The following is a 110,973-nucleotide window of genomic DNA, read 5'->3' on the forward strand; positions in this document are numbered from 1 at the left end:
GTACGGCGCGCCTGAGACCTTCCTTATCGACGGCCAGGGGATCATTCGCTATCGCCACGCCGGCGACATGAACGAGCGCGTCTGGCAGCAGGAAGTGCTGCCGCTGTATAAAAAGTACGGGGGTGAGGCATGAGGCCGATTGTTCTGCTGTGTGCCGCACTGCTGAGCTGGAGCGCCGCCGCGGCGATCGATACCTATCGCTTCAACTCCGTCGAGCAAGAGCAGCAGTATCGCGAGTTGACCGAACAGCTGCGCTGCCCGAAATGTCAAAACAACAGCATTGCCGATTCCAACGCCATCATCGCCGCCGACATGCGCACCAAGGTGTACGAACTGATGATGCAGGGGCAAAACAAGCAGCAGATTATCGATTACATGGTGGCGCGTTATGGCAACTTCGTCACCTACGAGCCGCCGGTAACGCCGGCGACGCTGATCTTGTGGATCGGCCCGCTGCTGTTCGTATTGATCGGCGGGGCGGTGGTGATCCTGCGCACCTGTCGGCGGCCCGATGCAGCGGCGGATGATGCATTCTCCGAACGGGAACGGCAGCGCCTGGCGGCGCTGTTGCAAGAGACTGACAGGAAGAAACCCTAATGGCTTTTTGGCTGATTATTTGTGTGTTGTTGGCCGGCGCCGCCGCGTTGCTGGTGGTGCCGGCGATGCGCCACGGCAAGCAGAGCGCCGCCACGCGCGATGCGTTGAACAAGGCGTTTTATCAGGATCGCCTCAGCGAGCTGGAGCAGGATGAGCAGCAGGGCGTGGTGGCCGAGCGCCCGGAGCTGGTCAAAGAGCTGCAACAGAACCTGTTGAACGACATCCCGGCCGAGCAGATGGTGCAGGCGAAGCCGATCAACCGCTGGGCGCTGGTGCCGGGCGTGGTGTTACTGCTGGCGGTGACCGTTGGCTTTTATCTGAAAACCGGCGGGTTGGCGCAGGTGCTGGACTGGCGCCTGGTGCAGGCGCAAATGCCGGAATTGCGCGAGCGCGTCGCCAATGAGCGCGCCAAACCGCTGAGCATGGAAGAGATCGCCCGCCTCGGGCTGGGGCTGCGCACCGCGCTGCAGCAGGACGATCGCAACATCAACGACTGGATGATGCTGGGGCGGGTCGGCATGGCGCTGAACAACGCCACCACCGCCACGCAGGCGTTTGCCCATGCTTATCAATTGGATCCGAATAGTCTGGAAGTGCGGCTCGGCTATGCCGAGGTCTTGACGCGATCCAACGATCCGGAGGATAACAAGCAGGCGACGCAGCTGTTGCGGCGCATGATCGCGGAAAATCACGGCGATCCGCGGGTGCTGAGCCTGCTGGCGTTCAATGCCTTCGAACAGGGCGACTTCAAGCAGGCGATAGGCGCCTGGCAGGTGATGCTGCAGCTGCTGCCGGCCAACGATCCGCGCGCGGAAGTGATAAAGCGCAGCATTGCACAAGCAAAAGCCCAGGCCGGCGGAGAAACTGTTAAACTGAATGTGACCGTTTCGCTGTCACCGCAGGCGGCGAAAGCCCTGCCGACGCAGGGGACGCTGGTCATCTCGGTGACCGACGGCGTCAGCCCGGTGCCGGTGGCGGTAAAACAATTGCCGCTGAGCCGTTTTCCGCTGTCTTTCTCTCTGGATGACAGCAACGCCATGATGCCCGAGCGTCTACTCTCGGCACAGCATCAGGTGCAGGTGCGTGTGCGCCTCTCACAGGACGGATTGGCCACGCCGCAGCCGGGAGACTGGTTCGGCGAAAGCTCGCTGCAGACATTCAGCGGTAAAGAGCAGGTTAGCGTTCAGATAAACAAGCAGGTCAATGAAAAATAAGACCGAACGTGTTTTTATGGAGAAAAATATGAACTTTCGCCTGACTGGGGTGGCATTCGCAACGGTATTATTGGTGGGCTGTGCCAGCGCGCCAGACAAAGATCCGCAAGGGCGTTCCGATCCTTTGGAAGGATTTAACCGGACGATGTTCGACTTCAACTACAACGTCCTGGATCCTTATATCCTGCGCCCGGTCGCGGTGGCCTGGCGCGACTACGTGCCGATGCCGGCGCGTAACGGCATCAGCAACTTCACCTCTAACCTGGAAGAGCCGGCCAGCATGGTCAACGCCTTCCTGAAGGGCGATCCTTACCGCGGGATGATCCACTTCAACCGTTTCTTCCTGAATACCCTGCTCGGGATGGGCGGCCTGATCGACGTGGCCGGCATGGCCAACCCGAAACTGGCGCGCGAAGAACCCAACCGCTTCGGCAGCACGCTGGGCCATTACGATGTGGGTTACGGCCCGTACGTGATGTTGCCGGGCTACGGCAGCTTCACGCTGCGTGACGAAGGCGGCGACTTTGCGGATACGCTGTATCCGATGCTGAGCTACCTGACCTTCTGGATGTCGGCGGGCAAGTGGGTGGTCGAGGGGATCGAAACCCGCGCCCAGCTGCTGGATTCCGATGGTCTGCTGCGCAACTCTTCCGATCCTTACATCATGGTGCGCGAAGCTTACTTCCAGCGCCACGATTTCATCGCCAACGGCGGTTCGCTCAAGCCGGAAGAGAACCCGAACGCCAAGGCGATTCAGGGCGAACTGGACGAGATCGACTCGCAGTAATCACGGGCGTTACGCCAATGAAAACCCGCCGTCAGGCGGGTTTTTTTATGCCGGCGGCAAGCGGCGGGCAAAAAAAAGCGCCCCGAGGGGCGCTTTGGCTTCTTTCTCAAGCGAGATTAGAAGCGGTAGTTGAAGTTGGCGCCGTACAGCCAGGCCTTGCCTTCGGAAGTGAAGGTGTAAGGGCCTTCGTTGATGGTGACTTTTTGGCCGTGCATGTAGGACACGCCGACGTCGACCGACGCATCTTTGTTGAACGCATAGGTGGTACCGGCACTCAGCCAGAAACGGTCCTGATCCGGAATGGAGATCGAACGGTTTTGGGCGGGCACCGGGCTGTCATCGAAAGCGATACCGGTACGGAAGGTCCAGTTGTCGTCGTAGAAGTAGGTGGTGCCCAGCGCGATGCGGTAAGCGTCTTTGAAGCCTTCATGCTTCTGGAACAGGGTCTGGCCGTTGTTGCCGGTGGCTTTCAGCTCCTGGAACTGGCTCCAGCTGGTGTAGGCCAGGCTATAGTGGATAGCCCACTGCGGCGCTACTTTGTTGTAACCGGACAGCTCCCACATTTCCGGCAGATGCAGGCTCAGAGAACCCGGAATGGTGGTGCCGTTGGTACCCCACGGAAGACCTTGAGAGGCCAGCAGCGGGTTGAAGGCTGAAGGCAGACTGCTTTTGTAATCGCCGTCGAAGTCGATTTTCACTTCTGAGCGATAGGTGAAGCCGTAACGGTTGTTTTCATCCACTTCGTACAGAATACCGGCGTTCCAGCCGAAGCCCCATTCGTCGCCTTTCAGGTGAGAAATTTGAGTATCTGCCGGGATCTGCGAAACCGGGCCGGCCAACTGTGGCGGCAATTTGCCTGAACCGGCGATCAATTTTGGCAGGTCGCCGGCATAACGTTCGAGTTTAGCCTTGGCGTAGACGGCGTCAAAACCCAGACCGAAGCTGAAGTTTTTGTTCAGGCGATAAGCGCCGCTCAGATTCAGGTTCAGGGTTTCCAGATCGGTTTTGCCGCCCATGGAACCCGCCGCATAACCGTTGTTGTATTCGGTCGCCAAACCAAAGTTGCTGGTGACCGAGCCGCCTACGGCGAATTGATCGTTAATCGGGTGAACATAATGCAGGTTCGGCACCCAGGCGGTCGGCGCGATGTTTTTCGCATCCAGGCTGGCGCCGGAAGGGGATTGGCCACTGATATCGACGTCCGGATCGATGAAGACTGCGCCGAAAGAGAGTTCCGGACGGGTATACATCATCAGCAACGCCGGGTTGCGGCTCGCGGAGGCCGCCGTATCCGCCATGGCGCCTTCGCCAGAATACGAACGTCCTAAACCAGCTGATGAGAACTCATTCAGCTGGAATCCTGCGGCAGACACGTTTGAAGAAATAATTGCCACTGCAGCTGCGAGAGCTGATTTAGTCAATAGGTTTTTCTGGCTCATGACCAAAACCTCATTATGTGTTTATTATTTAAACTATGTTACGCAAGGTAACAAGGAGCGCGGGATTGTAGGGTCCGTTATCATTCAGACAAATCAGACCAGTGGCTGAAGTATAGGTCTGACCTGTGAAAATGTTGCAAGTTTGTTTTTGAAATATTTCCAACCTGATATCAAAAAAGAGATCTGCTTAACAAAAAGCCAGCGGTAAATAACAAAATTCTTACCATTCCTTAGCAGGCGCTCATTTTTATTTGTGATTTCCATCACTTAAAACACCCAGTAAAAGTAAGTGCTAGTGATTGCCGGCGCGGAAGCGTAAAATACCTGCAGAATTTTGTGGCTTTGTGCCGGTGAGTAAAACGGCAATTTGGGCTGATAACCGAGGCCCTTGAGGAGAACCAATCATGTCAGATGCAATTAATAAATGCAGCGCCCAGGAAACCGCCGCGTGTTGCTGCGTGGATGTCGGCACCGTGATGGATAACACCGATTGCACCGCGTCCTACAGCCAGGTGTTCAGTAATCAACAAGATGCGGAAGCGATGCTGGCCGCCCTGAGCGAAAAGGCGCGCGCGGTCGAATCCGATCCTTGTGACATCAGCAGTAGCATTAAACCGGTTGACGGTGGCGTGCAGTTGGAGGCCGATTTCACCTTCGCCTGCCAGGCGGAAACCCTGATCTTCCAGCTCGGCCTGCGTTAATCCCCGCTTTACCCCCGGCGCCGCCTGCTGCGCGCCGGGGATTTCCTTCCCCGTGCCGCCCCGATAGAAAGTGCGCCTGCTCGCAGTTTTGATCTCTGCCGGTTTGCCAAATGTAACCGTTTGGTTAACAATGACCTCATCAGGTCAGACCTCTTTCTGCCCATTGCGCTGACGTTATTTTCTTCAGGAGCATTTATGAGTAAGGCACTGCCGTTGGTGACCCGTCATGGTGACCGCATTGCGATTGTGAATGGACTGCGTACCCCCTTTGCCAAACAGGCAACTGCCTATCACGGCATTCCGGCGGTGGATTTAGGGAAAACGGCGGTGAGCGAGCTGTTGGCGCGTAGCGGCATCGATCCGCAGCTGATCGAACAGCTGGTGTTCGGCCAGGTGGTGCAAATGCCCGAGGCGCCGAACATCGCGCGTGAAATCGTGCTCGGTACCGGTATGAGCGTTCATACCGACGCTTACAGCGTGTCGCGTGCCTGCGCCACCAGCTTCCAGGCGATCGCCAACGTGGCGGAGAGCATCATGGCCGGCAGCATCAGCGTCGGTATCGCCGGCGGGGCGGACTCTTCTTCCGTCTTGCCGATCGGCGTCAGCAAGGCGTTGGCGCGCACGCTGGTGGACGTCAACAAGGCGCGCACGCTGTCGCAGCGTCTCAAACTGTTCAGCCGGCTGAAATTCCGCGATCTGATGCCGGTGCCGCCGGCGGTGGCGGAGTATTCCACCGGTCTGCGCATGGGCGATACCGCTGAGCAAATGGCGAAAAGCCACGGCATCACCCGCGAAGCGCAGGATGCGCTGGCGCACCGTTCCCATGAACTGGCGGCCAGGGCCTGGCGTGAGGGGTGGCTGCGCGATGAGGTGATGACGGCCTACGTGCCGCCTTACCGCGCGCAGCTTTCTGAAGACAACAATATCCGCAAAGACTCCAGCCTGGCTTCCTACGCCAAGCTGAAACCGGCGTTCGATCGCAAACACGGCAGCGTCACTGCGGCCAACAGCACGCCGTTGACCGACGGCGCGGCGGCGGTACTGATGATGAGCGAATCGCGCGCCAAAGAGCTGGGGCTGCAGCCGCTCGGCTATCTACGCAGTTTCGCCTTCGCCGCCATCGACGTGTGGGAAGACATGCTGCTGGGGCCTTCCTACGCTACGCCGCTGGCGCTGGATCGCGCCGGCATCGGTCTGGCCGATCTGACGCTCATCGACATGCATGAAGCCTTCGCTGCGCAAACGCTGGCCAACCTGAAGATGTTTGCCAGCGAAGCGTTCGCCCGCGAGAAGCTTGGCCGCAGCCAGGCGATCGGTGAGGTGGACATGGACAAATTCAACGTTTTGGGCGGTTCCATCGCCTATGGCCACCCATTCGCCGCCACCGGCGCGCGCATGATCACCCAGACGTTGCGCGAGTTGAAACGCCGCGGCGGCGGGCTGGGCCTGACCACCGCCTGCGCCGCCGGCGGGTTAGGGGCCGCGATGATCGTGGAGGTGGAATGATGAGTGCCGAAAACGCATTGCACGAACAGCGGGCCAAACCGTCGGCCTTTCAGCTGACGATTCGTCCCGACAACATCGGCGTGATCACCATCGACGTGCCGGGCGATAAGGTCAATACGCTCAAGGCCGAGTTCGTCGAACAGGTGAACGACGTGCTGATCCGGGCGCAGCAGCATACCGCGCTGGAAGGATTGGTGATCGTTTCCGGCAAGCCGGACTCGTTTATCGCCGGCGCCGACATCACCATGATTGCCGCCTGCACCAGCGCCAAAGAGGCGGAAACGCTGGCCAAGAAAGGGCAGAGCACGCTAGCGCAGATCGCCGCCTTCCCGGTGCCGGTGGTGGCCGCCATTCATGGCGCCTGCCTGGGCGGCGGCCTGGAATTGGCGCTGGCCTGCCACGGCCGCGTCTGTTCGTTGGATGACAAAACCGCGCTCGGTCTGCCGGAAGTGCAGCTGGGCCTGCTGCCGGGCTCCGGCGGCACTCAGCGCCTGCCGCGCTTGGTTGGCGCCGCCAAGGCGCTGGACATGATCCTGACCGGCAAGCACATTCGCGCCCGCCAGGCGCTGCGCATGGGGCTGGTGGACGACGCCGTGCCGCAGTCGATCCTGTTGCAGACCGCCATCGAGCGGGTGAAACAGGGCTGGAAGCATCAGCGCGAGCTGCCGTGGCAGGATCGCCTGCTCAATGGCCCGCTGGGCAGAAATCTGCTGTTCAGCATTGTGCGCAAAAAAACGTTGGCGAAAACCCACGGCAACTACCCGGCGGCGGAACGCATCATTCAGGTAGTGCGCACCGGGCTGGATCACGGCAGCGCCAGCGGCTATGAAGCCGAAGCGCGCGCCTTTGGCGAACTGGCGATGACGCCGCAGTCGGCGGCGCTGCGCAGCCTGTTCTTCGCCTCCACTGCGCTGAAAAAAGAGCGGGGCGGCAATGCCAAGCCGCATGCCCTGCATCGCGTCGGCATTCTCGGCGGCGGCCTGATGGGCGGCGGCATCGCCTGCGTCACCGCCACGCGCGGCGGTTTGCCGGTTCGTATCAAAGACATTAATGAAACCGGCATCAATCACGCGCTGAAATACAGCTGGGACGTGCTTGGCAAACGGGTACGCAGCAAGCGCATGCGCCCGGCGGAACGGCAAAAACAGATGATGCTGATCTCCGGCTCTACCGATTACACCGGCTTTGAGCAGGTGGATATCGTGGTCGAGGCGGTGTTTGAGGATCTGGCGCTGAAGCAGAAGATGGTGGCCGAGGTCGAAGCGAACTGTGCGCCGCATACCGTGTTTGCCTCCAATACTTCCTCGTTGCCTATCGGCCACATCGCCGAAAAAGCCCAGCGGCCGCAGCAGGTGATCGGTCTGCACTACTTTAGCCCGGTGGACAAAATGCCGCTGGTGGAAGTGATCCCGCACGCCGGCACCAGCGAAGAGACTATCGCGACCACCGTGGCGCTGGCGCACAAGCAGGGCAAGACCGCTATCGTGGTGGGCGACAGCGCGGGTTTTTATGTCAACCGCATCCTGGCGCCGTACATCAACGAAGCGGCCCGTTGCCTGCTGGAAGGCGAGCCGATGGAGTCGCTGGACAAGGCGCTGGTGGACTTCGGTTTCCCGGTCGGCCCGATCACCCTGTTGGACGAAGTGGGCATCGACGTCGGCACCAAGATCATTCCGGTGCTGGTCGAGGCGCTGGGGCCGCGCTTCGCCGCGCCGGCTGCGTTCGATGCGGTGCTGAAGGACGGGCGTAAAGGGCGCAAGAACGGCCGCGGCTTCTATCTTTACCCGAGCGAAGGGCAGCAGCGGCAGCGGCGTAAACGTGCGGATACCTCATTGTATACGTTGCTCGGCGTCACGCCGAAGGCGCACATGCTGCCGGCGACCGTCGCCCAGCGCTGCGTGATGATGATGCTGAACGAAGCGGCGCGCTGCCTGGATGAAGGCGTGATCCGCAGCGCGCGCGACGGCGACATCGGCGCGGTGTTCGGCATCGGCTTCCCGCCGTTCCTCGGCGGCCCGTTCCGCTATATGGACGAGCTCGGCGCCGAAAAAGTGGTGAAAACGTTGGAATACCTGCGCCAGCAGCACGGCGAGCACTTCGCGCCGTGCGAACGCTTGCAGCGCATGGCGCAGCAGGGCGAGCGTTTTTACCCGCTGGGGAGCTGAACGCAGGGCGGCCCGATTTGCACTATAGTTGCAACAGGGCCGCGTTGTGATCGCCATCACTCCTTGTAACAGCGTCAGCCGGTGAGGCTGTACAGCAAGGCGTAGGCAGCGGTAAGTTAGCTTGACCGTCATCAATAAATTTCATGGCGGTAAGGTTAAAATTTAACCCGTTGAATTGATTGTTCTGTGAGCAATCGAGGTTTGCCAGGGGAGGGTTGCTGTAAAAAACAGCATTTTCTTTAGGCAAACTTTCAGGCAAAATGCCCGGCCGCCATAAAGAGACGGCGCGTTATCGTTTTAAAGCTTTGGCTTTGGGTTGTAAAACTCGGCGGTACAGCACGCACGGCGTTTCTGTATAGCGTTACTTTGTCAACAACAGCGGTGCAATATGCAAGTTTTGATTATGCGTCACGGAGAGGCGGCGCTCGAGGCAGCCAGCGATGCGGTAAGGCCCCTTACCCTGTGCGGCCGCGACGAGTCCCGTCAGATGGCGGCCTGGTTGAACACCAAGTCTGTGGATATTGAACGCGTGCTGGTCAGCCCCTATCTGCGGGCCGAACAGACGCTGGCGACGGTGCGTGAAGCCTTGACGCTGCCGGAGGGCGAAGAAGTGCTGCCCGAGCTGACGCCGGGCGGCAACGCCGAACAGGTCGGCAGCTATCTGCAGGCGCTGGCGATGCAAGGGGTGAGCTCGGTGCTGATCGTGTCGCACCTGCCGCTGGTGGGCTACCTGGTGGCTGAACTGTGCCCGGGCGAGTGCCCGCCGATGTTCGCGACCTCGGCGATCGCTAACGTCGATCTGCCGGCGGACGGCAGCTACGGCAAATTTGAATGGCAGGTCAGCCCGTCGCAGGTGATGGCCAAAGTGTGAGCCGCGGATGCGGTGCGGAATAAACTCAGGGCGATGTCTGACATCGCCCTGAGTCGTTTCTGCGGGGGGGCTATTCTGCCAGCTCCACCAACAGCAGGACGGCGGCGTTGCCGCCCCATTCCTTCGGCGCCTGATGGAACGCCAGCACGTCGGGATGCTGCGCCAGCCACAGCGGCGTTTGCTGTTTGAGAATGTGTTTGCCGTGCCCGTGCATCACGCAGGCGCAGTGCACGTGCTCGCGTTTGCAGGCGGCGATCAACGCCCCCAGCTCCTGCTTGGCCTGCAGCTGGGTCAGGCCGTGCAAATCGAGAAACAGCTCCGGCGAATAATCGCCGCGTCGCAGCTTCTTCAGCTCATACGGGCTGCTGCCGGGGCGCACGTAGCGCGTCGGGCCTTCCTCTTCCAACTGAGGCTGATATTCATCTGAAAAATAATAGCTGGCATCGACCTGCTCCTGCAGCAGCCGCTGCGGCGCAACCTGTTTGACCTTGAGCTTCGGCGGGCGGTGGACGATAGTGTCCTGGCGCAGCTTTTTTGCGCCCGCCACCGACTCTCTGAAGAGCTGTTGTTCGTCTTTGCTCAGAGGGGGCTTGTTCTTCATGCTTCATTCACCGGAAATCGTTTATTTCGCTAGTTTACCTTGTGAATGAGCGCTGTCGACGCAAAACTCGGGCCAGAGTGAAAAGCGCGAGGGGCGCGCGTGATTTGTCGCGGGCTTCATGGCAAACTATGCGGCTAAATCATGAAACACAGCGCCTGCCGGAGGGCAAATTGGACAAAATTTTCGTCGACGAAGCAGTGAACGAACTGCACACCATTCAAGATATGCTGCGCTGGACGGTAAGCCGCTTCAACGCCGCCAATATCTATTATGGTCACGGAACCGACAATCCGTGGGACGAAGCGGTGCAATTGGTGCTGCCAAGCCTGTTCCTGCCGTTGGACATTCCGGAGGACATGCACACCGCCCGTCTGACCTCCAGCGAGCGCCATCGCATCGTTGAGCGCGTGATCCGCCGCGTCAACGAACGCATCCCGGTCGCTTACCTGACCAACAAGGCCTGGTTCTGCGGCATGGAATTCTACGTCGACGAACGCGTGTTGGTGCCGCGCTCGCCGATCGGTGAGCTGATCAACGATCGTTTCAGCGCGCTGATCCCGCACCCGCCACGCCATATTCTCGACATGTGCACCGGCAGCGGCTGCATCGCCATCGCCTGTGGCTACGCTTTCCCGGAAGCGGAAGTGGACGCGGTGGACATCTCCAGCGAAGTGCTGGCGGTGACCGAGCGCAATATTCAGGCGCACGGCGTCGAACATCAGGTGATCCCGATCCGTTCCGATCTGTTCCGCGACGTTCCCGCGATCCAGTACGATCTGATCGTCACCAACCCGCCGTACGTCGATGCGGAAGACATGTCCGATCTGCCGCAGGAGTTCCGCTTTGAGCCGGAACTGGGCCTGGCGGCGGGCAGCGACGGCCTGAAGCTGGTGCGCCGCATCCTGGCCTGCGCGCCGGACTACCTGACCGACGACGGCGTGCTGATTTGTGAAGTGGGCAACAGCATGGTACATCTGATGGAACAATATCCGGACATCCCGTTCACCTGGCTGGAATTCGAAAACGGCGGCGACGGCGTGTTCATGCTGACCAAACAGCAGCTGGTGGATTGCAAGGATCACTTCAGCCTCTATCGCAGCTAAACCGCATTTCCAGGGCCCGCATGGCGGGCCTCATAACGATAAAAGACTAACGGTAAGGAGCCGTGATGGCAGGAAACAGTATTGGGCAGATTTTCCGCGTCACCACCTTCGGTGAATCTCACGGGGTGGCGCTGGGTTGTATCGTCGATGGCGTACCGCCCGGCATTCCGCTCACCGAAGCCGATTTGCAACACGATCTGGATCGTCGTCGTCCGGGTACCTCGCGTTACACCACCCAGCGTCGCGAACCGGATCAGGTGCGCATTCTCTCCGGCGTATTCGAAGGCGTGACCACCGGTACCAGCATCGGTCTGATCATTGAAAACACCGATCAGCGCTCGCAAGACTACAGCGCCATCAAAGACGTGTTCCGTCCGGGGCATGCCGACTACACCTACGAACAGAAATACGGTCTGCGCGACTATCGCGGCGGTGGCCGCTCTTCGGCGCGCGAAACCGCCATGCGCGTTGCGGCGGGCGCCATCGCCAAGAAATACCTGCAGCAGAAGTTCGGTGTGCAGGTGCGCGGCTATCTGGCGCAGATCGGCGACGTGACCTGCGAGCTGAAAGACTGGGATCAGGTCGAACAGAACCCGTTCTTCTGCCCGGATCCGGACAAGCTGGAAGCGCTGGACGAACTGATGCGCGCGCTGAAAAAAGAGGGCGACTCCATTGGCGCCAAGGTCAGCGTGATTGCGGAGAACGTGCCGGTTGGCCTGGGCGAGCCGGTGTTTGATCGCCTCGACGCCGATCTGGCGCACGCGCTGATGAGCATCAACGCGGTGAAAGGCGTGGAGATCGGTGACGGATTTGCTGTCGTGACCAAACGCGGCAGCGAAAACCGCGATGAAATCACCCCGGAAGGCTTCCAGAGCAACCATGCCGGCGGCATTCTCGGCGGCATCAGCAGCGGCCAACCGGTGATCGCGCATCTGGCGCTGAAGCCGACCTCCAGCATCATGGTACCGGGCCGCACCATCAATCGCCAGGGCGAAGCGGTGGAAATGGTGACCCGCGGTCGCCACGATCCGTGCGTGGGCATCCGCGCCGTGCCGATCGCCGAAGCGATGATGGCAATCGTGTTGATGGATCACCTGCTGCGCCAGCGTGCGCAAAACGGTGATGTGGTTTCCGACGTACCTCGCTGGTAATCGCCATGAAAAACTGGATGTTGGGCCTGGTGGCCTTGACGGCCTCCGCTTCCGCCATGGCGCTGACGCCGTGGCAGAAAATCGACCATCCGGTGGCCGGCGCGCCGCAGGCGGTGGGCGGTTTCGCCAACGGCTGCGTCATCGGCGCGCAGCCGTTGCCGCTGAATTCACCGGACTACCAGGTGATGCGTACCGACCAGCGCCGCTATTTCGGCCATCCGGATCTGCTGGCGTTCATACAGCGCCTCAGCAGCCAAGCGAACCAGAAAGCGCTGGGCACGGTGCTGATCGGCGACATGGCGATGCCGGCCGGTGGGCGCTTCAGCAGCGGCCACGCCAGCCACCAGTCGGGGCTCGACGTTGACATCTGGCTGCAGTTGCCGCGCCAACGCTGGAGCGCGCAGCAATTGCTCAAACCGCAGCCGATCGACCTGGTGTCAGGGGATGGCAAGCAGGTGGTGGCGAGCCAATGGCAGCCGCAAATTGAGTCGCTGATCAAACTGGCGGCGCAGGACGCGGACGTGACGCGCATCTTCGTCAACCCGGCGATCAAGCAGCGTCTGTGCCTGGACGCCGGCGCCGATCGCGCCTGGCTGCACAAGGTGCGGCCGTGGTTCGGCCACCGTGCGCACATGCACGTGCGTCTGCGTTGTCCGGCCGGCAGCCTGGAGTGCCAGGAGCAGGATACGCCGCCGCCGGGCGACGGCTGCGGCGCCGAACTGGCGAGCTGGTTCGTGCCGCATCAGCCGAACGCGAAGCCGGGCAAACCCGTGCCGCCGCCGTTACCGCCGACCTGTCAGGCATTGCTGGATCACCATTTCTCAGCGGAATAACACATGGACTGGTTCGTCATTGGCCCCGAGATGCTCGGGGTGTTGTTTGCGGTAGCGCTGCTGGCGGGGTTTATCGACTCCATCGCCGGCGGCGGCGGGTTGCTGACGGTGCCGGCCCTGCTGGCGGTGGGGGTTCCTCCGGCGCAGGCGCTGGCGACCAATAAGTTGCAGTCGGTCGGCGGCTCCTTCTCCGCCAGTCTGTACTTCATTCGTCGGCGAGCGGTGAATCTCAACGACCAGAAGCTGACGATTTTTCTGACGCTGATCGGCTCGATCGCCGGCGCCATTTTGGTGCAGCATATGCGCGCCGATTTGCTGCGGCAGATGTTGCCGCTGCTGGTGATCGGCATCGGTCTCTATTTCTTGTTGATGCCGCGACTGGGTGAGGAAGATCGTCAACGCCGTCTCGGGGCCTTGCCGTTCGGGCTGGTGGCCGGCGGTTGCGTCGGGTTTTACGACGGTTTCTTCGGCCCCGGCGCCGGGTCATTCTACGCGCTGGCCTACGTGACGCTGTGCGGTTTCAACCTCGCCAAGTCCACGGCGCACGCCAAGGTGCTGAACTTTACCTCCAACGTCGGCGGGCTGGCGCTGTTCATCATCGGCGGCAAGGTGGTGTGGAGCATTGGTCTGGTGATGTTGGTGGGGCAGGTGTTGGGGGCGCGTTTGGGCGCGCACATGGTGCTGACCCGCGGCCAGAAATTGATTCGGCCGATGATCGTGATCGTCTCGCTGGTGATGAGCCTCAAGCTGCTGTACGACAATCACGGCGCGGAAATTCAGCAGTGGTTGACCGCCTTGGTGCACGGTTAAAGATGAAGAGGGGGCGTTGCTTACGCGCCCTGTCTTATCGGGTATAATGGCCTCTTTATTTTTGTGGTTATAGAGTTTTTATGTCAGACATGCAGACCCGCCATCACTATGAGCAGTTGATCGAGATCTTCAATCGGTGCTTCAGCGATGACTACAACACCCGCCTGGTGAAGGGCGACGACGAACCTATCTACCTGCCGGCCGACGACGAATTGCCGTATCACCGCATCGTGTTCGCCCACGGCTTCTACGCCAGCGGCCTGCATGAAATCTCGCACTGGTGCATCGCCGGTGAAGCGCGCCGCCAACTGGTGGACTTCGGTTACTGGTATTGCCCGGACGGGCGCGACGCGCAAACCCAGAGTGAATTCGAAGCGGTGGAGATCAAACCGCAGGCGCTGGAATGGATGTTCTGCGTGGCGGCCGGTTTCCCGTTCAACGTCAGCTGCGACAACCTGAACGGCGACTGCGAGCCGGATCGCATCGCGTTCCAGCGCAAGGTGCGCGCCCGGGTATTGATGCTACTGGAACAGGGAATACCCACACGGCCTGCGCGCTTTATTCAGGCGTTGCAATCGTTCTACAATACGCCACCGCTGGCGGCCGAGCATTTTCCGTATCCGGAAGATCTCAACTGACGCCACAGCCCGTTATTTAATGAGGAAATTTGATGATCGCAGAATTTGAAGCGCGCATTTTGGCGCTGATTGATGACATGGTAGAGCACGCCAGCGATGATGAACTGTTTGCCGGTGGCTACCTGCGCGGTCATCTGACGCTGGCGGTGGCCGAAGCGGAAGAACAGGGTGAGCATACTGCCGAAGCGCTGAAAGCGCGGGTGGAAGAGAGCCTGCACAAGGCGATCGCCGCTGGGGAACTCTCGCCGCCGGATCAGATTTTGGTGCGCGGCATGTGGGAAAACCTCTATCAGGCTGCCACCCCTGCCGCCTGACCGCCATGCCGGGGCGCGTCGCCGCGCCCCTCATCCATGAATTAAACCGCACGTCCTTTCAGTAACTTTCGCACCCACATTCGATTCGGATTCAACGCCGCCAGCAGGCGCGCGTCGCCCGGTAACGGTTCGCCGAACAGCTGCGCCGCCAGAATTTCCGCCGCCAGCGGCGCCGAACACAGCCCGCGCGATCCCAACCCACCGATAGCGAACAGGCCGGGATAGACCGGCGCATCGGCGACGGTTTCGCCGCGCTGGTTCTGCCGCTGCAAATCCTGATACTGCGTCAACGTGGCCTGATAGTCCGGCAGCGCGCCGACCATCGGTAAATGATCGCGGGTGGCGCTGCGCACGCCGCAGCGCGCCTGATGAGCGCTGACGTCCACCTGCTGCGGCCAGGCCTGCTCCGGCAGGCAGCGCAGCAGGCGTTCACGGTTTTCCTGTTGCTCCTGCTCGCGGTAGTCGGTGGTGATGTCGCCGCGCTGGTAGCTGGCGCCAATGCAGTGGTGGCCGTTGTTGGCATTAACCGGCGTCAGGTAGCCGTCGTAACACAAGACCTGTTTCAATTGACCGAGGGCCGGCGAGCTTGGGATATGCGACACCTGTCCGCGTACCGAATACAGCGGCAGGGCTTCCGTCGGCGCCAGTTCGGCCAGCCGATGGCCATTGGCCAGGATCACCGTCGCATGGCTGCGGCTTTCGCCGTGGGCGAAGTCGATACGCCAGCCGTTTTCTTCCTGCGTCAGCCTCTGTGCATCGTGCCGGTAGTGGCAGACCAAGCCCTGGCGCTGCGCCAGCGCGAGAGCGCCGCGCGTCAGCTCGGCCGGACAGAGCCAACCGCCTTGGGGGTAGGTGATGCCGCCGAAGCCGGTATCGACGCCGCACAGTCCGCTGAGCGTCTCGCGGTCGGCCGCCATCGCCAAGGCCTGCGGCCAGTCGGTTTTCAGCATATTGGCGATCTTAGCGCCGCTCTTGTCGTCATAGGCCAACTGGCTGACGCCGCACCACTGATGATCAAAGGCGACGCCTTGTTGCAACAGCGCGTCGTACTGGCGGCGGGCGAAGGGAAACGCGGCGCTGAAGAAGCTCTCCAGCGCGTCGCCGCTGCCGTTCAGCAACGGATAAATCGCCCCCTGGCGATTGCCGGATGCCCCCTCCGCCGCCTGCTCATCGGCGCAGTACAGCGTGACGGTGGCACCGCGCCGCAGCAAGGCCAGCGCGGTGAGCGCGCTGGCGACGCCGCCGCCGATCAGGGCGATGTCGGCGGTGTTGTCCGCCGCCGGGCGCCGATACCAGGGCGCCGGATGTGCGGCGGGCTGCGCATCGGCCGGGAGCTCGCCGGCGAGCATCTCACGCTTTTGGCCGAAGCCTTTGCAGCGGTTGACCTGAAAACCGGCCTGTTGCAAGCCGCGGCGCACAAAACCGGCGGCGGTAAAGGTGGCGAAGCTGCCTCCCGGCCGGGCGAAACGCGCCATGGCGGCGAACAGTTGATCGGTCCACATGTCGGGATTTTTTGCCGGCGCGAAACCGTCGAGGAACCAGGCATCCACCTGGTTATTCATGCTGGCGTCAAACTGCGGCAGCAGGTCGTTGACGTCGCCGAACCACAGATCGAGCGTAATGCGGCCTTCGGCCAGCAGCAGACGATGGCAGCCCGGTAGCGGCAGCGGCCATTGGGCGCGCAGCTCGTCGGCATAAGGCGCCAGCTCCGGCCAGCGCGCATGCGCCGCCGCCAGGTCAGCCTGCTGCAGGGGGAATTTTTCGAAGCTGATAAAGTGCAGGCGTTGCAGCGCGGCGTCCGGCTCGGCCTGGCGGAAGCCGGCGAAGGCCTGCCACAGCGTGAGGAAATTGAGCCCGGTGCCGAACCCGGTTTCCGCCACCACCAACAACGGACGCGGGTGGGTGGCGAAACGTTGCGGCAGCCGATTGCCGTGCAGGAAGACGTAGCGGGTTTCTTCCAGCCCATCCTGATTGGAAAAATAGACGTCATCAAACTGTTTCGAAACAGGTGTACCCTGTTCGTTCCAGGTTAGCGTTGCGGTTTGGATGGGGGCGTGATTCACGGTCAATGGCTCGAAATTCAAGGGATGCCGCGAATTCTAACGGCGCTGGCGCCCCGGCGCAAACTGGACAACAATAAAGCTGAAAAACGCTGATCGGACTTGTTCGGCTTACATCTGTACGCTAAAGTGCGATGCAAAATCCCGTAGGTAAATAGTGGAAGAGGTATTGAATGAAACGTGCAGTGATTACTGGCCTGGGAGTTGTCTCCAGCATTGGTAATAACCAGCAGGAGGTCCTGGCAAGCCTGCAGGAAGGACGTTCTGGGATCACTTTCTCCCAGGAGCTGAAAGATTCCGGCATGCGTAGTCACGTATGGGGGCAAGTTAAGCTCGACACGACCGGCCTGATCGACCGCAAGGCAGTGCGTTTCATGAGCGATGCTTCCATTTATGCCTTCCTGGCGATGCAAGAAGCGATCGCGTCTTCCGGCCTGAAGGAAGAAGAGTATCAAAACAACCCGCGTGTAGGCCTGATTGCCGGTTCCGGCGGCGGTTCTCCGCGCTTCCAGGTGTTCGGCGCCGATGCGATGCGCAGCCCGCGCGGCCTGAAAGCGGTTGGCCCGTACGTGGTGACCAAAGCCATGGCTTCCGGCGTTTCCGCCTGCCTGGCAACGCCGTTCAAAATCCATGGCGTAAACTATTCCATCAGCTCCGCTTGCGCGACCTCCGCGCACTGCATCGGCAACGCGGTTGAGCAAATTCAGTTGGGCAAACAGGACATCGTGTTCGCCGGCGGCGGTGAAGAGCTGTGCTGGGAAATGGCCTGCGAGTTCGACGCGATGGGCGCGCTGTCCACCAAGTACAACGACACGCCGGAAAAAGCCTCCCGCACCTACGACGCCGATCGTGACGGTTTCGTCATCGCCGGCGGCGGCGGCATGGTGGTGGTTGAAGAACTGGAGCACGCGCTGGCGCGCGGTGCGCACATCTATGCAGAAATCGTTGGCTACGGCGCGACTTCCGACGGTGCCGACATGGTTGCCCCTTCGGGCGAAGGCGCAGTGCGCTGCATGAAGATGGCGATGCAGGATCTGGATGCGCCGATCGACTACATCAACGTGCACGGCACCTCTACGCCGGTAGGCGACGTGAAAGAGCTGGGCGCTATTCGTGAAGTGTTCGGTGACAATACCCCGGCCATCTCCTCCACCAAGGCGATGACCGGTCACTCGCTGGGCGCCGCGGGCGTGCAGGAAGCGATTTACAGCCTGCTGATGCTGGAGCACGGCTTTATCGCGCCGAGCATTAACATCGAAACGCTGGATGAGCAGGCGGCCGGCATGAACATCGTGACCCAGCCGACTCAGCGCGAGCTGACCACCGTGATGTCCAACAGCTTCGGTTTCGGCGGCACCAACGCCACCCTGGTGATGCGCAAACTGGCGAAATAATTCCGCCGGCGCGTCACTTCGCTATCAAGCCCGCGTTTTCGCGGGCTTTTTACTGCCCAAAGCCCGCCGGGCGAGCGCTCGGAGTTTTCCCAAATCACATCCCCTGACACATCATTACCTCGCCATTACACGCGTTGGGCATACAATAGCCAGGTAGCGTGATTATCGCTCGGCGTAGCTTTCTAAAGTGATCGAACATTGAGGCAAGAAGTATGAAAAAGTTAATTGCGGTTGGGTTACTGTCGGCCGTGTTGGCCGGATGCGCCACCGATTCTCCCTGCGTGCCGGTCTACGATGACCAGGGGCGTCTGGTGCACACCAACACCTGTATGAAGGGCACCACTCAGGATAACTGGGAAACCGCAGGCGCGATCGCCGGCGGCGCGGCAGCGGTTGCCGGTCTGACCCTCGGTATCATCGCGCTGACCAAGTGATCGGCGCGGAACAGGAATAAGCCCGGCCATTGCGCGCCGGGCTTTTTTATCTCACTGCACCAAAAACGCTTTGAATTGCGGCGTCATCACGGCGCTGAAACCGTCGTCGGTTTTGCTGATCAGGTAGACCGCCAGCCCTTTCTCTTCTGCGAGCTGCAACGCTTTCTCCGGGCCCAGCACCATCAAGCCGGTATCCCAGCCGTCGGCCTCGAGCGCAGTGGGGGCGATCACCGTGGCGGAAACCAGCCGGTGGTTGATCGGCCTGCCGGTGGTCGGATCGATGACATGGGAGTAGCGCTGGCCGTTTTGTTCAAAGTAGTTGCGGTAGCTGCCGGCGGTGCTGATGCCGTAACCGTGCAGATCCACCAGCGCCTGCACCGCATTTTCACGATCGGTCGGCTTTTGGATCGCTACCCGCCAGGGTTTGCCCTGGCCGTTGACGCCGCGTGAAGAGACCGCGCCACCGACCGATACCAGGTAGTTGGTAATGCCGTGACGGTTCATCAGGCGCACCAACTCATCCGCGCCATAGCCTTCGCCCAGCGTCGAGAGATCGACATACATGCCCGGCAGATCTTTTTGCAGCCACTCCCCGCGACTGTCGCTGATCAGCTTCAGGTGCTGCAGGCCGGTGCGCTGCTTCTCCGCGTCGATCTGCGCCTGTTCCGGCACCTTGACCGGATGCTTGTCTGGGCCGAATCCCCACAGGTTCACCAGCGGGCCGACGGTGATGTCCATGGCGCCGCCGGTATCACGGCCGATGCGCTGGGCCATCAACACGATGTCCGCCATGCCGCGCGGGATAGGCTGCGGTTCGAGGCTGGCGCTGTGGTTAAACCGCGACAGTACCGAATCGGCGCGGTAGGTGGAGATATCGTCGTTGGCCCGTTCGAGCACCGCGTCGATCTGCCGCTGCAGTTCTTGCTTGCCGATCGCGACGTTACCGCTGACTTTAACGCTGTAGAAGGTGCCCATGGTCTTGCCGTCGATATCGATTTGCGGGCGGGAGGACGCATCGTCGCAGGCGGCGAGCAGGGCGCATAAGGCGCTGAGCAACGCCCCTTTGGCGAACAGGGAAGCCATAACATGTCCTTTGAAAACGAGAAAGCCGCTACAAATAAAGTAAAGCGCGGCAAATGGAAAGCGGATAAAGGTAAAATAGCATTTTGCTGGCGTTGCGGCTGTGCCTGAGCTAACGTCTCGCTCATGCTTTTCGCTGAGGTTTCAAGCTGCCACCATGAGTGCAACCGCCATTTCCCGGCTTATCCATCCCTTTGTCAAAGACCGTTTCCTGCATGTATTGCTGCTGGCCGGCGTGGCGATGTTCGTCTTTCATCCGCAGCCATTGGCGATGTTGGGCGGCTTTATCGACGGCCGCACTCTCATTACCTTGCTGGGGCTGATGCTGCTGACCAAAGGCGTTGAGGTCAGCGGCTACTTCGACTTCGTTGGCCGCAAGATTATCAACCGGTTGCACAGCGAACGACGGCTGGCGCTGTTTCTGGTGTTTTCCGCCGCGCTGCTGTCGTCGTTTCTGACCAACGACGTGGCGCTGTTTATCGTCATTCCGCTCACCATCACGCTGAAAAAGCTGTCGGCGCTGCCGGTTGGCCGCTTGATCATCTTCCAGGCGCTGGCGGTGAACGCCGGTTCGTTGCTGACGCCGATCGGCAACCCGCAAAATATCCTGCTGTGGAGCCGCTCCGGCCTCTCTTTCCTCGGTTTCATCGGCCAGATGGCGCCGTTTGGCGCCGCAATGATGTTGAGCCTGCTGGCGCTGACCTGGTTCAGCTTCCCGGCGCGCGACATCGTGAAAACGCCGAATACCGAGGGGTATCCGTACCAGCGGCCGCTGTTGCTGAGCTGCGTAGGGCTGTATGCAGTTTTCCTGCTGTGTCTTGATTTCGATCTGCCGTTGTACGGGCTGCTGGCGGTGTTCGCCGGTTTCTTGCTGCTGGCGCGCCGGGTACTGTTGCAGATCGACTGGAGTCTGATTTTCGTGTTCGCCGCCATGTTCATCGATGTCGGCCTGTTTACCCGCTTGCCGCCGCTTCAGCCGGCATTTGCCGCCATCGCCGGGCTGAGCGAGGGGAGCGTGTATGCGTTGGGGGTTGGGCTGTCGCAGATCGTCAGCAACGTGCCGGCCACCATTTTGTTGCTCAACTATGTGCCTTCCAGCCCGCAGCTGGCCTATGCGGTCAACGCCGGGGGCTTCGGGTTGGCGGTCGGGTCGCTCGCCAACCTGATTGCGCTGCGTATGGCAGGGGAGCGCAAGATCTGGTTGCGCTTCCACTATTACTCGCTGCCGCTGTTGGTGTGGGCCGCGCTGCTCGGTTGGGTGATGAGCTAGCCCGGATTGCCACTCTGCCGCGCGGCCAGCAGGCAAATGCTGCGGGTCACCTGATAAGATTTCACGAAGGCGTTGACGGGCAAAAACTCGAAGCGCGAGTGGAAGTTATGCGCGCCGGTGAAGTAATTGGGCGTCAGGATACCGCGGCTGGAGAGCGCTGCGCCGTCGGTGCCGCCGCGCATCGGGATCACCTTCGGCGGGATGCCGTGGGCGGCAAGGGCGCCGAAGATCAGATCGATAGCGCGCCGATCTTCGCCGATGGCATTGCTGATGTTGCTGTAGATGTCGCTGACGTTGCAGCTGACGTTGGCGCGCGGATAGTTGGCCGCCACCTGGCGCACCGTCTCCTCAAGGCGGGCTTTGCGCGCCTCGAAGGTTGCGCGATCGAAGTCGCGAATCGAGACCTTCAGCGTCGCCTGATTGGCGTTGGCGGCCAGATCGGTGAACCAGAAATACCCCTCGCGCCCTTCGGTGTGTTCCGGGGTATCCTGCACGTCGAATCGGTTAATGATGTCGTTGGCGATGCGTATCGGGTTGATTAACACGTTTTTCGCCGACATCGGGTGGGCGGTCACCCCCTCGATGCGGATCTCCGCCGCTGCCGCGTTGAAATTCTCGTACACCACTTCACCCAGTTCGCAGCAGTCGATGGTGTAGGCGAAATCGACGGGGAAACGCTGCAGATCCAGCGCCTTGGCGCCGCGCAGGCCGATTTCTTCGTCCGGTACGAACGCCACCACGATATCGCCGTGGCGATCGGCCGCGGTCAGGTTGGCCAGCAGCGTCATCACCACGGTGACCGCCGCCTTATTGTCGGCGCCCAGCACGCTGGTGCCGTCGCTGAACAGGATCTCTTCGTTGCGGTAGGGCAGGATCTCCGGATGCTCGGCGGTACGCAGCCAGATGTCCTGCTCGGCGTTCAGGCATAAATCCTCGCCGGTGAAGCGCAGGCGCTGCGGATGAATCTCGGGCGACAGGCCGACGTCCACGGTGTCGATATGCGTGATGAAGCCGATGCGCGGCGCGCCGGGTTGGGTGCCGGGCTTGCGGGCGGTCACGGTGGCGTGCTCGTCGATTTGCACGTCGGCCAGGCCGAGCCGGCGCAGCTCGTCCGCCAACAGTTGCGCCATCTCATGCTGCCCCGGCGTGCTGGGCAGGGCGGTTGCGGCGGCGTCGCTCTGGCTGGTCACCGCCAGATAGCGGAAGAAACGTTCGGTAAGCTGTTCGGCAATCGGGCTGGTCATCGGAACTCCTCGCGGTTGGCAATCTACCGGTTTTAAAACGAAATCAGTCGATTGTCCAACGGCGCAATGCGTAAACCGCCAGAATGCGAAGCATCGCGCAGAAACGAAAAATAGCGGTGCAACTAGGAAATAGTCGCAGGTTTCTGCGGCAAAATCGGTGTTAGCTGTGGGCCGGGAAGCGCCTACATAACACTTATCTGTCCCTCAAGGAGAATTCATGCACACCGGTCACGCTCTGCTTATCACTTTACTGTCCCTGGGCATCTCTCACAGCGCCTGGGCGTCTGCCGATACCGGGCATGCCAACAGCAACGCCAACAGCCGCGAAGTGGCCAGCGCGTTGGGCGGCCTGAAGAACAAAACCTACGAGCTGGAGCAGGCGCCGAAGATCCGCGTCGCCAGCTTCAATATCGCCGCCGGCAAGGTCAGCGACATGACCGCCATCGCCAAGGCGATTCGCGCGATGAACGTCGACGTGGTGGCGCTGCAGGAGGTGGATAAACTCACCGCCCGCAGCGGGCGCGTCGATCAGGCGGCGGAACTGGCGAAGCTGACCGGCATGCAGGCGGTGTTTGGCCGGGCGATCGATTTCGACGGCGGTGAATATGGCCTGGCGTTTCTCTCGAAGTATCCGCTGCACGACGCCGTGATCTATCCGTTGCCGTCCGGCCAGCGCGAACAGCGCATCGCCTTCAGTGCCAAAGTTGACGTGCCGGAGTTCCCGGCGCCGATCACCCTGTTCAACGCACATCTCGATACCAAGGAAGATCCGACGATGCGTCTGGATCAGGTGCGGGAGCTGAACGATCGCGCCATCGAAGTGCGCGGCATCAAGCTGCTGTTCGGCGACATGAACGATGTGCCGGGCAGCGTCACCTGGCTGGAGCTGAGCCGCTATTGGAACGACATCATGCCTAACGGGCAGGACGGCCGCAGCTGGCCGGCGGAAAACGCCGAGATCAAGGTGGATTACATCTTTAGCGGCAATGCGCAGCGTTGGCATCTGGACAGCCTGACGGTGCCGAACGCCAGCGGTGATTGGAACGGCGTGCACTGGCCGGCGGTGAGCGACCACCTGCCGCTGGTGGTGGAGATGCGCCTGACCGAGCAATAAGCCGGCCGGCGTCTCTCCGGGGCAGGGCTAAGCCGCGGCGATCCGCGCCAGCCGCTCGACGGCGCTGCGGATCTCGCCCGGCGTCAGAGCCGAAAAACCCAGCAGCCAGCCATCGCGCTGGGCCTGAACCGTTTGGTATTGCGCCGTTAACCCGGGCGTAAGGACGCCGAGCCGCCACGCCTGCCGGCTGAGCGCCGCCTCCCGGCCGGGCGGCAGCCAAACGCTGAGCTGCAGGCCGCCGGCGGCGGGAGCGGCCGTGGCGAAGTGGCTCAGCTTTTCGCGCACTTCCGTCAGCAGCACATCGCGCCGGCTGTGGTAGAGCTGGCGCATGTAGCGAATATGCGCGGCGAAGTGCCCCTGGCGGATGAACTCGGCGGTTACCGCCTGCATCAATTGCGCGCTGTGGCCGTCATAGACCGTGCGCGCGGTGACGAAGGGAGCGACCAGCGCGGGTGGCACGATCAGGTACGCCAGCCGCAGCGAAGGGAACAACGATTTGGAGAAGGTGCCGAGATAGAGCACCCGGCCATGGCGATCCAAGCCTTGCATCGCCGGAATCGGCAGCCCGTCGTAGTGAAATTCGCTGTCGTAATCGTCCTCAATGATCCAGGCCTGTTGCCGCTCCGCCTGCGCCAGCAACGCTAAGCGGCGTGCCAGGCTGAGCGCCGCGCCGGTCGGGTATTGGTGCGAGGGCGTCAGATAAATCAAACGTGGATCGGGCAAGGAAGGTTCTGCTTGCAGGCCGTCGCCGTCTACGGCCACCGGCGTCAGCGCGGCGCCGGCGCTGATAAAGGCGTTTCTCGCCCCGGCGTAACCCGGCTCTTCCATCCAGACGCTGTCGCCGCTGTCCAACAGTAAGGTGGCGATCATTTGCAGCGCCTGCTGCGAACTGGTCAGCACGATAACCTGGCTCGCATCGCAGACTACGCCGCGCGTTTGGTTGACGTGGGCGGCAATGGCTTCGCGCAGCGGCAGATAGCCTTGCGGATCGCCGTAGCGCAGCAGGCTTTCCCCCTGCAGGCGCAGGCGTTGAGCGGTCAACTGCTTCCACAGGGCCAGCGGAAACGCGCGCAGGTCCGGCGAGCCGGCTGCGAAGGCCTGAGGATGCTGCGGATCGCGGCAGCCGCCGGTTTGCACGATCTGTTGGCCGCGCAGCGAAAGGCGCGGCATGGCGGTGCGGGTCGCCGGCGGCGGCGATTTGGCGATGCGGATAGCCACAAATGTGCCCTGGCCGACGCGGCGCTGCAAATACCCCTCCGCCTCCAACTGGCCGTAGGCTGCTTCGACGGTCACCCTTGAGAGGTTCAGATCCCCAGCCAGCACTCGGCTGGAGGGCAGCCGTTGCCCAACGCTCAATGCGCCGTGGTGGATGGCCTGCCGCAATGCCGCACACAGACGTTCGCGCAGCGTGCCGATGGCCTGGGGCGATTGCTGAAACAGCGTGATCAGCGTGTGCCGCATAATGGGTCTTATCATGAGTAAAAAATGGGTATCAATCATAAGACCAAAATCGGGCACTATTGTCATCTGTCTTGATCAACGGGAGTGAGTGATATGTCGAAAGAATCCTTGGTGCTGGCCTTTCCGCCGGCAGCGCCGGAAGAGAGCCTGGCCTATCTGGCGGCTAAACTGAGCCGCTATGCGGATGCCTGGGACGTGGCGGAAGATTTGCGCAATGGCGTGGACGGGATGGTGGTGATCGACACCCGTGCGGAGGCGCTGTACGCCGCCGGGCATATCCCCGGCGCATTCAGCTTGCCGCATCGCCTGATGGATGAAGCCGGCACGGCGCACCTGGATCGCCAAAAGGTGTATGTGACCTACTGCGACGGCATCGGCTGCAACGGTTCCACCAAAGGCGCCTACAAGCTGGCGAAGTTGGGATTTAGGGTGAAGGAGTTGATTGGCGGGCTGGATTTCTGGCTGCGCGACGGCCATCCGTTGGCCATCGGCGAACTGCCGGGGTCACTGCGCGATCGGGCGGCCGCAGCGGACTGCGGCTGCGCCTAAGGCGTTAAAACACCAGCGCCAGCACCACGGCCAGCACCAACAGCAGCAGGATCAGCGCCACGGCGGGCTTACTCAGCGCTTTTTGCAGCGGCAGAGGCAGGGCGGCGATCAGCGGGTTGAGCAGCGGCTGCGGTTCGATAGGGGGGCTGGCGATCGGCTGTGCCTGGCCGGCTTTCTCCAGACGGCGGGCAAACAGCTGATGAATGGCGTCGCTCATTTGCGGATGCGTCAGTGGCGCGTTGGCGCCGCAGTTGAAGCGCGTCTGGCAATAGTCGTTCATCTGCTGCAGTTCTTGCTCATCCGCCGGCTGTTTGAGCGCCGCCAGCAGGTTGTTCAGCGTTGGCGCGTTCTGCGGGCTGAGCGCCACCTTCACCTGTAAAAACTGGTTCAGCAGCTGGAAGTGGCGCGCCGGCAGCGGATCGTTGGTTTTCACGCCCGCCAGATCGAACAGCGTTTGCCAAATTTTAGCCGGCGCTTCACCGGTCGCGGCGCTGAGTTTGGTGACCTGCTGCTGCAGGCTTTGATGCTCTGCGGGCAGCAGCGGGCGATCGCTGGTGGCGGTTTGCTGCGGTTGGGGAATGGTCAGGCCGCCGGTCTGCAACAGATTCAGCACCTGCTGCAGCTGTGGTGGGCTTAACTGGCTCAACACCGTATGGCCGAACCGTTGACGAATAAAGTCACTGACCGCCTGGCGGTTGTTGCCCAGGGGCAGTAATTCGGCCAGCTGTTGCAGCAGTTGGCGCCCGGCATGGTTTTGCTGCGCCTGCGTCAGGCGCGTTTGCAGCAGCTGTTCCGCCGGTTGAAAATGGCGCGCCAGCAGTTCGCCGCCGTTGTCGGCGCCAAGATCGTGACGCAGAGAGGCCCAGATTTCCGCCGACTTTGCCGGGCTGAGCGTCATGATTTTCACGATCAGTTTTTCCAGCGTCGTGCGCTGCGCCGGAGAGAGGGGTTGATCGTCAGTGGCCGCCGTTTTGCCCGGGGAGGGAGGGCGTTCGCCGGCGATTGGGGCGCCCGGCCCACTCAAAGGTTGCATATCACCAGTCCTTCGCTGTGTATCCCCGCAGTGTGCCTGGAGGAGAGAATCGTCATCGTACCCGGCGAAAAGCGCAGGCTTACCCTCTATGATACCTGTAATTCGCCGCCATCAATACGTCGCTCAGACATTTCTTTACCGACAAAACGTTGCTAATCGCGGCCGCGCCGCTAAGATAACCCCAGATCTAAACATGAGGATGGCATGGTTAAACGGCAGCGGATTGCAAAATGGTTTTTATGCCTGGCTTGCCTGGTGGTGCTGACGTGCATGACCCAGCGTATGGCGGGCCTGCATGCGCTGCAGCAAACGCTGGGGATCCCGGCGGCCACTGCCGTTCAGTCCAGCGATGCCGCCGCCGAAGCGCAGCCGACGCCCTGTGAACTGAGCGCCAAATCATTGCTGGCCGCGCCGCCGGTAATGTTCGAAACCGTGCTGTTCGGGCTGGGTCTGCTGCTGGCTCTGTTGGCGCCGACCATTGCCGCGCGTCTGCGCATTCCTCCTCCTCGCGCCATTTCTCCGCCCACCCTCAGGGTGCACCTTCGATTATGCGTCTTCCGTGAATGAGTTAATCGCCCGTTTTTCGCGGTGAATTAATCATTTATGGAGAATTAACATGTTGAAAATTATCAGGCTGGCCTGCGCTTGCCTGTTTATGCTGTGGCTGCCCGCCTTGCAGGCGGCGGACAGCGGCTGGCTGCAAAATCCGGCCAACGATCATGCCAAGGTGCGGCTGCGCGCCGACACGTCACAGCCGGGAGAGACCCGTCTGCTGCTGTCGGTCGAGCTGCAAAAAGGCTGGAAAACCTACTGGCGCTCTCCAGGCGAAGGCGGCATCGCGCCGGCTATCGTCTGGCAGGGCAACCCGCCGCCCGCAACCTGGCACTGGCCGACGCCGCAGCGTTTCGAGGTGGCCGGCATTTCCACCCAGGGCTATCACGATCGGGTCACGCTGCCGATCGTGATGCCAGGCCAGGTGTCCGGCCCGCTGGCGGGCACCCTGACGCTGTCCACTTGCAGCAATGTCTGCATTCTGACCGACTACCCGTTCAGCCTGGATCTGACTACGCCGAACGATCCGCTGTTTAACCACGATTTCGCGCAGGCGATGGGGCAGGTGCCGATCGCCGCTGGGTTGGCGGAAAGCGTCAAGGCCGGTTACCGCAGCGGCGAGCTGCAGATTTCCGCCGAACGTGCCGCCGGTTGGCAGCAACCCGCGCTGTTCTTCGATACGCTAGCGGATGCCGATCTCGGCAAGCCGCAGGTCGAGACCGACGGTGCTCAGCTGTTGGCGCGAGTGCCGGTCAGCGACGGTTGGGGCGATGCGGCGCCGGATCTGCGCGGCAAAACGCTGACGTTGGTGATTGACGACGGCGGCATGGCGCAGCAGATTACGCTGCCGATTGGCGATCCGCTGGCCGCGCCTGCCGGTGCGGCGTTCCCGTTATGGCAAGCGGTATTGATGGCGCTGGCGGGTGGGTTAATCCTCAACCTGATGCCGTGCGTGCTGCCAGTGCTGGGCATCAAGCTCGGTTCTATCCTGCAGGTGGAGCATCGCGATCGGCGCAGCGTTCGTTTGCAGTTCCTGGCGTCGTCGCTGGGTATCGTCGCCTCGTTTATGGCGTTGGCCTTGCTGATGACGCTGCTGAGACTCGGCAACCACGCGCTTGGCTGGGGCATTCAGTTCCAGAATCCGTGGTTTATCGGCTTTATGGTGCTGGTGACGCTGCTGTTCAGCGCCAACCTGTTTGGCCTGTTCCATCTGCGCCTCTCATCCGATCTGAATACCTCACTGGCCACCCATAACGGGCACGGTCTGAGCGGCCATTTCTGGCAGGGCGCGTTCGCTACGCTACTGGCGACGCCGTGCTCGGCGCCGTTTCTCGGCACGGCGGTGGCCTTCGCGCTGGCGGCGTCGCTGCCGGTGCTGTGGGGCATGTTCATCGCACTCGGCATCGGCATGAGCCTGCCGTGGCTGCTGATTGCCGCCTGGCCTTCGCTGGCGCTGCGCTTGCCGCGCCCCGGCCACTGGATGAATACCGTCAAGCTGGCGATGGGGTTGTTGATGCTGGCGTCGTCGCTGTGGCTGCTGAGCCTGCTGAGCAATCATATCGGCGTGCAGGCCACGCTGTGGCTGGGGGCGCTGGCGCTGCTGGCGTTGCTGCTGGCAGTATGGCGTCAGCAGGGAGCACGGTTAGCGGCCAAGCTGGCGGCGGGCACGTTGGTGCTGGCTGGCGTGGCCTTGTTGGCCGGCTCGCTGACCGCCGGCCTGTGGCGCCAACCGTTGCAGGATCGGGTGCAGTGGCAACCGCTGAGCGAACAGGCGATTGCCGAGGCGCTGGCCCAGCATAAGCGGGTGTTCGTCGACGTGACCGCCGACTGGTGCGTGACCTGTAAAGCCAACAAATTCAATGTGCTGCTGCGCGATGACGTACAGCGCGCGCTGAGCGCCGACGATGTGGTCGCGCTGCGCGGCGACTGGAGCCGCCCGTCGGCCGACATCAGCGCCTTCCTGCAAAAGCGCGGCAGCGTCGCCGTGCCTTTCAACCAAATCTATGGCCCCGGCAGCCCGGACGGCGAGGTGTTATCCCCGCTGTTGACCCGTGACGCCGTGCTGCAAACGCTCTCCCATGCCAAAGGAACCGAACAATGAAAAAGCTACTGATTTTACTGATGATCATCGCCGCCCCGGCGTGGGCCGCCGAGCCTTTCACTCCGGCACAAGAGGCGCGTATCAAAGAAATGATCCGCGAAACGCTGGTGTCCAACCCGGACATTCTGGCGCAGGCGGTGGACGCCTGGCAGCAGCAGACCGCAGGCCAGCAAATCAGCCAGGCTATCAAGCAGAATGCCAAAACGCTGTATCAGGATCCGGCCAGCCCGCGCCTGGGCGCCGCCAACGCCAAACTGACGCTGGTGACCTTTACCGACTATAACTGCCCGTACTGCAAGCGGTTTGATCCGATGCTGGAGAAAATCGTCAAGCAATACCCGGATGTGGCGCTGGTGGTGAAGCTATTGCCGTTCAAGGGCGAAAGCTCGGTCAGCTCGGCGCGCGTGGCGCTCACCACCTGGCAGCAGCATCCGGATCAATTCTGGGCTTTGCACCAGCGGCTGATGGCGAAAAAGGGCTTCCACGACAAGGCCAGCATCGCCGCCGCGCAGGAGAAAACCGGCGTCAAGGCGGTGGCTCCGAGCGAACAAAGCATGACCACGCTGCGCACCAATATGGAATTGGCGGAACAATTGGGCGTACAAGGGACGCCGGCGACGCTGATCGGCGATCGGATGCTGCCGGGGGCGGTGTCGTATGAAGAGCTGGAAGCGATGGTGAAACAGCAGCTGGCGAAGGCCAACAATGGCTAAGCTCAAGCGCTGGGGGCGCGAGTTGTTGTTGCTGGCGCTGATCGCGCTGGCGGTGGTGACGGTGATGGATTGGCTGAACGCGCCGCAGGTGCCGCCGGCCTTCGATGCTCAGACCCTGACCACGCTGGACGGCGAGCAGGTGTCGTTGGCGCAGCTCAGCCATGAGCGGCCGCTGCTGGTTTATTTTTGGGCCAGCTGGTGCGGCGTCTGCCGCTTCACCACGCCGGACGTCGCCCGTTTGCAGGCGGCGGGCGGCAACGTGCTGACCGTCGCGCTGCGTTCGGGCGACGATACCCAGGTGAAACACTGGCTGGCGCGCAAACGGCTGGCGCTGCCGGTGGTCAACGATCCGGCTGGTACGCTCTCGGCGCAGTGGCAGATTGGCGTGACGCCGACCTTCGTGGTGATCTCGCAGGGCAAAGTGGTGCAGAGCACCACCGGCTGGACCAGCTACTGGGGGATGAAGCTGCGGCTGTGGTGGGCCGCCGTCTAACCGGCGTTTTTCTCCGTTATCACCTCCTCAATCGCCCGGCATAGCCGGGCGATACCTTCTTCAATCTGCGGCGGCGAGTTGGCGGCGAAGTTCAGCCGCAGGCCGTGCGCGCCCAGCTGTTCCTGCGCATAAAAGCATTCGCCGCGCGCGAAAGTGACGCCGTGTCGCCAGGCCACCGGCATCAGTTCGGTGGTGGTTACCGTCGCGGGCAGCGTCAGCCAGATAAACAAGCCGCCTTGTGGCGTTTCGAAACGGCACCCCGGCGGCAACCGCCGTTGCAACGCGTCGATCATCACTTCCAGATGGCGGCGGTAGACGCGCCCGGCGCGCCGCAGCTGCTTGTCGTAACGGCCGACGGTGACGAACGCGTCCAGCGCGCGCTGGATCAGACTGGAGCTGGTGAAGCTGTCGACGTGTTTCAGCCTGGCGAAACGCTGATAGTGTTCGCTGTCCGCCACCAGATAGCCGATGCGCATGCTGGGCAGCAGCATCTTGGAGAAGGTGCTGACGTAGATCACCGCGCCCGGCTGCGCCAGCGCGCGCAGCGACGGCAGCTGCTTGCCCTGGTAACGCAGATCGCCGACGAAATCGTCCTCCAGGATCACCACGCCGGCCTGTTGGGCGATCGCCAGTAGGCGTCGCCGACGCGCCTCGCTCAGGCAGCGGCCGGTCGGGTTGTGGAAATTGGGGATGGTGTAGATCAGTTTGGGGCGGTGGCGTTCTAACAATTCCGGCAGCAAATCCACCCGCATGCCGTGGCGGTCGCCCGGTACGGTGACGATATTGATGCGGTGCTGGCGCAGCAGGCCCAGCGCTTCGGCGTAGGTCGGTTCTTCGACGATCACCGTATCGCCCGGCGCCAGCAGGCTTTGCACCACCAGGCTGATGGCATGCTGCGAGCCGTTGGTGATCAGCACCTGTTCCGCCTGCGTGGGGATGCCCTGCGCGCTGAGAATGCGGCTCAGCGTATCGCGCAGCGGGTAGTAGCCGCAGTATTCCCCGTAGCTGAAGGCCTCTTCCGCATGGCGGCTGAGCACCGACAGCAGCACTTTGCGAAACGCCTCCAGCGGAAACACCTTAGGGCTGCCGACGCCGGCGGCGAAGTTGATCAGCCCCTCCGGCAGCGGGGCGTCGGCGTAGCCGTCCAGCCGCGAGGTGAGGGTGGTGAAGCTCTCCAGCGGGAATGGGGCATCGCTGCTCGGCCGGGCCGGGCGCGTTTGCGCCTGCGGGTGCGCAACATAGGCGCCGCTGCCGCGCCGCTGATGCAAAAAGCCCTTGGCCGCCAGTTCGGCGTAGGCGTTGTCCACCGTTAAACGGCTGACCGCCAGCTCGGCCGCCAGCATGCGCGTCGAGGGCAGCTTGTCGCCATCGACGAACACGCCGGTGAGGATGGCGCGCCGCAGCGCTTCTTCGATCTGTAAATAGAGCGGAACGTCCTGCTCGCGATCCAACGGGATATGCATACGAAATTGGCCCGGTTAGGGAGAGAGCTTTTTACTATACCCCATGTCAACAGGGCTTCAAGCGCAGAAAAGTGGCCTGCATAACAACGCCGTAAAGTGGCTATAGTGAGAAAAAATGGCCGCGTTACACTGTCCGCCTGAGCATTTACGTCGCCATTTTTCCGAGGATCTCATGTCATTACCGTCAGGCGTTTCCGCCCGGCCTTTGCTGCCCGGCGCGCGTCTCTTTCAGGGCAGCCACCAAGGTTACGTCATCGCCATGATCAGCGCCATGCTGCTGGCCTTTACCGCCATCATCATCCGCGCGCTGACCGAGTACTATCACCTGCCGACCTTCGTGCTGGCGTTCTGGCGCGCGGCGCTGGTGGCGCTGGTGCTGTTGCCGCTGCTGTTGGTGGTGAAACCGCAGTGGGCGCGCCTGCGCCGTGAACAGGTATTGTTCTACGCGCTTTACGGGCTGCTGCTGGCGCTGTTCAACAGCCTGTGGACGCTGTCGGTGGCGCTGAACGGCGCATCGGTGGCGACCATTCTGACCTACTGCTCGGTGGGCTTTACCGTGTTCCTCGGCTGGGTGATGTACAGCGAACGCCTGACGCTGCGCCAACTGCTGGTGATCGCCATCAGCCTGGGCGGTTGTTTCCTGGTCAGCAACGGCGACAGCATGGGCAACCAGCACTTCGACTTGTTGGGGCTGCTGGTGGGGATGCTGTCGGGCATCGGCTATACCCTGTATACCCTCGGCGGGCGGGTGGCCAGCGAACGGGGCTATCCGGTGTGGAACACCATTTTGTACGTTTTCGGTTTTTCGGCACTGTATCAGCTGGTGTTCAACGCGGCGCTGACGGCGTTCCCGCTGGCGGCGTTCCACGGCATGGCCGGCTCTCTGTGGTTCCTGTCGCACGGCACGCAGGGCATTCAGTGGAGCGGCTGGCTGTTGCTGCTGGCGCTGGCCGCCGGGCCGACGCTGTTGGGCTTCGGGTTGTATAACATCAGCCTGAAAACGCTGCCGCTGGCCGTAGCCAACCTGATCCTGTCGTTGGAGCTGGTTTTCACCGCGGCGATCGCCTATTTCCTGCTGGGGGAAAACATGAATCAGCTGCAGCTGCTGGGCAGCGCGCTGGTGATGGGCGGAGTGCTGCTGTTGAAAAGCAAGACCGCCGAGGCGTGATCGGCTACCATTACGCCTCGCAAGAGAGGCGGTAATGATGAATAACCCGAGATTGAAACGAGCGCTTATCGCTTGAATGGCCGTGTTGAGTGAACGACAACACGGCCACAGACATTCCGTTCCGTGGCTTTTATTCCCGTAACAAGAGAATACGCCATGTCCGAAAAACATTGGTCCAAAACCGAGCTGCTGCATCAGACGGTGACCAACCCGAATATCATCGTCAAAGGCACCCACAGCTACTACAGCGACTGTTGGGATAACGGCTTCGAACGCTCGGTAGTGCGCTATCTGCACGGCGACGCGGTCAGCCGGCAATGGCAGCCGCTGGGTGACATAGATCGCTTGCTGATCGGCGATTATGTGTGCATCGCGGCCGAAGCGGTGATCCTGATGGGGGGCAATCACACCCACCGTATCGACTGGTTGAGCCTGTACCCCTTTATGGAAACCATCAAACGGGCGTACCGCCCCAAAGGCGACACCCGGCTGGGGGACGGTTGCTGGATTGGCATGCGGGCGATGTTGATGCCAGGGGTATCGATAGGCGAAGGGGCGATCGTCGCCGCCGGCAGCGTGGTGGTCGGCGATGTTGAGCCTTATGCCATCGTCGGCGGTAACCCGGCGAGGTTTATCCGTTGGCGATTCGCGCCGGAAGTTATCGCGCGGTTGCTTGCGTTACGCCTCTATGACTTGTCCGAGGCGGGCTTTGCGGTGATTCAACCTCTGCTCGCCGATGACGATATCGATGCGTTGGAAAGGGGAATTGCGGCCTTGCGCCGTTAACCATAACGGGCGGGGGAGCCCCGCCCGTTTCGCATTACTCGGCCTTGGCCTCGGCCGCCGGTTGGCGGCGTTTACGCATCAGGCGCAGCAGCGGCGGCAGCGCCAGTACCGCGACCGCCAGCACCAGCAGCGTTTGCGCGATGCTGCTGCTCCACAGGATGCCGAATTCGCCGTTGCTGATCGACAGCGCACGGCGCAGGTTCTGCTCCAGCATCTCACCCAGAACAAAGCCCAGAATCAGCGGCGACATCGGGAAGTGCATTTTCCGCAGGATATAGCCGAACACGCCCAACCCCACCATCAACAGCAGGTCGAAGGTGGTGCTGTGCACCGCATAAACCCCCACCGCGGAAACTGCGGCGATCGCCGGCACCAGGAACCACAGCGGAATGGTCAGCATGCGGGTGAACAGGCCGACCAGCGGCAGGTTCATGATCAGCAGAATGACGTTAGCGATCAGCAGTGCGGCGATCAGCCCCCAGACGATATCCGGCTGTTCGGTGAACATCGCCGGGCCGGGGGTGATGTTGTACAGCGTCAGCGCCCCCATCATCACCGCCGTGGTGCCGGAACCCGGCACCCCCAGCGTCAGCATCGGAATGAATGAGCCGCAGGCCGAGGCGTTGTTGGCCGCTTCCGGCGCCGCTACGCCGCGGATGTCGCCCTTGCCGAAGGTGTCGCTGTTACCGCTGATTTTCTTCTCGGTCATGTAGGTCAACGCGCTGGCGATGGTGGCGCCGGCGCCCGGCAGAATGCCGACGAAGAAACCGATCACCGACGAGCGCAGGGTCGGGCCGGCGCACTGCGCCGCCTCTTTGCGGTTGAACAGCAACCGGCCGGTTTTACGCACCAGCTTTTGCCCGGCGCTGGTGCTTTCCAGCATCAGCAGGATTTCGCTGACCGAGAACAGGCCGATCACCACCACGATAAACTGCACGCCGTCGGAGAGGTGCACACTGTCGAAGGTAAAGCGGTAAACGCCGGTGTTGGCGTCGACGCCCACCGTCGCCAGCCCCAGGCCGATCAGCGCCGCCAGCAGCGATTTCAGCGGGTTTTGGCTCATCATGCTGCCGAGGCAGGCGATGGCGAACACCATCAGGGCGAAATACTCCGCCGGGCCGAAGGCCAGCGACCAGCGGGCCAGCAGCGGCGCGAACAGGATGATGCCGCCGATGGCGATCATCGATCCGACGAACGAACTGACCGCCGAGATGGACAGTGCCACGCCGGCGCGCCCCTGCTGTGCCATCGGGTAGCCGTCCAGCGCGGTCATGATCGCCGCCGCGTCGCCCGGCACGTTGAGCAGAATCGACGAGATGCGTCCGCCGTACTCGCAGCCGATATACACCGTCGCCAGCAGGATCAGCGCCGATTCGGCCGGCAGCTTGAGGGCAAACGCCAGCGGCAGCAGGATCGCTACGCCGTTGATCGGCCCGAGGCCCGGCAGCAGGCCGACGATGGTGCCGACGAAGCAGCCGATCAGGGCGATAATCAGGTTCTGCGGCACCAGTGCCACTTCGAACCCTTGGGTCAAATACATCCAGGTATCCATCATCGCTCCCGTTAGCTCAGCCAGGCGCCGAGCGGCAGTGTGACATCGAGAAGTTGGTCAAAGGCGTAATACAGCGCTGCGCCCATGACGACGCCGGAAATGGCCGCCGCCGGCAGGCTGGCCTGAAACAACAGGCCGATGCTGAACGTCAGCAGCGCGGTCGCCAGCGGAAAGCCCAGCCATTCAAAGCCCCAGGCATACAGCACCAGGGTGATCACCAGCACCAGCAGCCGCTGCAGCACCTTGTGGTGCGGCCAGTCCACCGCCTGTGGGCGGCGCAGCAGCAACAGGGCCGCGCACAGCGCCATCAGGCTGAGGATCGCCAGCGGGAAAGGGCGCGGCCCCAGCGGTTCATAGCTGTATTCGCTTTGAATGCCCCAGCCGATGAACAGCCCGCCGATACACAGCAGCAGCCAAAAGCCGGCAAAAATACGATCGCTCATGGTTTTCCCCTGCGGTTATTTGGCCAGGCCGAACACTTTCGCCTGCTCACGGTATTGGGCAACCTGATTCTTCACGTAGGCGTCCAGCTCTTTGCCGGTCATGTTGAATTCGAACAGGCCGCGCAGATCGCGTTGCTGCTTGAATTCCTCGGTCGCCATCATTTTCTGGAAGGTGTCGATCCACCACTGATACTCTTCATCGCTGACTTTCGGCCCGACGTAGAAGCCGCGAATGATCGGCCACACCAGGCTGTACCCCTGTTCTTTGGCGGTTGGAATGTCGGCCAACTGGCCAGGCAAACGTTGTTCGGCATACACCGCCAGCACGCGGATTTTGTCGCCCTGCAGGTAAGGCACCATCTCGCTCAGATCACCGGAAACTGCCTGAATATGATTGCCCAACAGCGCGGTGACCGGCTCGCCGCCGCCTTCGAACGCCACGTAGCGCATCTTGCGCGGATCCACGCCGACTTCGCGTGCCAGCAGCGCAGTTTTCATCCAGTCCTGGCTGCCGATGGAGGCGCCGGCGCCGAACACCACGCTGTTGGGATCTTTTTGGAAGGCGTCCATCAGGTCTTTCAGGGTCTTGTAAGGCGAGTCGGCGCGCACCGCGATCATGCCGTAGTCGGTTCCGACCGCCGCCAACCATTTCACGTCGTCCACGTTGTAGCGGCCGAACTTGCCCTGGGCCAGATTGAGCAGCGAGCCGCCGGAGAAGGCCACCACGGTGCCGAACTCCGCCGGGCGCTGCGCGACGATGGCGTTGTAGGCCACCGCGCCGACGCCGCCGGGCATATAGGTGACGCGCATCGGTTTATCGATCGCCTTGGTGTCCTGCAACGACACCTGAATCAGCTTGCAGGTCAGATCGAAACCGCCGCCGGGCTTGGCCGGCGCAATACATTCGGTGCGTTTGGGCGCTTCCACGGCAAAGGCCTGAGAGGCAGCCAGCAACAGTGCGGCGGCGGTAAAGGTATGGGTCATTATTTTTTTCATTGTGGCTTGCCCTCGGTATTGTTCTGGTTGTGAATCCCGCAGAGCGCGGTTGCAGGATTGTTAAAACAACAACCTTTCATTTACCTTTCAGTGGCCGGAAAAGTTTCCAGTCTGTGATTAGGGTCTCTTGTCGCCAGTGAATCACGGGTGCGCTACCATAGAAATGCGGGCAGGAACAGGGCGCAAAACCGGCCAAAATCCTGCGTAATATCAGGTTTGCCGTTCTGCTTTCGCGATAAAATCATGATCAGTGAAATGAATAGAGACGCAGTGATATGTTTTCGTTAGGGAAATTATTTGGTGGTAGGGACAGCGCCAAAGTATGCGCGATTAAACGGTTGCCTGAGGTCTATGCGGAGATGGTCGGTGAAACCGGGCAGTGCCGTTTGAAGCGACTGCGTACCGACGTTGGCGTGTTTGAACTGCATTTCGTCAACGCCGACGGTGAAAAGTATGCCTGCCAGATGACCGCCTGCGTGACCGGCATCGATCTGGTATTTGCCGTCAACAATCGCTCCGTGCTGGTTTCTTCGCCGTTTACCGCCGACAAGCTGCGCCCGGTACTGGACATTGCCGTGGCCGATAGCCCCATTCCGCTGATCTGACATCGTCCTGCGATCGCGCTCTATACGCATAATTGTGTGCCAGCTCCCAAAACTGGCGGCGCGGCGCTCTTTTATCCCCTTATTTTCCATGCCATTCTCTGTTATCGACCTGTTAACAAGCGCGATATTGGCGCCAGGTTGTTCAGATAAATCAATGGAATGGGAACATGCGACTGTTATTGGTTGAAGATCACCCCGAGCTGTCTCACTGGTTGCAAAAGGCGCTGACCGGCGCCGGCTTTGCCGTCGACGTCGCCCCGGACGGCGTGGCAGCGGATCACCTGCTGCTCAACGAACGCTATGCGCTCGCGGTGCTGGATGTGGCGCTGCCGCGTATGAACGGTCTGGATTTGCTGGCGCGCCTGCGCAAGCGCGGGCAGGATCTGCCGGTGCTGCTGCTGACGGCGCGCACCGACGTGGCCGACCGGGTAAAAGGCCTGAATCTGGGGGCGGACGATTACCTCACCAAGCCGTTCGAACTGGACGAGCTGGAAGCGCGTATTCGGGCGCTGCTGCGCCGCAGCGTCGGCGCCCCGCAGCCGGCGTTGCAGTACGGCGCGTTGACCTATCACGACGAAGGCTATTTTCTGCTGGAGAGCAAACCGCTGGCGCTGACGCCGCGCGAGCTGGCGGTGTTGACCGCGTTGATGCACCGGCGCGGCCGCCCGGTGGCCAAGCAACAGCTGTTCGAGCAGGTATTTACGTTGTCCGACGAGGCCAATCCGGAGAGCATCGAGCTTTACGTACACCGCCTGCGGAAAAAGCTGCAGGGCAGCGACGTGGCGATCGTCACGCTGCGTGGCCTGGGTTACAGCCTGGAGCTGTGCGATGCGGTGGTTTAACGCGCCGCGTTCGCTGTTCTATCAACTGCTATTGTTTTTTGGCCTGCCGCTGCTGGCGTTGGGCGGCATCTCTATCTACACCCACTATTTCAGCGCCATGAGCGCCGCCACCCTGGCTTACGATCGCACGCTGCTGGCGTCGGCGCGCACCGTAGCGGAGCGACTGGTGGTGCGCGAAGGCAAGCTGGCGGTTGATGTGCCCTATGTGGTGCTCGACAGCTTCGAGCGCAACATGAACGATCAGCTGTATTACGAGGTGATCTCGCCGCAGGGGAAAAGCATCTCGGGCTATGACGATTTGCCGCCTTTGCCGCCCCATATCCCGCGTTCCACGCTCTACCCGGCGCTGGTGCATTTTTACGATGCGGAATACCTCGGCAGGCCGATCCGCGTGGCGGCGCTGTTTCAACCGGTCAACGAGTCGGGCGTGAGCGGCATGGCGACCATTCTGGTGGCGGAAACCCTGGAGTCGCGCCGTTACCTGGCGCGGCAGATGATGATCGCGGCGCTGCTGAGCCAGGGCACGGTGGTGGCGTTAACCCTGATCCTGGCGTTCGCATTGCTCAAGCGGGTGTTGAAGCCGATGCGTAAGCTCTCCGGTATCATGCTGCGGCGCGATCCGGGCGAGCTGACGCCCTTGCCGCGGGTATTGCCATGGTCGGAGATGCAGCCGCTGCTGGTGGCGTTTAATCGTTACATCGAACGGCTGCGGCTGATGGTGGCACGTCAGGAGCGCTTCAGCGCCGACGCTTCGCACCAACTGCGCACGCCGCTGGCGGTGTTGAAGACTCAGGTAGGGGTAGCGCTGGCCAGTGACCGGCCGCAGCAGTGGCGCGAAAGCCTGCAGGCGATGAGCGCGACGCTGGATAATACCGTGTCGCTGACCGACCGCCTGCTGCATCTTTCACGCCTGAAGGCCAGCGAGCACCAGGCCGATCGTAAGTTGCAACCGGTCAACCTGGCGCAGGTGCTGCGCGACGCCTGCTTTTCCCGCTTGCCGCAGGCGCGCAGTAAACAGATCGATCTCGGGTTCGAAGGCGAGGCGGCGTGTCAAGTGGCGGGGGAGCCGCTGCTGTTGGCCGAGCTGTGCGCCAACCTGCTGGACAACGCGCTGAAATATACACCGCGTCAGGGCATGGTGACCGCTCGCCTCACGCAGGATAAGGCGGCAGGGGAAGGCGTGCTGGAGATAGAAGACAGCGGCCCCGGCATCGCCTTGCAGGACAAGGCGCTGGCGCTGCAGCCGTTTCACCGGCTGGACAACGTGGGCGATCAGCCGGGCGCCGGATTGGGACTGGCGTTGGTGAAAGACATCACCGCGTATCACGGCACCCGCCCGGAGCTGTTGAGCTCTGCCGCGCTGGGCGGCCTGTTGGTGCGGGTGCGTTTCAGGCTGCTGCCTTAAGCCTGTTCTTTGCAGGACTCTGCGTTGGCCGCCGGGGCTTTGGCTTTACGCGTCAGCGGCGTGCGCAGCCGCTGCGACAGGATAACGCCCAGCAGGGTAATGCCGCCGCCGATCAGGTGGTAACCGTGCAACTGCTCATGCAGGAACAGCACGGCGATAGCGGCGGTAAACACCGGTGCCAGGTTCATGAAGATCGAGGCGGTGTTGGCGCCCAGGCGCATCACGCCCTGGATCCACAGGAACGGGGCGATGATCGAAGCCGGAATGCCGGCGAACAGCACCAGCGGCAGGTTATGGCCGTTCAAGCCGACATCCTCCGCCATCAGGAAATTAGGCAGTAACAACAGCACGCCGAACAGGATCTGCACGTACAACGATTGCCAGTTCGGCAGCGCGATGGCCCAGCGTTTGGTCAACACGCCATACAGCGCGTACGAGGCGGTGGCGAGCAGCATCATCAATTCCCCTTTGCCGATACCGTGCTGCAACAGCACGCCGGGCTGACCGCCGCTGACCAGCCAGATCAGGCCGCAGAAGGAGAGTATGCTGCCGAGCAGCACGCCGACGGTTGGCGCAATGCGCAGTAGAACGATGCTGATCAGGATGGTCAGCAGCGGGATCAGCGACACGATGATGCCCATAAACAGCGCGCTGACGCTGTGCGCGGCGTAATAGGCCAGGCTTTGGTACAGCACCATGCCCAGCAGGCCGAGGATCATCAGCTTCCACCAGTTGGCGCGCACCTGCGCCCAGTTGCGCAGCACGCCCGGCAGCACGAACGGCGTGAGGGCAATCAGCGCCAGCAGCCAGCGGTAGAGCGAGATGGCCGCCGGATCGATGGCGGTGGCGGAGAGTTTGCTGACGACGGCATTAATCGACCAAATCAGCACGGCCAACAGCGGGAAGAGCATATTCATGATAATTATTCTCAATAACGTCCAACATGCTGGCTAGTCTACGCGTGTCCGGTTTATCATATATAGCGATATCCAGACAAAAATCGGCGTAAACAAGACAAATCACGGGACGAAACCATGCCAGAAATCCGCCATTTCCCCGAGTCGTTGATCCCGGCGCCCAACCCGGTGCAGTTCCGCTGCGAGGAGTTCAACGCGCGCACCGAATTCCAGCCGCACAGCCACACCTGGGGTCAGTTGATGTGGGTTAAAGCCGGGGTGATGGTGCTGCGCATCGGCGGGCAGCGCTTTCTGGCGCCGCCGGAGTTCGTGCTGTGGGCGCCGGCTGGCATCGAACACTCCTGCTATAACCAGCGGCTGGCGCAGTGCCGCATGGTGGACATCACGCCGGCGCTGTGCACCGGCATGCCGGCCGACCCCTGTCTGGTGAGCGTAACGCCGATATTCCGCGCCATCGCCGAGGATTTCTATGCGCGCAAGCAGTACATTCCGCAGGCGGAGGCGGATTTGCGTCTCTGCCAGGTGCTGATCGATCAGCTGCGCCTGTCGCCGCGCCAGCAAACCTATCTGCCGTCGTCGGACGACAAGTTCTTGGCGCCGGTGCTGGAAGCGTTGGAGCATTGTCCGGCGGACAACACCTCGCTGGCGGCGTGGGCGGCTCGGGTCTACACCACCGAGCGCACGCTGTCGCGACGCTGCCAACAGGATCTGGGCATGTCGTTCAGCGAATGGCGCCAGCGCCTGCGGTTCCTGCATGCCGTCTCCCTGCTCGAGCAGGGCAAGACCGTGCAGGACGTGGCGTTAGACGTCGGCTACAGCTCCGCGTCGGCCTTTATCGTCATGTTCCAGCAGATCGCCGGCACTACCCCTGAGCGCTTTCGCCGTGCCTGATTCAGTGGCACACTATTTCGCAGACAAATAGCCGTAAACCGTCGGAGAACGCAGTGAAAATTCTGGTTGATGAAAATATGCCGTACGCGGCCGAGCTGTTCAGCCGCCTGGGCGAGGTGCAGGCGGTACCGGGCCGCCCGATCCCGCTCGAGGCGCTGGCGGATGCCGATGCGCTGATGGTGCGTTCGGTCACCAAGGTCAATGAAGCCTTGTTGGCCGGCAGCCATATCGACTTTGTCGGCACCGCCACCGCCGGCACCGATCACGTCGATGAAGCCTGGCTGCAACGTCAGGGCATCGGCTTTTCCGCCGCGCCGGGCTGCAACGCTATCGCGGTGGTCGAGTATGTGTTCTCTGCCTTGATGCTGCTGGCCGAACGCGACGGCTTCCACCTGCGGGATAAAACCGTCGGCATCGTCGGCGTGGGCAACGTTGGTTCCCGTCTGGACGCTCGCCTCAAAGCGCTGGGCGTGCGCACGCTGCTGTGCGATCCGCCGCGTGCCGATCGCGGCGACGCCGGGGAATTCTGGCCGTTGGAGAAGCTGGTGGCCGAGGCCGACGTGCTGACCTTCCATACGCCGTTGAATAAATCCGGCCCATACCATTCGCTGCATCTGGCGGACGCCGAGCTGTTGGCGGCCCTGCCGGACAACCGCATTCTGATCAACGCCTGCCGCGGGCCGGTGGTGGATAACGCCGCCTTGCTGCAGGCGCTGGAAAAGGGCAAAAAGCTGAGCACGGTGCTGGACGTGTGGGAACCGGAGCCGGATCTCGCCTTACCGCTGCTGGCGCGGGTGGATATTGGCACCGCGCACATCGCTGGGTATACGCTGGAAGGCAAGGCGCGCGGCACCACCCAGGTGTTCGAGGCGTTCAGCCGCCATCTGGGGCAGCCGCAACAGGTGGCGCTGGCCTCGCTGTTGCCGGTGCCGGAGTTCAGCCAGATCCGCCTCAATGGGCCGCTGGATGAAGCGCGGTTAAAACGATTGATGCACTTGGTGTATGATGTGCGCCGCGATGATGCGCCGCTGCGCAAAGTCGCTGGGCAACCGGGCGAATTCGATCGTCTGCGTAAGCACTACCAGGAGCGCCGCGAGTGGTCTTCGCTGGCCGTGCAATGCGATGACAGCGCCAGCGCCGAGCTGCTCGGCAAGCTGGGCTTTAGCCTGGCGTAGCGCGTAAGGTTGTCTTAAGCCAACGCCGCTACAGTGAGCGGTAAAGATTATCGGGCGGTGATTGCACTGCCCGTCTGCTTTTATGAATGAAATACTCTGGAGAAAACCCGATGTCTGACGGCTGGAATATCGCGCTGCTCGGCGCCACTGGCGCGGTAGGTGAAGCGTTGCTGGAATTGTTGCAGGAACGCCAGTTCCCGGTGGGTGAGCTCTATCCTCTGGCAAGCGAACGCAGCGCGGGCGCCAATGTGCGCTTCAACGGCAAGTCTCTTCTGGTGCAGAACGCCGAAGAGTTCGACTGGTCGCAGGCCCAACTGGCCTTCTTCGTCGCCGGCAGCGACGCTTCCGCTCGCTATGCCGAAGAGGCCGGCAACATGGGCTGCCTGGTGATCGACACCAGCGGTCTGTTCGCCATGGAGCCGGATGTGCCGCTGGTAGTCCCTGGCGTTAACCCGCAGGTGCTGGCGGATTACCGCAACCGCAATATCGTCGCGGTGGCCGACAGCATGGTCAGCCAACTGCTGACGGCGATCAAACCGCTGACCGAACAGGCGGGGCTCTCGCGTCTGCACGTTACCACGCTGATGTCGGTATCCTCGCGCGGCAAGGCCGCGGTGGACGATCTGGCCGGCCAGAGCGCGCGCCTGCTGAACGGCATTCCTGCCGAGGAAGGCGTCTTCGCTAAACAGCTGGCGTTTAACCTGCTGCCGCTCGTTGCCGACGAGCAGGGCAGCGTGCGCGAAGAGCGTCTGATCGTCGATCAGGTGCGCAAGGTGCTGCAGGACGAAGGGTTGCCGATTTCGGTGAGCTGCGTTCAGTCGCCGGTGTTTTACGGCCATGCGCAGGTGGTGCACCTGGAAGCGCTGCGCCCGCTGTCCGCCGAAGAGGCGCGCAGCGAGCTCGAAGAAGTCGAGGACATTCAGCTGAGCGAAGAGGACGATTACCCGACTCAGGTGACCGAAGCCTCCGGCAGCGATGCGCTCAGCATCGGTTGCCTGCGTAACGATTACGGCATTCCCGAGCTGCTGCAGTTCTGGACGGTGGCGGACAACGTGCGCTTCGGCGGCGCGTTAATGGCGATCGAAACCGCCGAGCGTCTGGTGCAGGAGCAGATGTACTGATGTCAGAGGTGGTCTCGCCCGCTCAGCCGACGCTGAAGGTAGCGCTGGGCATCGAATATGACGGCAGCCGGTACTACGGCTGGCAGCGGCAGCAAGAAGTGGCCAGCGTGCAGGAGCGCCTTGAGCAGGCGTTGAGCAAGGTGGCGGATGCGCCGATCAACGTGCTGTGCGCCGGGCGCACCGACGCCGGGGTGCACGCCACCGGGCAGGTGGTGCATTTCGAAACCACCGCGCGCCGCAAGGACGCCGCCTGGACGATGGGCGTGAACACCCATTTGCCGCCGGACATCGCGGTGCGCTGGGTGAGCCCCGTCGCCGACGATTTTCACGCGCGTTTCAGCGCTACCGCGCGCCGTTACCGCTATATTATTTTCAACCATCGCTACCGGCCGGCGGTGTTGCAACAGGGGGTGACGCACTTTTATCACCCGCTGGATGCCGATCGCATGCACCGGGCGGCGCAGGCGCTGCTGGGCGAGAATGACTTCACCTCGTTCCGCGCGGTGCAGTGTCAGTCGCGCACCCCGTGGCGCTGCGTAAAACACGTTAAGGTTACGCGCTACGGCGAATATATTGTGGTAGATATCAAGGCGAATGCCTTTGTGCATCACATGGTTCGCAATATCGTCGGCAGCCTGATGGAGATCGGCTGCGGCAATCAGGATGAGAACTGGATGGCCGAGTTGCTGGCGCTGAAGGATCGCAATCTGGCGGCGGCGACGGCGCGAGCCGAGGGGCTGTATTTGGTTGCCGTGGACTATCCCGATCATTTTGGTCTACCGCGGCCGCCGATGGGGCCGCTGTTTTTGCCCGACGATTAAACGCCGGCACGCCTGAAAGCGTCGCTCCCTTGTGCTTCTGCCGGGTGATTGAAACACCCGGTATCAATGAGAGAATTTATGGACATCATCAAGTTTATTATTGATTTCATTTTGCATATTGATGTGCACCTGGCCGAGCTGGTCGCACAATACGGCATGTGGGTCTACGCTATTCTGTTCCTGATCTTGTTTTGCGAAACCGGCCTGGTGGTGACGCCGTTCCTGCCGGGGGATTCTTTGCTGTTTGTCGCCGGCGCGCTGGCGGCGTTGCCGACCAACGATCTCAACGTGCACACCATGGTGGCGTTGATGGCCGTAGCGGCGATCATTGGCGATGCGGTGAACTACACTATCGGGCGGTTGTTCGGCGAGAAGCTGTTCAGCAACCCGAACTCGAAAATTTTCCGCCGTAGCTACCTGGACAAGACGCATCAGTTCTATGAGAAGCACGGTGGGAAAACGATTATTCTGGCGCGATTCGTGCCGATCGTGCGTACTTTTGCGCCGTTCGTCGCCGGCATGGGGCATATGTCCTATCGCCACTTCGCCGCCTACAACGTGATTGGTGCACTGGTTTGGGTGCTGCTCTTCACTTATGCTGGCTACCTGTTCGGCGATCTGCCGGTGGTGCAGGAGAACCTGAAACTGTTGATCGTCGGGATCATCATCGTTTCGATTCTGCCGGGCGTGATTGAAATTTGGCGTCACAAGCGCGCGGCCGCCCGCCAGCAAAAACAGTAAAAACATCGCTTAACCTGTCGGTTCGACCAGTTTTTTGTCCACAGCGCCGGGCCGATATGGTTTAATGAGCGACATTATGGTCTGTTCCTGCGAACAACCCTGAAGCCGATGCCTCAGTCGCCGCGCTTGCCGCGCCGCGAACGGGCATTTTTTCATTGGGGTGTTTTCAGGGGGATTGTTAAAGCATGAACAGCGGACTGGCGTGTGCCAGGTTCAAACAGAAAGGTCATCGATGAGCTGGATTGAACGAATTCTTAACAAGAGCAATATCACACAAACCCGTAAGGCGAGCATTCCTGAAGGGGTCTGGACCAAATGCGACAGCTGCGGCCAGGTTCTCTACCGCGCCGAGCTGGAGCGTAATCTGGAAGTGTGTCCGAAGTGCGACCACCACATGCGTATGGGCGCGCGCGCGCGTCTGCATACCCTGCTGGACGAAGGCAGTGAAGTGGAGCTGGGCAGCGATCTGGAGCCGAAGGACGTTCTGAAATTCAAGGATTCCAAGCGCTATAAAGATCGTCTGGTCGCCGCACAGAAAGCGACCGGCGAGAAAGATGCGCTGGTGGTGATGAAGGGCACGCTGTACGGTATGCCGATCGTCGCCGCATCCTTCGAATTCGCTTTCATCGGCGGCTCAATGTCTTCCGTGGTCGGCGCGCGTTTCGTGCGTGCGGTTGAGCAGGCGCTGGAGGACAACTGTCCACTAGTGTGCTTCTCCGCCAGCGGCGGCGCGCGCATGCAGGAAGCGCTGATGTCGCTGATGCAGATGGCGAAAACCAGCGCGGCGTTGGCTAAGATGCAGGAGCGCGGCTTGCCGTACATCTCCGTGCTGACCGACCCGACCATGGGCGGCGTCTCCGCCAGCCTGGCGATGCTGGGCGACATCAATATCGCCGAGCCGAAAGCGCTGATCGGCTTTGCCGGCCCGCGCGTCATCGAGCAGACCGTGCGCGAGAAACTGCCGCCTGGCTTCCAGCGCAGCGAGTTCCTGATCGAAAAAGGCGCGATCGACATGATTGTTCGCCGTCCGGAGATGCGCCAAACGTTGGCGAGCATTCTGTCCAAGCTGACCAACCAACCGCAGCCGCATTTCGATGAGGCCGCGCCGGTCATTGAGCCGGAGCCGCAGGCCGACGCCTGAGGCAAAGACAGATCCCGCCCGGGTTCAGCCGCCACTTTGTGGCTAAGTGACGGCTGATGCCCATTCCCTGCCGGCCGTGGCCTATCGCGCCATGGTTTGCGGGTTGGCGGCGGTTACGAAGCGCATCGCCTTTACCGCGGTGAGGGTGGTGCCCTGATGGATTAATGAACCCAAGTTCAGTGACGGGACTCATGCAAAACCACCAAATTCCCCAAGCCACGTCGCCATTGAGCTCGTGGCTTTACTATCTGGAACGTCTGCACAGCCAGGCGATCGAACTCGGTCTTGAGCGCGTACAGCGCGTCGCGGCGCATCTGGATTTACTGACCCCCGCTCCTACGGTGTTCACCGTTGCCGGCACCAACGGCAAAGGCACGACCTGTCGTACCCTCGAAGCCATTCTGCTGGCCGCCGGCCTGCGCGTCGGCGTCTACAGTTCGCCGCATCTGGTGCGCTATACCGAACGCGTGCGCATTCAGGGGGAAGAGCTGAGCGAAGCAGAGCATAGCCGCTCGTTCGCCGCCATTGAAGCCGGCCGCGGCGAAACGTCGCTGACCTATTTCGAATTCGGCACCCTGTCGGCGCTGCAGCTGTTCAAACAGGCGCGGCTCGACGTGGTGATCCTGGAAGTGGGCCTGGGCGGGCGTCTCGACGCCACCAATATCGTCGATCCGAGCGTGGCGGTGATCACCAGCATTGCGCTCGATCATACCGACTGGCTGGGCAACGATCGCGAAAGCATCGGCCGTGAAAAGGCCGGTATTTTCCGCAGCGGCAAGCCGGCGGTGGTGGGCGAACCCGACATGCCGGACAGCATTCGCCAGGTCGCCGAAACGCTGGGCGCACCGCTGTATCGCCGCGGTGAAGCCTGGAGCTTCAGCGAGCAGGGCGATCGCTGGCAGTGGCAGGGCGGCGACACGCAGCTGACCGATCTGCCGACGCCGAACGTACCGCTGGCCAACGCCGCTACCGCGCTGGCGGCGCTGAACTGTTCCCCGCTGGAAATCGACGAACGCGCGATCTTCACCGGGCTGCAGCAGGCGACGCTGCCGGGGCGTTTCCAGATCGTGCGGCGGGAGCCGATGCTGATCCTCGACGTGGCACACAACCCGCACGCCGCCGGCTATCTGGCCGGGCGTCTGGCCAAGCTGCCGCGCGACGGCGGCAAGGTGCGCGCGGTGGTGGGCATGCTGTCCGACAAGGATATCGCCGGCACGCTGGCCTGCCTCAGCGAGCAGGTGGATGAATGGTACTGCGCACCGCTCGACGGGCCGCGCGGTGCCAGCGTCGAACAGCTGGCGCAGCATCTGACGGAACCGCGCCGCTTTAATGATGTCGAAACTGCCTGGCGGCAGGCTATGCAGGATGCTGATAAACAGGATATTGTGATCGTCTGTGGATCGTTCCACACCGTGGCGCAGGTGATGGCGGCGTTAGACGAGATGCGGGGAGTGTGAGTGGCGAGTAAATTTCAGAACCGACTGGTTGGAACCGTGATTCTGGTGGCGCTGGGGGTAATCATCCTGCCAGGGTTGCTGGACGGCAAAAAGAAGCATTACGAGGATGAGTTCGCGGCCATTCCATTGGTGCCGAAGGCGGGCGACGTCGAAGAGAACGACGTGCTGCCGCCGGTGACGCAGCCGTTGCCGGCGCAGCCGCCGGAAGGGGCGGGCGCGCTGGTCGAGCAGCAGGCGGCCAACGAAGCGGCGGCGCAACAGGCGGTGCGGCAGAGCGCTCAGCAACCGACGCAGGTGGCGCCGCCGCCGGTCGAGACGCGTCCTCAGCCGGTGCAGCAGCCTAAGCCGAAGCCGGTGGAAACCAAACCGGTGGAAGTGAAACCAAAACCGGTACCGCAGCCGAAGCCGGTGGAGGTGAAACCGGTGCCGAAGCCGGAACCGACGCCGAAACCAGAACCGACGCCGCAGCCAAAACCGGCGGAAGAAAAAGCGCCGTCCGGGCAAGCCTATGTCGTGCAGCTCGGGGCGCTGAAGAACGCCGCCAAGGCGAACGAGATTGTCGCTTCGCTGCGTCTCTCGGGCTATCGCGCCTTTACCGTGCCGTCAACGCCGGTGCAAGGGCAGATCACCCGCATCTACGTTGGCCCGGACGCTTCCAAGCAGAAGCTGCAGGCGGCGCTGCCGTCGCTGAACTCGATCAGCGGGCTGAGCGGGCAGGTGAAGCCGTACGGCCGTTAAACCCCGCGGGGGCGCAGCAGGATGCGCCCCTGAATTCAGGAGTGGTGGAGAGAAAGCGAGAGAAACCGCGCCTTTTACAGGCGAAATCACCTATGTAGGCGCGGCGATTGGGAATTTTTTAATCGCCGCTTTTTATTTGTAACGTGGTAGGAAATCCCCTACGCAAACGTTTTCTTTTTCTGTTAGAATTCGCCGCGAATTGGATGCAGGGGCGATTCATCATTGGAATAGTTCATGGTCTGGATTGATTACGTCATTATAGCGGTGATTGGATTTTCGGCTCTGGTGAGCCTGATCCGAGGGTTTGTTCGCGAAGCATTGTCACTTGTGACATGGGGATGTGCGTTTTTTGTTGCCAGCCATTTCTACTCTTACCTTGCGGTCTATTTCACTCGTTTTGAAGATGAACTGGTGCGAAACGGCATCGCGATCGCGATTTTGTTCATCGCGACCCTGATCGTAGGGGCTATTGTTAACTATGTGATTAGCTCACTGGTAGAGAAAACCGGGTTGTCGGGCACCGACCGGGTGCTGGGCATCTGCTTCGGCGCACTGCGCGGCGTGTTGATTGTCGCGGCGATCCTGTTCTTCCTGGATACCTTTACCGGCTTTTCACAAAGTGCCGACTGGAAACAGTCGCAGCTGATCCCCCAGTTCAGTTACGTCATCAGGTGGTTCTTTGACTACCTGCAGAGCACGTCGAGTTTCTTGCCGACCCAATTGCCGGGGCGGTAGCGCTGATGAGGAAAAGACAACATGTGCGGTATTGTCGGTATCGCCGGTTTCATGCCGGTAAACCAGTCGATTTATGATGCGCTGACGGTGCTTCAGCACCGTGGCCAGGATGCCGCAGGCATCGTCACCATTGACGCCCACAACGGGTTCCGTTTGCGTAAAGCCAACGGCCTGGTGAAGGATGTGTTTGAGGCGCGCCATATGCAACGCTTGCAGGGCAACATGGGCATTGGCCATGTGCGTTACCCGACGGCCGGCAGCTCGAGCGCCTCTGAGGCCCAGCCTTTCTACGTCAACTCGCCGTTCGGCATTACGCTGGCCCACAACGGCAACCTGACCAACGCCCATGAGCTGCGCCAAAAGCTGTTCGAAAGCGGCCGCCGCCATGTCAACACCACCTCCGACTCGGAAATCCTGCTGAACGTGCTGGCCAGCGAGCTGGATCGCTTCCCGCACTATCCGCTGGAAGCCGACAACATCTTTACCGCGGTCGCCGCTATGCATCAGCAACTGCGCGGCGCTTACGCCTGCGTGGCGATGATCATCGGCCATGGCCTGCTGGCGTTCCGCGATCCCAACGGCATTCGTCCGCTGGTGATCGGTAAGCGCACGCTGGAGGATGGCCGCAGCGAGTACATGGTGGCTTCCGAGAGCGTGGCGCTGGATACCCTGGGCTTTGAGTTCCTGCGCGACGTGGCGCCGGGCGAAGCGGTGTACATCACCACCAAGGGCCAGCTGTTCACCCGCCAGTGCGCAGAGAACCCGAAAACCAACCCGTGCCTGTTCGAATATGTTTATTTTGCGCGCCCAGACTCCTTTATGGACAAGATCTCGGTCTACAGCGCCCGCGTGCGCATGGGCCAGAAGCTGGGTGAGAAGATCGCCCGTGAGTGGGAAGATCTGGATATCGACGTGGTGATCCCGATTCCTGAAACTTCCTGCGATATCGCGCTGGAGATCGCGCGTATTCTCGAGAAGCCCTACCGCCAGGGCTTCGTGAAAAACCGCTACGTTGGCCGCACCTTTATCATGCCGGGCCAGCAGGCGCGTCGCCAGTCGGTACGCCGCAAGCTGAACGCCAACCGTGCCGAGTTCCGCGACAAGAACGTGCTGCTGGTGGATGACTCCATCGTGCGCGGCACGACCTCTGAGCAAATCGTCGAGATGGCGCGCGAAGCGGGCGCCAAGCGCGTGTATCTGGCTTCCGCCGCGCCGGAAGTGCGTTTCCCTAACGTCTACGGCATCGACATGCCGAGCGCCAACGAACTGATCGCCCACGGGCGTGAAGTGGATGAAATCCGTCAGATTATCGGCGCCGACGGGCTGATCTTCCAGGACCTCGACGATCTGATCGAAGCGGTGCGCGAAGAGAACCCGGACATCATCCAGTTCGAATGCTCGGTCTTCAATGGTATCTACGTGACCAAAGACGTCGACCAAAGCTATCTGGAATACCTGGAGTCGCTGCGCAGCGACGATGCCAAGGCGATGCGGGTGCAAACCGAAGCGGAAAATCTGGAACTGCACAACGAAGGCTAACGGTCTGCGTTGATCCCTCAAGGTGCATCGCCGCGTCTGCGGCGGTGCACCTTGTTCCTCTGACTTGCTTATCCCTCGCCATTGCGGCAAAGTCTGCCTGATCTTACTTTTTACGGCAGAGGCCATTCTTCATGAAACGACTCATCATCGGCATTTCCGGCGCCAGCGGCGCGATCTACGGCGTGCGCCTGTTACAGGTTTTGCGCGACGTCGCAGAGGTGGAAACCCATCTGGTGATGAGTAATGCTGCAAGACAGACGCTGGCGCTGGAAACGCCGTACAGCCTACGGGAAGTGCAGGCGCTGGCCGACGTGGTGCACGATGCGCGCGACATCGCCGCCGGCATCTCCTCGGGCTCTTTCAAAACCCTGGGTATGGCGATCCTGCCATGCTCAATCAAAACCCTGTCCGGCATCGTCAACAGCTACAGCGACGGGCTGCTGACCCGCGCCGCCGACGTGGTGCTCAAAGAGCGCCGCCGTTTGGTCTTGTGCGTGCGGGAAACGCCGTTGCATCTTGGCCATTTACGGCTGATGACGCAGGCGGCGGAGATGGGCGCGGTGATCATGCCGCCGGTGCCGGCGTTTTACCACCAGCCGAAAAGCGTGGAAGACATCATCGATCAAACCGTCAATCGGGTGATCGACCAGTTTGATATCGAATTGCCGACCGATCTGTTCACCCGCTGGCAGGGTGCTAATTAACATTTTTATCCCTAAATTGGTACATTTGTGCAACACCGCACTGAATTGGGGCGGAGTATGCACCATAATGATCCCACTTCATCACGCTCACTGTTTCATGGTGCCGCCTTATTGCGGTTGCCAGTGGCGCGGCCCCAACCGGCCGATTTAATTTTGCGGTTATCGTCCCAGGAAACAGTATTGTGAAGGCCGGAGCCGTTCCCTCCGCCCGTAGCACCTAATGTGGCACGATTACTGCAAATTGATTTGGTGGGGAAAGTAATGCCCGTAGTGGCATCAAAAAAATCAATTTGAGGGTAATTTATGAAAAAGCGGGTTTTGATTTTGCCGTTAGTTCTGGCTTTGAGCGCCGCCAGCAGCGCCTTTGCCGCCATTCCTTCCACGCTGAAGATTGGCACCGATCCGACTTACGCACCGTTTGAATCCAAAAACGCCAAAGGCGAATTGGTTGGCTTTGACATTGATTTGGCCAAAGAGCTGTGCAAACGCATCAATACCCAATGCACCTTCGTGGAGAGCGACTTCGACGCGCTGATCCCCTCCCTCAAGGCGAAGAAAATCGACGCCATCATCTCTTCGCTGTCCATCACTGAAAAACGCCAGCAGGAAATCGCCTTTACCGACAAGCTGTATGCCGCCAACGCGCGTCTGATCGCGCCGAAAGGGTCCAAGCTGTTGCCTACCGTGGACGCTCTGAAAGGCAAGAGCGTGGGCGTGCTGCAGGGTACCACCCAGGAAGCCTACGCCAACGCCATGTGGCAGCCGAAGGGCATCACCGTCGTGCCTTACCAGAACCAGGATCTGGTTTACGCCGATCTGGCTTCCGGCCGTATTGACGCCGCCTTCCAGGATGAAGTGGCGGGCAGCGACGGCTTCCTGAAACAGCCGCCGGGCAAAGACTATGCGTTCGCCGGCGAATCGGTGAAGGATGACAAGTTCTTCGGCGTCGGCACCGGCATGGGGCTGCGCAAGACCGATACCGAGCTGAAAGCGGCGCTGGACAAAGCCTTCGCCGAGATGCGCAAAGACGGCACCTACGACAAATACGCGAAAAAGTACTTCGACTTTGACGTCTACGGCGGGTAATCCGCTTACCGTTCCATGCTGTGACTGCGGGGCCGGCGTGCCGGCCCCGATGGTTCGGATCCTAGACCACAGGGTGAAGTAGATGCTGCAAGGCTATTCCCAACTGATTTTCGAGGGGGCTCTGGTGACGTTGGAGCTGGCCCTCAGTTCCGTGTTGCTGGCGGTGGTGATCGGCCTGATCGGCGCCGGTGGCAAACTGTCTCATAACCCCTTTATCTCCGGTCTGTTCGGCGCCTATACCACGCTGATCCGCGGCGTGCCCGATCTGGTGCTGATGCTGCTGATCTTTTACGGCCTGCAAATCGCGCTGAACAACATCACCACGCTGCTCGGCTTCTCGCAGATCGATATCGATCCGCTCGGCGCCGGTATCATTACCCTCGGCTTTATCTACGGTGCTTACTTCACTGAGACCTTCCGCGGCGCCTATCTGGCGGTGCCGAAAGGGCAGATCGAAGCGGCGACGGCCTACGGCTTCAGCGGCGCGCAGATCTTTCGGCGCATTCTGTTCCCGGCGATGATGCGTTTCGCTTTGCCGGGCATCGGCAACAACTGGCAGGTGATCCTGAAGGCGACGGCGCTGGTGTCGATCCTCGGCCTGAACGACGTGGTGAAAGCCACGCAGCTGGCGGGGAAAGGCACCTATCAGCCGTTCTTCTTCGCCATCGTGGCCGGCGTGGTGTACCTGATCTTCACTACCGTTTCCAACGGCGTGCTGCTGTGGCTTGAACGGCGTTACTCACTGGGCGTCAAGAGGGCCGAGCTATGATCGAGATTTTGCAACAGTATTGGCAGTCGCTGCTGTGGAGCGACGGCTACCGTTTCACCGGCGTGGCAGTCACGCTGTGGCTGCTGATCGCCTCGGTGGTGATGGGCGGGCTGCTGGCGATCCCGATGGCGGTGGCGCGCGTCTCTTCCCTTCGCTGGGTGCGTTTCCCGGTGTGGCTTTACACCTATGTGTTTCGCGGTACGCCGCTGTACGTGCAGCTGCTGGTGTTCTACTCCGGCATGTACAGCCTCGAGATCGTGCGCGGCACCGAGTTTCTTAATGCGTTTTTCCGCAGCGGGCTTAACTGCACCATCCTGGCGCTGACGCTCAACACCTGCGCCTATACCACCGAGATCTTCGCCGGGGCGATCCGCGCGGTGCCGCACGGTGAAATCGAGGCCGCCAACGCCTACGGTTTCTCGCGCTTCAAGATGTATCGCTGCATCATTTTGCCTTCGGCACTGCGCACCGCGTTGCCGGCTTACAGCAACGAAGTGATCCTGATGCTGCACTCCACCGCGCTGGCGTTTACCGCCACCGTGCCGGATCTGCTGAAGATCGCGCGCGACATCAACGCCGCGACCTACCAGCCGTTCTACGCTTTCGGCATCGCGGCGGTGCTGTACCTGATCATCTCCTACGTGTTAATCAGCCTGTTCCGCAAAGCTGAAAAACGCTGGATGGCACACGTTAGTCACTGATAAATGACGGGAAGAAAAACCATGTCTGAGAATAAATTAGCCGTCACGGAACTGCACAAACGCTATGGCGACCACGAAGTGCTGAAAGGCGTCTCGCTGGCGGCCAACGCCGGGGATGTGATCAGCATCATCGGCTCCTCTGGCTCCGGCAAAAGCACCTTTCTGCGCTGCATCAACTTCCTCGAGAAGCCGAGCGAAGGCTCGATCAGCCTGAACAACGAAGATATTCGCATGGTGCGCGACAAGGACGGCCAGCTGAAAGTGTTCGACAAGAAGCAGCTGCAGCTGCTGCGCACCCGCCTGACCATGGTGTTCCAGCACTTTAACCTGTGGAGCCATATGACGGTGCTGGAGAACGTGATGGAGGCGCCGGTGCAGGTGCTGGGGCTGAGCAAGGCCGACGCGCATGAGCGCGCGGTGCGTTACCTGGATAAAGTGGGCATCGACGAGCGGGCGCGCGGCAAGTACCCGGTGCACCTGTCGGGTGGCCAGCAGCAGCGCGTCTCCATTGCTCGCGCATTGGCGATGGAGCCGGAGGTGCTGCTGTTTGACGAACCGACGTCGGCGCTGGATCCCGAGCTGGTGGGCGAGGTGCTGCGCATCATGCAGAAGCTGGCGGAGGAGGGAAAAACCATGGTGGTGGTGACGCACGAAATGGAATTTGCGCGCCACGTTTCCAACCACGTGATCTTCCTGCACAAAGGGTTGATCGAAGAGCAGGGGCCGCCGGCCGAGCTGTTCGGCAACCCCAAAAGCCCGCGCCTGCAGCAGTTCCTGTCCGGCGCGTTGAAGTAACCTCAGATCAGCGGGCTTCGGCCCGCTGATTAATCACGTCATCCAATGCCTGTTCCAATTCCAGATAGCGGAAGTGGAAGCCGGCCTCTTCCAGGCGCTTCGGCACCGCCCGCTGCCCGCCGAGCACCAGCACCGCCGCTTCCCCCATCAACAGCCGCATGGCGAACGCCGGCACCCGCAGAAACGCCGGGCGATCGAGCACGTTGGCCAATTGGGCGGCGAACTGCTCGTTGTGCACCGGGTAGGGCGCGACCATGTTAAACGGGCCGCTCAGCGTGGCGTGATCCAGTAGATAAATAATGCCGTTGACCATGTCGTCGAGATGGATCCACGGCAGATATTGGCGACCGTCGCCGATCGGGCCGCCCAGCCCGAAGCGGAACGGCGGCAGCATTTTGGCCAGCGCGCCGCCCTGTGGCGCCAGCACCACGCCGGTGCGCAGCAGGCAGACGCGGGTGGCATCGCTTTGCGCCTGCAGCGCCAGCGTTTCCCAGCGTTGGCACAGCTGGTGGGTGAATTCGTCGTGCGGTGGCTCCTCTTCGGTCACCACCGCCTGCCCCTGATCGCCGTAGTAGCCGACGGCGGAACCGGAAATCAACACGCCGGGCGGCGTGCTGCCGTCCTTGATAAGCTGCGCCAATCGTTCGGTCAGATCCCAACGGCTGCGGCACAGGCGCTCTTTCTGCTGTGCGCTCCAGCGCTTGTCGGCGATAGGTTCGCCGGCCAGGTTGATCACCGCGTCGAATTCATCCAGCGACTGCCGGTCGTCCAGCGTTTGCCAATAGCTCGGCCGATCGCCCAGCCGGGCTCGGGCTCGCCGCTCGTCTCGGGTCAACACCGTAATGTGGTGAGAAAGCGCCAGCAGCCTGGCCGTCAGACTGCTGCCTATCAATCCCGTTGCGCCGGTGATCAGGATCCGCATGGTCGACCTCCCTGAGTTAGTCCCGGCGGTAGCTCATGGTCATGGAAACCGAATCGGCGTAGCGCAGGGCCAGAAGTTTATCTATCTCCACTTCAGCATAGGTTACCCAGGCGTGTTCTTTTACGATGTCGAGCACATCCTGCGTTAATTTTTCCAGCAACGCGAAACGGTTATCTTCCACATGGCGGATGATCGCTTTGGTGATGGTGCGGTAGTTGAGTGCATCGGCGATGTCTTCGCTGTTGCGCGCTTTGTCCGCCGGGTAGTGGATCACCACGTTGATCAGGACGTCCTGTCGGTTGTTGATTTCCTCTTCCTTGATACCGATGAACGTGCGCAGCCGCAGATTTTTAATGCGAATAACGGCGTCGGGTTGACTGAAAGACATCAGAGATTCTCCATAGGTCTGATTATTAGCGTTCAGAATACACGGAAAGTAAGGAAAAGATAACGAGGGGACGATGTGACTCCCCGGCCGACGGGGAGTCGGGGAAGGCGCTTAGCCTTGTTCGGCCAGTTTGTAGGCGCGCTCGGTCGCCGGGCGGTTGCTGATGCGCTCGAACCAGTTGCGCACCGCTGGGTAATCTGCCAGATCGATGCGTTGACGCGGATGCGATACGACCCACGGATAGGTGGCGATATCGGCGATGCTGTAGTTGTCGCCGCCCAGGTACGGGTGTTTTTGCAGTTCAGCTTCCAGCACGCCGTACAGCCGCTTGGTCTCCAGATGGTAACGCTCGATGGCGTAAGGCACCGGCTGCGGCGCGTAGTGATTAAAGTGGTGATTCTGCCCGAGCATCGGCCCGAACCCGGCCACCTGCCAGAACAACCACTGTAGGGTCGCGGCGCGTTCGCGCAGGCCGGTGCTCAGCAGCTTGCCGGTCTTCTCCGCCAGATACAGCAGGATTTCCCCGGATTCGAACAGGCTGATTGGCGCGCCGCCGTCCACCGGTTGCTGATCGACGATCGCCGGGATTTTGTTGTTGGGAGAAATGCTCAGAAAGTCCGGTTTGAACTGGTCGCCGGCGCTGATGTTTACGCGATGGATACGGTAGGGTAAGCCGACCTCTTCCAAAAACAAGGTGATCTTGTGACCATTGGGAGTAGGCGCGTAATACAGGTCAATCATGTTGCCTCCTGCGGTAAGGTGATCTGTAATTCATTACACGTTGCTGCGGTCTTCGCCGCGCACAAAGGTATATCAGAGATCCAACAATAGCAGCTAAGGATAGCAGGCTATGTGGGATTCGTCCGATGCTATCTGCGCAGTTGGATCACAATTCTCCACCGGGGCGGGCGGCGGTTTGCCGTACGGCGCCGGCGCGGTAAAATGGCGCTTATTTCCCTCTATAGGACAAGGTTATGAAGCTGATGTTCGCCTCGGATATCCACGGATCGCTGCCGGCCACCGAACGCGTGCTGGAATTATTCGCACAACACGGCGCCGACTGGCTGATTCTTCTGGGTGATTTGCTGAATCACGGCCCGCGCAACGCGCTGCCGGCCGGCTATCAGCCCGCTCAGGTTGCCGAACGATTGAATCGCTATAGCGACAAGATCATCGCCGTTCGCGGCAATTGTGACAGCGAGGTCGATCAGATGCTGCTGACGTTTCCTATCGAGGCGCCGTGGCAACAGGTTCTACTGCAAAAAAGACGATTGTTTTTGACCCACGGTCACCTTTATCATCCTTCGGCACTGCCGCCGTTATCCCGCGGTGACGTCCTGGCCTACGGCCATACGCATCTGCCGCAGGCGGAGCGGCAGGGTGAGATCTATTGCTTCAATCCGGGCTCGGTCAGCATCCCGAAAGGGGGCTTCCCGGCTAGCTACGGCATGTTGGATCGGGGCACTTTGCGCGTGCTGACGCTCGACGACGGCAAGGTCGTCGCGGAGGTGGCGTTAACACGCTAAACGCACTAATTTATACACACACAATAAAAATCTTTGAAAAACACTCATTGATTAACCAGCGCGCGGGATGCATCGCGCCAAAATAGAAGGTTTTAGAGGATGGCGGAACAGGGTCAGGCTGCAGATACCGAATGGGTTGATATCGTCGACGAGCAAAACGAGGTGATTGCGCAATCCAGTCGTCAACAGATGCGGGCGGAGCGGCTGCGTCATCGTGCGACCTATATTGTGGTGCATGATGGGATGGGAAAAATTCTGGTGCAGCGTCGCACCGAGATTAAAGACTTCTACCCGGGCTGGTTGGACGCGACGGCGGGTGGCGTAGTGCAAAGCGGTGAAAACGTGCTGGATTCGGCGCGCCGCGAGGCGGAAGAAGAGCTGGGCATCGCCGGCGTGCCTTTCGCCGAGCACGGTCTGTTCTACTTCGAAGAAGATCAGTGCCGGGTGTGGGGCGCGCTGTTCAGCTGCGTGTCGCACGGCCCGTTCGCGCTGCAGGAAGAGGAAGTGGCCGAGGTGTGCTGGCTGACGCCGGAAGAGATCACCGCTCGCTGCGACGAGTTTACCCCGGATTCGCTGAAGGCGCTGTCGCTGTGGCTGACGCGCAACAACGAACAGGATTACGGTAAGCCACTCGACAACCACTGAGGCGCCAACGCGTGAGAAAGCCGGTCATCGACCGGCTTTTTTTACGGTTCGGATTCAGCAGCTGTCGCGGCGGCACAGCGTGGCGGGCAGGGAGCCTGCCTGCTGCCAGGGCTGCTCGTTCAGCCGTGCCAGCAGCGCCTGGCCGGCCTGAATGCCGATATCGCGATGCGGAATGGTCATGGTGGTCAGCGGCGGCTGGCACACCCGGCCGAACTCGCTGTTGCCGAACCCCACCACCGCCAGATTGTCCGGCACCCTGATGCGCCGCCGCTGGCATTCGTATAGTGCGCCGCCGGCCAGTTCGTCCGAGGCGCACACCAGCGCGTCCAGTTCCGGCCAGGCCAGCAAGAATTCCGGCAGCTGCTGCGCACCGGTGCTGAAGCTGGCGGGCTGCGCGGCGTTGATCACCCGATGCGGCGACATATGGTTGCGCAGCAGCGCCTTGTGCCAGCCCTGCAGGTGCTGCTGGAAAATCCACTGTTCCTGATTGGCGCACAGCAGCCCGATATTCTGATAGCCGCTGGCGATCACCGTTTGCGTCAGCTGATACATGGCCGCCACATAGTCGATGCCGATGCTTATATCGATCGGATCGGCGCGCACGGCGCCGATCTCCACCACCGGAATGTTGGCGGCGATCAACGCGTTGCGGGCGTTTTGCGAATGCTCGACGCTGAGCAGCACCGCCGCCGCGAGGTTGTAAGAGAGCAGCGTCTCCAGCAGCTTTTCTTCGCGCTCCAGGTGGTGCTGCGACTCCGCCAGCATGATGTGATAGCCGGCCGGCTGCAGCACTTTCTGCAGGCCGGCGAACATCTCGGCGCAGCCAGATTCGGACAGGCTGGGCACCACCATGGCGATGGTGTAGGACGAGGCCGACGCCAGCGAACTGGCGGCCAGATTGGGCAGGTAGCCCAGTTCGCTCACCGCGGCTTCAATCTTCTCGCGCAGTTTGTCTGAAACCTGCTCCGGCGTGCGCAGCGCGCGCGACACCGTCATGGTGCCGACGCCCGCCAGCTGCGCTACGTCAGCCAACGTCACCCTGCCTGTACTGCGTCGTTTTTTACCGATCGACATGCCTAATCCCAACTGAAATGCGCGAGCGGCGCATAAAAATGGTGAGGGTGGGAAGCCGACGGCGCGGCTTCGACGATCCCCGTATGCGGCACATTCTACCCCGTTACCCGAAAGAGCGAGAAAAAATTGTGGTTAACGCCATGCCGCCACGCGGTGTTTTGATAGCGCTATCACAGATCCGCATGATAGCGCTTTGGTAGCGCTATCTTTGTGATATCCATCACTGTGTCGTCGAGAGGGGTTGATTAAAGTTTTACCGTCGTCGGTGAATTAATCACCGGCCGAAACCATCAACGTTTGGGAGGGTAATGTGCTGAAAGAGTGGCTGACCGCCGATCATATACAGCTGTGCGAACGGGTGGAGGACTGGCGCCAGGCGGTCACGCTGAGCGCGCAGCCGCTGCTGCAAGGCGGCGTGATTACGCCGAATTACCTGACGGCTATCTTTCATCAGCAGGAGAAGCTCGGCCCTTACTTCGTCCTGGCGCCGGGCATCGCGATGCCGCACGCCAGGCCGGAGGAGGGCGCCAATGCGCTGGGGCTGTCGCTGTTGAAGATCCACCAGGGCGTGAACTTCCATTCCGCGGATAACGATCCGGTTCAGGTGGTGGTGATGCTTTCGGCGCCCGACGGCAACAGCCACATTGAAATGATTTCGCAATTGGCGGAATTATTTTCAGATAACTCGGCGATGGAGGCGTTATTTCACGCCACAGATAAACGGCAAATTGAGGATATTATCGCCCGCTATTAACGTTTAATCACCAGGAACACGATTAATGCTAACAACGCCGGGAATATGACCGGCGGCGCTACCCTACACGCTAAATTCAACAGGTGGATATTATGAAAATCATGGCGATTTGCGGTTCCGGTCTCGGCAGCAGTTTTATGGTGGAAATGAACATTAAAAAAGTGCTGAAAAAGATGGGGGTGGAGGCCGAGGTCGAACACTCCGATCTGTCGTCTGCTACCCCCGGCGCTGCTGACGTGTTCGTGATGGCGAAAGACATCGCCGACAGCGCCAGCGTACCGGCCGAGCAGCTGGTAGTGATCAGCAACATCATCGACATCAATGAGCTGGAAGCCAAGCTGCGCGCTTACTTCGAAGCCCACTCAATCATCTAAATAAAACGATTGGCGAGGTGGATATGTTTATCCAGGAAACGCTTAAGTTTGTGGTGGATATATTAAAGGTGCCTTCGGTGCTGGTCGGGCTTATTGCGCTGATCGGTTTGCTGGCGCAAAAGAAATCGTTTTCCGACGTGGTGAAAGGCACGGTAAAAACTATTCTCGGCTTTATCGTTTTGGGCGGCGGTGCCACGGTATTGGTCGGATCGCTCAATCCGCTAGGCGGCATGTTCGAACATGCGTTCAATATTCAGGGCATCATCCCGAACAATGAAGCGATCGTCTCCATCGCGCTGGAGAAATACGGCGCCTCCACCGCGTTGATCATGGCGTTCGGCATGGTGGCGAACATCGTGGTGGCACGGTTCACCCGGCTGAAATACATCTTCCTGACCGGCCACCACACCTTCTACATGGCCTGCATGATCGGCATCATCCTGACGGTGGCGGGCTTCGAGGGCGTGCAGTTGGTGTTTACCGGTGCGCTGACCCTGGGGCTGGTGATGGGGTTCTTCCCGGCGATCGCCCAGCGCTATATGCGCCGCATTACCGGCAACGACGATATCGCTTTCGGCCACTTCGGCACCCTGGGCTATGTGTTGTCCGGCTGGATCGGCTCGAAGGTGGGCAAAAACTCGCGCTCGACCGAGGAGATGAACCTGCCGAAAAACCTCAGTTTCTTGCGTGACAGTTCCATTTCGATCTCGATGACCATGATTGTCATCTACCTGATCCTGGCGATCTGCGCCGGGCGGGCCTATGTGGAAAGCGAGCTCAGCGGCGGCCAGAACTACCTGGTGTATTCGATTATCCAGGCCATCACCTTCGCCGCCGGGGTATTCATCATTCTGCAAGGCGTGCGCTTGATTCTGGCGGAGATCGTGCCGGCGTTCACCGGTTTCTCGGAAAAGCTGGTGCCTAACGCGCGGCCGGCGCTGGATTGCCCGGTGGTCTACCCCTATGCCCCCAACGCGGTGCTGATCGGCTTCCTGTTCAGCTTCCTTGGCGGGTTGGCCGGGCTGTTCCTGCTGGGGCAGCTGAAAATGGTGCTGATCCTGCCCGGCGTGGTGCCGCATTTCTTCACCGGCGCTACCGCCGGGGTGTTCGGCAACGCCACCGGCGGGCGGCGCGGCGCGATGCTGGGCGCCTTCGCCAACGGGCTGCTGATCACCTTCCTGCCGGTGCTGCTGTTGCCGGTGCTGGGGGCGCTTGGCTTTGCCAACACCACCTTCTCCGACGCCGACTTCGGCGTGATCGGCATCCTGCTGGGCAACATGGCGCGCTTTATGTCGAAGGAGATGATCATGCTGGCGATCGTCGCCGTGTTCGCGCTGCTGGTGGCGCATAACTTCCTGGGAAAACGCAAAGGCGCGCCGGCCGCTGACCGCGTCGAGAAATAACGAGGGCAGACTGATGAACGACACAACGAGCGAAACGGAAATTGAAGAGCTGCAGACCCTGGCGCGCGCGATCCGCCTGGAAACATTGAAGGCGTTGACCGGGCTGGGCTTCGGCCACTACGGTGGCTGCATGTCGGTGGTGGAGACGCTGGCGGTGCTGTACGGCAGCGTGATGCGTATCGATCCGGCGGATCCGGACTGGCCGGAGCGCGATGACTTCGTGCTGTCGAAGGGGCACGCCGGCCCGGCGCTGTACAGCACGCTGGCGATCAAGGGCTACTTCCCGCTGGCGGAGCTGAAGACCCTCAACCAGAACGGCACGCGTCTGCCTAGCCACCCGGACCGATTGCGCACGCGCGGCGTGGACGCCACCACCGGTTCACTGGGGCAGGGCGTGTCGATCGCCGCCGGCATGGCGTTATCCCATCGGCTGGCGGGGCGTCGTAACCGGGTGTTCAGCATCCTCGGCGACGGTGAGCTGAACGAAGGGCAGTGCTGGGAGGCGTTCCAGTTTATCGCCCACCACAACCTGAACAACCTGACGCTGTTCATCGATTACAACAAGCAACAGCTAGACGGTGCGCTGGACGAGGTGATCCAACCGTTCGATCTGGCCGCCAAGTTCCGCGCTTTCGGCTTTGAGGTGCAGACCATCAAGGGCGACGACATCGCGGCGCTGCTGGCGGCGGTGGCGCCGGCGCGCGGCGGTGAACAGCGGCCGCTGGCGATCGTGCTCGACAGCATCAAGGGACAGGGGGTGACCTATCTGGAAAACCTGTCGAACTCACACCACCTGCGCCTGACGCCGGACGTGCAGCTGGAAATCGAAAAAGCCATCGCCGAACTGGAGGCCGCCCATGTTTAACGTAGTGACCCAGTTGGAAAACGACGCCGTCGAAATGCGCAAAGTCTATGCCGGCGCGGTGCGTCGGCAGATAGAAGCGGGCGCACCGATCATCGCGCTGGAGGCCGATTTGATGAGCTCGATGGCGATGGACGGCGTGCACAAGGATCACCCGCAGCACGTGATTAACTGCGGCATCATGGAGGCCAACGTGATCGGCGTCGCCGCCGGGCTGTCGCTCACCGGCAGGGTGCCGTTCGTGCATACCTTTACCGCCTTCGCCAGCCGCCGCTGTTTCGATCAGCTGTTCATGTCGCTGGATTATCAGCGCAACAACGTCAAGGTGATCGCCTCCGACGCCGGGGTGAGCGCCTGCCACAACGGCGGCACCCACATGTCGTTCGAGGACATGGGCATCGTGCGCGGGCTGGCGCACTCGGTGGTGCTGGAAGTGACCGACGCTACCATGTTCGCCGACATTCTGCGCCAGCTGATGGATCTACGCGGCTTCTACTGGGTGCGCACCATCCGCAAGCAGGCGACGCGCATTTACCAGGAAGGCTCGCGCTTTACCATCGGCAAGGGCAACCTGCTGCGCGACGGCGACGACATTACGCTGATTGCCAATGGCATCATGGTGGCGGAGGCGCTGAAGGCGGCGCAGATGCTGGCGCAGCAGGGCGTCAGCGCGGCAGTGATCGATATGTTCACCCTCAAGCCTATCGACCGTGAACTGATCAAAACCTACGCGGCCAAGACCGGACGCATCGTCACCTGTGAAAACCACAGCATTCATAACGGGTTGGGATCCGCAGTGGCGGAGGTGCTGGCAGAGGAATGCCCGACGCCGATGCGGCGCGTGGGGGTGAAGGAGCGTTACGGCCAGGTGGGCACCCAGGCGTTTTTACAGCAGGAGTATGGCCTGACCGCCGAGCATATTCTGGAGGCTGCCGGGCAGTTGCTGGCGCGTTAGGGAACGCAAAAGAAAAGCGCCGGTCAATGACCGGCGCTTTTTTATCGCTCAACCTGAAGAATATCAGGCCTTGGCGGCGGCAGCGTCAGCCTGGGAAGACTGGATCGCCGTCAGCGCAACGGTGTAGACGATATCGTCAACCAGTGCGCCGCGCGACAGGTCGTTCACCGGCTTACGCATGCCTTGCAGCATAGGGCCGATGGAAACCAGGTCAGCGGAACGCTGTACCGCTTTGTAGGTGGTGTTGCCGGTGTTCAAATCCGGGAAGATGAACACGGTCGCCTGGCCGGCTACCGGTGAGTTCGGCGCCTTGGACTTGGCAACGTCGGCCATGATGGCGGCGTCGTACTGCAGCGGGCCGTCGATGATCAGATCCGGGCGTTTTTCCTGCGCCAGACGGGTCGCTTCGCGCACTTTCTCGACGTCGCTGCCCGCACCGGAGTTACCGGTGGAGTAGGAGATCATCGCTACGCGCGGCTCGATGCCGAAGGCCGCGGCGGAATCCGCAGACTGGATGGCGATTTCAGACAGCTGCTCGGCGGTCGGATCCGGGTTGATCGCGCAGTCGCCGTAGACCAGTACCTGGTCAGGCAACAGCATGAAGAATACGGAGGACACCAGCGAGCTGCCCGGTGCGGTTTTGATCAGCTGCAACGGCGGACGGATGGTGTTGGCGGTGGTGTGAACCGCGCCGGAGACCAGACCGTCGACTTCGCCTTGTTCCAACATCAGGGTGCCGAGCACCACGTTGTCTTCCAGCTGCTCGCGCGCGACCACTTCGGTCATGCCCTTGCTCTTGCGCAGCTCAACCAGACGCGGCACGTAGTTTTCACGTACGGCGACCGGATCGACGATTTCGATGCCTTTGCCCAGCTCAACGCCCTGCGCTGCCGCTACGCGCTGGATCTCGTCCGGGTTGCCGAGCAGCACGCATTCCGCGATGCCGCGTTCGGCACAGATGGCCGCCGCTTTTACGGTACGCGGCTCGTCGCCTTCCGGCAGCACGATGCGCTTGCCGGCTTTACGCGCCAGCTCGGTCAGTTCGTAACGGAACGCCGGTGGAGACAGGCGGCGTGAACGCTCAGAGGTGGCGGTCAGCGAGTCGATCCACTCGGTGTTGATGTGGCTGGCCACGTAGTTCTGCACTTTCTCGATGCGCTGGTGGTCGTCCGCCGGCACTTCGAGGTTGAAGCTCTGCAGGCTCAGCGAGGTTTGCCAGGTGTTGGTGTCAACCATGAACACCGGCAGGCCGGTTTGGAAGGCGCGTTCGCACAGCTTCTTGATCGGCTCGTCGATGGCGTAGCCGCCGGTCAGCAGGATGGCGCCGATTTCCACGCCGTTCATCGCCGCCAGGCAGGCGGAGACCAGCACGTCAGGACGGTCTGCGGAGGTCACCAGCAGAGAGCCTGGGCGGAAGTGTTCCAGCATGTGCGGGATGCTGCGCGCACAGAAGGTCACGGACTTCACGCGGCGGGTCATGATGTCGCCTTCGTTGACCACGCGGGCCTTCAGGTGGCGAGCCATGTCGATGGCGCGGGTGGCGATCAGATCGAAGCTCCACGGCACGCAGCCCAGAACCGGCAGCGGGCTGTTGGCGAACAGCTGCGCAGGATCGACGTGGGCGATGCTGGCTTTGGTGGAGTCGTCGAAGATTTCGGACAGGTCAGGACGGGTACGGCCCTGATCGTCGACCGGTGCGTTCAGCTTGTTGATGATAACGCCGGTGATGTTTTTGTTCTTGCTGCCGCCGAAGCTGGTGCGCGCCAGTTCGATGCGCTCTTTCAGCTGCGCCGGGGAGTCGTTGCCCAGCGCCAGCACGAAGACGATCTCGGCGTTCAGGGTTTTGGCGATCTCGTAGTTCAGCGCGTTGGCGAACTGGTGTTTGCGAGTCGGCACCAGGCCTTCGATCAGCACCACTTCCGCGTCTTTGGTGTTCTCGTGGTAACGCGCCACGATCTCTTCCATCAGCACGTCTTGCTGGTTGGAGCTCAGCAGGCCCTCAACGTAGTCCATGCGCAGCGGTTCGGCCGCCGTAATGGTGGAGTTGCTGCTGCGGATGATGGTGGTGGTCTGGTCGAGCGCGTTGTCGCCGGTGCGCGGTTGAGCGATAGGCTTGAACACGCTCAGACGAACGCCTTTTTGCTCCATGGAGCGGATGACACCCAGGCTGACGCTGGTCAGGCCGACGCTGGTGCCGGTGGGGATCAACATAATAGTACGTGACACAGAATAGTCCTCTTCACGATTAACATGAGGCTAAAACAACACCGTCAGCCTGGGCTGACGGTGTTTTGAGAGCATTACGCGGTCAGGCGGGATGCGTCCTGCGCGATGACCAACTCTTCGTTGGTCGGGATCACCAGCGCCAGGCGGCTGCCGTCTTTGGTGATGGCGCCGGATTTGCCGAAGCGAGCGGCCATGTTGCGGTCGTGGTCGATTTCGAAGCCCAGCAGGCCCAGTTTGTTCAGGGTCAGCTCACGCACCATGCCGGCGTTCTCGCCGATGCCGCCGGTGAAGATCACCGCGTCCAGACGGCCTTCCATCAGCGCGCTGTAGGCGCCGACGTATTTGGCCAGACGGTGGCAGAACACGTCCATGGCGCGTTTGGCGTCGGCTTTGCTGTCGTAGTTGTCTTCAACGTAACGGCAGTCGCTGGTGACTTCGGTCAGGCCCAGCAGGCCGGATTCTTTGGTCAGCATCTTGTTGATCTGGTCAACGCTCATGCCCAGAGAATCGTGCAGGTGGAAGATGATAGCCGGATCGATGTCACCGCTGCGGGTGCCCATCACCAGGCCTTCCAGCGGGGTCAGACCCATGGAGGTGTCAACGCACTGGCCGTTGCGCACTGCGGTGACGGAGCCGCCGTTGCCCAGGTGGCAAGTGATCACGTTCACTTCTTCTACCGGCTTGTTCAGCATCTTCGCGGCTTCTTGAGTCACGTAGAAGTGGCTGGTGCCGTGTGCGCCGTAGCGGCGAACGCCGTGGTCGCGGTACAGGCTGTACGGCAGGGCGTACAGGTAAGATTCTTCCGGCATAGTCTGGTGGAACGCGGTGTCGAACACGGCAACGTTCTTGTCGGCCAGGTTAGGGAAGGATTTCAGCGCTTCCGCGATGCCGATCAGGTGAGCTGGGTTGTGCAGTGGTGCAAACGGCACGGAATCTTTGATACCCTGCAGAACTTCGTCGTTGATCACGGCAGAAGCGGTGAACTTCTCGCCGCCGTGCACGATGCGGTGGCCGATAGCGGTCAGCTGCGCGGAAAGCTCTGGTTTTTGTGCCAGAATAGTATTAACAATGAAGTTCAGCGCTTCGCTGTGTGCAGCGCCGGCCCCCAGGGCAGCTTCGTGTTTGGCGCCGTCCATTTTCCACTTGATGCGAGCTTCAGGCAGGTGGAAACACTCGGCCAAACCGGAGAGGAATTCGTCGCCGTTAACGGCATCGATGATGGCGAATTTCAGAGAAGAACTGCCGCAGTTAAGAACCAGTACTAGCTTACTCGACATGGAAGTACCTACTTAAATAGTCGTGTTGTTAAAAGAAAATCGAACACACGTGGTGAATTAATCGTCAATCAGACAACAAGCGTAGCGCATAGTGCCGATGACATTTATGATTAACATCATGTGAAGTGCACAAATCACAGGATGATGGAAAAACCGATGATTTCTCTGCGGTTTAAATAATCTTGATTTTTATAGGGCTAAAAGTTGACAAAATTTACGTCATCTTCTACCGGCCACAAGGCCGGCTTAGGATACCGATAGCCCGGTGCAAACACAAAATAAATTTAAAGCTTCAAATTTTTTAGTATGGTCTCTGGCAGCACGCTTTTAGTTTCTTTACGTGACGTTGAGGTACGCAATGACGAGCAAACCGTCCGGTTCCGTAAGCTGGTTTCAGGTCTTCCAGCGCGGGCAGCATTATATGAAAACCTGGCCGTCGGACAAACGTCTGGCACCGGTCTTTCCGGAGAATCGCGTTGCGCGTGCCACCCGTTTCGCTATCCGTTTCATGCCGCCGTTGGCGATTTTCACGCTGACCTGGCAGATCGCGCTGGGCGGCCAGCTGGGCCCGGCGATCGCCACCGCGCTGTTCGCCTGCAGCCTGCCGATGCAGGGCTTGTGGTGGCTGGGGCGCCGTTCGGTCACGCCGCTGCCGCCGACGCTGCTGCAATGGTTCCATGAGGTGCGCAACAAGCTGACGGAAGCCGGGCAGGCGGTGGCGCCGCTCGAAGGCACGCCGACCTATCAGACGTTGGCCGATCTGCTCAAGCGCGCCTTCAAGCAGCTGGACAAAACCTTCCTCGACGATCTGTAAATGAAAAAAGGCCGCGCTGATGCGGCCTTTCTCGTCAAAGCGGCAATAACCCCGGTTTAAATCAAAGAACGGTCGAGTTGTGATTTCCTGCGTTCTTGCGCTGTGCGATGCTCCCGCCATCACACAGAAATGAGGAAATCCTGATGGAAATGACCAACGCCCAGCGGCTGATCCTGTCGAACCAGTACAAGATGATGACCCTGCTCGATCCGGACAACGGCGACCGTTATCGCCGGTTGCAAACCATCGTCGAACGCGGCTTCGGTTTGCAAATGCGCGAACTGGATCGCGACTTCGGCGAACTGAGCGAAGAGGTGTGCCGCACCATCATCAACGTGATGGAGATGCACCATGCGCTGCAGGTTTCCTGGGGCAACCTGAAAGAGAAGCAGGATCTGGACGAGCGCCGCCTGGCGTTTCTCGGCTTCGACGCCGCTACCGAGGCGCGCTACCTGAGCTACGTGCGTTTCCTGGTCAGCACCGAGGGGCGTTATACTCACTTCGATTCCGGTAGCCACGGTTTTAACGCCCAGACCAAAATGTGGGAAAAGTACCAGCGTATGCTGGCGATCTGGCTGGCCTGTCCGCGCCAGTATCACTTGAGCGCCGTTGAGATAGCGCAAATCATCAATGCTTGATTAAGAAGAGGTTTTCTGTGGAGTGTAAGGGTTTTCTGTTCGATCTTGATGGCACCCTGGTGGATTCTCTGCCGGCGGTAGAGCGTGCCTGGACGCACTGGGCCGAGCGCCGCGGCGTCGATCCGCAAGCGGTGCTGGACTTCATTCACGGTAAACAGGCCATTACTTCTCTGCGCCACTTTATGCCGGACGAAAGCGAAGCGGAAATTCAGAGCGAGTTCCAACTGCTGGAGCAGGTGGAAGCGCAGGATACCGACGGCGTTCGCGCGCTGCCGGGCGCCATCGCGCTGCTGGAGCGCCTGAACGCGCTCGGCATCCCTTGGGCGATCGTCACCTCCGGTTCGGTGCCAGTGGCCGGTGCTCGCCGCCAGGCCGGCGGTTTGCCGCAGCCGGCGGTGTTCATCACCGCCGAGCAGGTTAAACACGGTAAGCCACAGCCCGATGCCTACCTGCTGGGCGCCGAGCGCTTGGGGCTGGCGCCGCACGAGTGCGTGGTGGTTGAAGACGCGCCGGCCGGCATTCTTTCGGGTCTGGCTGCGGGCTGTCAGGTGATTGCGGTCAACGCCCCGGCCGATGCGCCGAAGCTGGAGCAGGTCGACCTGCGGCTGGATTCGCTGGCGCAGATCGCCGTCGATAAAACGGCGCAGGGCGCGATCGTTCGCCGGCTGGCCTGAGTGGCATTATCTTCACCCTAATTGATTAGACCCCGCTTCGGCGGGGTTTTTTTATGCTATTTTTTAGACCTTTGGACATTTGCCGGATGAGGCCGTTTTGAACAGCGAATTACTGTGGGTGCTGAGTTTACTGCTGATTGCCATCGTGCTGTTTACCACCAACAAGCTGCGGATGGACGTGGTGGCGCTGTTGGTGATTATCGCCTTCGTGCTGAGCGGCACGCTCAGCCTGCAGGAAGCGACGGTCGGTTTCAGCGATCCCAACATGATTTTGATCGCCGCACTGTTCGTGATCGGCGAAGGGCTGGTGCGCACCGGCGTGGCTTATCAGGTGGGCGACTGGCTGGTGAAAGTGGCCGGCAGCAGCGAAACCAAAATGTTGATGCTGCTGATGGTGACGGTCGCCGGGCTGGGCGCGTTCATGAGCTCGACCGGCGTGGTGGCGATCTTTATCCCGGTGGTGCTCAGCGTGACGGCCAGAATGAAGATCGCGCCGGGGCGGCTGATGATGCCGCTCAGCTTCGCTGGGCTTATCAGCGGCATGATGACGCTGGTGGCCACGCCGCCCAACATGGTGGTCAACAGCGAACTGGTGCGGGAAGGCATCCATGGTTTCGGTTTCTTCAGCGTGACGCCCATTGGCCTGGTGGTGCTGGCGCTGGGCGTCGGCTACATGCTGATCGCCCGGCGTTGGCTGGGCAGCGGTGACACCGGCAAAGCCGGCGATGACTGGCAGCGTCGCACCTTCCGCGACCTGATCCGTGATTACAAGCTGACCGGCCGCGCGCGGCGGCTGGCTGTCCGCAGCGCTTCGCCGCTGATCGGACGTTCGCTGGATGAACTGCACCTGCGTGCGCGCTATGGTGCCAACGTGGTGGGCATCGAGCGCTGGAAACGCTTCCGGCGGGTGATGGTCAGCGCCTCCGGCAGCACCGAGCTGCGCGAGGGCGACGTCCTCTTGATCGACATGTCGGACAGCCAGGTCGATCTGCGCGAATTCTGCGGCGAGCAGCGGCTGGAGCCGATGGTGCTGCGCGGCGATTACTTCTCTGAACAGTCGCGCAACGTCGGCATGGCCGAAGTGTCGCTGATCCCGGACTCGGCGCTGCTGGGCAAAAGCCTGCGTGAAGCAGCGTTCCGCAGCCGCTACGATCTGAATGTGGTGGGCATCCGCCGCCACGGCGAGACTCTGAGCGGCAAGCTGGTGGACGAGCCGCTGGAGCTGGGCGACATTTTGCTGGTGATCGGCGACTGGAAGGCGATTCGTCAGCTGCAGGCCAAAACCCACGACTTTATCGTGCTCAACCTGCCGGCCGAAGTGGACGAAGTGGCGCCGGCCATCACCCAGGCGCCGCACGCGCTGTTTTGCCTGGCGTTGATGGTGGCGATGATGCTGACCGACGAAATTCCCAACCCGATCGCGGCGCTGATCGCCTGCCTGCTGATGGGCAAGTTCCGCTGTATCGACATGGAGAGCGCCTATAAGTCGATCCATTGGCCGAGCATCATTTTGATCGTCGGCATGATGCCGTTCGCGCAGGCGCTGCAAAAGACCGGCGGCGTGGATCTGATCGTCCGCGGGTTGATGGACGTCGCCGGCGGCGCGGGGCCGCGCGTGATGCTGCTGTGCCTGTTCGTCTTGTGTGCCACCATTGGCCTGTTTATTTCCAATACCGCGACGGCGGTGCTGATGGCGCCGATCGCCATTGCCGCCGCGCGCGAAATGGGCGTCTCGCCATACCCGTTCGCGATGATCATCGCCATCGCTGCGTCCGCCGCCTTTATGACGCCGGTCTCTTCACCGGTCAACACGCTGGTGCTGGGGCCGGGCAATTACAAGTTCGGCGATTTCGTGCGTCTCGGCGTGCCGTTCACTCTGCTGGTGATGGCGGTCAGCGTGATCGTGGTGCCATGGCTCTACGGCTTTTAGCGGCGCAGCGAGGCTGCGCCCGCGGGGTTACAGCGAGCTGTCGAGGCTGATTTCGTCCAATGACAGGCTGAAGCTGGGAATGAACACGTCCATGAAATAGTCCATTTCCGGGCTGCGGCGCTGTTCCAGGGTTTTATCCAGCCGCGCCTTGGCCAGGGTGAATTCGTTGTTGCCGGCAGAGAGTTCCTCCAGGCATTTCAGGTAGGCACACAGCGCGTCCGCCTGCTTGACCACCTGCTTTTCATCTTCACTGTAGTAGTGCTCATCGAGAATGGTGCGAAAATCGTTGCGCAGCTCCGCAGGGATCATGTCCAGCAGCTTTTGCTGGGCGATCTTTTCGATCTTCTTGTATTCGTGGGCGATCTGCGGATTGTAGTACTTGATCGGCGTCGGCATGTCGCCGGTGATCACTTCGCTGGCGTCGTGATACATCGCCAACAGCGCAACGCGGTCGGCATTGAGGTTGCCGTTGAATTTGCGGTTCTTGATCACTGCCAACGCATGGGCGACAAAGGCCACCTGCAGACTGTGTTCGGAGACGTTCTCGGTACGCACGTTGCGCATCAGTGGCCAGCGGTTGATCAGTTTCAGGCGGGACAGATGGGCGAAGAAATGGCTCTGGCTCATGGTGCTCTCTTTAACGGCAAGTGAGGGCCCCATTGTGAAGCAGTGACGGCGAATTTTGCAACCGGGCAATGAGAGAAGGGCGCAGCAAGGCGCTGCGCCCCAGGCGATTACTGGTGGTAACCTTCCAGGAAGCGGCCCAGCTTGCCGACCGCCATTTCCAGTTCGTCTACGCGCGGCAGGGTGACGATACGCACGTGATCCGGGTAAGGCCAGTTGAACGCGGAGCCTTGCACCAGCAGCACTTTTTCCTGCAGCAGCAGATCCAGCACCAGCTTCTGGTCGTCGTGGATGTTGAAGCGCTTGGCGTCGATGCGCGGGAACATATACAGCGCGCCCTGTGGCTTCACGCAAGAGACGCCTGGGATATCGTTGAGCAGTTCCCAGGTGCGATTGCGCTGTTCGTACAAACGGCCGCCGGGCTGAATGAATTCGCTGATGCTCTGATAACCGCCCAGCGCGGTTTGAATGGCGTGCTGCATCGGCACGTTGGCGCACAGGCGCATCGAAGCCAGCATCTCCAGCCCTTCGATATAGCCTTTGGCATGCTTCTTCGGCCCGTTCAGCACCATCCAGCCCTGGCGGAAGCCCGCCACGCGGTAGGTTTTCGACAGGCCGTTGAAGGTCACGGTCAGCAGATCCGGCGCCAGTGCGGCGATCGAGTGGTGCTCGGCGTCGTCGTACAGGATCTTGTCGTAGATCTCGTCGGCGAAGATGATCAGGTTGTGTTGACGGGCGATCTCGACGATCTGTTCCAGCAACGCTTTGCTGTAAACCGCGCCGGTCGGGTTGTTCGGGTTGATGATCACGATGCCGCGAGTGCGCGGGGTGATCTTGCTGATGATGTCGTCCAGATCCGGGAACCAGCCGGCCTGCTCATCGCACAGGTAGTGCACGGCCTTGCCGCCGGACAGCGATACCGCGGCGGTCCACAGCGGGTAGTCCGGCGCCGGCACCAGCATTTCGTCGCCGCTGTTGAGCAACGCCTGCATGGATTGGACGATCAGCTCCGAGACGCCGTTGCCAATGTAGATATCCTCAACGGTCACGTCACGCATGTTGCGCGCCTGGTAGTGCTGCATGATCGCTTTACGCGCCGAGAAGAGGCCTTTGGAATCGGAGTAGCCTTGCGCCGTGGGCAGATTGCGGATCACGTCGACCAGGATTTCGTCCGGGGCGTCGAAACCGAACGGGGCAGGGTTGCCGATGTTCAGTTTCAGGACTTTGTTGCCTTCTTCTTCAAGACGTTTAGCTTCTTTAAGCACCGGGCCGCGAATGTCATAGCAGACGTTGTCCAGTTTGCTGGATTTCTCAATGGGGGACATAAAAAGTTGAGCCTTTTGCTGGGATAGGGGCGCTCCTACCGTGGGACGCCGCAACTCGCCCAATGTACTCCTGGCGTAGTTGCTTTTGAAGGGTTTTGCACGCCTTTGGTGCAAATGCATGTCGTAACGGGGGATTTTAGTTATGATAAGCAAAGGTAAAGTTATTTTGTGGTTTATAATTTCATGAACTATAATTTTACTAGGGTTTTGTTCTGATAAATCCCGCATCGATAAACGCGACGTGCCGGCGATCGCGGCCGGCAGCAGTGAACTGATAAGCCGAAAGGGAGAATCGGCTTCAATAAACTGTAAAGGAACGATAATACCGGAGTAGTCTGATAGCGGGGTGCCGGTTCGCGCACCACACTAAGGAAAATGACATATTTACATTAGCTTTACTTTATATTTTACCTTAAGCATTGTTTATGTGGTTATAAGATTATTATTTAAAGCAAAAATCTTACTGATTGAATTTATTAAATTCATTGAGTAGTAACACGAAGTCGGTACCGTTAATTATTTATCTTTTTTGCTCTGGAATGCAGTCTGAAGGCCGGTTGATAAGGGTTCTCAGTAGCACGAATGGAGTGGAAATTAGGCAGTATGAATGAGTAAAATCTCAGGTTCGGTGGGGGTTTTCCCTTTTCACCGGTATTCAGTCCCCCGCGTTCTATAAGCAGCATCGATAGATCGCATTTTAAAAAGCGATAGAGGTAACGAATCATAAGTAATTTTTTTGCCCTCCACTTATGAGTGGGGTACTGTCATAACAGGCGCCGTCCTTTTCAACGGCGTCTGAGAAACACACCAGGGTAGTAGTTCGTAAATTAGAATTTAAAAAAGTGAAGAATACACTATGACAACTGCAAATCGTCCGATACTTAATCTCGACCTCGATCTGCTAAGAACCTTTGTTGCGGTTGCTGATTTGAATACCTTCGCCGCGGCGGCTGTTGCCGTTTGCCGTACTCAATCAGCCGTCAGTCAACAAATGCAGCGATTAGAGCAACTGGTCGGCAAAGAACTGTTTGCCCGCCATGGGCGCAACAAACTCCTGACTGAGCATGGTATTCAGCTTCTCGGTTATGCCAGGAAGATCCTGCGCTTTAACGACGAAGCCTGTACCTCGCTGATGTACAACAATATAAAAGGTGTTCTGACCATCGGTGCTTCCGACGACACCGCCGATACCATTCTGCCTTTCCTGTTGAACCGCGTGACCGCCATCTATCCGAAGCTGGCCATTGACGTGCGCGTAAAGCGCAGTACGACGATGGTCGATCTGCTGGAAGAGGGCGAGATCGATCTGGCGGTGACCACGGCCGATCCTGCCGGGCACCCGCACATCGTGCTGCGCACGTCGCCGACGCTGTGGTATTGCGCCGCCGATTATCACTATCAGGCCGGCGAACCGATCCCGCTGGTGGTAATGGATGAGCCAAGCCCGTTCCGCGCGCTGGCGATTAAACAGTTGGACGAAGCCGGTATTCCGTGGCGTATCGCCTACGTCGCCTCCACGCTGTCCGCGGTGCGGGCGGCCTGTAAAGCCGGCCTGGGCGTGACCGCACGGCCGATCGAGATGATGAGCCCCGATCTGCGGGTGCTGGGCGCGGTGGAAGGTTTGCCGCCGCTGCCGGATACCCAGTATGCGCTGTGCAAAAACGCGCAGTGCAGCAACGAGCTGGCGATGGCCATCTTCAGCGCGATGCAGGGCGGCAATGACGGCTATGGCTTCAACGGTGCGGAAGGCGGTCTCCAGAGCGATCAGGATGACGCCAGCCTGGTGGACGAAGAAGAATAACGTCGCGGCGCGATATCTGATGAAAAACCTCTGCTTCGGCGGAGGTTTTTTTTGCCCTTTTTTTACCTAAAAATTTATTTATATGTATTTGGCTTGTATTTTCAATTGAATTGGCTGTTTTGTTAACTTTTAAGCGTTAATGAAAAGAGAGTTTGGCCGGGTTTAATACGCTAAGTTCGTTTTTTGAGCAATAAGATTGAATGGGTTAAAGGCATGGTAATAGCAGGGGTATTTTGTTAGCTTATAGCGGCCGTTTTTGCGGCTCAATTTGAGGAAAATTGTTAAAGGGCCACACTTTTTTTGAGGATTTATGCTGAAAACGTGTCCTGGATCAAAAAAATACCCCTAGGTAGTGAGTGGAAGAACAGGGAATTCCTGAGACAATGGTATAGTAAAACTGAAATGTGCATGTTGGTTTATATCTATCTGTTTCTACACAAAAATTAACTGACACGATTTAGCCTGTCCCTGGCGCATCAAATGTTAATCAAATGATACGTATGTAAACTAGTGTGTAGATACTTTTGTCAAAGTTGACAAAAGGTTATAGAAAGGAGTAAAAAGCCCACAGAAAAACGCTGCCTAACTCGCTGTAAAAGCAGTTTGTTTGTGTGGTTATTTATCCTTCCCTTAAATCGATGTGGCGCACTAACTGCCGGTGACAAGAGCAGTGCGATCGACGCCACTTTTGATGAGTAAGCATAGAGTATGTCAACAACCACTGAAGTTATCGCTCATCACTGGGCGCTCGCCGTATTTCTCGTTGTGGCTATCGGGCTCTGCGGCTTAATGCTGCTGGGCGCGTTCTTCTTGGGCGGGAGAGCCCGGGCGCGCGCCAAACACACCCCGTTTGAATCAGGCATCGACTCGGTCGGCACGGCGCGCATGCGCTTGTCCGCCAAGTTCTACCTGGTGGCCATGTTCTTCGTTATTTTCGACGTTGAAGCCTTATACCTGTATGCCTGGTCGGTCTCGGTTCGCGAGAGCGGTTGGGTAGGCTTTATCGAAGCCGCCATTTTCATTTTGGTGCTATTGGCCGGTCTGGTTTATCTGGTGCGCATCGGCGCGTTGGATTGGACTCCGGCGCGTTCCCAACGCCGCAGCAAACCGAGCACGATCACTAACACCAACAGTCATCCGCAGTAACAGCGAGGCATTAAGATGGACTATACGCTCACCCGCATAGACCCGAACGGTGAGAACGACCGTTATCCCCTGCAAAAACAGGAGATCGTCGCCGATCCCCTGGAACAACAGGTCCACCGCACGGTTTACATGGGTAAACTCGAACATGCGCTGCATGACATGGTGAACTGGGGGCGTAAAAACTCTATTTGGCCGTATAACTTCGGCCTTTCGTGCTGTTACGTGGAGATGGTGACGTCGTTTACCGCCGTTCACGACGTGGCGCGTTTCGGTGCGGAAGTGTTGCGCGCCTCCCCGCGTCAGGCTGACCTGATGGTGGTGGCCGGTACCTGTTTCACCAAGATGGCCCCGGTCATCCAGCGCCTGTACGAGCAGATGCTGGAACCGAAGTGGGTGATCTCGATGGGCGCCTGCGCCAACTCCGGTGGTATGTACGACATCTATTCCGTGGTGCAGGGCGTGGACAAGTTCCTGCCGGTCGACGTGTACATTCCCGGCTGCCCACCGCGTCCGGAAGCCTACATGCAAGCGCTGATGCTGCTGCAGGAATCTATCGGCAAAGAACGTCGCCCGCTGTCGTGGGTTGTCGGCGATCAGGGCGTTTACCGCGCCAATATGCAGTCTGAAAGAGAGCGTAAACACGGCGAGCGCATCGCGGTGACCAACCTCCGGACGCCTGACGAGATTTAAGACGTTCATTTAACGTCCATCTTAGTGCGCTATTGGTTAACACAGCGAAAAGTGAAACTTGCGGCGAATAACCCTTTAGTGTGGTGAAAAAAAATTATGACAGATTTGACGACGCACGACGCCTTGCCTGCCTGGCAGACCCGAGATCACCTTGACGACCCGGTGATCGGCGAACTGCGCAACCGTTTTGGGCCGGAAGCCTTTACTGTTCAGGCCACCCGTACCGGCATGCCCGTGGTATGGGTTAAACCTGACCAGTTACTGGAAGTAATGACGTTCCTGAGAAAACAGCCGAAGCCGTATGTCATGCTGTTCGATCTGCATGGCGTGGACGAACGTCTTCGCACCCACCGCGACGGCCTGCCCGCTGCGGATTTCTCCGTTTTCTACCATCTGATTTCCATCGAGCGCAACCGCGACATCATGCTGAAGGTGGCGCTGTCTGAAAAAGACCTGCACGTGCCCACGGCGACCAAGGTATTCCCGAACGCCAACTGGTATGAGCGCGAAACCTGGGAAATGTTCGGCATCACCTTCGACGGCCACCCGCACCTGTCGCGCATCATGATGCCGCAGACCTGGGAAGGGCACCCGCTGCGCAAGGACTACCCGGCGCGCGCCACCGAATTCGATCCTTTCGTGCTGACCAAGCAGAAAGAAGATCTGGAGATGGAAGCGCTGACCTTCAAGCCGGAAGACTGGGGCATGAAGCGCGGCACCGAGAACGAAGACTTCATGTTCCTCAACCTCGGCCCGAACCACCCGTCTGCGCACGGTGCGTTCCGCATCATTCTGCAGCTGGACGGCGAAGAGATCGTCGACTGCGTGCCGGACATCGGTTATCACCACCGCGGCGCCGAGAAGATGGGCGAGCGTCAATCCTGGCACAGCTACATTCCGTACACCGACCGCATCGAGTATCTCGGCGGCTGCGTGAACGAAATGCCTTACGTGCTGGCGGTCGAGAAGCTGGCCGGCATTAAGGTGCCTGAGCGCGTCGACACTATCCGCGTGATGCTGTCCGAGCTGTTCCGTATCAACAGCCACCTGCTGTATATCTCCACCTTCATTCAGGACGTCGGCGCGATGACCCCGGTGTTCTTCGCCTTTACCGACCGTCAGAAAATCTACGATCTGGTGGAAGCGATCACCGGCTTCCGTATGCACCCGGCCTGGTTCCGCATCGGCGGCGTCGCGCACGATCTGCCGCGCGGTTGGGATCGCCTGCTGCGTGAATTCCTCGACTGGATGCCGAAACGTCTGGATTCTTACGTGAAAGCGGCGCTGAAGAACAGCATCCTGAAAGGCCGTTCCATCGGCGTAGCGTCTTACAACGCCAAGGAAGCGCTGGAGTGGGGTGTGACCGGTGCCGGCCTGCGTGCTACCGGCGTTGAGTTCGACGTGCGTAAATGGCGTCCTTACTCCGGCTATGAGAACTTCGACTTCGAAGTGCCAGTGGGCGACGGCAACAGCGACTGCTACACCCGCGTGATGCTGAAGGTGGAAGAGCTGCGCCAGAGCCTGCGCATCCTCGAACAGTGCCTGAACAACATGCCGGAAGGTCCGTTCAAGGCCGATCACCCGCTGACCACGCCGCCGCCGAAAGAGCGCACGCTGCAGCACATTGAAACGCTGATCACCCACTTCCTGCAGGTTTCCTGGGGCCCGGTGATGCCAGCCAACGAATCATTCCAGATGATTGAAGCCACCAAAGGGATCAACAGCTACTACCTGACCAGCGACGGCAGCACCATGAGCTACCGCACCCGGGTACGTACGCCGAGCTTTGCGCACCTGCAGCAGATCCCATCGGTCATCCGAGGCAGCCTGGTTTCCGACCTGATCGTCTATCTGGGTAGTATCGATTTTGTAATGTCAGATGTGGACCGCTAACTATGCATGATCAAAAAGACAATCACGCAGTCAACGATGCGCTCGAGCCCATCAATGCAGCCGCTCCTCAGAGCGGCGTTGATGCATTTGTACTGAGCGCGGAAGAACGTGATGCGATCGAGCACGAAAAGCACCATTACGAGGATCCGCGCGCCGCTTCCATCGAAGCACTGAAAATTGTGCAGAAGCAGCGCGGCTGGGTTCCGGACGGTGCGATTTACGCCATCGCGGAAGTGCTGGGCATCCCCGCCAGCGACGTAGAAGGCGTGGCCACGTTCTACAGCCAGATTTTCCGTCAGCCAGTAGGACGTCACGTGATCCGTTATTGTGACAGCGTTGTTTGTCACATCACCGGTTACCAGGGCATTCAGGCCGCTATCGAGAAGAAGCTGAACATCAAGCCGGGTCAAACCACTTTTGATGGCCGCTTCACGCTGCTGCCGACCTGCTGTCTGGGCAACTGCGATAAAGGGCCGACCATGATGATTGATGAGGACACTCACAGTCAGTTGAAGCCTGAAGATATCGAGACGCTACTGGAGCAGTATCAATGACCAAGCACATTGTACGCACTCCCGAAACGCATCCGCTGACCTGGCGTCTGCGCGATGACAAGCAGCCGCTGTGGCTGGACGAATACCGCAGCAAAAACGGCTATGCCGGCGCAGAAAAGGCCCTCAAAGGCCTGGCCCCGGACGAGATCGTCAGCCTGGTGAAAGATTCCGGGCTGAAGGGCCGCGGCGGCGCGGGCTTCTCCACCGGTTTGAAGTGGAGCCTGATGCCGAAGGACGAATCCATGAACATCCGTTACCTGCTGTGTAACGCCGATGAGATGGAGCCGGGCACCTATAAAGACCGTCTGCTGATGGAGCAGCTGCCGCACCTGCTGGTGGAAGGCATGCTGATCTCCGCGTTCGCGCTGAAAGCCTACCGCGGTTACATCTTCCTGCGCGGCGAATATATCGAAGCAGCGGCGCATCTGCGTCGCGCCATCGCGGAAGCCACCGAAGCCGGCTATCTGGGCAAGAACATTCTCGGCACCGGATTTGATTTCGAGCTGATCGTGCACACCGGCGCCGGCCGTTACATCTGCGGCGAAGAAACTGCGCTGATCAACTCGCTGGAAGGCCGCCGCGCCAACCCGCGTTCCAAGCCGCCATTCCCGGCCAGTGCCGGCGTCTGGGGCAAGCCGACCTGTGTCAACAACGTCGAAACGCTGTGCAACGTGCCGGCCATTTTGGCGAACGGCGTGGAGTGGTACACCGGCATCTCCGGCAGTGAAGACAAAGGCACCAAGCTGATGGGCTTCTCCGGCCGGGTGAAAAATCCGGGCGTCTGGGAGCTGCCGTTCGGCACTACCGCGCGCGAGATCCTGGAAGACTACGCCGGCGGCATGCGCGACGGTCTGCGTTTCAAAGCCTGGCAGCCGGGCGGCGCGGGCACCGACTTCCTGACCGCCGATCACCTCGACCTGCCGATGGAATACGGCGCGATCGGCAAAGCCGGCAGCCGTCTCGGCACCGCGCTGGCGATGGCGGTAGACCACGAGATCGGCATGGTGCCGCTGGTGCGTAACCTGGAAGAGTTCTTCGCCCGCGAGTCCTGCGGCTGGTGTACGCCATGCCGCGACGGCCTGCCGTGGAGCGTGAAGATCCTGCGTGCGTTGGAAAACGGCGAAGGGCAGCCGGGGGATATCGAAACCCTCGAACAGCTGTGCCGCTCCCTCGGCCCGGGCAAAACCTTCTGCGCCCACGCGCCAGGTGCCGTAGAGCCACTGCAAAGCGCGATTAAATATTTCCGTGAAGAGTTCGAGGCGGGTATCGCCGTGCAGCACTTCGGCAACGCCCATGCGATTGGCGGCATTCAGCCGAACAATCTGCTGAAGCAGCGCTGGTAAGCCGAACTCGCCCGAACACGGCCAGAATTTTTGATTAACGCCTGCCGCAAGGCAGGCCACTTGGAAGCATGCTGACTATGGCTACGATTCATGTAGACGGCAAAGAGTATGAGGTAGACGGGGCGGACAACCTGCTGCAGGCTTGTCTTTCCCTCGGCCTTGATATTCCTTACTTTTGCTGGCATCCGGCGCTGGGAAGCGTCGGCGCTTGCCGCCAATGTGCGGTAAAGCAATACCAAAACGCGGAAGATACGCGCGGCCGTTTGGTGATGTCCTGTATGACCCCGGCATCCGATGGCACCTTCATCTCCATCGATGACGGCGAAGCGAAGCAGTTCCGTGAAAGCGTGGTCGAGTGGTTGATGACCAACCACCCGCACGATTGCCCGGTCTGTGAAGAAGGCGGTAACTGTCACCTGCAGGATATGACGGTAATGACCGGCCACAGCTTCCGCCGCTACCGCTTCACCAAGCGTACCCACAACAACCAGGAGCTGGGGCCGTTTATCTCGCACGAGATGAACCGCTGCATCGCCTGCTACCGCTGCGTGCGTTACTACAAAGACTATGCGGACGGCACCGACTTCGGCGTGTACGGCGCGCACGACAACGTCTACTTCGGTCGCCCGGAAAGCGGCACGCTGGAAAGCGAGTTCTCCGGCAACCTGGTGGAAGTGTGCCCGACCGGCGTATTCACCGACAAAACGCACTCCGAACGCTACAACCGTAAATGGGACATGCAGTTCGCGCCGAGCATTTGCCAGCAGTGCAGCATCGGCTGTAACACCAGCCCGGGCGAACGCTATGGCGAGCTGCGCCGTATCGAAAACCGTTACAACGGCAGCGTGAACCACTACTTCCTGTGCGACCGAGGTCGTTTCGGTTACGGCTACGTCAACCAGAAAGATCGTCCGCGTCAACCGCAGCAGCTGCGCGGCGATGACTGGATCACCCTGAACGCCGAGCAGGCGATGCAGGGCGCGGCGGACATCCTGCGTCAGGCGAAGAAAACCATCGGCATCGGCTCCCCGCGCGCCAGCCTGGAAAGCAACTTCGCACTGCGCGAGCTGGTCGGCGCCGAGAACTACTACACCGGTATCGCTCAGGCGGAGCAATCACGCCTGGCGCTGATGCTGAACGTGCTGAAAAACGGCGGCGTCCATACGCCGGCGCTGCGTGAGATCGAAGATTACGACGCGGTGCTGGTGCTGGGCGAAGACCTGACGCAAACCGGTGCGCGTATCGCGCTGTCCGTGCGCCAGGCCGTCAAGGGGAAAGCTCGCGCGATGGCGGCGGCGCAACGTGTTGCCGACTGGCAGATCGCGGCGGTGCAGAACATCGGTCAGCACGCCAAGTACCCGCTGTTCACCACCAACGTCGACAACACCCGCCTGGACGACATTGCCGCCTGGAACTACCGCGCGCCGGTGGACGAGCAGGCACGCTTCGGCTTCGCCATCGCGCACGCGCTGGATAGCGCAGCGCCGGCGGTGAACGATCTGGCCGACGGCCTGAACAAGAAAGTCGATATCATCGTGCAGGCGCTGACCGGCGCACGCAAACCGCTTATCGTGACCGGCAGCAACGCCGGCAGCGAAGCCATCATCGAAGCGGCGGCCAACATCGCCAAAGCGTTGAAGGGCCGCGGTTCCGATGTCGGCATCACCTTCGTGGCGGGCGCTGCCAACAGCATGGGCCTGGCGATGATCGGCGGCGGTTCGCTCGATCAAGCGCTGGAACAGCTGGCGAGTGGCGCAGCCGACACCGCCATCGTGATGGAAAACGATCTCTATCGTCATGCGCCGGCGGCGCAGGTGGACGCAGCGTTGGCCAAGGTCAACAACCTGATCGTCGCCGACCACCAGCGCACCGCGATCATGGACAAAGCCAACCTGATCCTCTCCTCGGCCAGCTTCGCCGAGAGCGACGGTACGCTGATCAACCAGGAAGGCCGCGCGCAGCGCTTCTTCCAGGTATACGATCCGGCTTACTATGACGACGCCAAGAAAAATCAGTTCACCGTGATGCTGGAAAGCTGGCGCTGGATGCACTCGCTGCACTCCACCTACACCAGCCGCCACGTGGACTGGACCCAGCTCGATGACGTGATCGCCGCTTGCGTCGCCGCATTGCCGCAGCTGCAGGGCATCGTCGATGCCGCGCCGGACGCGACGTTCCGCATTCGCGGTCAGAAGCTGGCGCGTTCGCCGCACCGTTCCAGCGGCCGTACCGCCATGCGCGCCAACATCAGCGTGCACGAGCCGCGTCAGCCGCAGGATAAAGACACCATGTTCGCCTTCTCGATGGAAGGGAATAACAGCCCGCTGGCCGATCGTCAGCAGATCCCGTTCGCCTGGGCGCCAGGCTGGAACTCACCGCAGGCATGGAACAAGTTCCAGGCCGAAGTGGGCGGCAAACTGCGCCACGGCGATCCGGGCGTGCGCCTGATCGAAGCGGGGGAGGGCAGCCTCGGTTACTTCGACCGCGTGCCAGCCGCCTTCAATCCGAACGACGGCTGGCGTGTCGCGCCTTACTACCACCTGTTCGGCAGCGATGAAATGTCGCAGCGCTCTCACGTGATCCAGCAGCGCATGCCAGAAGCCTACGTGATGGTCAACCCGGCCGACGCGGCGACGCTTGGCGTCAACGCGGGCAGCCTGGTGGAGTTCAGCTGCGCGGGCCAGACCTTGCGTCTGCCGGTGCGTCTGAGTGAAACCCTGACCCAGGGCCAGGTTGGTTTGCCGCTCGGCTTGCCAGGGATCCCGCCGATCTTGGTGGGTGCTAAGGTAGACAATCTGCGGGAGGCGGCACGATGAGCTGGTTTACCCCTGAGGTGATCGACATTCTGATCGCCATTCTTAAAGCGGTCGTGATCCTGTTGGTGGTCGTGGCGTGCGGGGCATTCATGAGCTTCGGCGAACGCCGCCTGCTCGGCCTGTTCCAGAACCGCTACGGACCGAACCGCGTAGGTTGGGGCGGCTCGCTGCAGCTGGTCGCCGACATGATCAAAATGTTCTTCAAGGAAGACTGGGTACCGAGATTCTCCGACCGGGTGATCTTCACCCTGGCGCCGATGATCGCCTTTACTTCCCTGTTGCTGGCATTTGCCATCGTTCCGGTCAGCCCGACCTGGGCGGTGTCCGATCTCAACATTGGTATTCTGTTCTTCCTGATGATGGCCGGCCTGGCGGTGTACGCCGTGCTGTTCGCCGGATGGTCGAGCAACAACAAATACTCGCTGTTGGGCGCGATGCGCGCCTCCGCGCAAACCCTGAGCTACGAAGTGTTCATCGGCCTGTCGCTGATGGGCGTGGTGATGCAGGCGGATTCGTTCAACATGCAGGCCATCGTTGAATCCCAGGCGCACGTCTGGAACGTCATTCCGCAGTTCTTTGGCTTCGTGACCTTCGCGATCGCCGGCGTGGCGGTGTGCCACCGTCACCCGTTTGACCAGCCGGAAGCCGAGCAGGAACTGGCCGACGGTTACCACATCGAATATTCCGGCATGAAGTTCGGTCTGTTCTTCGTGGGGGAATACATCGGTATCGTCACCGTGTCTGCCCTGATTGTGACGTTGTTCTTCGGCGGCTGGCAGGGTCCGTTCCTGCCGCCATTCATCTGGTTCGCGTTGAAAACGGCCTTCTTCATGATGATGTTCATCCTGATCCGTGCCGCGCTGCCGCGTCCGCGTTATGACCAGGTGATGTCCTTCGGCTGGAAAGTGTGCCTGCCGCTGACGCTGCTGAACCTGCTGGCAACCGCCGCGGTCATTTTGTACAACGCTCAATAAGGGGTGAATAAACCATGACATTGAAAGAGTTAGTGGTTGGTTTCGGCACCCAGGTGCGCAGCATTTGGATGATTGGCATGCATGCCTTCGCCAAGCGCGAAACCCAGATGTATCCGGAAGAACCGGTTTACCTGCCGCCGCGCTACCGTGGCCGCATCGTGCTGACGCGCGATCCGGACGGCGAAGAGCGCTGCGTCGCCTGTAACCTGTGTGCGGTGGCCTGCCCGGTCGGCTGTATCTCGCTGCAAAAAGCGGAACAGAAAGACGGCCGTTGGTATCCGGAGTTCTTCCGCATCAACTTCTCGCGCTGCATTTTCTGTGGCCTGTGCGAAGAGGCTTGCCCGACTACCGCTATCCAGCTGACGCCGGATTTCGAACTGGGTGAGTACAAGCGTCAGGATCTGGTGTACGAAAAAGAAGATCTGTTGATCTCGGGGCCGGGTAAATATCCGGAATATAACTTCTACCGGATGGCCGGTATGGCGATTGACGGCAAAGCCAAAGGCGAAGCCGAAAACGAAGCCAAACCGATCGACGTCAAAGGTCTGTTGCCCTAAGGAGCCAGCAAGCATGGAAATTGCATTTTATCTGGCAGGTTTGATTGCGGTGGCCGCGACGATTCGCGTGATCACCCATACCAACCCTGTGCATGCGCTGCTGTATCTGATCGTCTCGTTACTGGCGATCTCGGCAGTCTTCTTCTCTCTCGGCGCCTACTTTGCCGCCGCGTTGGAAATCATCGTCTATGCGGGCGCCATCATGGTGCTGTTCGTGTTCGTGGTGATGATGCTGAACCTCGGCAACGTGCAGCAGCAAGAGCGCGACTGGATGAAGCCGACGGTGTGGATCGGGCCTGGCCTGCTGTCGCTGGCGCTGCTGGTGGTATTGATCGTCGCGATCCGCAGCATATCCGATCAGGGTATCAGCGGTGAGATGGTCGACGCGAAGGCGGTGGGTATCAGCCTGTTCGGGCCTTACGTACTGGCGGTTGAGCTGGCTTCAATGCTGCTGTTGGCGGGTCTGGTTGTCGCCTTCCATATCGGCCGCGAGCACAAGCCTGGCGAGGTGCTGAGCAACGCGCCGGCGAGTGGCGAAATGGCGAGAAGAAAATCGGAGGAGCAAGCATGATCCCTCTTCAACACGGCCTGATCCTGGCGGCTATCCTGTTTGTGCTCGGGCTGACCGGGCTGCTGGTGCGCCGCAACCTGCTGTTTATGCTGATCAGCCTGGAAGTGATGATCAACGCTGCGGCGTTGGCGTTTATCGTGGCGGGAAGCTACTGGGGCCAGGCGGACGGGCAGGTGATGTACATCCTGGCGATCAGCCTGGCGGCAGCCGAGGCCAGTATCGGCCTGGCGCTGCTGCTGCAGCTCTACCGTCGTCGTCATACCCTGAATATTGATACTGTCAGTGAGATGCGCGGATGAACCTATTATATTTAACAATTCTGCTACCGCTGATCGGGTTCCTGCTGTTGGCATTTTCCCGCGGTCGTTGGTCTGAAAACACGGCGGCCACCGTCGGCGTGGGCTCTATCGGCCTGGCTGCGCTGGTCACGGTGTATGTGGCGATGGATTTCTTCGCCCAGAAAGCCGCCGGCGTGCAGCTGTTCGAGCAAAGCCTGTGGACCTGGATGGCCGTCGGCAACTTCAATATCGGCGTGACCCTGGTGCTGGACGGCCTGTCGCTGACCATGCTATCGGTGGTCACCGGCGTCGGCTTCTTCATCCACATGTTCGCTTCCTGGTACATGCGCGGTGAAGAGGGCTATTCGCGCTTCTTCGCTTACACCAACCTGTTTATCGCCAGCATGGTGGTATTGGTGCTGGCGGACAACCTGCTGCTGATGTATCTGGGTTGGGAAGGCGTGGGCCTGTGCAGCTACCTGTTGATCGGTTTCTACTATAAAGATCCGGCCAACGGCGCGGCGGCGATGAAAGCCTTTATCGTCACCCGCGTGGGCGACGTGTTCCTGGCGTTCGCGCTGTTCATCCTCTACAACGAGCTGGGCACGCTGAACATCCGCGAGCTGATGATCCTGGCGCCGCAGAAACTGGCGGTGGGCGACACGGCCATCACCTGGGCGACCCTGATGCTGCTGGGCGGCGCGGTCGGTAAATCGGCGCAGCTGCCGTTGCAAACCTGGTTGGCGGACGCGATGGCGGGCCCAACCCCGGTTTCCGCACTGATCCACGCGGCGACCATGGTGACCGCGGGCGTCTATCTGATCGCCCGTACGCACGGCCTGTTCCTGATGGCGCCGGAAGTGCTGCACCTGGTGGGCATCGTCGGTGCGGTCACTCTGCTGCTGGCCGGCTTCGCCGCGCTGGTGCAGACCGACATCAAGCGCGTGCTCGCTTACTCCACCATGAGCCAGATCGGTTACATGTTCCTGGCGCTGGGCGTGCAGGCATGGGACGCGGCGATCTTCCACCTGATGACCCACGCGTTCTTCAAGGCGCTGCTGTTCCTGTCGTCCGGTTCGGTGATCCTGGCTTGCCACCACGAGCAAAACATCTTCAAGATGGGCGGTTTGCGCAAGAGCATCCCGCTGGTGTACGTCTGCTTCCTGGTGGGCGGCGCGGCGCTGTCTGCGTTGCCGCTGGTCACGGCCGGCTTCTTCAGTAAGGACGAGATCCTGGCGGGTGCGATGGCCAACGGCCACATCAACCTGATGGTGGCCGGCCTGGTCGGTGCGTTCATGACCTCGCTGTACACCTTCCGTATGATTTTCATCGTGTTCCATGGCGAAGAGAAAATCAAAGCGCATGCCGGTAAAGGCATCACTCACCACTTGCCACTGCTGGTTCTGCTGGTGCTGTCCACCTTCGTCGGCGCGATGATCGTGCCGCCGTTGCAGGGCGTGCTGCCGGAGACCACCGAGCTGGCGCACGGCAGCGTGCTGACGCTGGAAATCACCTCCGGCGTGGTGGCTATCGTCGGCATTCTGCTGGCGGCCGCGCTGTGGCTGGGCAAACGCAGCCTGGTCAACAGCATCGCCAACAGCGCGCCGGGTCGTTTCTTCTCGACCTGGTGGTTCCATGCCTGGGGCTTCGACTGGCTGTATGACAAAGTGTTCGTCAAGCCGTACCTGGGCATTGCGAAGCTGCTGCAGCGCGATCCGCTGAACTCGCTGATGAACCTGCCGGCCGTCTTCTCCCGCTGGGGGAACCGCGGTCTGACGGTGAGCGAGAACGGTCAGGTGCGTTGGTATATAGCGTCTATGGGTGTGGGTGCAGTGGTCGTATTGGCTCTGTTGATTTTGGTTTAATTGAATAATTTAAACAGACGCATTTTTCGGGCGTAGCGCCGGGCAGGCGCTACGTACAAAGTTTGAAATTATTCGTATAAGGGACACAAAACGCCATGCTATTACCTTGGCTAATTCTTATCCCCTTTATCGGCGGTCTGCTGTGCTGGCAGCTTGAGCGCTTCGGTACTAAGGTGCCGCGCTGGATAGCGCTGATCGCAATGGGGCTGACGTTGGCGCTCTCTCTGCAGTTGTGGATGCAGGGCGGCTATACCTTGACCACGCCGAAAGGCATTCCGCAGTGGCAGAGCGAATTCCTGCTGCCGTGGATCCCGCGCTTCGGCATCTCCATCCACCTGGCGCTGGACGGTCTGTCGCTGCTGATGGTGGTGTTGACCGGTCTGCTGGGCGTTCTGGCGATCCTCTGTTCCTGGCGTGAAATCCAGAAGTATCAGGGCTTCTTCCACCTCAACCTGCTGTGGATCCTGGGCGGCGTTATCGGTGTGTTCCTCGCCATCGACATGTTCCTGTTCTTCTTCTTCTGGGAAATGATGTTGGTGCCGATGTACTTCCTGATCGCGCTGTGGGGGCACAAAGCGTCGGACGGTAAAACCCGTATCACCGCGGCGACCAAGTTCTTCATCTACACCCAGGCCAGCGGTCTGGTGATGCTGATTGCGATCCTGGGCCTGGTGTTCGTGCATTACAACGCCACCGGCGTGTGGACCTTCGATTACGAAGACCTGCTGCAAACGCCGATGTCCCACAACGTGCAATATCTGCTGATGCTGGGCTTCTTCATCGCCTTCGCGGTGAAAATGCCGGTGGTGCCGCTGCACGGCTGGTTGCCGGACGCGCACAGCCAGGCACCGACCGCAGGTTCCGTCGACCTGGCGGGCATCTTGCTGAAAACCGCGGCCTACGGCCTGCTGCGTTTCAGCCTGCCGCTGTTCCCTGAGGCTTCGCACGAGTTCGCGCCAATCGCCATGTGGCTGGGCGTGATCGGCATCTTCTACGGCGCCTGGATGGCGTTCGCGCAGACTGACATCAAGCGTCTTATCGCCTACACCTCGGTATCGCACATGGGCTTCGTGCTGATTGCCATCTACACCGGCAGCCAGCTGGCTTACCAGGGTGCCGTGATCCAGATGATCGCGCACGGTCTGTCCGCCGCCGGTATGTTTATTATCTGCGGCCAGCTGTATGAGCGTCTGCACACCCGTGACATGCGTCAGATGGGCGGCCTGTGGGGGCGTATCAAGTTCATCCCTGCGCTGTCGCTGTTCTTCGCCGTGGCTACGCTGGGTATGCCGGGTACCGGTAACTTCGTCGGTGAATTCATGATTCTGTTCGGCAGCTACCAGGTGGTGCCGGTGATCACCGTGATCTCCACCTTCGGTCTGGTGTTCGCTTCGGTTTACTCGCTGATCATGATGCAGCGCGCTTACTACGGTGCGCCTAAGTCAGACCAGCCGCTGCAGGGCATGACCGCGCGCGAATTGTTCATCATTCTGCTGCTGGTGGTGTTGCTGGTTCTGCTGGGGGTTTACCCGCAGCCGATTCTGGATACTTCCAACGCGGCGATGAGCAACGTGCAACACTGGTTTGGTTCGTCAGTTTCAGCAATTTCAACAACAAGGCCGTAATTCGCCATGACAATAACTCCTCAACAACTGATCGCACTGCTGCCGCTGTTGATCGTCGGATTGACGGTGGTGGTTGTGATGCTAGGCATTGCGTGGCGACGCGACCACTTTATCAACGCCACCCTGACCGTGATCGGTCTCAACCTGGCGCTGCTTTCGCTGTACTTTGTCGGCCAGGCAGGCCCAATGGACGTCACCCCGCTGCTGCGGGTTGACGGCTACTCGATGTTCTACACCGGGCTGGTGCTGCTGGCGAGTCTGGCGACCTGCACCTTCGCCTATCCGTGGCTGGTCGGCTATCCGGATAACCGCGAAGAGTTCTACTTGCTGGTGCTGATCGCCGCCATGGGCGGCATCCTGCTGGCGAGCGCCAACCATCTGGCTTCACTGTTCATCGGTATCGAGCTGATCTCGCTGCCGCTGTTCGGCCTGGTGGGTTATGCCTATCGTCAGAAGCGCCCGCTGGAAGCTGCCATCAAGTACATGCTGCTGTCCGCCGCCGCGTCGTCGTTCCTGCTGTTCGGCATGGCGCTGCTGTACGCTGAATCCGGCGATCTGTCGCTGGCCGGCCTCGGCAAGAGCCTGCAGGAAAACATGATGCACCAGCCGCTGATCCTGGCCGGTATGGGCATGATGATCGTCGGTCTGGGCTTCAAGCTGTCGCTGGTGCCGTTCCAACTGTGGACGCCGGACGTGTATCAGGGCGCGCCTGCGCCGGTCTCGACCTTCCTGGCAACCGCCAGCAAGATTGCGATCTTCGCGGTCGTGATGCGTCTGTTCCTGTATGCCCCAGCCGCCGACAACGAAGCGCTGCGCCTGGTGCTGTCGATCATCGCGTTCTGCTCTATCTTGTTCGGTAACCTGATGGCCATCAGCCAGACCAACATCAAGCGTCTGCTGGGCTACTCGTCGATCGCTCACCTGGGCTACCTGCTGGTGGCGCTGATTGCGGTGCAAACCCATCAGCTGTCGCTGGAAACCGCCGGCGTTTACCTGGCCGGTTACCTGTTCAGCAGCCTGGGCGCCTTCGGCGTGGTCAGCCTGATGTCCAGCCCGTACCGCGGCCCGGATGCGGATTCGCTGTTCTCTTACCGTGGTCTGTTCTGGCATAAGCCAATCTTGTCCGCGGTAATGACGGTGATGATGCTGTCGCTGGCCGGTATCCCGATGACGCTGGGCTTTATCGGTAAGTTCTTCGTGATCGCGATGGGCGTCAGCGCACACCTGTGGTGGCTGACCGGAGCAGTCGTGGTAGGCAGCGCCATTGGCCTGTACTACTACCTGCGCGTGACTGTCAGCCTGTTCCTCAGCGCGCCGGAATCGCTGCAGCGCGACACCCCGAACAACTGGGCGTTGACCGCCGGTGGCGTCGTGGTGCTGATCTCCGCCGCGCTGGTGCTGCTGTTGGGGGTTTATCCGCAGCCGCTGATTTCGCTGGTGCAGATGGCGCAGCCGACCTTCTGATAACGCTTCAGACGGTAAAAAGGTCGCTTCGGCGGCCTTTTTTTATGGAGAAACGGCACTTAGCCGTAATGGGCGCTAAACGACGTTTCCAGCGCCTGCACCACCGCGCGCACGCGGGCGGCACGCTGCAAATCGGGATGCAGCACCAGCCAGATATCCACCCAGTCTTTATTCTCTGGCAACAGGCGCACCAGCTCCGGGTCTTTATCCGCCAGAAACGCGGAGAGCAGGCCGATGCCCAGCCCGCTGCGAGTGGCGGAGCGCAGCAGCAGCTGTGAATTGCATTGCAGCACGACGTTGGGCTCGTGCAGAGCCTCGCCGCAGAAATTGTTCCAGTGGCGCGGCACCAGCTCGCGCGGGAACATCAGCAGATCGTGGCCGCGCAACTGCTCGCCTTTGACCGGCATGCCGCGCCGCGCCAAATAGTGCTGAGTGGCATACAGGCCCATTTCGATGGTGGCTAACCGTTTGATGATCAGCTCATCGTCATCGGGACGGGCGCCGCGGATCGCCAGATCTGCGCCGTGGTAAGAAATATCGGCGATGTTGACCGCCGTCAGCAGCGTGACGGTGATGGCCGGATAGCGTTCCCGCAGATCTTGCAGCGCGGGTATCACGAAGGCTTCGGCCAGGGTATCGGTGGTGGCGATGCTCACGTGGCCGTGCAGGCTGTCATCGCCGCTGGCGGCTTTGCGGTTGATCGCCTGCACCGCATTCTCCATCTTCATCACGTCCGCCAGCATTTCTTCCCCCAACGGGCTGAGGGCGAAGGATTTCGGCGTGCGGATAAACAGCTTGGAACCGAGAGCGTCTTCGAAAGCGGAAAGCCGTCGACCGACGGTCGCCTGATCGACATGCAGCTGGTTGGCGGCTTTGCGTAGCGTGCCACAGCGTGCGACGGCCAAAAAGAAGCGCGCGTCGTCCCAATTCATCATGCCATTTCCTCTCTGCAGATTTGTCGGCGCCGTGGGGCACAGGCCGAGCCAGGCGAACAATAACGGTTTCTATCATAAAGCGTTGTTCTGCCCGGGGGGAGAGAAAGACGGTTAGCGGGCTGCACATCGGCGGTTATTTCTCTGGTGATGCAAGAATGCATCAGGGTGATTCATTCTTGACGATACTTCGCCCGTCGCCGGAACGCTATGATAAGCGCCGTTCCCGGCAGGCCGGGTGAGGAAAATGTCGACGGCAGGCCGCCGTCTGCCGTCTTTGGGAGTTGAAACATGTCAGAAAATACCGCCAGCCAGATTGCGGCGCCGCAAAATGCTCAGGCGTCGGGCAGGACAATTTTATTGTTCCTGGCGCTGGCTTTGATGTCGGCATTGCTGAACAGCAGCGCGCCGACGCCGCTTTATCCGCTGTATCAGCAGCAGCTTACGCTAAGCTCGGTCAGTCTGACCGTCATCTACGGCGCCTATGCCGCCGGCGTGCTGATCTCTTTGTTCGGCGTCGGCAATCTGGCCGGCAAAGTAAAGGATTTACGCAGTATGATCGTGCCGGCATTGCTGGTGGTGTTGAGCGGCGCCCTGCTGTTCGCGCAGGCTGATACCTTTGCCATGATGCTGATGGCGCGGCTGTTGGCCGGGGTGGGCACCGGGGCGCTAACCGGCGCGGCGAACATCGCGTTGGTGCGGTTTGGGCCGCGCGACGGCGGCAAAAATGCGGCGTTGATCGCGACGCTGTCATTCACCACCGGATTGGCGCTGGGCCCGATCTTCAGCGGCATCGCCTTGCAGACCGGTTTCCATCCCACGACGCTGCCATTTGTTTTCATCATGGTCATGGCCGCCGTGGCTGCGTTGGGCGTGATGTTCTCGTGGCCGCGTGGCGTGGTTACGGCGCCGAGCCATGTTACGTCGGCCGAGACAGAAAAAAGCTCGCTGCTCGATGGCTTGCGCGCCACCGGCGGTAAATTCTTTGTGTGTGCAGGGGCTTTATTTATCTGTTGGGCGCTGGCCGCCAGTATTTTGGCAATCGGCCCCGGCGTGGCGGAAACGCTGTTAGGCCTGCACGCTCGTGGCGTCTTTGGCTATGCGATTGCGGTGTATCTGCTGATCGCCGGTATCAGCCAGATCCTGAGCCGCCGCGTTAACGCCCGTCATTCGCTGTTGTTCGGTTGCCTGGCGCAGGTGCTGGCGGCAGTGGTGTTCACCATGGCGATCCAGTGGCATTCTCTTGGGCTGGCGGCGGTGGGGCTGGTGGTGGCCGGCTATGCTTATGGCGCCATTTTCGTCGGCAGCGCGACCCTGGTGAACCTGATTTCGCCGCCGACCAGCCATGCGCGCTTGCTTTCGCTGTTTTACGTTATCGCTTATATCGCCAACTGGGTGCCGATCTTGCTGGGCGTGGTGGTCGATCGCGTCGATCTGAATCAGGCAACCCATTTGCTGTTCCTGGGCAGCACCGTGGTGTGCCTGTTGTTGGCATGGAAGACGTCCCGGGTGGGGTTCCCTCGCTAATTACTTTGTGATGAATATCTATTTTTTATAATTAATGATTCTTTAATTACATTTATAGTGTGATTTTCATCGCATAAATTGGCCTGTTTTCGGGTAAACTGCGCGCTTTCTTTTTGCTGCAGGTCACTTTATGAACGTTCTTTTCGCCATTGCCGTCACCACCGGGATCCTGTCCGGCGTTTGGGGGTGGGTTGCCGTCAGTTTGGGCCTGATCGGTTGGGCCGGCTTTCTCGGCTGCACGGCGTATTTCGCCTGCCCGCAGGGCGGACTGAAAGGGCTGTTGATCGGCGCGTTGACCTGCTGCAGCGGCGTCTTCTGGGCAATGGCGATCATCCACGGCAGCGAACTGGCGCCGCAGTGGAATCTGCTGGGGTATCTGCTGACCGGCATCGTGGCGTTCCTGATGTGCATTCAGGCTAAACAGCAGTGGCTGGGATTCGTACCCGGCACCTTTATCGGCGCCTGTGCGACCTTCGCCGGCGGCGGCGATTGGCCGCTGGTGACGCTTTCCCTGCTGGTGGGCCTGCTGTTCGGCTATGCGATGAAAAACAGCGGTCTGTGGTGGGCGGCACGCAGCGATAAAGCCCGCGCTACGCCGCCGATGGACCCGAATGCCGGCTCAAACGGTGCCGCCGAGTGAGTTGCTGCCGCGCCGCTGTGCGGCAGTATCTCCTGATAACCAGGACGGTAACGCTGTTGAAAATTGTCTATTTTAAAAGGGATAGGTATTGACTCTTCCTGTAGGGATTGCGTGAGATCACGTTAAAAGTAACAGGGTTTCGTAACATTATTTTCAGTGATTCCCATCACGTTTTTACCGGTAACAATCGGCTGAGATAGAGGTCTGTCCGATTGGAGGCCTGAAGGCCGGGAATCACCATGCACAACCTGTTTTCTCTGGATAACAAAACCGTCTTAATCACTGGTGCCTCGCGCGGCATTGGTTTTCTGCTGGCGCGCGGCCTGGCACAGCAAGGCGCGCATATTCTGATCAATGCCACCACCGAAGAACATGCCCGGCACGCCGCCGATCGCCTGCGTGAAGAGGGGCTGCGCGCCGATGCGGCGGCGTTCGACGTCACCGACTCCCAGGCGGTGCATGCCGCCATCGACCGTATCGAAGCGGACATCGGCGCGATAGACGTCTTGATCAACAACGCCGGTATCCAGCGCCGCCACCCGTTCACCGAATTTCCGGAGCAAGATTGGGACGACATCATCGCCGTCAACCAGAAGGCGGTCTTCATCGTGTCGCAGACCGTAGCGCGTTATATGGTGCCGCGCCGGCGCGGCAAGATAATCAATATCGGTTCGATGCAAAGCGAGCTGGGGCGGGACACCATTACCCCTTATGCGGCGTCCAAGGGCGCGGTGAAAATGCTGACGCGCGGCATGTGCGTGGAGCTGGCGCGCTACAACATTCAGGTCAACGGCATCGCCCCCGGCTACTTCAAAACCGAGATGACGCAGGCGCTGGCCGACGATCCGGCATTCACCGCCTGGCTGACCCAACGCACGCCTGCCGCGCGCTGGGGCGATCCTCAGGAGTTGATCGGCGCGGCGGTGTTCCTGGCCGCCGACGCCTCCGCCTTCGTCAACGGGCAGTTGCTGTTTGTCGATGGCGGCATGTCTGCGGCGGTGTAATCTTTTTTCGTGGAGTCTGGAGATGAAAATTCAAACCCAGTCCTGCGTGGTCAATGGCAAGCGAGACGTGGCGGTGATCGCGCAAGAAGTGGATTATCGGGGGCAGGGAACGCTGGTAAAAATCAGCCGCGGCGGCATCTGCGGCTCGGATCTGCATTACTTCCAGGAAGGCAAGGTCGGCAATTTTCAGGTGCGTCAGCCGATGGTGCTGGGCCATGAGGTGATCGGTGAGGTGGTCGCCAGCGATTCGCCGCAGCTGCCGGTCGGGCAGAAGGTAGCGCTCAATCCCAGCAAACCCTGCGGGCAGTGCAAATACTGTCTGGCGCAGCAAAGCAATCAATGCGTCGAGATGCGCTTTTTCGGCAGCGCGATGTATTTTCCGCACGTCGACGGCGCTTTTACCCAATACAAAGTGGTGGATAGCGCGCAGTGCATTCCTTACGCCGCCGATCGCGACGACAGGGTAATGGTGTTCGCCGAACCGCTGGCGGTGGCTGTCCACGCGGCGAAGCAGCCCGGCGATGTGACGGGGAAAAAGATTTTCGTGTCCGGCGTTGGCCCGATCGGCTGCCTGCTGGTGGCGGCGCTGAAAGCGCTGGGCGCCGCCGAGATTGTCTGCGCCGATCTCAGTCCGCGCTGCCTGGCGATCGCGAGGCAAATGGGGGCCGATCGGTGCCTGCATGCCGCGGACGACGATTTTAGCGGTTATCTGCAGGACAAGGGGTATTTTGACGTCGCCTTCGAAGTGGCGGGGCACCCGCAGTCGCTGCAGCGCTGTCTGGAGATCACCTGCGCCAAAGGCACTGTGGTGCAGGTGGGCATGGGCGGCAGCTTCCCCGATTTTCCGCTGATGTTGTTGATTGCCAAGGAACTGAATCTGCTTGGATCGTTCCGCTTCGTGGCGGAGTTCGCGTTGGCGGTGGCCTGGCTGGCCGACGGCGTGATCGATCCGCTGCCGTTGCTGTCGGCGGAATTCGCCAGCGGGCAGTTGGCGCAGGCGCTGACGTTTGCCGGCGATAAACGCCAGGCTGCCAAGGTGCAATTGGTGTTTTAGGGTAAAAGTCCGATGGCCGCAGGCGGCGATCCTTGTCTATAGTGTAGGAACGCTTAATTTTTCAACCACGGAGATCTCACGATGGCAAGACATACGGATGCTGAGCAAACTACGCTGGATGACGATCTGAGAATGCTGACCGAGACGCTGGAAGAAGTGCTGCAATACACCGGCGACCGCGCGGATCAGGCCTACATCGACATCAAGTCGCACGCCGAGCAGGCGCTGAGTGAGGTCAAGGCGCGCTGGGCGAACACCGGCGAATCTTACTATGCGCGCGCCAAAGAAGCGGTGCACCGCACCGACGACTACGTGCGGGACAAACCCTGGCACAGCGTGGGCATCGGCGCCACCGTCGGGCTGGTGCTGGGATTGTTGCTGGCTCGCAAATAAACCATGCCATCGGGGCGGCGCAGGCCGCCCCGTGTTTTTCTTCAGACTGTGTTGTTCATTCCGCCGTTTTACCGAAAGCTTTTCCTTATCCCGCCTATACTTCCCGCTAGCCGCCGTTGGAGCACCCCTATTTCCCTTGTTTTTATATGGACGGATTGAGCCGACGCCGCCGCAAGTGTAAAGTGTTTGTGTGTTTATTGTTTGTTTTTTGTTCTAAATCAAATAATTATCTGGTGTAAACACCCAGGGATATACGGCGTTCTTGCGCTGGCGCAAAAGCCGTGAAAATAACACCTCATATAATACAGAGCGTAACTACAGGCGCGGCGTCTGTCGGCTGCGTCGGAGACGATCTCTGCTAACTGACTTGTGAGCGAACTATGTCGACAAGTGTTTTTAATCGCCGGTGGGCGGCTGTGCTGCTCGAGGCGCTGGCCCGCCATGGGGTGCGGCATGTTTGTATCGCTCCGGGATCGCGCTCCACGCCGCTGACGCTGGCCGCCGCGGCCAACCGATCGTTTATCTGCCATACCCATTTTGATGAGCGCGGGCTCGGTCATCTGGCACTCGGGCTGGCGAAGGCGGCGCGTGAGCCGGTGGCGGTGATCGTCACGTCCGGCACCGCGGCGGCGAACCTTTACCCGGCTTTAATCGAAGCCGGCCTGACCGGTGAACGGCTGGTGTTTCTCACCGCCGATCGGCCGCCGGAACTGATCGACTGCGGCGCCAATCAGGCGATCCGTCAAAACGGCCTCTACAGCAGCCACCCGACGCTGGCGATCGATCTGCCGCGTCCTACGCCGGATATTCCGGCCGCGTGGCTGGCCTCCAGCGTCGACAGCGCGATGGCGCGCTTGCAGCATGGCGCTTTGCATATCAACTGCCCGTTCGCCGAACCGCTGTACGGCGGCGATGAGCGTCACTATGCCGATTGGTCCGCCGCGCTGGGCGACTGGTGGCAGAGCGATCGGCCTTGGCTGCAGGAAAGCGAGACGCATGCAGTGCCATTGCCGCAGCCGGACTGGTATTTCTGGCGACAAAAGCGCGGCGTGGTGCTCGCCGGCCGCATGAACGCACAAGAGGGCGCACAGGTGGCCGAATGGGCCGAAACGCTGGGTTGGCCACTGATCGGCGATGTACTGTCGCAGACCGGGCAACCGCTGCCCTGTGCCGATTTATGGCTCGCGCATCCGCAGGCGCAGCGCCTGTTGCAAGACGCGCAGCTGGTGGTGCAGTTCGGCGGCAGCTTGACCGGCAAACGCCTGCTGCAGTGGCAGGCGCAGTGCCGGCCGGAAGAGTATTGGGTCATCGACGAGCTGCCGGGGCAGCTCGATCCGGCCCAGCACCGGGGGCGGCGCCTGCGCGCCGGCGTGGCGCAGTGGTTGGCGCAGCATCCGGCGCAACCGCGCGCGCCGTGGGCCGCCGGGCTGGCTGCGCTGGCGGATAAGGCGCTGACGGCGGCGTCCACGCATCTGTACGATAACTTTGGCGAAGCGCAGCTGGCGCACCGCCTGCCGGAACTGTTGCCGGAGAACGGCCAGCTGTTTCTCGGCAACAGCCTGGTGGTGCGACTGATCGACGCGTTAACGCCATTGCCCGTCGCTTACCCGGTATTCAGCAACCGTGGCGCCAGCGGTATCGACGGTCTGATTTCCACCGCCGCCGGCGTACAACGAGCCACCGCCAGGCCAACGTTGGCGGTGGTGGGCGACCTTTCCGCACTGTATGACCTCAATGCGCTGGCGCTGCTGCGCCACTGCTCGGCGCCGACGGTGCTGATCGTCGTCAATAACAACGGCGGCCAAATTTTCTCGCTGCTGCCGACGCCCGAAGAAGATCGTCAGCGCTTTTACTGCATGCCGCAGAACGTCGAGTTCAGCCATGCGGCGGCGATGTTCCAGCTTGACTACGCGCGGCCGGAGAACTGGAGCCAGCTGCAACAAGCGGTTGAGCAAGGCTGGCGGCGCGGCGGCGCCACGCTGATAGAACTGCAGGTGTCGCCGAGTGAAGGGGCCGAAAGCCTGCAATACCTGGTACAACTGATGGCGGTGCAATGATGCTGGCGACGCGAATTTTGCAACAGGGCGAAGCGGGCCGCCCGTGGCTGGTGTGGCTGCACGGCCTGCTCGGCAACAACAATGAATGGCGGGTGATCGCCGCGCGCTGCCCGGAATGGCCGTCGCTGGCCATCGATCTGCCCGGCCACGGCGATTCCGTGGCGGTGGGCTGCCGCGGCTTCGACGACATCAGCGCGCAAATCGCCGCGACCCTGCAACTGCGCAATATTGAACGTTATTGGCTGGTGGGCTACTCGCTCGGCGGGCGCATCGCCATGTATCACGCTTGCCACGGCCGCCATGACGGCCTGCAAGGGGTGATCGTCGAGGGTGGCAATCCGGGGCTGGAGGACGAACAACAGCGCCGCGATCGTTGCGAGCAGGATGCACGATGGGCGGCGCGTTTTCGCAGTGAGCTGATTGCCGAAGTCCTGGCGGACTGGTATCAGCAGCCGGTGTTCAAAGAGCTTAGCCATGTGCACCGCCAGGCGCTGATCGCCGCGCGTTCGGTCAACAGCGGCCCGGCGATTGCCGACATGCTCGAAGCCACCTCGCTCGGGCGGCAGCCTTATCTGGCGCCGCAGCTGCGCCAACTGACCGTGCCGCTGCGGGTGCTGTGCGGTGAGAACGATCCCAAATTTCAACGGCTGGCGCGCGACGCCGGGTTGCCGTTGCGCATCGTGCCGCAGGCCGGCCACAACGCGCATCTGGCCAATCCGCAGGATTTCGTCGCCGAGCTGCAGACCTTTCTCGTTAACCCTGGTTAAAGGAACCGAACATGCTTTATCCGAATGAAGAACACCTGTATGCCGCTATCGCCTGGCAGGATTGCACCGGCGATTTCGAAGACATTCTGTATCATAAATCCGCCGACGGCATCGCCAAAATCACCATCAACCGGCCGCAGGTGCGCAACGCGTTTCGTCCGCAAACGGTCAAAGAGATGATCGACGCGCTGGCCAACGCCCGTTACGACGACGGCATCGGCGTCATTATTCTGACCGGCGCCGGCGATAAGGCCTTCTGCTCAGGCGGCGATCAGAAAGTGCGCGGCGACTACGGCGGCTATCGCGACGACAGCGGCGTACACCACCTCAACGTGCTGGACTTCCAACGCCAGATCCGCACCTGCCCGAAGCCGGTGGTGGCGATGGTGGCCGGCTATTCGATCGGCGGCGGCCACGTGCTGCACATGATGTGCGATCTGACCATCGCGGCGGATAACGCCATCTTCGGCCAGACCGGTCCGAAAGTGGGCTCGTTCGACGGCGGCTGGGGCGCGTCTTACATGGCGCGCATCGTCGGCCAGAAGAAGGCGCGCGAAATTTGGTTCCTGTGCCGCCAATACGATGCCGCCGCCGCGCTAGACATGGGCCTGGTCAATACCGTGGTGCCGCTGGCCGAACTGGAAAAAGAGACGGTGCGCTGGTGCCGCGAAATGCTGCAGAACAGCCCGATGGCACTGCGCTGTCTGAAGGCGGCGCTGAATGCAGACTGCGACGGCCAGGCCGGTTTGCAGGAGCTGGCGGGCAACGCCACCATGCTGTTCTACATGACCGACGAAGGGCAGGAAGGGCGCAACGCGTTCAACGAGAAGCGCCAACCGGACTTCAGCAAATTCAAGCGTAACCCGTAATGAGCGGAGCAAACCGCAGCGCGGCGCTATACCGTTACAGCCTGCCGATGGAGGCGGGCGTGGTGCTGCGCAATCAACGGTTGAAAACGCGTGACGGGTGGGTGGTGCAGCTGTGTCAGGGCGAGCGTGAAGGTTGGGGCGAGATCGCGCCGCTGCCGGAATTCAGCCGGGAAACGCCGGCGCAGGCCGAACAGGCCGCGTTGGGCTGGCTGCAGGCCTGGTTGGCGGGCAACGAACCGGAGCACAGCGCGCTGCCCTCGGTGGCCTTTGGGCTCAGCTGTGCGCAGGCCGAGCTGGAGCAGCGTTTGCCGATGCAGGCGGATTTTCGCAAGGCGCCGCTGTGCACCGGCGATCCGGATGAGCTGTTCGAGACATTGAGCGCTTTGCCGGGCGAGAAAGTCGCCAAGGTGAAGGTGGGGCTGTATGAGGCGGTGCGGGACGGCATGATCGTCAACGTGTTGCTGGAGGCGCTGCCGGATCTGCGGCTGCGGCTGGACGCCAACCGCAGCTGGACCCGCGCCAAGGCCGACGGCTTCGCCAGGTACGTTAACCCGACATGGCGCGATCGTATCGCTTTCCTGGAAGAGCCCTGCAAGACCCGTGATGAATCGCGCGACTTCGCCCGGGCGACCGGTATCGCCATCGCCTGGGATGAGAGCGTGCGGGAGGCGGACTTTGTGGTGCAGGCCGAGCCGGGCGTGGCGGCCATCGTGATCAAGCCGACGCTGGTCGGCAGCCTGGCGCGTTGCCAGACGCTGGTGGCGCAGGCACACGCGGCGGGCCTGACGGCGGTGATCAGCTCCAGCCTCGAATCCAGCCTGGGGTTGACCCAGCTGGCGCGCATCGCCCGCTGGCTGACGCCGGACACCGTGCCGGGGCTGGATACGCTGGGGTTGATGCAGGCACAGGTGCTGCGCCCGTGGCCGGGCAGCGCGTTGCCGCTGCTGGATGTCTCGGCGTTGGAGTGCCTATGGCGCCGTTGAACGATTGGCCGTGGCGACACTGGGCGCGCACTCAGCCGCAGGCGACGGCGCTGATGCTCGGCGAACAACCGCTGAGCTGGCTGGCGTTGCAAAGCCAGGTGGATGAGCTGGCGGCGGATTTCCAGCATCAGGGCGTTGAACCGGGCTGCGGTGTGGCGCTGTGCGGTAAAAACAGCTATCCACTGCTGCTGGCCTATCTGGCGCTGTTGCAGTGCGGCGCACGCCTGTTGCCGCTCAATCCCGCCTTGCCGACGCCGCTGCTGGCGCAGCTGTTGCCGGAATTGGATATGACCTTTGTCTTCGGCCCGGACTCGTTGCCGGCGCTGCCGGAAGACGTGATTCGATTGACCCCGCCTTCGACCGAACCGCGTTGGCCAGACCTGCCGACGTGGGATGCGCAGCGTTTGGCGACGCTGACGTTGACTTCCGGTTCCAGTGGCATGCCGAAAGCGGCCGCGCACAGCTATGCCAACCATCTGGCCAGCGCCGCCGGGGTGTTGGGGCTGATGGCGTTTCAGCGCGAGGATTGCTGGCTGCTGTCATTGCCGCTGTTTCACGTCTCCGGCCAGGGTATCGTCTGGCGCTGGCTGGCGGCGGGCGCCCGGTTGGCGGTGCGCGAGATGCACCCGCTGAACGAGGCGTTGGCGGGATGCACGCATGCCTCGTTGGTGCCGACCCAGCTGTGGCGGCTGCTGGCGCAACCGCTGGCGGACATGACGCTGAAGGCGGTGCTGCTCGGCGGCGCGATGATCCCGGTGGAACTGACCGAGCGGGCGGAGGCGGCGGGGATCCGTTGCTGGTGCGGCTACGGGCTGACCGAACTGGCCTCCACGGTGTGCGCCAAGCGCGCCGATGCGCGGCTGGGTGTCGGCCTGCCGCTCGGCGGCCGCGAGGTAAAACTGGTGGATGAAGAGGTCTGGATCCGCGCCGACAGCCTGGCGCTTGGCTACTGGCGTCATGGCCATCTGCAGCCGTTGGCCGATGAACAGGGCTGGTTTGCGACCCGCGATCGCGGCGCGATGATCGAGGGGGAGCTACGCATTCTCGGCCGGCTGGACAACCTGTTTTTCAGCGGCGGCGAAGGGGTGCAGCCGGAAGATATCGAACGCGTGCTGGCGGCGCACCCGCAGATATCGCAGGCGTTTTTGGTGCCGGTGGCGGACGCCGAGTTCGGCCAGCGGCCGGTGGCGGTAATCGATGGCGATCCGTCGCTGTCGTTGGCGGCGTTGCTTGCCTGGTCGCAGGATAAGCTGGCCAATTTCCAACGCCCGGCGGCGTTGCTCCCGCTGCCTGACGAGCTGAAAAACGGTGGCATCAAGATTTCGCGCCGCCAGTTGCAGCAGTGGGTGGCGCAGCGTCTCTCTGAGGCATAAAAAAGCCGCCCGTAAGGGCGGCTGAGTGAATGATGCAAGGGGATTATTTCAGCCCCAACGCCTTGGCGACGCCGGCGCCGTAGTCGGGGTGCACCTTGGTGAACAGCTCGACCTGACGGCGCTGGATGTGTTCCGGCACCTGCGACAGTTCGCCGGCGATGCGGGTGAACATGCGCTGGTGCTCTTCGGCGCTCAGCAGGTTGAACAGCGCGCGCGGCTGGCTGTAGTAATCGTCGTCTTCACGATGATTCCAGTGGTCGGCCGCGCCCTCAATGCTCAGCGGCGGCTCGCTGAAGTCCGGCTGCTCCTGGAACAGGCCGAAGCTGTTCGGTTCGTAGGTGGCGCCGTTGCCGCTGTTGCCGTCCACGCGCATCGCACCGTCGCGATGGTAGTTGTGGAACGGGCATTTGGCGCCGTTCACCGGGATCTGGTGGTGGTTGACGCCCAGGCGGTAGCGGTGCGCATCGCCATAGGAGAACAGGCGGCCCTGCAGCATTTTATCCGGCGAGAAACTGATGCCCGGCACCACGTTGGCGGGGTTCATCGCCACCTGCTCAACCTCTGAGAAGTAGTTGTCGGGGTTGCGGTTCAGCTCGAAATAGCCGACGTCGATCAGCGGGTAGTCGCCGTGCGGCCACACCTTGGTTAGGTCGAACGGGTTGTATGGCGTCTGCGAGGCTTCATGCTCCGGCATGATCTGGATCTGCAGCTTCCAGCGCGGGAAGTCGCCGCGTTTGATCGCATCGAACAGATCGCGCTGTGAGCTTTCGCGATCCTTGGCGATGATCGCTTCCGCTTCTTCATCCATCAGGTTTTCAATGCCTTGTTCGCAGCGGAAGTGGAATTTCACCCAGAAACGTTCGTTGGCGGCATTGATAAAGCTGAAGGTGTGGCTGCCGAAACCGTGCATGTGACGGTAGGATTTCGGAATGCCGCGATCGCTGAAGTCGATGGTCAGCTGGTGCAACGACTCCGGCAGGTGGGAGAAGAAGTCCCACTTGTAGACTGGGTTGCGCAGGTTGGTATGCGGATCGCGTTTTACCACGTGGTTGAGATCGGGGAATTTCAGCGGATCGCGCAGATAAAACACCGGCGTATCGTTACCCACCAAATCCCAGTTGCCTTCTTCGGTATAGAACTTCATGGCGAAGCCGCGAATATCGCGCTCGGCGTCGGCGGCGCCGCGCTCACCGGCGACGGTGGAGAAGCGGATAAACATGTCGGTCTGTTTTCCGACCTCGGAGAAGATTTTGGCGCGCGTGTAGCGGGTGATGTCGTGGGTAACGGTAAAGGTGCCGTAGGCGCCGGATCCTTTGGCATGCATGCGGCGTTCGGGGATAACTTCACGGTCGAAGTGGGCCAGTTTTTCCAGGAACCACACGTCCTGCAACAGCATTGGGCCGCGTTTGCCTGCGGTGATCACGTTATTGTTATCGACAACCGGGGCGCCGGCTGCGGTGGTCAGTCCTTTCTTGCTCATCACTTGCTCCTTATCGTAGTGCAATTAAGTAAAGACTCGGGCGGTTTAAGCGTTCATCAGCATAGTCCTTTGGCGGGGCTTCTTCCCCTGACCTTGGTCAAAGCCACTACTAGTTGTAGCTCTATTGCCGAGCGGCGGCAAATAGGTCTCGGTTATCGTTGGCATCGCCTTGACGAATATAGAGCCTTGTTTGCAAACATTTACATTTATTTGATTATTGAAGAATTTTTTCGCTTTTATCCCTTAAATACTCATTGCGCTTTGGTATAGACTCGGGACGTTATTATTATGCGTTGATTCGATCATTCGGTACGGATGACAAACCAGAGGGAAAGATGATGAAAAAGACTTGGGTCGCGTGCGCGGCAGGATTGCTGTTTGTGACCGGCGCGGCGAACGCCATCAGCGTGTCGGGCGAAGCCGGGCAACACTACACCAACCTGGGCGTTGGTATGAGCACCGGCTCTTCAGGTCTGGGCCTGACCGGCAACTGGGCGCGCAGCGACCACGACGGCAACGTCGGTAGCGTGGGCCTGAACTTCGGCGTGCCGCTGGGGCCGTTGACGGCGACCGTGGGCGCCAAAGCGCTGTACCTCAGCCCGAAAGACGGGAAGAGCGGCGGGGCGGTCGCGCTGGGCGGCGGCCTGGAGTGGGAAATCAACCGTTACTTCAGCCTGCATGGCGAAGGGTACTTTGCGCCTGACTCTTTCACCAGCGGCGTGAAAGCCTATAACGAAGCCAGCGGCGGCCTGCGCTGGAAGTTCCGTCCGCTGAGCGTGGACGTGGGCTACCGTTACATGAAGATGGAAGGCAAAGACGGGCGTCGCGACAATACGCTGGCCGATGGCCCTTATGTCGGTGTCGGCCTGAGCTTCTAAGGCCGGCTGACGGGCTGCGGCCCATCGCGTTTTCCGAATCCCTCGGTCCTTGGCCGGGGGATTTTTATTTGTGCCATCAACGGGAAATCCATCCGGACTCTGAATGGCAAAAGATTAAATAATTTAAAGACTCGACGATCGGCATCGCCATAGGCGAGCACATGCCGTAAAATACGTAATATAAATATTTATATAACGATATGGACGTCATGACTTACCGAAATCCACTGGCGGCGCTGATGCCGCTGCTTGCCTCACTCTTTCCTTATACCGCTGCGGCGCAGGCCGATCGTGACGAGGTGTTGACCGTCACCGGCCACGCGTTATCCCCCGCGACGGAAAGCGCATCCGGCGCCGGTTTTAAAACGCCGGAGATTGAACTCGGGCCGCTGGGTACCAGGGCCTGGATCGATACGCCTTATTCTTCCACCACCGTGACCCAACCGATGATCAATAATCAGCAGGCGAAAAGCGTCGCCGAATTGCTGAAATATTCACCGAGTACGCAGATGCAGGCTCGCGGCGGCATGGACGTCGGGCGGCCTCAAAGCCGCGGTATGCAGGGCAGCGTGGTGGCGAACAGCCGCCTGGATGGGTTGAACATTGTCTCCACCACGGCCTTTCCCGTTGAAATGCTGGAACGGCTGGACGTGCTCAACAGCCTGACCGGTGCGTTGTATGGCCCTGCGAGCCCGGCCGGGCAGTTCAACTTTGTGGCGAAACGCCCGACGCCGCAACCGTTACGCGAGGTGACGCTCGGGTATCAGAGCCGCAGCGCCTTCAGCGGCCACGTCGATCTCGGCGGCCATCTCGACGACGACAATATGTTTGGCTATCGCATCAATGCCCTCAACGAAGAGGGCGAAGGCAGCGTTGACGACAGTACCTTGCGCCGTCGGCTGTTGGCCGTGGCGTTCGATTGGAATATCAAGCCGGGCACGCAGCTGCAGCTGGACGCCAGCCATTACGAGTTTCTGCAAAAGGGTTACCCCGGCGGCTTCAGCTATGGGCCGAATGTTCCGTTGCCCTCCGCCCCTAATCCGCAGAATAAACACCTGGCGCTCGAGACGGCGGGCAACGATTTAACCACCGATACCCTCAGCACGCGCCTGATTCATTACTTCAATGACGATTGGTCAGTCACGGGCGGCATAGGGTGGCAACAGGCAGATCGCGCCATGCGTTCGGTATCCAGCACTCTGCTCAACGGCAGCGGCGATATCAAACGGTCGATGAGCGACTCCAGCGCTTCGGGGCGATTTCGGGTGTTGAGCAATACGCTGGCGCTGAACGGCCATGTCGATACCGGTTCGGTGGGGCATGAGTTGGCGCTCGCTACGACGGGCTACGTCTGGTCTATCTACAGCGGCAAGGGGGCCAGCCGGCGCTACGATTTGGGCATCGACAATATGTACCATCCGTCGGCGCTGCATGAGCCGGGCGACGGAAAAATCCCCAAGAACGGCGCGCGCTATAAATCCAGCGAGAACAGCCAGCAGAGCGTGACGTTCGGCGATACGCTGACATTCAATCCGCAGTGGTCGGCGATGCTGTATTTAAGCGAAAGCTGGTTGCAGACGCGGAATTACAGCGCTGACGGCAAGAAAATCGAAGAAGACAATCAGCAGGGTTTCAGCCCGAATGCGGCGTTGATGTACAAAATCACCCCGACGCTGATGGCCTATGTCAGCTATGCCGACTCGTTGGAGCAAGGCGGTACGGCCCCGTTGGGGGAAGGCGTGAAGAACGAAGGGCAGACGCTCAAACCCTACCGCAGCCGGCAGTATGAGGTTGGCCTGAAAGCCGACGTCGGGGAAATGAACCTCGGCGCCGCGTTGTTCCGCCTCAAGCGGCCGTTCGCTTATGTTGACGCCGAAGACCGTGTGTACAAGGAGCAAGGCGAACAGGTTAACAATGGCCTGGAGCTGACGGCCGCTGGGCGCGTGGGTGACGGGCTGAGCCTTTTTGGCGGCGTCACTCTGCTCGATCCGCAACTGAAAGAGACGGTTTCCGACAGCACACGCGACAAACGCGTGGTCGGTGTGCCGAAGGTGCAGGCCAATATGCTGGTGGAGTACAGCTTGCCGTCGATGCCGCAATGGGTCTATAGCGCCAACGTGCACTATACCGGCAAGCGAGCGGCGAACGACACCAACAGCACCTGGGCTGACAGTTACACCACGCTGGACCTGGGGGCCCGCTACGTTACCCGGATTCATTCTGTGCCTGCGACCTGGCGGCTGGCGGTCAATAACGTCACTAACGAACATTACTGGGCCTCTATTTTCCCGTCGGGCACGGATGGCAATGGCGGTTCGTCGAGCGCCTTTCTCGGCAACGGCCGTGAAGTGCGCGCATCTGTCACGTTCGACTTCTGAGGGCGCTATGAGAATCGTATCGTTGCCCGTATGGGGGCTGTTGGCTGGCGTGTTGTTGCACGGCAGTTTGTGGGCTGCGCCGCCTGCGAGCGAAATGCGCATTGCCTCGCCGTGGCCCGCGCAAAACGCCATCATCGCGATGCTGGGTTATGGCGATAACATCGTCGGCACCTCGAATGTCGCGAAACAGATCCCGCTGTTTCGCCAAAGCCTGCCGCGCATTGACGCCGTTCCGGTAGTGAGTGTGAATAGTGGGCAAGCGTTGAATCCGGAACAAATCATCGCGCTTGGCACTCGGCTGCTGTTTGTGCCTGACAGCATGAAAGTGCCGCAATTGGATTTACTCGAACGGGCTGGGGTGCGCGTATTGGCGTTTAAAGCCAATTCGATGGCGGCGCTGCGCGAGCGAGTGTTAAAAACGGGGGCCGCGCTGGGGCCGGATGCGCAGGAAAAAGCGTTGGCTTACGAGCGCTATTTTTCTCGTAATGTGGCGCGCGTCGCCGAGCGGCTGAAGGATTTGCCGCCAGGGCAGCGCATTCGCGTTTATCACAGCATGGGCAATCCGCTGATCACCTCAGGGCGGCCGTCGCTTAACCAGGATTGGATGGATCTGGCCGGCGCCGCCAACGTGGCGGAAACGTGGTTTGGCCTGAAAAAAGAGGGGGCGGGCGAAGTGGCGCTGGAGCAGATCGTGGCCGCCAATCCGCAGGTGATCGTGGCGATGAACAGGCGCGATGCCGAAGAGATACGCACGTCTGCGCAATGGCAGGGCATCGATGCCGTTTTGCGGCATCGGGTCGTGGTCAATCCGAAGGGGATGTTCTGGTGGTGTCGCGAGACCAGCGAAGAGGCGCTGCAGTTTTTATGGTTGGCGAAAACGCTGTACCCGGCGCGTTTTGCCGACATTGACATGCGGGAAGAGACGAGAGGTTTTTATCGGGACTTTTTCGGTCTGTCGCTCACTGCGGCGCAGATTGACGCTATTCTTAATCCACCCGCTTGAACAGATTCGGGGGCCGAAACGGCCCCCGAATACGTTACCCTACGGCCGGCAGCATGCCGCTGGCGATGCCCAGTTGGATGGCGATCACCGTTACCCCACAGACAAACACCAGCGCCAGCGCAGGGGTGCCGCCCCAGACGCGATATTGTGCCTGATGCTTTTGGCGAGTTTTCCACACCAGCAGCGAAGGCAGCAGCAGCGCCAGCACCGACAGGGCGATGGCGGCGAAACCCAGCGCCAGCACGAAACCGCGCGGGTAGAACAGCGCGAAGGCCAGCGGCGGCAGGAAGGTGATGGCGCCGGTTTGCAGGCGGCCACGCACGTTATCTTGACGCTTGAACAGGTCGGCCAGGAAATCGAACAGCCCGAGCGCGACGCCGAGGAACGAGGTCGCCAGCGCCAGATCGGCGAACAGGTGCACCGCCAGTTCAACGTGCGGTGAAGCTACTGCATCACGCACCGCCTGCAACAGGCCGTTTAGCCCGGCCTGCTGAGCCAGGATGCCGACGAAGGTGTCGGAGCTGATGCTGCCCAACGTCGCCAGCTGCCAGAAGATATAGGCGATCAGTGGGATCGCGCTGCCGATGATAAACACCCAACGCAGTTTGCGAATGTTGCCGCCCATGTAGTTGACGATGCTCGGCACGCTGCCGTGGAAGCCGAAGGAGGTGAAGATCACCGGAATGGCCGACAGCGCCAGGCCTTGCTCCAGCGGCAACGTCATCAGATTGGTCTGGTGGATATTCGGCAACATCAGGCCGAGCATCACTACCAGAAACACCACTTTGGCGCTGAACAGGATGCGGTTGAACAAATCGACCGAGTGGGTGCCGATGCACACCACGCCGCCGGCCACCAGGGTGAACAGCAGGACGCCGAGCGACACCGGGAAGTCCTGCGACGTCCATTGGCTGATGCTGGTGGCGAGCAATTCGCCGGCGCCGCTGATATAGGCGGCGGTGAGGGCGTACATCAGGAACATCATGCTAAAGCTGGTCAGCCACTGGCCACCGCCGCCGAGATAACGTTTGGCGAGCGTGCCCAGACCGGTATCCGCCTGCTCATGCTGGTAAACCTCCACCAGCAACAGCGCGGTGTAACACATCAACAGCCACAGTCCGACCAGTAAGGCCAGCGTGACGCCGAAACCGACGCCGGCTGCCGCCAGCGGCATCGCCAGCATCCCGGCGCCAATAGTGGTGCCCGCCACGATAAAAACACTGCCAAGAGTGCGATTCTTCACGTTTTTTCTCTACCAGCCGAAAGATTTTGAAAATTATAGGTAACGATTTATGAGGATGGCAGGATAGTGGAAGCCCTAATTTGTGTCAAACCGACGTTACGCATGATGTACATTAATATTTACATTTCGCAGGCCTGCATCGCACATGAGAAACGGACCCATGGCTGAAATTATCCGCAGGCGGCTAGTGAAAAGTTATTTACGGGCTTCTATAGTGGAATGACCAAAAAATGTGGGAGAGATCAATGTTAAGGGTAGAGATGCTCAGTACCGGCGATGAGGTGCTGCACGGGCAAATTATTGATACCAACGCCGCCTGGCTGGCGGACTACCTGTTCCAGCAGGGGCTGCCGATGAGCGGGCGTGAAACGGTCGGAGACAGCCTCTCTGCGTTGATCGAGATCCTGCAGGAACGAAGCCATATCGCCGATGTGCTGATCGTCAACGGCGGCCTGGGGCCGACCAGCGACGATCTCAGCGCGCTGGCCGCGGCGAAAGCCTGTGGCGTAGAGCTGGTCGAACGGGCCGACTGGCTGGCGCGCATGGAAGCCTATTTCACCGAGCGTGGGCGGCCGATGGCTCCTTCCAATCGCAAGCAGGCGCAGATCCCGGCCAACGCGGAAATGCTGGATAACCCGGTGGGCACCGCCTGCGGTTTCGCATTGCAGCTGAACAAATGTCAGATGTTCTTCACTCCCGGTGTACCGTCGGAATTCAAAGTGATGGTCGAACAGCAGATCGTGCCGCGCCTGCGCCAGCGCTTCACCTTACCGGCGCCGCCGCTATGCCTGCGCCTGACGACGTTTGGCACTTCCGAGAGCGATCTGGCCGCCGAGCTGGATGGCATGCCGCTGCCGCCGGAAGTGGTGCTGGGTTACCGCTCATCCAGCCCGATTATCGAACTGAAGCTGACCGGGCCGGAAAGCCGGCGTGCGGAAATGGAGCAGGCATGGCGGCGCGTGCGCGAAGTGGCGGGGGACAACTGCATTTTTGAAGGCACTGTCGGGTTGCCGGCGTTGTTGACGCAGCGGCTGAGTCAGCAAGGGCTGAAGCTGGCGTTGAGCGAGCAATTCAGCGGCGGGTTGATCAATCTGCAGCTGCAAAGCGAGGGTGCACCGCTGGCGGGGGGCGAGCTGCTGCCGGCGCACTGTATCGAAACGCTGGAAACGACGCTGGCCCGCGCCCGCTCGCTGGCGGAGTTGACCGGTGCGCCGTTGGCGTTGGCGGTCAGCGCCATGCACGATGAGCAGGTGAGCATTGCGCTGCACACGCCGCGCGGCGGTATTGGCCAGACCGTGCGTTATCGTGCGTCGCGCCACGGCCTGCGGCTGCGTCAGGAGTCGGTGGCGATGCTGGCGCTGGATATGCTGCGCCGCTGGCTGAATGGGGGCCAGGCGTGCGGTAAAAACGCCTGGCTGGAGGTAGTGGAAATTATCGAGTGACGGTCATGGCGCCGAGTTGCCGGCGTCACGGCTTTGCTGCAGCCGTTCGGACGCCAGCCGTGACAGGCGTATCGCCGCGGCACCCCGCACGTGCAGTTCCAGACCGTAGTCCCTGAGCGCCTGCGCGGCGCTGCCGGCTTGCG

106 protein-coding genes (2 of these 106 running past the window's edge) are annotated in these 110,973 nt (G+C 60.7%); 82 read left to right on the forward strand and 24 right to left on the reverse strand.

Features of this window, described 5'->3' with window-relative positions:
• The 4 genes in view from ACJ8J5_RS00585 to mlaA are tightly spaced (at most 28 nt apart) and all read left to right on the forward strand, a layout consistent with a single transcriptional unit that may run on beyond the window.
• Positions 1 to 133: the 3' portion of a DsbE family thiol:disulfide interchange protein gene (locus ACJ8J5_RS00585; protein WP_015378623.1), read on the forward strand. It extends 419 nt beyond the left edge of the window; only the last 133 of its 552 coding nucleotides appear in the window; the start codon falls outside the window, past its left edge; the stop codon is at positions 131 to 133.
• Positions 130 to 597: a cytochrome c-type biogenesis protein gene (locus tag ACJ8J5_RS00590; RefSeq protein ID WP_414105045.1), complete on the forward strand. Its 468-nt coding sequence runs from the start codon at positions 130 to 132 to the stop codon at positions 595 to 597. The genes ACJ8J5_RS00585 and ACJ8J5_RS00590 overlap by 4 nt, the downstream gene beginning before the upstream one ends.
• A complete protein-coding gene (gene ccmI, locus ACJ8J5_RS00595; protein WP_414105046.1) occupies positions 597 to 1,811 on the forward strand; it encodes a c-type cytochrome biogenesis protein CcmI in 1,215 nt (404 codons plus the stop codon). The genes ACJ8J5_RS00590 and ccmI overlap by 1 nt, the downstream gene beginning before the upstream one ends.
• A gap of 28 nt (positions 1,812 to 1,839) precedes the next feature.
• Positions 1,840 to 2,598, forward strand: coding sequence for a phospholipid-binding lipoprotein MlaA (gene mlaA / locus ACJ8J5_RS00600; RefSeq protein ID WP_049200138.1), 759 nt, complete (start codon positions 1,840 to 1,842; stop codon positions 2,596 to 2,598).
• 116 nt (positions 2,599 to 2,714) lie between these two features.
• On the opposite strand, the gene fadL is transcribed toward mlaA, so the two are convergent.
• On the reverse strand, positions 2,715 to 4,037 hold the full coding sequence (gene fadL, locus ACJ8J5_RS00605; protein WP_060419975.1) for a long-chain fatty acid transporter FadL: 1,323 nt from the start codon (positions 4,035 to 4,037) through the stop codon (positions 2,715 to 2,717).
• 404 nt (positions 4,038 to 4,441) lie between these two features.
• On the opposite strand from fadL, the gene ACJ8J5_RS00610 reads away from it, so the two are divergent.
• The 4 genes from ACJ8J5_RS00610 to sixA all read left to right on the forward strand — a co-directional run bounded on the left by ACJ8J5_RS00610 (position 4,442) and on the right by sixA (position 9,280).
• Positions 4,442 to 4,738 carry a YfcZ/YiiS family protein gene (locus tag ACJ8J5_RS00610; RefSeq protein ID WP_072145088.1) on the forward strand — a complete coding sequence of 99 codons (297 nt, stop codon included), beginning with the start codon at positions 4,442 to 4,444 and terminating at the stop codon, positions 4,736 to 4,738.
• A gap of 195 nt (positions 4,739 to 4,933) precedes the next feature.
• Complete coding sequence (fadI, locus tag ACJ8J5_RS00615; protein WP_025303722.1) at positions 4,934 to 6,244, forward strand: acetyl-CoA C-acyltransferase FadI; 1,311 nt, start codon at positions 4,934 to 4,936, stop codon at positions 6,242 to 6,244.
• Complete coding sequence (gene fadJ / locus ACJ8J5_RS00620; RefSeq protein WP_025303721.1) at positions 6,244 to 8,409, forward strand: fatty acid oxidation complex subunit alpha FadJ; 2,166 nt, start codon at positions 6,244 to 6,246, stop codon at positions 8,407 to 8,409. The genes fadI and fadJ overlap by 1 nt, the downstream gene beginning before the upstream one ends.
• Before the next feature lie 388 nt (positions 8,410 to 8,797).
• Entirely contained in the window at positions 8,798 to 9,280 is a 483-nt protein-coding gene (sixA, locus tag ACJ8J5_RS00625; RefSeq protein ID WP_004936230.1) for a phosphohistidine phosphatase SixA, read from the forward strand.
• A gap of 70 nt (positions 9,281 to 9,350) precedes the next feature.
• Here sixA and smrB read toward each other — a convergent pair whose 3' ends face one another.
• On the reverse strand, positions 9,351 to 9,881 hold the full coding sequence (gene smrB, locus ACJ8J5_RS00630) for an endonuclease SmrB (RefSeq protein WP_025303720.1): 531 nt from the start codon (positions 9,879 to 9,881) through the stop codon (positions 9,351 to 9,353).
• A gap of 170 nt (positions 9,882 to 10,051) precedes the next feature.
• Here smrB and prmB point away from each other — a divergent pair, with 170 nt between their 5' ends.
• From prmB to ACJ8J5_RS00660, 6 genes are all read left to right on the forward strand, one after another.
• Positions 10,052 to 10,984: a 50S ribosomal protein L3 N(5)-glutamine methyltransferase gene (gene prmB, locus ACJ8J5_RS00635; protein ID WP_025160157.1), complete on the forward strand. Its 933-nt coding sequence runs from the start codon at positions 10,052 to 10,054 to the stop codon at positions 10,982 to 10,984.
• Between the two features lie 65 nt (positions 10,985 to 11,049).
• Entirely contained in the window at positions 11,050 to 12,135 is a 1,086-nt protein-coding gene (gene aroC, locus ACJ8J5_RS00640; RefSeq protein WP_004936219.1) for a chorismate synthase, read from the forward strand.
• Positions 12,136 to 12,140: 5 nt separating this feature from the next.
• Positions 12,141 to 12,968 (forward strand): penicillin-insensitive murein endopeptidase, encoded by an 828-nt coding sequence (gene mepA / locus ACJ8J5_RS00645; RefSeq protein ID WP_043140182.1) that lies wholly within the window; start codon positions 12,141 to 12,143, stop codon positions 12,966 to 12,968.
• Between the two features lie 3 nt (positions 12,969 to 12,971).
• Positions 12,972 to 13,778, forward strand: coding sequence for a sulfite exporter TauE/SafE family protein (locus tag ACJ8J5_RS00650; protein WP_025303718.1), 807 nt, complete (start codon positions 12,972 to 12,974; stop codon positions 13,776 to 13,778).
• A gap of 80 nt (positions 13,779 to 13,858) precedes the next feature.
• Positions 13,859 to 14,416 carry an elongation factor P hydroxylase gene (locus ACJ8J5_RS00655; protein WP_043140178.1) on the forward strand — a complete coding sequence of 186 codons (558 nt, stop codon included), beginning with the start codon at positions 13,859 to 13,861 and terminating at the stop codon, positions 14,414 to 14,416.
• Between the two features lie 32 nt (positions 14,417 to 14,448).
• Positions 14,449 to 14,730, forward strand: a complete 282-nt coding sequence (locus tag ACJ8J5_RS00660; protein ID WP_016926855.1) for a YfcL family protein — start codon at positions 14,449 to 14,451, stop codon at positions 14,728 to 14,730.
• Positions 14,731 to 14,771: 41 nt separating this feature from the next.
• Here ACJ8J5_RS00660 and mnmC read toward each other — a convergent pair whose 3' ends face one another.
• A complete protein-coding gene (gene mnmC / locus ACJ8J5_RS00665) occupies positions 14,772 to 16,793 on the reverse strand; it encodes a bifunctional tRNA (5-methylaminomethyl-2-thiouridine)(34)-methyltransferase MnmD/FAD-dependent 5-carboxymethylaminomethyl-2-thiouridine(34) oxidoreductase MnmC (protein ID WP_060433918.1) in 2,022 nt (673 codons plus the stop codon).
• Between the two features lie 170 nt (positions 16,794 to 16,963).
• On the opposite strand from mnmC, the gene fabB reads away from it, so the two are divergent.
• Entirely contained in the window at positions 16,964 to 18,184 is a 1,221-nt protein-coding gene (gene fabB, locus ACJ8J5_RS00670; RefSeq protein ID WP_016926857.1) for a beta-ketoacyl-ACP synthase I, read from the forward strand.
• Positions 18,185 to 18,396: 212 nt separating this feature from the next.
• A complete protein-coding gene (locus tag ACJ8J5_RS00675; RefSeq protein ID WP_004936201.1) occupies positions 18,397 to 18,618 on the forward strand; it encodes a hypothetical protein in 222 nt (73 codons plus the stop codon).
• A gap of 51 nt (positions 18,619 to 18,669) precedes the next feature.
• Here ACJ8J5_RS00675 and apbE read toward each other — a convergent pair whose 3' ends face one another.
• Complete coding sequence (apbE, locus tag ACJ8J5_RS00680; RefSeq protein ID WP_414105048.1) at positions 18,670 to 19,701, reverse strand: FAD:protein FMN transferase ApbE; 1,032 nt, start codon at positions 19,699 to 19,701, stop codon at positions 18,670 to 18,672.
• 154 nt (positions 19,702 to 19,855) lie between these two features.
• Between apbE and ACJ8J5_RS00685 the strand changes: the two genes are divergently transcribed.
• Positions 19,856 to 20,968 carry an SLC13 family permease gene (locus tag ACJ8J5_RS00685; RefSeq protein WP_414105049.1) on the forward strand — a complete coding sequence of 371 codons (1,113 nt, stop codon included), beginning with the start codon at positions 19,856 to 19,858 and terminating at the stop codon, positions 20,966 to 20,968.
• On the opposite strand, the gene pepT is transcribed toward ACJ8J5_RS00685, so the two are convergent.
• Positions 20,965 to 22,212 carry a peptidase T gene (gene pepT / locus ACJ8J5_RS00690; protein WP_414105050.1) on the reverse strand — a complete coding sequence of 416 codons (1,248 nt, stop codon included), beginning with the start codon at positions 22,210 to 22,212 and terminating at the stop codon, positions 20,965 to 20,967. The two genes, ACJ8J5_RS00685 and pepT, sit on opposite strands and share 4 nt — an antisense overlap.
• 217 nt (positions 22,213 to 22,429) lie before the next feature.
• On the opposite strand from pepT, the gene ACJ8J5_RS00695 reads away from it, so the two are divergent.
• A complete protein-coding gene (locus ACJ8J5_RS00695; protein WP_060433746.1) occupies positions 22,430 to 23,326 on the forward strand; it encodes an endonuclease/exonuclease/phosphatase family protein in 897 nt (298 codons plus the stop codon).
• A gap of 27 nt (positions 23,327 to 23,353) precedes the next feature.
• Here ACJ8J5_RS00695 and pdxR (ACJ8J5_RS00700) read toward each other — a convergent pair whose 3' ends face one another.
• Positions 23,354 to 24,787: a MocR-like pyridoxine biosynthesis transcription factor PdxR gene (pdxR, locus tag ACJ8J5_RS00700; RefSeq protein ID WP_414105051.1), complete on the reverse strand. Its 1,434-nt coding sequence runs from the start codon at positions 24,785 to 24,787 to the stop codon at positions 23,354 to 23,356.
• 93 nt (positions 24,788 to 24,880) lie between these two features.
• Here pdxR (ACJ8J5_RS00700) and ACJ8J5_RS00705 point away from each other — a divergent pair, with 93 nt between their 5' ends.
• Positions 24,881 to 25,336, forward strand: a complete 456-nt coding sequence (locus ACJ8J5_RS00705; RefSeq protein WP_147824069.1) for a rhodanese-like domain-containing protein — start codon at positions 24,881 to 24,883, stop codon at positions 25,334 to 25,336.
• A 4-nt stretch (positions 25,337 to 25,340) separates the two neighbouring features.
• Here the strand turns inward: ACJ8J5_RS00705 and flk are convergent, their stop codons facing one another.
• Complete coding sequence (flk, locus tag ACJ8J5_RS00710; protein ID WP_414105053.1) at positions 25,341 to 26,369, reverse strand: flagella biosynthesis regulator Flk; 1,029 nt, start codon at positions 26,367 to 26,369, stop codon at positions 25,341 to 25,343.
• Positions 26,370 to 26,573: 204 nt separating this feature from the next.
• On the opposite strand from flk, the gene ACJ8J5_RS00715 reads away from it, so the two are divergent.
• Genes ACJ8J5_RS00715 through ACJ8J5_RS00730 form a run of 4 tightly spaced genes read left to right on the forward strand, consistent with a single transcriptional unit; the run spans position 26,574 to position 30,228 of the window.
• Complete coding sequence (locus ACJ8J5_RS00715) at positions 26,574 to 26,936, forward strand: hypothetical protein (RefSeq protein ID WP_033639760.1); 363 nt, start codon at positions 26,574 to 26,576, stop codon at positions 26,934 to 26,936.
• A 49-nt stretch (positions 26,937 to 26,985) separates the two neighbouring features.
• Complete coding sequence (locus ACJ8J5_RS00720; RefSeq protein ID WP_043140150.1) at positions 26,986 to 29,022, forward strand: protein-disulfide reductase DsbD family protein; 2,037 nt, start codon at positions 26,986 to 26,988, stop codon at positions 29,020 to 29,022.
• Positions 29,019 to 29,735: a DsbA family protein gene (locus tag ACJ8J5_RS00725; protein WP_414105054.1), complete on the forward strand. Its 717-nt coding sequence runs from the start codon at positions 29,019 to 29,021 to the stop codon at positions 29,733 to 29,735. The genes ACJ8J5_RS00720 and ACJ8J5_RS00725 overlap by 4 nt, the downstream gene beginning before the upstream one ends.
• A complete protein-coding gene (locus tag ACJ8J5_RS00730) occupies positions 29,728 to 30,228 on the forward strand; it encodes a protein disulfide oxidoreductase (RefSeq protein WP_043140146.1) in 501 nt (166 codons plus the stop codon). Before ACJ8J5_RS00725 ends, ACJ8J5_RS00730 begins: the two co-directional genes overlap by 8 nt.
• Here ACJ8J5_RS00730 and pdxR (ACJ8J5_RS00735) read toward each other — a convergent pair.
• A complete protein-coding gene (pdxR, locus tag ACJ8J5_RS00735; protein WP_197781021.1) occupies positions 30,225 to 31,691 on the reverse strand; it encodes a MocR-like pyridoxine biosynthesis transcription factor PdxR in 1,467 nt (488 codons plus the stop codon). The genes ACJ8J5_RS00730 and pdxR (ACJ8J5_RS00735) overlap by 4 nt on opposite strands.
• 172 nt (positions 31,692 to 31,863) lie before the next feature.
• Between pdxR (ACJ8J5_RS00735) and ACJ8J5_RS00740 the strand changes: the two genes are divergently transcribed.
• Both ACJ8J5_RS00740 and ACJ8J5_RS00745 read left to right on the forward strand, forming a co-directional pair.
• Positions 31,864 to 32,859, forward strand: coding sequence for a DMT family transporter (locus ACJ8J5_RS00740; protein WP_197781020.1), 996 nt, complete (start codon positions 31,864 to 31,866; stop codon positions 32,857 to 32,859).
• Positions 32,860 to 33,015: 156 nt separating this feature from the next.
• Positions 33,016 to 33,645, forward strand: a complete 630-nt coding sequence (locus ACJ8J5_RS00745; RefSeq protein ID WP_404758388.1) for a CatB-related O-acetyltransferase — start codon at positions 33,016 to 33,018, stop codon at positions 33,643 to 33,645.
• Positions 33,646 to 33,679: 34 nt separating this feature from the next.
• On the opposite strand, the gene ACJ8J5_RS00750 is transcribed toward ACJ8J5_RS00745, so the two are convergent.
• From ACJ8J5_RS00750 to ACJ8J5_RS00760, 3 genes are read right to left on the reverse strand one after another with little or no spacing between them, the layout of a single operon-like run.
• Positions 33,680 to 35,197, reverse strand: coding sequence for a tripartite tricarboxylate transporter permease (locus tag ACJ8J5_RS00750; RefSeq protein ID WP_016926872.1), 1,518 nt, complete (start codon positions 35,195 to 35,197; stop codon positions 33,680 to 33,682).
• An 11-nt stretch (positions 35,198 to 35,208) separates the two neighbouring features.
• Positions 35,209 to 35,640, reverse strand: coding sequence for a tripartite tricarboxylate transporter TctB family protein (locus ACJ8J5_RS00755; RefSeq protein WP_265527249.1), 432 nt, complete (start codon positions 35,638 to 35,640; stop codon positions 35,209 to 35,211).
• Between the two features lie 15 nt (positions 35,641 to 35,655).
• On the reverse strand, positions 35,656 to 36,636 hold the full coding sequence (locus ACJ8J5_RS00760; RefSeq protein WP_197813397.1) for a Bug family tripartite tricarboxylate transporter substrate binding protein: 981 nt from the start codon (positions 36,634 to 36,636) through the stop codon (positions 35,656 to 35,658).
• Between the two features lie 275 nt (positions 36,637 to 36,911).
• On the opposite strand from ACJ8J5_RS00760, the gene ACJ8J5_RS00765 reads away from it, so the two are divergent.
• The 3 genes from ACJ8J5_RS00765 to ACJ8J5_RS00775 all read left to right on the forward strand — a co-directional run bounded on the left by ACJ8J5_RS00765 (position 36,912) and on the right by ACJ8J5_RS00775 (position 39,488).
• On the forward strand, positions 36,912 to 37,241 hold the full coding sequence (locus tag ACJ8J5_RS00765) for a hypothetical protein (RefSeq protein WP_049207336.1): 330 nt from the start codon (positions 36,912 to 36,914) through the stop codon (positions 37,239 to 37,241).
• A gap of 167 nt (positions 37,242 to 37,408) precedes the next feature.
• Complete coding sequence (gene tctD / locus ACJ8J5_RS00770) at positions 37,409 to 38,083, forward strand: transcriptional regulator TctD (protein ID WP_025303698.1); 675 nt, start codon at positions 37,409 to 37,411, stop codon at positions 38,081 to 38,083.
• The gene (locus ACJ8J5_RS00775) at positions 38,070 to 39,488 is read left to right on the forward strand and encodes a sensor histidine kinase (RefSeq protein ID WP_147824065.1); all 1,419 of its coding nucleotides are present in this window, start codon (positions 38,070 to 38,072) and stop codon (positions 39,486 to 39,488) included. Before tctD ends, ACJ8J5_RS00775 begins: the two co-directional genes overlap by 14 nt.
• Here the strand turns inward: ACJ8J5_RS00775 and ACJ8J5_RS00780 are convergent.
• Positions 39,485 to 40,405 (reverse strand): DMT family transporter, encoded by a 921-nt coding sequence (locus ACJ8J5_RS00780; protein WP_049207333.1) that lies wholly within the window; start codon positions 40,403 to 40,405, stop codon positions 39,485 to 39,487. The two genes, ACJ8J5_RS00775 and ACJ8J5_RS00780, sit on opposite strands and share 4 nt — an antisense overlap.
• A 117-nt stretch (positions 40,406 to 40,522) precedes the next feature.
• On the opposite strand from ACJ8J5_RS00780, the gene ACJ8J5_RS00785 reads away from it, so the two are divergent.
• The 15 genes from ACJ8J5_RS00785 (at position 40,523) to hisP (ending at position 54,819) form a co-directional block, all read left to right on the forward strand.
• Positions 40,523 to 41,296 (forward strand): AraC family transcriptional regulator, encoded by a 774-nt coding sequence (locus tag ACJ8J5_RS00785; protein WP_025303695.1) that lies wholly within the window; start codon positions 40,523 to 40,525, stop codon positions 41,294 to 41,296.
• Between the two features lie 53 nt (positions 41,297 to 41,349).
• The gene (gene pdxB / locus ACJ8J5_RS00790) at positions 41,350 to 42,471 is read left to right on the forward strand and encodes a 4-phosphoerythronate dehydrogenase PdxB (RefSeq protein ID WP_043140127.1); all 1,122 of its coding nucleotides are present in this window, start codon (positions 41,350 to 41,352) and stop codon (positions 42,469 to 42,471) included.
• Between the two features lie 110 nt (positions 42,472 to 42,581).
• The gene (locus tag ACJ8J5_RS00795) at positions 42,582 to 43,592 is read left to right on the forward strand and encodes an aspartate-semialdehyde dehydrogenase (RefSeq protein WP_025303693.1); all 1,011 of its coding nucleotides are present in this window, start codon (positions 42,582 to 42,584) and stop codon (positions 43,590 to 43,592) included.
• Positions 43,592 to 44,413 carry a tRNA pseudouridine(38-40) synthase TruA gene (gene truA, locus ACJ8J5_RS00800; protein ID WP_025303692.1) on the forward strand — a complete coding sequence of 274 codons (822 nt, stop codon included), beginning with the start codon at positions 43,592 to 43,594 and terminating at the stop codon, positions 44,411 to 44,413. Before ACJ8J5_RS00795 ends, truA begins: the two co-directional genes overlap by 1 nt.
• A 78-nt stretch (positions 44,414 to 44,491) precedes the next feature.
• The gene (locus ACJ8J5_RS00805) at positions 44,492 to 45,154 is read left to right on the forward strand and encodes a DedA family protein (RefSeq protein ID WP_004936130.1); all 663 of its coding nucleotides are present in this window, start codon (positions 44,492 to 44,494) and stop codon (positions 45,152 to 45,154) included.
• Positions 45,155 to 45,386: 232 nt separating this feature from the next.
• Positions 45,387 to 46,295: an acetyl-CoA carboxylase, carboxyltransferase subunit beta gene (accD, locus tag ACJ8J5_RS00810; RefSeq protein ID WP_025303691.1), complete on the forward strand. Its 909-nt coding sequence runs from the start codon at positions 45,387 to 45,389 to the stop codon at positions 46,293 to 46,295.
• A gap of 191 nt (positions 46,296 to 46,486) precedes the next feature.
• Complete coding sequence (gene folC / locus ACJ8J5_RS00815; protein WP_043140120.1) at positions 46,487 to 47,752, forward strand: bifunctional tetrahydrofolate synthase/dihydrofolate synthase; 1,266 nt, start codon at positions 46,487 to 46,489, stop codon at positions 47,750 to 47,752.
• A complete protein-coding gene (dedD, locus tag ACJ8J5_RS00820; RefSeq protein WP_049203693.1) occupies positions 47,753 to 48,490 on the forward strand; it encodes a cell division protein DedD in 738 nt (245 codons plus the stop codon).
• 234 nt (positions 48,491 to 48,724) lie between these two features.
• Complete coding sequence (cvpA, locus tag ACJ8J5_RS00825; protein ID WP_004936119.1) at positions 48,725 to 49,225, forward strand: colicin V production protein; 501 nt, start codon at positions 48,725 to 48,727, stop codon at positions 49,223 to 49,225.
• Positions 49,226 to 49,246: 21 nt separating this feature from the next.
• Positions 49,247 to 50,764 (forward strand): amidophosphoribosyltransferase, encoded by a 1,518-nt coding sequence (gene purF, locus ACJ8J5_RS00830; RefSeq protein WP_025303688.1) that lies wholly within the window; start codon positions 49,247 to 49,249, stop codon positions 50,762 to 50,764.
• Between the two features lie 131 nt (positions 50,765 to 50,895).
• Entirely contained in the window at positions 50,896 to 51,468 is a 573-nt protein-coding gene (locus ACJ8J5_RS00835) for a UbiX family flavin prenyltransferase (RefSeq protein WP_019453741.1), read from the forward strand.
• Positions 51,469 to 51,771: 303 nt separating this feature from the next.
• On the forward strand, positions 51,772 to 52,554 hold the full coding sequence (gene hisJ / locus ACJ8J5_RS00840; RefSeq protein ID WP_004936109.1) for a histidine ABC transporter substrate-binding protein HisJ: 783 nt from the start codon (positions 51,772 to 51,774) through the stop codon (positions 52,552 to 52,554).
• 82 nt (positions 52,555 to 52,636) lie between these two features.
• On the forward strand, positions 52,637 to 53,323 hold the full coding sequence (locus tag ACJ8J5_RS00845) for a histidine ABC transporter permease HisQ (RefSeq protein WP_025303686.1): 687 nt from the start codon (positions 52,637 to 52,639) through the stop codon (positions 53,321 to 53,323).
• Positions 53,320 to 54,024 carry an ABC transporter permease gene (locus ACJ8J5_RS00850; protein WP_025303685.1) on the forward strand — a complete coding sequence of 235 codons (705 nt, stop codon included), beginning with the start codon at positions 53,320 to 53,322 and terminating at the stop codon, positions 54,022 to 54,024. The genes ACJ8J5_RS00845 and ACJ8J5_RS00850 overlap by 4 nt, the downstream gene beginning before the upstream one ends.
• 21 nt (positions 54,025 to 54,045) lie before the next feature.
• Complete coding sequence (hisP, locus tag ACJ8J5_RS00855) at positions 54,046 to 54,819, forward strand: histidine ABC transporter ATP-binding protein HisP (protein ID WP_004936098.1); 774 nt, start codon at positions 54,046 to 54,048, stop codon at positions 54,817 to 54,819.
• Between the two features lie 7 nt (positions 54,820 to 54,826).
• Here the strand turns inward: hisP and ACJ8J5_RS00860 are convergent, their stop codons facing one another.
• The 3 genes from ACJ8J5_RS00860 to yfcG form a co-directional block, all read right to left on the reverse strand.
• The gene (locus tag ACJ8J5_RS00860) at positions 54,827 to 55,741 is read right to left on the reverse strand and encodes a TIGR01777 family oxidoreductase (RefSeq protein ID WP_060433722.1); all 915 of its coding nucleotides are present in this window, start codon (positions 55,739 to 55,741) and stop codon (positions 54,827 to 54,829) included.
• 16 nt (positions 55,742 to 55,757) lie between these two features.
• Positions 55,758 to 56,129, reverse strand: a complete 372-nt coding sequence (gene folX, locus ACJ8J5_RS00865) for a dihydroneopterin triphosphate 2'-epimerase (RefSeq protein WP_025303682.1) — start codon at positions 56,127 to 56,129, stop codon at positions 55,758 to 55,760.
• 111 nt (positions 56,130 to 56,240) lie between these two features.
• A complete protein-coding gene (yfcG, locus tag ACJ8J5_RS00870; RefSeq protein WP_043140104.1) occupies positions 56,241 to 56,870 on the reverse strand; it encodes a GSH-dependent disulfide bond oxidoreductase in 630 nt (209 codons plus the stop codon).
• Between the two features lie 233 nt (positions 56,871 to 57,103).
• Here yfcG and yfcE point away from each other — a divergent pair, with 233 nt between their 5' ends.
• Both yfcE and yfcD read left to right on the forward strand, forming a co-directional pair.
• Positions 57,104 to 57,655, forward strand: coding sequence for a phosphodiesterase (yfcE, locus tag ACJ8J5_RS00875; RefSeq protein WP_025303680.1), 552 nt, complete (start codon positions 57,104 to 57,106; stop codon positions 57,653 to 57,655).
• 99 nt (positions 57,656 to 57,754) lie between these two features.
• The gene (gene yfcD, locus ACJ8J5_RS00880; RefSeq protein WP_025303679.1) at positions 57,755 to 58,300 is read left to right on the forward strand and encodes an NUDIX hydrolase YfcD; all 546 of its coding nucleotides are present in this window, start codon (positions 57,755 to 57,757) and stop codon (positions 58,298 to 58,300) included.
• Between the two features lie 54 nt (positions 58,301 to 58,354).
• On the opposite strand, the gene ACJ8J5_RS00885 is transcribed toward yfcD, so the two are convergent.
• Positions 58,355 to 59,374 (reverse strand): LacI family DNA-binding transcriptional regulator, encoded by a 1,020-nt coding sequence (locus ACJ8J5_RS00885; protein WP_060433720.1) that lies wholly within the window; start codon positions 59,372 to 59,374, stop codon positions 58,355 to 58,357.
• A 310-nt stretch (positions 59,375 to 59,684) separates the two neighbouring features.
• Between ACJ8J5_RS00885 and ACJ8J5_RS00890 the strand changes: the two genes are divergently transcribed.
• The 5 genes from ACJ8J5_RS00890 to ACJ8J5_RS00910 all read left to right on the forward strand — a co-directional run bounded on the left by ACJ8J5_RS00890 (position 59,685) and on the right by ACJ8J5_RS00910 (position 63,722).
• A complete protein-coding gene (locus tag ACJ8J5_RS00890; protein WP_025303677.1) occupies positions 59,685 to 60,128 on the forward strand; it encodes a PTS sugar transporter subunit IIA in 444 nt (147 codons plus the stop codon).
• Positions 60,129 to 60,220: 92 nt separating this feature from the next.
• The gene (locus tag ACJ8J5_RS00895; RefSeq protein ID WP_025303676.1) at positions 60,221 to 60,502 is read left to right on the forward strand and encodes a PTS sugar transporter subunit IIB; all 282 of its coding nucleotides are present in this window, start codon (positions 60,221 to 60,223) and stop codon (positions 60,500 to 60,502) included.
• Positions 60,503 to 60,525: 23 nt separating this feature from the next.
• Positions 60,526 to 61,905: a PTS ascorbate transporter subunit IIC gene (locus ACJ8J5_RS00900; RefSeq protein WP_060433718.1), complete on the forward strand. Its 1,380-nt coding sequence runs from the start codon at positions 60,526 to 60,528 to the stop codon at positions 61,903 to 61,905.
• Positions 61,906 to 61,918: 13 nt separating this feature from the next.
• Complete coding sequence (locus ACJ8J5_RS00905; RefSeq protein ID WP_049207319.1) at positions 61,919 to 62,770, forward strand: transketolase; 852 nt, start codon at positions 61,919 to 61,921, stop codon at positions 62,768 to 62,770.
• Positions 62,763 to 63,722 (forward strand): transketolase family protein, encoded by a 960-nt coding sequence (locus ACJ8J5_RS00910; protein ID WP_049207313.1) that lies wholly within the window; start codon positions 62,763 to 62,765, stop codon positions 63,720 to 63,722. Before ACJ8J5_RS00905 ends, ACJ8J5_RS00910 begins: the two co-directional genes overlap by 8 nt.
• A 63-nt stretch (positions 63,723 to 63,785) precedes the next feature.
• Here the strand turns inward: ACJ8J5_RS00910 and pta are convergent, their stop codons facing one another.
• Together pta and ackA are read right to left on the reverse strand one after the other, a co-directional pair.
• Positions 63,786 to 65,948 carry a phosphate acetyltransferase gene (gene pta / locus ACJ8J5_RS00915; protein ID WP_043140081.1) on the reverse strand — a complete coding sequence of 721 codons (2,163 nt, stop codon included), beginning with the start codon at positions 65,946 to 65,948 and terminating at the stop codon, positions 63,786 to 63,788.
• 74 nt (positions 65,949 to 66,022) lie between these two features.
• Positions 66,023 to 67,225, reverse strand: coding sequence for an acetate kinase (ackA, locus tag ACJ8J5_RS00920; RefSeq protein ID WP_025303669.1), 1,203 nt, complete (start codon positions 67,223 to 67,225; stop codon positions 66,023 to 66,025).
• 358 nt (positions 67,226 to 67,583) lie between these two features.
• Between ackA and yfbV the strand changes: the two genes are divergently transcribed.
• From yfbV to ACJ8J5_RS00940, 4 genes are all read left to right on the forward strand, one after another.
• Positions 67,584 to 68,039: a terminus macrodomain insulation protein YfbV gene (yfbV, locus tag ACJ8J5_RS00925; protein WP_004936061.1), complete on the forward strand. Its 456-nt coding sequence runs from the start codon at positions 67,584 to 67,586 to the stop codon at positions 68,037 to 68,039.
• Between the two features lie 143 nt (positions 68,040 to 68,182).
• On the forward strand, positions 68,183 to 68,677 hold the full coding sequence (locus ACJ8J5_RS00930) for a YfbU family protein (RefSeq protein ID WP_016926898.1): 495 nt from the start codon (positions 68,183 to 68,185) through the stop codon (positions 68,675 to 68,677).
• A gap of 17 nt (positions 68,678 to 68,694) precedes the next feature.
• Complete coding sequence (locus tag ACJ8J5_RS00935; protein ID WP_414105055.1) at positions 68,695 to 69,351, forward strand: sugar phosphatase; 657 nt, start codon at positions 68,695 to 68,697, stop codon at positions 69,349 to 69,351.
• Positions 69,352 to 69,430: 79 nt separating this feature from the next.
• Positions 69,431 to 71,281: an SLC13 family permease gene (locus tag ACJ8J5_RS00940; RefSeq protein WP_414105056.1), complete on the forward strand. Its 1,851-nt coding sequence runs from the start codon at positions 69,431 to 69,433 to the stop codon at positions 71,279 to 71,281.
• Positions 71,282 to 71,308: 27 nt separating this feature from the next.
• Here ACJ8J5_RS00940 and yfbR read toward each other — a convergent pair whose 3' ends face one another.
• The gene (gene yfbR, locus ACJ8J5_RS00945; protein WP_025303666.1) at positions 71,309 to 71,908 is read right to left on the reverse strand and encodes a 5'-deoxynucleotidase; all 600 of its coding nucleotides are present in this window, start codon (positions 71,906 to 71,908) and stop codon (positions 71,309 to 71,311) included.
• A gap of 107 nt (positions 71,909 to 72,015) precedes the next feature.
• Complete coding sequence (locus tag ACJ8J5_RS00950) at positions 72,016 to 73,230, reverse strand: pyridoxal phosphate-dependent aminotransferase (protein ID WP_025303665.1); 1,215 nt, start codon at positions 73,228 to 73,230, stop codon at positions 72,016 to 72,018.
• A gap of 856 nt (positions 73,231 to 74,086) precedes the next feature.
• On the opposite strand from ACJ8J5_RS00950, the gene lrhA reads away from it, so the two are divergent.
• From lrhA to nuoN, 14 genes are all read left to right on the forward strand, one after another.
• A complete protein-coding gene (gene lrhA, locus ACJ8J5_RS00955) occupies positions 74,087 to 75,031 on the forward strand; it encodes a transcriptional regulator LrhA (protein ID WP_025303664.1) in 945 nt (314 codons plus the stop codon).
• A 708-nt stretch (positions 75,032 to 75,739) separates the two neighbouring features.
• Positions 75,740 to 76,177, forward strand: coding sequence for an NADH-quinone oxidoreductase subunit NuoA (gene nuoA / locus ACJ8J5_RS00960; protein ID WP_025303663.1), 438 nt, complete (start codon positions 75,740 to 75,742; stop codon positions 76,175 to 76,177).
• A 15-nt stretch (positions 76,178 to 76,192) separates the two neighbouring features.
• Entirely contained in the window at positions 76,193 to 76,867 is a 675-nt protein-coding gene (locus tag ACJ8J5_RS00965) for a NuoB/complex I 20 kDa subunit family protein (RefSeq protein WP_004936039.1), read from the forward strand.
• Between the two features lie 96 nt (positions 76,868 to 76,963).
• Complete coding sequence (gene nuoC / locus ACJ8J5_RS00970) at positions 76,964 to 78,760, forward strand: NADH-quinone oxidoreductase subunit C/D (RefSeq protein WP_025303662.1); 1,797 nt, start codon at positions 76,964 to 76,966, stop codon at positions 78,758 to 78,760.
• A 2-nt stretch (positions 78,761 to 78,762) separates the two neighbouring features.
• On the forward strand, positions 78,763 to 79,314 hold the full coding sequence (gene nuoE, locus ACJ8J5_RS00975; protein WP_004936034.1) for an NADH-quinone oxidoreductase subunit NuoE: 552 nt from the start codon (positions 78,763 to 78,765) through the stop codon (positions 79,312 to 79,314).
• Positions 79,311 to 80,657 (forward strand): NADH-quinone oxidoreductase subunit NuoF, encoded by a 1,347-nt coding sequence (nuoF, locus tag ACJ8J5_RS00980; protein WP_004936030.1) that lies wholly within the window; start codon positions 79,311 to 79,313, stop codon positions 80,655 to 80,657. The genes nuoE and nuoF overlap by 4 nt, the downstream gene beginning before the upstream one ends.
• Before the next feature lie 77 nt (positions 80,658 to 80,734).
• Positions 80,735 to 83,473, forward strand: coding sequence for an NADH-quinone oxidoreductase subunit NuoG (gene nuoG, locus ACJ8J5_RS00985; RefSeq protein WP_004936025.1), 2,739 nt, complete (start codon positions 80,735 to 80,737; stop codon positions 83,471 to 83,473).
• Positions 83,470 to 84,447, forward strand: coding sequence for an NADH-quinone oxidoreductase subunit NuoH (gene nuoH, locus ACJ8J5_RS00990; protein WP_004936022.1), 978 nt, complete (start codon positions 83,470 to 83,472; stop codon positions 84,445 to 84,447). The genes nuoG and nuoH overlap by 4 nt, the downstream gene beginning before the upstream one ends.
• A 14-nt stretch (positions 84,448 to 84,461) precedes the next feature.
• A complete protein-coding gene (nuoI, locus tag ACJ8J5_RS00995) occupies positions 84,462 to 85,004 on the forward strand; it encodes an NADH-quinone oxidoreductase subunit NuoI (protein ID WP_025160170.1) in 543 nt (180 codons plus the stop codon).
• A gap of 13 nt (positions 85,005 to 85,017) precedes the next feature.
• Positions 85,018 to 85,575, forward strand: a complete 558-nt coding sequence (nuoJ, locus tag ACJ8J5_RS01000) for an NADH-quinone oxidoreductase subunit J (RefSeq protein WP_414105058.1) — start codon at positions 85,018 to 85,020, stop codon at positions 85,573 to 85,575.
• Positions 85,572 to 85,874: an NADH-quinone oxidoreductase subunit NuoK gene (gene nuoK, locus ACJ8J5_RS01005; RefSeq protein ID WP_004936014.1), complete on the forward strand. Its 303-nt coding sequence runs from the start codon at positions 85,572 to 85,574 to the stop codon at positions 85,872 to 85,874. The genes nuoJ and nuoK overlap by 4 nt, the downstream gene beginning before the upstream one ends.
• Complete coding sequence (gene nuoL / locus ACJ8J5_RS01010) at positions 85,871 to 87,718, forward strand: NADH-quinone oxidoreductase subunit L (protein ID WP_015378577.1); 1,848 nt, start codon at positions 85,871 to 85,873, stop codon at positions 87,716 to 87,718. The genes nuoK and nuoL overlap by 4 nt, the downstream gene beginning before the upstream one ends.
• A gap of 95 nt (positions 87,719 to 87,813) precedes the next feature.
• Positions 87,814 to 89,343: an NADH-quinone oxidoreductase subunit M gene (gene nuoM, locus ACJ8J5_RS01015; RefSeq protein WP_025303660.1), complete on the forward strand. Its 1,530-nt coding sequence runs from the start codon at positions 87,814 to 87,816 to the stop codon at positions 89,341 to 89,343.
• Between the two features lie 6 nt (positions 89,344 to 89,349).
• Entirely contained in the window at positions 89,350 to 90,807 is a 1,458-nt protein-coding gene (nuoN, locus tag ACJ8J5_RS01020; protein WP_025303659.1) for an NADH-quinone oxidoreductase subunit NuoN, read from the forward strand.
• A gap of 59 nt (positions 90,808 to 90,866) precedes the next feature.
• Here nuoN and ACJ8J5_RS01025 read toward each other — a convergent pair whose 3' ends face one another.
• On the reverse strand, positions 90,867 to 91,742 hold the full coding sequence (locus tag ACJ8J5_RS01025) for a LysR family transcriptional regulator (RefSeq protein ID WP_060433709.1): 876 nt from the start codon (positions 91,740 to 91,742) through the stop codon (positions 90,867 to 90,869).
• 288 nt (positions 91,743 to 92,030) lie between these two features.
• Here ACJ8J5_RS01025 and ACJ8J5_RS01030 point away from each other — a divergent pair, with 288 nt between their 5' ends.
• The 10 genes from ACJ8J5_RS01030 to menE all read left to right on the forward strand — a co-directional run bounded on the left by ACJ8J5_RS01030 (position 92,031) and on the right by menE (position 102,406).
• On the forward strand, positions 92,031 to 93,266 hold the full coding sequence (locus tag ACJ8J5_RS01030) for an MFS transporter (protein ID WP_025303657.1): 1,236 nt from the start codon (positions 92,031 to 92,033) through the stop codon (positions 93,264 to 93,266).
• 130 nt (positions 93,267 to 93,396) lie between these two features.
• Complete coding sequence (locus tag ACJ8J5_RS01035) at positions 93,397 to 93,906, forward strand: DUF1097 domain-containing protein (RefSeq protein ID WP_025303656.1); 510 nt, start codon at positions 93,397 to 93,399, stop codon at positions 93,904 to 93,906.
• Positions 93,907 to 94,145: 239 nt separating this feature from the next.
• Entirely contained in the window at positions 94,146 to 94,910 is a 765-nt protein-coding gene (gene idnO, locus ACJ8J5_RS01040; protein ID WP_025303655.1) for a gluconate 5-dehydrogenase, read from the forward strand.
• A gap of 22 nt (positions 94,911 to 94,932) precedes the next feature.
• Positions 94,933 to 95,964, forward strand: a complete 1,032-nt coding sequence (gene idnD / locus ACJ8J5_RS01045; RefSeq protein WP_043136539.1) for an L-idonate 5-dehydrogenase — start codon at positions 94,933 to 94,935, stop codon at positions 95,962 to 95,964.
• Positions 95,965 to 96,045: 81 nt separating this feature from the next.
• Positions 96,046 to 96,357 (forward strand): stress response protein ElaB, encoded by a 312-nt coding sequence (gene elaB / locus ACJ8J5_RS01050; RefSeq protein ID WP_025303653.1) that lies wholly within the window; start codon positions 96,046 to 96,048, stop codon positions 96,355 to 96,357.
• 380 nt (positions 96,358 to 96,737) lie between these two features.
• Entirely contained in the window at positions 96,738 to 98,414 is a 1,677-nt protein-coding gene (gene menD / locus ACJ8J5_RS01055; RefSeq protein ID WP_197781011.1) for a 2-succinyl-5-enolpyruvyl-6-hydroxy-3-cyclohexene-1-carboxylic-acid synthase, read from the forward strand.
• The gene (gene menH / locus ACJ8J5_RS01060) at positions 98,411 to 99,181 is read left to right on the forward strand and encodes a 2-succinyl-6-hydroxy-2,4-cyclohexadiene-1-carboxylate synthase (protein WP_043136534.1); all 771 of its coding nucleotides are present in this window, start codon (positions 98,411 to 98,413) and stop codon (positions 99,179 to 99,181) included. The genes menD and menH overlap by 4 nt, the downstream gene beginning before the upstream one ends.
• Positions 99,182 to 99,192: 11 nt before the next feature.
• Positions 99,193 to 100,050, forward strand: coding sequence for a 1,4-dihydroxy-2-naphthoyl-CoA synthase (menB, locus tag ACJ8J5_RS01065; RefSeq protein ID WP_043136531.1), 858 nt, complete (start codon positions 99,193 to 99,195; stop codon positions 100,048 to 100,050).
• Positions 100,050 to 101,033, forward strand: a complete 984-nt coding sequence (gene menC, locus ACJ8J5_RS01070; RefSeq protein ID WP_142591681.1) for an o-succinylbenzoate synthase — start codon at positions 100,050 to 100,052, stop codon at positions 101,031 to 101,033. Before menB ends, menC begins: the two co-directional genes overlap by 1 nt.
• Positions 101,021 to 102,406: an o-succinylbenzoate--CoA ligase gene (gene menE, locus ACJ8J5_RS01075; protein WP_414105075.1), complete on the forward strand. Its 1,386-nt coding sequence runs from the start codon at positions 101,021 to 101,023 to the stop codon at positions 102,404 to 102,406. The genes menC and menE overlap by 13 nt, the downstream gene beginning before the upstream one ends.
• 43 nt (positions 102,407 to 102,449) lie before the next feature.
• On the opposite strand, the gene katA is transcribed toward menE, so the two are convergent.
• Positions 102,450 to 103,886 carry a catalase KatA gene (katA, locus tag ACJ8J5_RS01080; RefSeq protein ID WP_060420075.1) on the reverse strand — a complete coding sequence of 479 codons (1,437 nt, stop codon included), beginning with the start codon at positions 103,884 to 103,886 and terminating at the stop codon, positions 102,450 to 102,452.
• Between the two features lie 338 nt (positions 103,887 to 104,224).
• Here katA and ACJ8J5_RS01085 point away from each other — a divergent pair, with 338 nt between their 5' ends.
• The 3 genes from ACJ8J5_RS01085 to ACJ8J5_RS01095 all read left to right on the forward strand — a co-directional run bounded on the left by ACJ8J5_RS01085 (position 104,225) and on the right by ACJ8J5_RS01095 (position 108,145).
• On the forward strand, positions 104,225 to 104,764 hold the full coding sequence (locus ACJ8J5_RS01085) for a YfaZ family outer membrane protein (protein WP_141967611.1): 540 nt from the start codon (positions 104,225 to 104,227) through the stop codon (positions 104,762 to 104,764).
• A 200-nt stretch (positions 104,765 to 104,964) separates the two neighbouring features.
• Complete coding sequence (locus tag ACJ8J5_RS01090; protein WP_147824051.1) at positions 104,965 to 107,142, forward strand: TonB-dependent receptor; 2,178 nt, start codon at positions 104,965 to 104,967, stop codon at positions 107,140 to 107,142.
• Positions 107,143 to 107,149: 7 nt separating this feature from the next.
• A complete protein-coding gene (locus ACJ8J5_RS01095) occupies positions 107,150 to 108,145 on the forward strand; it encodes an ABC transporter substrate-binding protein (protein ID WP_147824050.1) in 996 nt (331 codons plus the stop codon).
• Between the two features lie 34 nt (positions 108,146 to 108,179).
• On the opposite strand, the gene tyrP is transcribed toward ACJ8J5_RS01095, so the two are convergent.
• Positions 108,180 to 109,388 (reverse strand): tyrosine transporter TyrP, encoded by a 1,209-nt coding sequence (tyrP, locus tag ACJ8J5_RS01100; protein WP_004935940.1) that lies wholly within the window; start codon positions 109,386 to 109,388, stop codon positions 108,180 to 108,182.
• 245 nt (positions 109,389 to 109,633) lie between these two features.
• Between tyrP and ACJ8J5_RS01105 the strand changes: the two genes are divergently transcribed.
• Positions 109,634 to 110,830 carry a nicotinamide mononucleotide deamidase-related protein YfaY gene (locus ACJ8J5_RS01105; protein WP_414105076.1) on the forward strand — a complete coding sequence of 399 codons (1,197 nt, stop codon included), beginning with the start codon at positions 109,634 to 109,636 and terminating at the stop codon, positions 110,828 to 110,830.
• A gap of 3 nt (positions 110,831 to 110,833) precedes the next feature.
• On the opposite strand, the gene ACJ8J5_RS01110 is transcribed toward ACJ8J5_RS01105, so the two are convergent.
• On the reverse strand, positions 110,834 to 110,973 hold the 3' portion of the coding sequence (locus tag ACJ8J5_RS01110) for an FAD-dependent oxidoreductase (RefSeq protein WP_238476127.1). Its footprint extends 1,069 nt past the window's final position; 140 of the gene's 1,209 nt are visible here — the last part of the coding sequence; the start codon falls outside the window, past its right edge; the stop codon is at positions 110,834 to 110,836.

This window comes from Serratia sp. CY43202 (assembly GCF_052168755.1).
Classification (GTDB): domain Bacteria; phylum Pseudomonadota; class Gammaproteobacteria; order Enterobacterales; family Enterobacteriaceae; genus Serratia; species Serratia bockelmannii.

What these genes read in the sequence shown, in the direction of transcription:
- hisP (WP_004936098.1), top strand. Translation starts at nt 54,046, where the DNA reads ATGTCTGAGAATAAATTAGCCGTCACGGAACTGCACAAACGCTATGGC.
- ACJ8J5_RS01095 (WP_147824050.1), top strand. Translation starts at nt 107,150, where the DNA reads ATGAGAATCGTATCGTTGCCCGTATGGGGGCTGTTGGCTGGCGTGTTG.
- elaB (WP_025303653.1), top strand. Translation starts at nt 96,046, where the DNA reads ATGGCAAGACATACGGATGCTGAGCAAACTACGCTGGATGACGATCTG.
- pepT (WP_414105050.1), bottom strand. Translation starts at nt 22,212, where the DNA reads ATGACCAGCCCGATTGCCGAACAGCTTACCGAACGTTTCTTCCGCTAT.
- menH (WP_043136534.1), top strand. Translation starts at nt 98,411, where the DNA reads ATGATGCTGGCGACGCGAATTTTGCAACAGGGCGAAGCGGGCCGCCCG.
- ACJ8J5_RS00740 (WP_197781020.1), top strand. Translation starts at nt 31,864, where the DNA reads ATGTCATTACCGTCAGGCGTTTCCGCCCGGCCTTTGCTGCCCGGCGCG.
- ACJ8J5_RS00930 (WP_016926898.1), top strand. Translation starts at nt 68,183, where the DNA reads ATGGAAATGACCAACGCCCAGCGGCTGATCCTGTCGAACCAGTACAAG.
- fadI (WP_025303722.1), top strand. Translation starts at nt 4,934, where the DNA reads ATGAGTAAGGCACTGCCGTTGGTGACCCGTCATGGTGACCGCATTGCG.
- yfbR (WP_025303666.1), bottom strand. Translation starts at nt 71,908, where the DNA reads ATGAGCCAGAGCCATTTCTTCGCCCATCTGTCCCGCCTGAAACTGATC.
- ACJ8J5_RS00965 (WP_004936039.1), top strand. Translation starts at nt 76,193, where the DNA reads ATGGACTATACGCTCACCCGCATAGACCCGAACGGTGAGAACGACCGT.
- ACJ8J5_RS01035 (WP_025303656.1), top strand. Translation starts at nt 93,397, where the DNA reads ATGAACGTTCTTTTCGCCATTGCCGTCACCACCGGGATCCTGTCCGGC.
- ACJ8J5_RS00860 (WP_060433722.1), bottom strand. Translation starts at nt 55,741, where the DNA reads ATGCGGATCCTGATCACCGGCGCAACGGGATTGATAGGCAGCAGTCTG.
- ACJ8J5_RS00590 (WP_414105045.1), top strand. Translation starts at nt 130, where the DNA reads ATGAGGCCGATTGTTCTGCTGTGTGCCGCACTGCTGAGCTGGAGCGCC.
- nuoJ (WP_414105058.1), top strand. Translation starts at nt 85,018, where the DNA reads ATGGAAATTGCATTTTATCTGGCAGGTTTGATTGCGGTGGCCGCGACG.
- ACJ8J5_RS00715 (WP_033639760.1), top strand. Translation starts at nt 26,574, where the DNA reads ATGGTTAAACGGCAGCGGATTGCAAAATGGTTTTTATGCCTGGCTTGC.
- lrhA (WP_025303664.1), top strand. Translation starts at nt 74,087, where the DNA reads ATGACAACTGCAAATCGTCCGATACTTAATCTCGACCTCGATCTGCTA.
- tctD (WP_025303698.1), top strand. Translation starts at nt 37,409, where the DNA reads ATGCGACTGTTATTGGTTGAAGATCACCCCGAGCTGTCTCACTGGTTG.
- ACJ8J5_RS00745 (WP_404758388.1), top strand. Translation starts at nt 33,016, where the DNA reads ATGTCCGAAAAACATTGGTCCAAAACCGAGCTGCTGCATCAGACGGTG.
- menD (WP_197781011.1), top strand. Translation starts at nt 96,738, where the DNA reads ATGTCGACAAGTGTTTTTAATCGCCGGTGGGCGGCTGTGCTGCTCGAG.
- ACJ8J5_RS00650 (WP_025303718.1), top strand. Translation starts at nt 12,972, where the DNA reads ATGGACTGGTTCGTCATTGGCCCCGAGATGCTCGGGGTGTTGTTTGCG.
- purF (WP_025303688.1), top strand. Translation starts at nt 49,247, where the DNA reads ATGTGCGGTATTGTCGGTATCGCCGGTTTCATGCCGGTAAACCAGTCG.
- yfcE (WP_025303680.1), top strand. Translation starts at nt 57,104, where the DNA reads ATGAAGCTGATGTTCGCCTCGGATATCCACGGATCGCTGCCGGCCACC.
- pdxR (WP_197781021.1), bottom strand. Translation starts at nt 31,691, where the DNA reads ATGCATATCCCGTTGGATCGCGAGCAGGACGTTCCGCTCTATTTACAG.
- nuoA (WP_025303663.1), top strand. Translation starts at nt 75,740, where the DNA reads ATGTCAACAACCACTGAAGTTATCGCTCATCACTGGGCGCTCGCCGTA.
- ACJ8J5_RS00780 (WP_049207333.1), bottom strand. Translation starts at nt 40,405, where the DNA reads ATGAATATGCTCTTCCCGCTGTTGGCCGTGCTGATTTGGTCGATTAAT.
- ACJ8J5_RS00835 (WP_019453741.1), top strand. Translation starts at nt 50,896, where the DNA reads ATGAAACGACTCATCATCGGCATTTCCGGCGCCAGCGGCGCGATCTAC.
- flk (WP_414105053.1), bottom strand. Translation starts at nt 26,369, where the DNA reads ATGCAACCTTTGAGTGGGCCGGGCGCCCCAATCGCCGGCGAACGCCCT.
- nuoE (WP_004936034.1), top strand. Translation starts at nt 78,763, where the DNA reads ATGCATGATCAAAAAGACAATCACGCAGTCAACGATGCGCTCGAGCCC.
- mepA (WP_043140182.1), top strand. Translation starts at nt 12,141, where the DNA reads ATGAAAAACTGGATGTTGGGCCTGGTGGCCTTGACGGCCTCCGCTTCC.
- fadJ (WP_025303721.1), top strand. Translation starts at nt 6,244, where the DNA reads ATGAGTGCCGAAAACGCATTGCACGAACAGCGGGCCAAACCGTCGGCC.
- ACJ8J5_RS01090 (WP_147824051.1), top strand. Translation starts at nt 104,965, where the DNA reads ATGGACGTCATGACTTACCGAAATCCACTGGCGGCGCTGATGCCGCTG.
- idnO (WP_025303655.1), top strand. Translation starts at nt 94,146, where the DNA reads ATGCACAACCTGTTTTCTCTGGATAACAAAACCGTCTTAATCACTGGT.
- ACJ8J5_RS00730 (WP_043140146.1), top strand. Translation starts at nt 29,728, where the DNA reads ATGGCTAAGCTCAAGCGCTGGGGGCGCGAGTTGTTGTTGCTGGCGCTG.
- ACJ8J5_RS00905 (WP_049207319.1), top strand. Translation starts at nt 61,919, where the DNA reads ATGAACGACACAACGAGCGAAACGGAAATTGAAGAGCTGCAGACCCTG.
- smrB (WP_025303720.1), bottom strand. Translation starts at nt 9,881, where the DNA reads ATGAAGAACAAGCCCCCTCTGAGCAAAGACGAACAACAGCTCTTCAGA.
- pdxR (WP_414105051.1), bottom strand. Translation starts at nt 24,787, where the DNA reads ATGCGGCACACGCTGATCACGCTGTTTCAGCAATCGCCCCAGGCCATC.
- ACJ8J5_RS00610 (WP_072145088.1), top strand. Translation starts at nt 4,442, where the DNA reads ATGTCAGATGCAATTAATAAATGCAGCGCCCAGGAAACCGCCGCGTGT.
- ACJ8J5_RS00765 (WP_049207336.1), top strand. Translation starts at nt 36,912, where the DNA reads ATGTTTTCGTTAGGGAAATTATTTGGTGGTAGGGACAGCGCCAAAGTA.
- ACJ8J5_RS00950 (WP_025303665.1), bottom strand. Translation starts at nt 73,230, where the DNA reads ATGTCCCCCATTGAGAAATCCAGCAAACTGGACAACGTCTGCTATGAC.
- ACJ8J5_RS00885 (WP_060433720.1), bottom strand. Translation starts at nt 59,374, where the DNA reads ATGTCGATCGGTAAAAAACGACGCAGTACAGGCAGGGTGACGTTGGCT.
- ACJ8J5_RS00660 (WP_016926855.1), top strand. Translation starts at nt 14,449, where the DNA reads ATGATCGCAGAATTTGAAGCGCGCATTTTGGCGCTGATTGATGACATG.
- apbE (WP_414105048.1), bottom strand. Translation starts at nt 19,701, where the DNA reads ATGGCTTCCCTGTTCGCCAAAGGGGCGTTGCTCAGCGCCTTATGCGCC.
- cvpA (WP_004936119.1), top strand. Translation starts at nt 48,725, where the DNA reads ATGGTCTGGATTGATTACGTCATTATAGCGGTGATTGGATTTTCGGCT.
- ccmI (WP_414105046.1), top strand. Translation starts at nt 597, where the DNA reads ATGGCTTTTTGGCTGATTATTTGTGTGTTGTTGGCCGGCGCCGCCGCG.
- ACJ8J5_RS00760 (WP_197813397.1), bottom strand. Translation starts at nt 36,636, where the DNA reads ATGAAAAAAATAATGACCCATACCTTTACCGCCGCCGCACTGTTGCTG.
- ACJ8J5_RS00850 (WP_025303685.1), top strand. Translation starts at nt 53,320, where the DNA reads ATGATCGAGATTTTGCAACAGTATTGGCAGTCGCTGCTGTGGAGCGAC.
- ACJ8J5_RS00675 (WP_004936201.1), top strand. Translation starts at nt 18,397, where the DNA reads ATGAAAAAGTTAATTGCGGTTGGGTTACTGTCGGCCGTGTTGGCCGGA.
- ACJ8J5_RS00845 (WP_025303686.1), top strand. Translation starts at nt 52,637, where the DNA reads ATGCTGCAAGGCTATTCCCAACTGATTTTCGAGGGGGCTCTGGTGACG.
- fadL (WP_060419975.1), bottom strand. Translation starts at nt 4,037, where the DNA reads ATGAGCCAGAAAAACCTATTGACTAAATCAGCTCTCGCAGCTGCAGTG.
- menC (WP_142591681.1), top strand. Translation starts at nt 100,050, where the DNA reads ATGAGCGGAGCAAACCGCAGCGCGGCGCTATACCGTTACAGCCTGCCG.
- menE (WP_414105075.1), top strand. Translation starts at nt 101,021, where the DNA reads ATGGCGCCGTTGAACGATTGGCCGTGGCGACACTGGGCGCGCACTCAG.
- yfcG (WP_043140104.1), bottom strand. Translation starts at nt 56,870, where the DNA reads ATGATTGACCTGTATTACGCGCCTACTCCCAATGGTCACAAGATCACC.
- ACJ8J5_RS00895 (WP_025303676.1), top strand. Translation starts at nt 60,221, where the DNA reads ATGAAAATCATGGCGATTTGCGGTTCCGGTCTCGGCAGCAGTTTTATG.
- ackA (WP_025303669.1), bottom strand. Translation starts at nt 67,225, where the DNA reads ATGTCGAGTAAGCTAGTACTGGTTCTTAACTGCGGCAGTTCTTCTCTG.
- yfcD (WP_025303679.1), top strand. Translation starts at nt 57,755, where the DNA reads ATGGCGGAACAGGGTCAGGCTGCAGATACCGAATGGGTTGATATCGTC.
- ACJ8J5_RS01025 (WP_060433709.1), bottom strand. Translation starts at nt 91,742, where the DNA reads ATGATGAATTGGGACGACGCGCGCTTCTTTTTGGCCGTCGCACGCTGT.
- ACJ8J5_RS00805 (WP_004936130.1), top strand. Translation starts at nt 44,492, where the DNA reads ATGGACATCATCAAGTTTATTATTGATTTCATTTTGCATATTGATGTG.
- sixA (WP_004936230.1), top strand. Translation starts at nt 8,798, where the DNA reads ATGCAAGTTTTGATTATGCGTCACGGAGAGGCGGCGCTCGAGGCAGCC.
- ACJ8J5_RS00695 (WP_060433746.1), top strand. Translation starts at nt 22,430, where the DNA reads ATGCACACCGGTCACGCTCTGCTTATCACTTTACTGTCCCTGGGCATC.
- ACJ8J5_RS00910 (WP_049207313.1), top strand. Translation starts at nt 62,763, where the DNA reads ATGTTTAACGTAGTGACCCAGTTGGAAAACGACGCCGTCGAAATGCGC.
- aroC (WP_004936219.1), top strand. Translation starts at nt 11,050, where the DNA reads ATGGCAGGAAACAGTATTGGGCAGATTTTCCGCGTCACCACCTTCGGT.
- nuoC (WP_025303662.1), top strand. Translation starts at nt 76,964, where the DNA reads ATGACAGATTTGACGACGCACGACGCCTTGCCTGCCTGGCAGACCCGA.
- nuoH (WP_004936022.1), top strand. Translation starts at nt 83,470, where the DNA reads ATGAGCTGGTTTACCCCTGAGGTGATCGACATTCTGATCGCCATTCTT.
- nuoL (WP_015378577.1), top strand. Translation starts at nt 85,871, where the DNA reads ATGAACCTATTATATTTAACAATTCTGCTACCGCTGATCGGGTTCCTG.
- ACJ8J5_RS00775 (WP_147824065.1), top strand. Translation starts at nt 38,070, where the DNA reads ATGCGGTGGTTTAACGCGCCGCGTTCGCTGTTCTATCAACTGCTATTG.
- ACJ8J5_RS00750 (WP_016926872.1), bottom strand. Translation starts at nt 35,197, where the DNA reads ATGGATACCTGGATGTATTTGACCCAAGGGTTCGAAGTGGCACTGGTG.
- nuoF (WP_004936030.1), top strand. Translation starts at nt 79,311, where the DNA reads ATGACCAAGCACATTGTACGCACTCCCGAAACGCATCCGCTGACCTGG.
- ACJ8J5_RS00685 (WP_414105049.1), top strand. Translation starts at nt 19,856, where the DNA reads ATGAGTGCAACCGCCATTTCCCGGCTTATCCATCCCTTTGTCAAAGAC.
- hisJ (WP_004936109.1), top strand. Translation starts at nt 51,772, where the DNA reads ATGAAAAAGCGGGTTTTGATTTTGCCGTTAGTTCTGGCTTTGAGCGCC.
- nuoI (WP_025160170.1), top strand. Translation starts at nt 84,462, where the DNA reads ATGACATTGAAAGAGTTAGTGGTTGGTTTCGGCACCCAGGTGCGCAGC.
- ACJ8J5_RS00785 (WP_025303695.1), top strand. Translation starts at nt 40,523, where the DNA reads ATGCCAGAAATCCGCCATTTCCCCGAGTCGTTGATCCCGGCGCCCAAC.
- ACJ8J5_RS01105 (WP_414105076.1), top strand. Translation starts at nt 109,634, where the DNA reads ATGTTAAGGGTAGAGATGCTCAGTACCGGCGATGAGGTGCTGCACGGG.
- ACJ8J5_RS00705 (WP_147824069.1), top strand. Translation starts at nt 24,881, where the DNA reads ATGTCGAAAGAATCCTTGGTGCTGGCCTTTCCGCCGGCAGCGCCGGAA.
- katA (WP_060420075.1), bottom strand. Translation starts at nt 103,886, where the DNA reads ATGAGCAAGAAAGGACTGACCACCGCAGCCGGCGCCCCGGTTGTCGAT.
- ACJ8J5_RS00795 (WP_025303693.1), top strand. Translation starts at nt 42,582, where the DNA reads ATGTCTGACGGCTGGAATATCGCGCTGCTCGGCGCCACTGGCGCGGTA.
- ACJ8J5_RS00725 (WP_414105054.1), top strand. Translation starts at nt 29,019, where the DNA reads ATGAAAAAGCTACTGATTTTACTGATGATCATCGCCGCCCCGGCGTGG.
- nuoM (WP_025303660.1), top strand. Translation starts at nt 87,814, where the DNA reads ATGCTATTACCTTGGCTAATTCTTATCCCCTTTATCGGCGGTCTGCTG.
- nuoN (WP_025303659.1), top strand. Translation starts at nt 89,350, where the DNA reads ATGACAATAACTCCTCAACAACTGATCGCACTGCTGCCGCTGTTGATC.
- nuoG (WP_004936025.1), top strand. Translation starts at nt 80,735, where the DNA reads ATGGCTACGATTCATGTAGACGGCAAAGAGTATGAGGTAGACGGGGCG.
- ACJ8J5_RS00655 (WP_043140178.1), top strand. Translation starts at nt 13,859, where the DNA reads ATGTCAGACATGCAGACCCGCCATCACTATGAGCAGTTGATCGAGATC.
- folC (WP_043140120.1), top strand. Translation starts at nt 46,487, where the DNA reads ATGCAAAACCACCAAATTCCCCAAGCCACGTCGCCATTGAGCTCGTGG.
- nuoK (WP_004936014.1), top strand. Translation starts at nt 85,572, where the DNA reads ATGATCCCTCTTCAACACGGCCTGATCCTGGCGGCTATCCTGTTTGTG.
- fabB (WP_016926857.1), top strand. Translation starts at nt 16,964, where the DNA reads ATGAAACGTGCAGTGATTACTGGCCTGGGAGTTGTCTCCAGCATTGGT.
- ACJ8J5_RS01030 (WP_025303657.1), top strand. Translation starts at nt 92,031, where the DNA reads ATGTCAGAAAATACCGCCAGCCAGATTGCGGCGCCGCAAAATGCTCAG.
- menB (WP_043136531.1), top strand. Translation starts at nt 99,193, where the DNA reads ATGCTTTATCCGAATGAAGAACACCTGTATGCCGCTATCGCCTGGCAG.
- mlaA (WP_049200138.1), top strand. Translation starts at nt 1,840, where the DNA reads ATGAACTTTCGCCTGACTGGGGTGGCATTCGCAACGGTATTATTGGTG.
- accD (WP_025303691.1), top strand. Translation starts at nt 45,387, where the DNA reads ATGAGCTGGATTGAACGAATTCTTAACAAGAGCAATATCACACAAACC.
- idnD (WP_043136539.1), top strand. Translation starts at nt 94,933, where the DNA reads ATGAAAATTCAAACCCAGTCCTGCGTGGTCAATGGCAAGCGAGACGTG.
- ACJ8J5_RS00720 (WP_043140150.1), top strand. Translation starts at nt 26,986, where the DNA reads ATGTTGAAAATTATCAGGCTGGCCTGCGCTTGCCTGTTTATGCTGTGG.
- truA (WP_025303692.1), top strand. Translation starts at nt 43,592, where the DNA reads ATGTCAGAGGTGGTCTCGCCCGCTCAGCCGACGCTGAAGGTAGCGCTG.
- folX (WP_025303682.1), bottom strand. Translation starts at nt 56,129, where the DNA reads ATGTCTTTCAGTCAACCCGACGCCGTTATTCGCATTAAAAATCTGCGG.
- yfbV (WP_004936061.1), top strand. Translation starts at nt 67,584, where the DNA reads ATGACGAGCAAACCGTCCGGTTCCGTAAGCTGGTTTCAGGTCTTCCAG.
- ACJ8J5_RS00755 (WP_265527249.1), bottom strand. Translation starts at nt 35,640, where the DNA reads ATGAGCGATCGTATTTTTGCCGGCTTTTGGCTGCTGCTGTGTATCGGC.
- ACJ8J5_RS01085 (WP_141967611.1), top strand. Translation starts at nt 104,225, where the DNA reads ATGAAAAAGACTTGGGTCGCGTGCGCGGCAGGATTGCTGTTTGTGACC.
- ACJ8J5_RS00900 (WP_060433718.1), top strand. Translation starts at nt 60,526, where the DNA reads ATGTTTATCCAGGAAACGCTTAAGTTTGTGGTGGATATATTAAAGGTG.